Origin of the sequence: Brevundimonas sp. Leaf363, from assembly GCF_001424025.1 — a bacterium.
Lineage (GTDB): Bacteria > Pseudomonadota > Alphaproteobacteria > Caulobacterales > Caulobacteraceae > Brevundimonas.
This window is the reverse complement of the sequence record NZ_LMPZ01000003.1, coordinates 278,696-379,194: the sequence shown is the minus strand read 5'-3', so window position 1 is coordinate 379,194 and position 100,499 is coordinate 278,696. Positions and strand designations below refer to the sequence as shown.

The window sequence follows — 100,499 nt, the reverse complement described above, 5'->3', positions numbered from 1 at the left end:
ATGTCTACGGCGGGAGTTGAGGCGCTAGTCGGCGGCGGCGGCGCCGGGCGTGACGGGCGTTAGTTCCTCGGCCTGGGTTTTGGGTGGCGCGGCGTCCGCAACCTGACTGGCGTCGAGCTCTTCCTCGACGGAGACGATCGCGTCGCCTTCAACGAGCAGTGGAGCGGCTGCGTCCCCGGCCTGCACCTTGGTGGGCGACGGCACGCGGATCGTCCGGTCGCCGCCAGGGCCGCGCACGACCACGCGGAAAAGCTTCATCGTCATTGGCCGCCCAGCTCCTTGCGCACGTCTTCGGCGCGGTCGCCCACGCGCTCCACGGCCCGGCGAAGCGCATCTTCCGTTACGCCGAACTTCGCGGCCCAGTCGCGAACCTCATAATCTTCGCTGAGGCTGATACGATCGCGGTCCTGGCCGCCGGTTTTGCTCTTGTCGTCGGACATGATGGTCTCCTTCCGTCGTCAGAACGGTCAGGGCAAATCCATGTTCCTGTGTTGGACGCTGGGCAGCCCTTAGCGGACGCCGGGGGACGTCAGCTCAGGGTGGGAAGCGGCCCTTCAAGCTCTAGTATGAGCGAGGTGGACTCGGCGGAGCATGAGCCGGGTATTGGCTAGGGCGAACCAGCTTCCGGCTACAAAACTTAGTTTAAGCAGAAATGCCCACGGGTTTCCAAACGAGGCATCGCAGCCTTCTCCAAAGCTTATGCGGTAGCCGTCATGCCAGATATACAGGCCGCTTAAGAAAAGAAGACCGGCGGCACCGAGATATAGCTGACGCAGAAGCTCATATCGGGGAGGAATGACCCGCCATCCGCTATTGAGCTTTGCTCGGAAAACGACTGCGGAAATCGAAGTTGCGAGCGCGATAGCCGAACCCACGCAGGACGCGATGAATAGCCCGCTTTGGCGGCTCGGCAGAAAGTCACAATCGGTGAAGGCCGCAGCGATAGGTTGGACGAACCAAGGCCCTAACCAGCCCATGCACAGCGCGCCCAAGACAATCAAAACGACGATCAGCGTTGAGCGCAAATCTGGCTTAGGAGGCAGGCCAAGTAGTGGGTCTTGCATGCAGTGGGGTCCGAAGTCGCCACCACCCTCACAGCAGTAGGTAAAGGAAGACTGATTGCTCGCATGCGAGCGGAGGCAAACGTCCGCTATGGGTCGGAAGCGGCCCTTACCTTCCGGACCTCGGCAAGCGGTAACTATCCCAGTCCTGCCCGCCCGCCAATTCCTATCACCACCCGATTGCCCCCCCCCCGGCGGGCAGTCACTTATCGACCGACCTACGACTCGCGGTTAGCTAGGTTTCCGGTGCTTCGGCGGTCATTGTACGCCAATACTCGCGGAAAAAGTCAGCACAGGTAAGCTCCGCGAGCGTCACCCGCTGCATGTTTGCCGGCTCCCATTCAAGACCAAAAGCTTCTCGCAACTCGGTTTCGATCACGCCCTGGTCCGCCTTGGAGACATTTAAAGCCGTTCCGTAAATCTCGACGTTCTCTTGGACACTTGCAGCGATTAGTTGAACGTTCTGTCGGTGAAAACCAAAGCCAAGGAAGACGATTCGGTCTGCGATTTCGACTGACGCTCGCATCGCCGTCAGCGCATGTTCATCGTCAATCTGCTCAGTGAATGTGCGAATTTGTTCAACCGCCGCTGCCAGGTCCGCCGCGTGCCCCTCGCCGAAAGGGATACTCGGTCGGTCACCATCCTGCCAAGGAAGGCGCCCTGCGACACCATAAGGCCGGTGAACAACAAGGCGATTTATAGCGGCCTGGACTCTTTCAACGGGCACGTGAAAGTAAGAGGACAAAGAAAACTGCAAGTAGTGCTCAAGGCACCTATCGTAATTAAAGACTATAAATTCGACGTTTTCGAAGACATTATCAAAGTCACTAACGCGCCTGTTCTCCGTCAGTAGTTTTGTCAGGCTACTGTACCAAGTAGAATTAAAATTCTTGAGATTTATTTTGTTCGCATACCGCTCCGGCATACGAAACTTAGAGCTCGAGCCCTCGGCTTTCAATATCGCCCGCACGATGCCAAGTTTTCCGACAAGCTCGATCTGCTTATCCTCGAGTGCGTCAATCACGTTGTCGATCGATAGCCCTTGTTGCGCTGACTGTCCGAGGCGACGAGCGGCTGCGAGGTGCTCATTGATTTGAACGACTTCTCGTCCCTCGTTGAGGATGGTTTTAAGCGCATCGACGATAAGCGGGTCGCCATGGCTCTGGCGGTAATGCTCAAATCGCACGTCAGTGAGCGCTACGATCTGCTCAAGCAGTTTGTCGCCTACAGGCAGGTCAGCCTCGAAGCTAGCTCCTGCACCTAGGACGAAAAGTGTTTTGGCTCTGAACATGACGCCTAAGCTCCGGCGGAAATGAGTGGGCAGAGATAGGTCTCACCGCAGCGTTAGGCCAATATGCCTAGGGAGCGAATGTCCGCTATGGGTCGGAAACGGACGTGCGTTCGAGGGTGGAAACCGGAGCGAAGTTCGCTCACACCTAACGGATGCGCGACTACCTCGTTTGTTACGATTACGGGACGGGTGGCCTCTGGTGGTGGGTGGAAGCCCCGAACGCAGATGCGATAAATGCTGCGTTCAGAGACCTGATCGTTTTCGAGCAGCCTCCCGCATGGTGGAACGACGATGCGAATGGAACGGCCCGTCGTGTCGCATTGTCGGACATGGATGATGACGTGTTGAACCAGTTTCGACGCTGATGTCCGCAATGGGTCGGGAGCGGACATCCGCCACTCGGCTCAGAGCGGACACAGGCGGATCGAATCGCCAAGCTTGGTGTTCGACTCGCCGCCATGGCCCGCAGAAAGCAGGACATCGAGCGCACGCTGAAGATGCCGCAAGGCTTTCAGCCGCTCTCTCATCCGACCCTCGAGGCGAAGCCGCCGGCGGGGCGCGGGTGGATTCATGAGATCAAATACGACGGCTTCCGCTTCCAGCTGCGGGTCGAGAAGGGCGTGGCGACCTGGTTCACGCGCAACGGCCATGACTGGACCGACAAGCTGGCGGCGCACTCGGCCGACGCGGCTGCGTTCGAGGACTGCATCCTGGACGGCGAGCTGTGCGCCGTGGACGCCGAGGGCATGCCTGCGTTCAGCCAACTGCGCAGCGACCTGAACCGGCGGACGTCGGGGCGGCTGGTCTATTTCGTGTTCGACATCCTTTGGCGTGGCGACTCGGACCTGCGCCCCTATGCGCTGGCGACCCGCAAGAAAAGCTTGGAGAAGCTGCTGGCTGATGCGGGACCGGCCGTGGCCAAGCGCTTTCGCTTCGTCGACCACTTCCCGGATGCGGAGCCGAGCGCGCTCCTGAAGGCAGCCTGCGCCATGCGGCTGGAAGGTATCGTTTCGAAGCGGCTGGACGAGAACTATCGCGCCGGCCGCACGGCCGTCTGGATCAAGTCGAAGTGCCGGCCGGGCCAAGAGGTTGTCGTGGGCGGCTGGAAGGCCGGGCCCGACGGACGGTTCAAGGGCGTGCTGACCGGCGTGTATGAGCGGGGCGAGTTGCGCTACGCCGGCTCAATCAAGAACGGGTTTCGTGATGAGCACCTGAAGGAGCTGCGGCCTCGGCTGAGGGCGCTGGCGCGGACGCGCACGCCGTTCGCGGGTGAACAGCCGAGGGCGACCGGCGGCGACAGCCTGCACTTCATCGAGCCGGAGGTGGTGGTTCAGGCGGACATCGCCGAATGGACGGCCAGCGGGCGATTGCGGCAGGCGAACTTTAAGGGCTTGCGCGACGACAAGGAGCCCACTGAAGTACGGCGCGAGGGCTGAGACCTGAGGTATGGGAAGCCGGCGATGAACAAGAACCGTCTGGTGATGATCGGCGCGATCGTCGTCCTGATCGCCTGTGCGATCTACGCGTTCTCGATGGGCGCGCGTGTGCCTTGACGAGGCTGGCCTCGGCCCGCACGGCGCTCACCGGGCTGGTCCTTTCGCTTATCGTTACAGTCGCGTCCTCGGCCGTTCCTAGCTCTCACGTGCTCAACTGCGTCGAGACCGAGGATCCCGGGCCCTGTGTTCAGACCGCTGGCGGCTTCCCATTCGCGTATGTGGTCGATAGCCCCTACCTGTCTCCTCGCGGCAGCGCGGATGTCGTTAGCGCACTCCTAGGGTTGGATATCTTCCTTTGGCACGGCTTCTTCGCCGACGTCCTCGTGTGGTGGCTGGTGGCCTTAGCCTCGCTGGCGCTCTTCGTCCGATCACGCGCAAACCTTCGCGGCGGACCTGCAGATTAAGGCCGCGACAGCTGCATCTCGAAGTCCGCCGGCAGCACGCCCCAAGCCTCGCGCCACTCCGCTGCCGTCCAGGCGCGCGACAAGCCAGGCATCACGCCAACCATCACGCCCTGATCGGTCAGGCCGCCCTTGCCCCAGCCGGGCTCATTGTTCGGGGTGCGCTTCCGATGCGCCTCCAGAGCCCACCAGTCCTTTCCCGTGCAGTGCCGCATCTTCACTCGGGACATGAGGGAGCGTCCCGCTCAGCTGCCTGCTCGGCAGCCTGGTGCATCTGGCGAGCGGTGGCGAACCACCGAGCGTATCCAGCAAGGCCAGCTGCCACTTCGCCGATTGGGGGACGAAAGGATTTCGGCTGCTCGACGCGCGCTTGATCATTTCCCATGTGACTGAACTCGTTCGCGCCCGGCGACCCGAGCCGCACATGGATGCACCGGGGGGAGGGCGGCAAGCACAAATGTTCTTATAATGTTCTCATCTTGTGGATGGCGCTGCCGACCCCGGCACCGTCATGCCGCCGCCCAGTGTCGCCGGCTTACGTCGTTCAAAGCTTGTCCGCTGGCGTCGACCAGACCTTCGATTACGTCATGGAATCGGTCTGCCGCGTCATCGCCTGCCAAAAGCCGCAGGCTCTTGATGATCCGGGTGATGCGCAGGTGATTGTGGTCATGCGAGCGCAACCAGTGGTCTGACGACCCATAGAAGCCCGCCATCATCGTCGCTGCGGAGGAGAGGTTCGTCTGCGCCGTTTCGGACTGCCGGATCAGGTCCACGTCGGCTGGCGTAAGCACCGGCGAACCGGGAACGGCCTGACTCACCTCAAGCAGGGGAAACACCCACTGAACAAAGTTGTGCTGCCGCTCGATCGTCGCGGAGTCGAAGCCGAGCACGTGCTCGATCGATCTGCCCGATGAGTCCGGTCCTCGTCCTTCCAAGAAGTCCACTACTGGGCTCACGAGGGCTTAACTGCTGAACCGCGCCTGGGCTCCCGCGAGCCGTCTTCGTGGCCATCGCGCTTGCGGTCTAGAGGGGTTGAAACGTCGTCAAGGGCGTAATCGATGGACGCCGACGCGACGGTGCCGATGTGACATCGCTCAATCTTCGCGCGGCGATATGCTGAGTTAACGGCGATGGCAAAAAGCGTCAGCGACGAAGTCATGGTTCTGACCACCCCTTCACCGTCACGACGAGCGGCTGAGGATTGCGTTCGAACCGTAGGTATCCGCGCACGCTGCCCTGGCCCGGCACATAATCAATCGTAGCAGTCGCCGTGCCGGACCCGGAAACTCCCTCGATGTCGACGTTGGCGGCTGTCTCAAGGCCTTCGTTGCTGACCTCGACTTCGGCGATGTAGCCGCCACCTCGAGCCATGATGTGAGCAACATCGGCCCGAAGCGACGTAGGCCGTTCCGGGAGCAGGGCTTCCCACACAACGATGCTGACGACCGCTGAAGTTACGAGCCCCCCAAGAATCGCGACGCTCCACTGAAGCAACGGGCGGCCGATAGCGGCTGATTTGGGTTTGGTGGTCGGTTTAGAAGCCACGGCGCTAGACCAGAAGTCGTGCGGCGGCCGCACCGATTGAAGCGGGGAAGCCGAGCACGATCATCGTCTGCACGAAACCCTGCACCGCATGGCCGTCCGTACGCCCGAACACGAACAGGGCAAAAAGACTGACTGACAGCGCGATCGCATAACCGGGCACGGTAAAATGGAAGAAGGCTGTGACGGGCCTGTCTGCTTCCTCCTGGCCCGCGAAGCCGGCACGAAACACGATGAGGTGGAGCAGCGTGATCGATACGATCAGCAGGGCGAGGATGTGCAATGGCGACGCCTTATAGGCGATAAGGATCATCTCCTCTGTCGGCGCAACGTTCAGTGCGAAGAACAGGGCGCCAGCAGCCATCAGGAACAATTCGCCCATGTAGGAGGCGGTGTCCTCGTCGCCTTCATCCGCGCCGGTGCCCGCCAGTTGCCGCCGCGCGAGCAGCGCGCCCATCGCCCCCGGGATGGCCTGCAGCGTAACCATGCCGATCGCCTCACGCGGCGGCGCATTCCATTCCACGACGCCGAACAGCAGCAGCAGCGCCGAGCTGGTCGTGAAACCGACCGCCAGGGCGACGGCGGTGTCGAGTACGTCGTTGACGAAACCCCGCCGCTTGGAGAAGCCCGCGTAGTAGGAGATGCCGTAGAGCAGCGGCAGGCCAGCCAGCATGAACAGCAGCAGACGCCAGCGATCCATCGTCACGCCCTGCTCCCACATTTCCATGGTCATCAGCAGGGGGATGTTGAATAGGAGCGCGCCCGCAAAGGCCCGACTCAAATCGCGCAAGTATCCGCGCTCCATCGCCATGTCGGAATAAGGGACGCTCACCATGCGTGGGCAACGCTTGCCCTGGATGTTGGCTCCGCGGCCAGGATGCCTTCGCGTCTAAAGTCATTCCCATGGCGGGCTTGCAGATGATCTCGAACAGCGATGTCAGCTTAACTTTGTCCGGTCGAGAAGGGCCCTGCCCAGCTTTAATCAGGCGGTCGCCGCCACCCACGCCGCCGCAGTGTCGCCGCGAAAGCGGCGAAGGGTGGGTCGGCTGATCAGATGTCTCTGGGTGTAGAAGGTGTTGTAGATTGCTGCGTGAGTTGTGAGGAGTCCGAGGGGTTCACTCTAGCCGCCGTAACCCCGACTGCCGCCCCCGAACCCACCCCGCGAGACCGTGGCGGTTCGACTCTGGACCCGAGTTGGAGCTGTACTGGCAATGGCCGAGTCTCGGCCACGCACCACAGTACGACCGCTGCGATAGTCGCGCCCAACGTAGCCACCATAGCCGTTCGAGTACTGGTCGTAGCGATCGCGGTAGAGAGGGCCAGCGCCAGAGAACGATCGACCACCGTTCAGCATCTGGCCCAGGAAGAAGCCGGTCACGAGCGGGCCGAAGATTGATCCGCCAGAGCCGTTGGACAGTTCACGGCACTGACTCGGTCCCCACTGGCCTTCGCAATCCTGACGCGTCACGTATCGTGGGCCGGTCGCGCGAGCGTTCTGATCCGCGGTAGCGAATCCGGCGTCGCATTCCGTGTCCGCGACGTCGTTGGCGGCCTTGCAGTCAGCGAGCGACGTATAGGCCAGCTGCGGCGTGGCCTCCGGCGGCTGCACCGCGCCCTGCGGTTCGCAAGCGGCCATGGAGAATCCAACCGTCGCCATGAGCCCGGTCATGTGCAGCGCCCTGGAGCGCTTCATCCGGCGCATGGTGTCGCCGGCCGGCAGAGCATCGTCCCGCTTGCGGGCGTCTTGTGCGTCCGACATCGGGGTCAAGCCGTCATGCAGGCGGCGTTGATGGCGCCGATCGCAATGGAGATCGAGGCCAGATAGACCCCGGCGGCGACATCGCCGCTTTCGATCCGCGCAGCCAGCGGCCGATAAACCAGTCGGCTGATGACCACGAAGGAAACGATCTGAATGACCCCGGCGAGCAGCGCCCAGATCGCGAACTCCGGAAGACTGACGGTGTGCGAGAGCGCCGAAGCCAGAGGCAGGACGTAGCCGATGAGCGCGCCGCCGAGAGCGATGGAAGCCGCGACGTTGCCCTGCCGGATCAGCGTGCGCTCGTGATAGGGCGTGACAAGCTGATATAGAAATTTGAAGGCGGCGAAGAACGCCACCGCCGCGACGAACGCCATCAGAAAGGCGGACGCGCCCGTCTGGAAAGCCGGCCAATCAAGCATTCAAGTCACCTCGTTCATGCAGCTCTAGGCGCGAAACTCGCCGACCTCCAGAGGGATGCCGACCATCAGTTCGTGGGTGACCTCTCCGCCATCCGGCTCCATCTCCAGGGCCAGCAGCATCTCACGGCCACCAGACAGGTCACGCGCGTAGAGCATGCAGGTCTGGTAGATCTTGGCGTAGGGCTTCGTGGCGAAACGGTCGTCGAAAATCGATTCCCACAGCGTCACCGGCGGCTGTCTGATGTCGCTCTCTGGAAACCAGAATCGCGGATAGATGGGAAGGTCCTCAGCCGCACCATCGAAGCTCGGCTCAGACAGACGATCACGCCATATACGGCGATAGCGGTCGCTCGGCGGATAGGCTGATGACCAGGGTATGAAGAGGCTAAAGTCATAGCCGTCGGAGCCGTCGGCCTCGTCGCTCATCGCCTGCAGCATAATGTGGTCGTCGGTGTAGAAGCGATGGACGTACTTCCCGTCATCCAGCGCGATCACACCTTGGCCTGTGATTTCCAGCGCGTCTCGATCGAGCGTGAAGCGCGTTTCCTCGCCAAGCCTTTGCCAGGCAAGCGGATCCAGGGACACAGTCCGGCCGACCGTGACATTCCGCACCATGGCCAGGTTGGTGGCTGGCTCCACACCAGCTCGCCCTCCAAACAGTTTTCCGAACATTCCCGCCATTTGAGCCGAAGTTTCCAGAGTCGCTGGCGCCGCCACGCCATTGGCGCTATGCGTTACATGTAACCGGCGCCCATGTCACCGATGTCCATGTCCTCGGCTAACCAGCGCATTCAGGCGTGGCGTCAGGCTCGGCGCGAAGCCGGCATGGTTAAGTTGGAATTCTGGGTGCCGGTGGCTTCGAGAGACAATGTCCGATCAGCCGTTCGCGCCATCGTAACCGAGTCCGCCCGCGACCTTCATCTGAGCTCCATTCCCACCCCCCTATCGGCAGAGACGCATCCCATGGACCCCGTGATAGACACCGCCTGGACCGTGCCAGCTATTCAGGCGGCGCTGCAAAGCTCGGACCTCGTTCGTGCGGACGAACTGACAGCGCGCGTTTTAGAAAGCGCCGACCCGGTACTGCTCGTGACGATGCACGAGTATGGCGACCTGCCGATCTATGTTTCGGTGGGCGGATCGCAGATCGTCTGTTCGGTCCTGCTGTGGCCCGTCTCGGAACAGTCCGATGCGGCCCGCTTCAACGAGTTCCTGCTGAAGGCGCAACGCGTGGTGCCACTGTCCAACTTCGCCATCACGACGATCGACGGCCAGGACATCTATGAACTGATGGGCGAACTGTCCTGCAAGACTCCGTTGCAGACCGTCCTGATTGAACTTCGCACCCTGGCTGAAAACGCCATTGACGCGACCAACCTGCGCGACACCTTCGGCGCCGCGGCCTGATAGCTGAGAGAAACCTATGTCGATGCTGACCAAGCTTTTCACGCTGTTCCGAGGCTCCGCGCACGAGGCCGGACAGGGCGTCGTTGACGCAAACGCCATCAAGATCCTCGATCAGGAACTGCGCGATGCGGATACGGCCCAGGGCAAGGCGAGGGACGACCTCTCCGGACTCGTCGCGCGGCGCCGGCTGGCCGAGAGCGAACTGAAAAGTTTCGCGGATCAGATCGGCAAGTATGAGAGCTCGGCACGCGCAGCGCTCGCTCAGGGCAAGCAGGACTTGGCGCGCGAAGTGGCCCAGCGCATCGCCGAACTCGAGCAACAGATCAGCGAACGCACGCCCGTCATCGACGGCATGAAAGAGGCCGAGACCCGCCTGCGCGCGGCCATTGCACAGACCGACCAGAAGATCGAAACGCTCAAGCGCGAGGTCGACATCGTCAAGGTCAATGAGTCCGTCCAGAAGGCTCAGACTTCCGTGGCCCTGCAATCCGCCGGCGCCCACTCGCGCATTGGCTCGGCGGCCGATAGCCTGGCGCGCATCAAGCAGAAGCAGGCCGTCAACGAAGAAAAACTGCGCGCCGGACAGGAGCTGGAGGACAAGCGCACCGGAGCCGATCTGGACGCCAAGCTTAAGGAGGCCGGCATCCTGCCCGGCCACACCTCGGCCGACGATGTGCTAGCCCGCCTAACGGCCCGCCCGGTCGAGGTCGTCACGCCGCGCATCGGCCAGGTCATGCCGGCGCCGGACAAGGATCCGGTCGAGCGCTCGTGAAACGGGTCGCCTTCGACCCACGGCCAGACTGGCAAGGCCGGGCCGATGCGCTGGGCTTTACCTGGCACCACGAAAGCGGCGAGCGTTACTGGGACGAGAGCGCCGCCTATAGCTTCACCATGACCGAGATCGAGGACGGGCTGGAGGCGCCGACGGCCGAGCTACACGCCATGTGCCTGGACCTGGTCAACGAGGCGGTGACGTCCGAGCGGCTGATGGGCCTGCTCGATATCCCCGAGGCCTCCCGTGACTATGTGGCCGACAGCTGGAGACGCGGCGCGCCGTCGCTATATGGCCGCTTCGACTTCGCCTACGACGGGACGGGGCCGGCCAAGCTGTACGAATACAACGCCGACACCCCCACCAGCATCTTCGAGACGGCGGTGTTCCAGTGGCTGTGGCTCGAAGATCGGATCAAGGACGGCGCCCTGCCGCCGGGCGCCGACCAGTTCAACAGCCTGCACGAGAAGCTGGTCGAGCGGTTCCGCCAGATCTTCCCACAGGGGGGCTTCGTCCATTTCAGTTCGGACGCCGACTTCGTGGAAGACCGACAGACCGTTCTGTTCCTGGAGGACCTGGCGCGTCAGGCCGGGCTGGACCCGAAGTTCGTCGCCATCGATCAGATCGGTTTGAACGAGGATGGCCGCTTCGTCGACGAAGACAACTGGCTAATCCAGGCCATGTTCAAGCTCTACCCTTGGGAGCAGATGTTGCGGGACAACTACGCTGAGCCGCTGCCCAGCGCCGAGGTGCTGGTGCTGGAGCCGGCGTGGAAGTCGATCCTCTCCAACAAGGGGATCCTGCCGCTGCTGTGGGAACGCCATGCCGGCCACCCCAATTTGCTCGAAGCCTATTTCGAGGAAGACGCCGCCGCAGGCCGGCTTGGGGAAGCTTACGTCCGCAAGCCACTATTCTCGCGCGAAGGCGCAAACGTCTCGATTGTCGAAGGCCAATCCCGCGAGGACGGCGACGACCAGGGCTACGACGGGCGCGCCATTCGTCAGGCCATCCATGCGCCGCCGCGCTTTGATGGCCAGCATGTCATCGTCGGCTCCTGGGTGGTCGGCGATGAGCCTGCCGGCATCACGCTGCGAGAAGACGCGGGGCGCATTACGCGCAACACCTCGCGGTTCATACCGCACTACATTAAGACGCCCATCTAGCTTGGTTTCAGGCGAGTGTCGCAGCTAAGGGTCAGCCAGGCGCCCGCGCCTAAGCGGCCTTCTGGGACACGTCACCGCAAGTTCGAATGCCGCTCACCCCCTCGATCCAGGCTAAGGACGCGTCCGCATCGCGTCCGAGACGATCATGATGACCAACGCCACAATGACGCTCGGCATCGATTTCGGCACCACAAACACGGTCGTCGCTATGGCCGCCATCGATGGGTCGGTCGAGGTTCTGCGCTTCGCTGCGCCGGACGGCGACCTGACAGCATTTCGGTCCGCGCTCAGTTTTGAGATCCATGAGGAGGATGGGGGACCGGCACAGCGCGTCGTTGAGGCAGGCCCCTGGGCCATCGATGCCTATCTAGAGGATCCACTCGACACGCGGTTCATCCAGTCGTTCAAGACCTTCGCCGCCAGCCCGGCCTTCGTTGAAACCGTGATCGACAATCGTCGATACGGCTTCGAGGATCTCCTGGCGGCCTTCCTCTTCCGGCTAAGACATCATGGCGGGCCTGCGATGGCCCAGCTTCCAGCCCGAGTGATCGTGGGGCGGCCCGTAACCTTCGCCGGCGGCTCGGATGAACAGCTGGCGCTCCGGCGCTACGAAACCGCTTTTGCGCGCCTCGGCTTCACGGACATCCGATACGCCTATGAGCCGGTTGGCGCGGCCTTTTACTTCGCGCGTCAACTGACGACAGCCGCAACGGTTTTGGTCGCAGACTTCGGCGGCGGCACCAGCGACTTCACGATCGTCCGCTTCGAGCCGGAGCCCTGGGGCCTCCGATCGACTGGCCTTGCGCAGACGGGCGTGGGCGTCGCCGGCGACGCCTTTGATTATCGCATTATCGATCAGCTGGTTTCGCCCCAGCTCGGCAAGGGCGGCGAGTACCGGAGCTTCGACAAGGTCCTGCCTATTCCGCAGCGGTACTACGCCGCGTTCGCGAAGTGGGACCAGCTGGCTCTGCTTAGAGCGTCACGGGACATGAAGGACATCCGCGCCATTGCCCGCGACGCGCTCGAGCCGTCCAAGCTTGAACGGATGATCGAGGTCCTCGACGACAATCACGGCTACGCACTGTATCGGGCCGTCTCTCGCCTGAAGATGGACCTCTCGCTGCAAAGCAATGCGATGTTCTCCTTCACCGCAGGCTCCGTCCGCATCGAGCAGGCAGTCGCCCGCTCCGAGTTCGAAGCCTGGATCAGCCCGGAGCTCGCGGCGATTGAGCGCGCGGTTGACCAGGCGATCGATCAGTCCGGTCTCCAGCCGGGCCAGATTGACCGCGTCTTCCTGACAGGCGGCACATCGTTCGTGCCGGCCGTGCGCGACATCTTCCACCGCCGGTTCGATCCGGCGCGGATAGAGACCGGTGGCGAGTTCGAATCGATCGCTTCGGGGCTGGCCCTTATTGGTCGGGAAGCCGACATCGACGTATGGGCCGAGAGTTTCGAGGGCTAGCGCTGTCAAGTTAACTGCGGCAGCGCTGTCAAGTTAACTACGTTGGCTGCCGCAAGTAGATCTTCACCGCAGTCACGAAACAGCCCTCGCCCAAGCCGCATGAGCGGCTGCGCGGAAGGTCCGCAATGTCGCTCGGCTGACGAGATGCCGCTGGTTGTAGAAGGTGTTGTAGACGGCGGCATGCGTGGTCAGGAACCGCTGCGCCGAGGCCTGCGACTTGAACTGCTGCATGTGCCGTTCGCGCTTTCTGATCTGCAAATGGGAGTTCTCAGCGCGGTTGTTCTCCCGCAGCCGGCCTGGTCGATGTAGGTCCTTCAGGCCGAGCCGCTGCAGCGCAGCTGCATATGACCCTAAGCCGTCCGTGGTGATGACCTGTGGCTCAACCAGTTGATCACGCAGCAGCTTTTTCAGGAAAGACACTGCGGTCGAGGTGTCTCTCCGCTGGTGCACCAGGCTGCCGAGCACCTCGCCTTCGTCGTCGACCGCCCGCCAGACGTACATCCGCTTGCCGGCGATCGAGCTGACCATCTCGTCCAGATGCCAGCGAGGGGAGGGGGCCGGCCTCTGGCGTTTCAGGTTCCTGGCGATCTGCGCGCCGAACTTGCGAGTCCAGCATCGGACCGCTTCGTAGGAGACGTCTATGCCGCGCTCCGCGAGGATCTCCTCGACGTCTCGAAGGCCTAGGCTGAAGCGGTAATATAGCCAGACGGCCTGCCGGATGACGTCGGAATTGAACCGATGCCGCTTGAACGATAGCCTCGCCATAACCCACTGCTCCACATGGGCTTTTCCGCCCCAAGTAGAGACAAGTTAGCGTTAGACTGACAGCACCGCCACCGCCAAGCGTGTGGCTTCGGCTCTATCGTCCGTGCGCGCTGACCTTATCAAAAGCCAGGCAGGACGCCTCTGTCGCCGTTTCCATGCGTCCAGAGCACCCGACGGCGCAGTTGACCGCGCGCAGCTTCCGGTGGCTCGCGCGAGCGATTAATCCCGGTCCAGGTCGGGTTCGACCGGGCCGCCGAGAGGGACCTCGGGCGCAGGGATGTCCGCGCGGATCAGGCGATGCGCAGCGGCGGCAAGCTTGTGTCGCATCTGGGCCGGCCGGCGCCAGGGTCGCAGGCTGTCGGCGGCCGAGATAGGGTCGCCCAGGTGGTGTGTGGCGACGAACCGCGAGAAGGCGCCGTGACTGCGTGACCGCAGCGGGCGCAGCCGATCCAGCCCGCTGTCCCGCAGATGCTCGATGCCGGCCCCGATCGCGCCACGCGCCATGACCGCCTCATCGACCTGGTGCTCGTCGCACCCCAGCCAGTGCGCGATCAGCCGGTTGCGGAACACGCCCACACACGACCGGCCCGCTCCGCTGACGGACCCGCCATCCAGCGTCAGGTCGCATTCGCTGTCGAAACCCTGAGACCGGTTGTTGACGTTGCTGGACCCGATGCGCACGAACCGGTCGTCGACGACGGCGAGTTTCGCGTGGACGATGATGATGCGCCCGTTACGAGTGACGGGGCTGTACGCCTTGAACCGGCCGTGCCGGTCCGCGTCTTCCAGCCGTTTGAGAAACGCCGAGCGCGTCTTGTCCATGGTCATCTGGTCGAACCAGCTGGGCGAATGCCCGGTCGACACCAGGATCACCTCCGGGCCGTCGGCTTCGTCCAGCCGCTGGGCGATGGCCTCCGCGACGATGGGCGACGTGAAATACTGGTTCTCGATGTACAGGATGGTCCTGGCTGAAGCGATCGCGGCCAGGGTCGCAGCCTCGCCCTCTCTTACCTCCGGATAATCCTTCCAGGGGGCCTGGGTTCGGGACAGGCCGATCTCGACGTCTTCCAGATCCGGCTTGAGACCGGCCGGCCAGACATCCGGCGCCGTTCCGGCGGCGGGAGGCAGGACATCGCCGGTCGCTCTCGCCCACCGCTCGCGGAACAGGTCGCCCAGACTGGCCGCCGGCGGGCCGTCGACCATGGCCATTACCTCGTGGCGGCAATCGTAGCAGGGGGATCCCCTGGCGGTCTTGCCGCGACGCGGGTCAGGGTGGAGATGTTCGGGACTGTCCCACCGGTCGGGTCCGATGTCGCAACTGCCGCAAAAGGCCAGGGCGTCATCGACGACGATGACCTTCTGATGGTGCGACGCGCCCGGTGGCAACGTCCCGTCCAGGCGGAAATCGATGCGCGTGTCAGCGAAGAAGCGACGGCTGCGCCACGGAAAGAACCGCTGGCTGGCCGCCACGGCCACGGGCGACTTCCAGCACAGGATACGTATCTCGAGGTCGGGTCGGCTCTCTGACAGCTCTTTCAGGAAGCGTCCGATGGTCTGCGGCCCTGAACCGTCCGCTGGTTCGTGGTCCAGGATGGTGTCGGGATCGAAGGCCCAGTTCAGGAAGTGGATGGATCGGCTCGCCTGGCTCATCGCCGCTTTTGCAGCGGCCAGGTAGGGCTCCATGTCCACCAACAGCGCGGCGCGGGGCGCGGTCTCGGCGCGCCAGCACGTGGTCCCGACTTCCAGCATATCCGACATCTCCCGATAAGCCGCTCGGTGAGCCGGCCGCCCTGCACGCTTTGTCTTCAAGACGAAACGGCGCGCCCGATATCACATCGAGCGCGCCGAGGCGTTGTCTTACTGAGTCCGGGCTGCGGCGTCGGCCGCTGCATCGGTCTTGCGGGCTGCCGTATCGGCAGCGGCGTCCACGTTGGCAGCCGCGTTGCCCGCAGCATTCGCGGTCGCGTCGGCGGCGGCGTCTGCATTCGCGGCCGTGTCGCTGGCTGCCGAGGCGACCGTATCGCCGGCGTTGTCGGCCGTCGCGGCGGCGTTTCTCTCGGTCTTCTCGGAGCAGGCCGCCAGGGCCAGGGCGGCCGCAGCGGCGATGTACAGAATGCGCATATGTGTTTCCTCATGCTGACCCGGCGGCTGATCCGCCTTTGAACGCAGCGTCGTCAGGCTAAGGTGAAGGCCGGTCGATGGCGACAGGCTTTTTAGGTCGTCCTGCGGGTGGAACAGCCGCGGGCCGAGACAGCCGGCGCTCAGATCTGCGGGACAGCGAGCAGTAACGAGCGGGCGGTGCTGTCGATCGTGAAGCCCGTGCGCGAGTCTGTCCGCATCGACAGGCCTTCAGCGCTTCTCGAAGCCCATTCCTGTTGCGTCGGGATGTGGCCATCGCCCGTTGCCCAGCGGATGTCGGCTGGTCGTTGCGGGTCGGACAGCTCCGGGAGGGCGGCCCGGCGGTCCGCCAGGTCGAAGACGAACGCCTCCAGATTCATGTCGCGGGCGGTCCAGTCCAGCCAGCTGACCTCGTTGTCCTGCGCGTAGGCATTGTTGTTGCCCCGCTGGGATCGACCGAACTCGTCACCCGCGGTCAGCTGGATCGTGCCGCGCGATGCGAACAGCGTGGCGAGCATCGCTCTGATGTCCAGCCCGCGTCGTCGCAGGATCTCCGGGTCGTCGGTGGGCCCTTCGACGCCGTGATTCCACGACAGGTTTTCGCCGTGGCCGTCCCGATTGTCCTCGCCGTTCGCTTCATTGTGCCTGTGCTCGTAAGCGACCAGATCGGCCAGGGTGAAGCCGTCATGGGTGGCGAGGAAGTTGACGGTCCGGGTTCGCACTTCGTCGAAGACGTCGAACGATCCGCACATGCGCGTCGCCAGCGCGGATACCGAGCCGTCGCCGCGCCAGAAGCGGCGGACGTCGTCGCGATAGCGATCGTTCCACTCCAGCCAGCCCTCGGGAAAGGCGCCGAGCTGGTAGCCGCCCGGGCCGATGTCCCATGGCTCGGCGATCAGCACCCTGTCGGCCAGGATGGGGTCGGCCGCGATCTCGGCGAAGATCGGTGCGTGCGGATCGAACCCTGGCCCACGCGCCATCACGGTCGCCAGGTCGAAGCGGAAGCCGTCGACGCCGCACCGGGCGAAGTGGCGCAGGCTGTCCAGGATCATCGCCCTGACCGAAGGTTGGCTGGCGTCCAGCACATTGCCGGTTCCGGCGTCGTTGATCAGCGATCCATCGGGTGCGCGCGCATAGGCGGCGTCGTCCAGCCCGCGCAGGCTGAGCGTCGGCCCCTGTTCGTCGGATTCGCCCGTGTGGTTGAACACCAAATCCAGGATCACGCCGATGCCCGCCGTGCGCAGGGCCGCGACGGTGGCGCGCAGCTCTTCGACGCCGCCTGGGACGAGACGGGGATCAAGCGCCATCGGCGTGACGGGATTATAGCCCCACGCGTTCGACAGACCGCGCGGCGGCAGATGCCGTTCGTCGATCCATGCGGTGATGGGCATCAGCTCCACAGCGGAGACGCGAAGCTTCTTCAGGTGCTCGATGATCACAGGCTGCGCGAGGGCCGCCAGCGTACCGCGCAGGGCCTCTGGCACTTCCGGATGGCGCACGGTGAAGCCACGGACATTCAGTTCGTAGATCAGCCCGCCGGGCCGAAACAGGGGTGGGGAGGGTGCGCTGTCGAAAGGCGCAGTCACCCGTGCGCGGGGGACCAGGTCTGCGGTCTCCTCGCCGTGGATGGCAAGCCTGGGATCCTGACGATATGGCCGGTCCAGTTCGAGCGCATAGGGATCGACCAGAAGCTTGGCCGGGTCGAACCCTGGGCCCGCACCGGCCGCACGATAGCCGTAAGCCTGACCCACGCCGACCGCCGCGTCGACGATCCAGTCGTCGCCGATCTTCGCCATCGCGACCCGCTGTTCGTCGTCACCATCGAACAGGCACAACCAGACCTGATCCGCGTCTGGGGATCGGACGGCGAAGCGCGTTCCGTTTTCGACCCGATGGGCGCCTAGCTGAGGCGTCACGTCACAACGTCGGGCTTCTCACGCCCGGTATGGGCACGGATGCCGGCCAGGCTGTCGGCAGCGGCGATCAGGTCGACCAGCATGTCGGGCGTCTCCGCCAACAGGTCGCCACCAACCGCCTCGTACCGCTCCAGATAGACGCGCAAGGTCGCGCCCGAAGTGCCGGTGCCCGACAGGCGGAACACGATACGGGACCCGCCCTCGAACAGGATGCGCACGCCCTGTCTGGCGCTGGTGGAGCCATCGACGGGGTCGATGTAGGTGAAGTCGTCGGCGGCCTGCACTGTCAGCGGCCCGACCGCGCGACCGGGAAGGCCCGGCAAGGACGCGCGCAGCTGGGCCATCAAGCCGTCCGCCGCCTCTGTCGCCACGCCTTCGTAGTCGTGGCGGGCGTAATAGTTTCGGCCGAACCGCGCCCAATGCTCGCGCGCCAGCTCCATCACCGGCTGGCGCTTGACCGCCAGGATGTTCAGCCACAGCAGCACAGCCCACAGGCCGTCCTTTTCCCTCACGTGGTCGGATCCGGTGCCGGCGCTCTCCTCGCCACAAATCGTGACCCGACCGGCGTCCAGCAGGTTGCCGAAGAATTTCCACCCCGTCGGCGTCTCGAACATCGGGATGCCCAGCGCCTCGGCCACGCGATCTGCGGCGGCGCTGGTCGGCATCGAGCGGGCGATGCCTTTCAGGCCGTCGCGGTAGGCCGGGGCCAGGGCGGCGTTGGCCGCCAGCATGGCCAGACTGTCGGACGGCGTCACATAGACGCCCCGGCCGATAATCAGGTTGCGGTCGCCGTCGCCGTCGGACGCAGCGCCGAAGTCGGGCGCGTCCGGGCTCATCATCAGCTCATACAGCTCGTGAGCGTGCACCAGGTTCGGGTCGGGGTGGTGGCCGCCGAAATCCTCCAGGGGCTCGCCGTTGCGCACCGTCCCGGCGGCGAAGCCCAGCCGGTTCTCCAGGATCTCGCGGGCATAGGGGCCGGTGACGGCGCCCATGGAATCGAAGGCCATGGTGAAGCCGCCTGCGATCGCTGCGCGGATGGCGTCAAAGTCGAACAGCGTCTCCATCAGGGCGGCGTAGTCGGCGACGGGATCGATCACACGCACCGTCATGTCGCCGACGCGCCGCTCACCGATGACGTTCAGATCGATGTCTTCGGCCTCGACCGTCAGCCAGCGGTCGATGTCGAGGGTTCGGGCCTGGATGGCGTCCGTCACCGTCTCCGGCGCCGGGCCGCCGTTGGCGATGTTGTACTTGATGCCGAAGTCCTCGGTCGGACCGCCGGGGTTGTGGCTGGCCGAAAGGATCAAGCCGCCGATCGCGCCATATTGCCGGATGATGTTGGACGCGGCGGGGGTCGACAGGATGCCGCCCTGGCCGACGATGACCGTGCCGAAACCGTTTGCGGCGGCCATGCGAACGGCGACCTGGATGACCTCGCGATTGTGATAGCGGCCGTCCCCGCCGATGACCAAAGTCGCGCCGGCCTTGTCATCGACCACGTCGAAGACGGACTGGATGAAGTTCTCGGCGTAGTTTGGTTGCTGGAAGACCGTGACCTTCTTTCTCAGGCCAGAGGTGCCCGGCTTCTGGTCGGTGAAGGGCGTGGTGGGAACAGTTCGGATCATGCGGTCCTGCGGCGAGAACGGGTGGGCGCTGCCGCGGCCGGCGTCACGGCATCCGCCGTGCTGCTGACCAGGCTTGCGTAGAGATCGGCGTATCGGCGGCCGCTGACAGTCCAGGAATAGTCGCCTTTCATCCCCTGACGCTGGATCGCCGTCCAGCGATCGGGCGTGGCGAAGACTTCGAAGACGCGGGACAGCGCCGCGCGCAGGGCGTCCGGGGTGACCGCGTCGTGCTGGAACCCGGTCGCGACCTCGGCCGCCAGAGCCGCCGCGTTGGCGTCGATGACCGTGTCCGCCAGTCCGCCGGTCCGCGCGACCACGGGCACACAGCCGTAGCGAAGACCATAGAGCTGCGTCAGCCCGCAGGGCTCGAAGCGCGAGGGAATCAGGATGGCGTTCGATCCGCCCTGCAGCCGGTGCGACAGGCCCTCGTCATAGCCGATGCGGACGCCGACGCGACCGGGATGGCGGCTGGACGCCTGATGGAACGCCGCCTCCAGCGCCGCGTCGCCCGACCCCAGGACAGCCAGCCGGCCGCCCATGGCGACCAGGTCGTCGATGACGGCGGCCAGTGCGTCCATGCCCTTTTGCCAGGTCAGGCGGGTGACGACGCAGAACAGCGGGCCATCGTCACGATCCAGGCCGAACTCGGTCTCCAGCGCCCGCTTGTTGCGAGCACGACGCGACAGCTGACGGGGGCCATAGCTTGCGGCGAGAGCAGGGTCGGTCTCTGGGTTCCAGACGTCCGTGTCGATGCCGTTTACGACCCCGCTGACCACCGCGCCGCGCGCCGCGATCAGCCCTTCCAGACCCATGCCGAAGGCGGGGTCGCGGATTTCGCGGGCGTAGGTCGGGCTGACGGTTGTGATCGCCGAAGCGGCCTGCAGGCCGGCCTTCAGGAACCCGACCCCGCCGTAGTATTCGACGCCATCCACCGACAGGGCCTCTGCCGGCAGGTCCAGCGCGGAGAAGACATCGGCGCCGAAACGTCCCTGGAACGCGATGTTGTGGACCGTCACCACACTGGGCGTGGCGGCTCCTGCGAAGCGTATGTAGGCCGGGGCAAGGGCGGCCTGCCAGTCGTGGACATGCAGCAGGTCGAACGCCAGTCCCTTGACCGCGCCGGTCGCCAGCTCCGCCGCCGCCTTCGACAGGGCCGCAAAGCGTCGCCAGTTGTCCGGCCAATCCTGCCCGGTCGCATCGCCGTACAGTCCGCCCGGTCGGTCGAACAGGTCGGGCGCATCCAGGATCAGCAGGGGATGCCCCGCAATCTCGCCTTTCAGGAGTTGGGCGTCGGCGCCCAGCAGATTTCGCCAGCGATGCACGGGCTTGCCGGTCGCGACCGCCCGCACCGCAGGATAGCCCGGCAGCAGCGTCGTCATCCTGACGCCATGCGGCGCCACCGCGGCCGGCAGGGCGCCGACGACGTCGGCCAAGCCACCCGTCTTGACGAGCGGATAGGCCTCGGATGCGACCGATAGGACTTCCATCAGGCCAGCTTGTCGATCATCGCCTGGGTGATAAGGCACACGCCCTTGTCGGTCCGGCGGAAGCGCTGGGCGTCCAGCACCGGATCCTCGCCGACCACCAGTCCCTCGGGGATGCGCACGCCGCGGTCCAGGATGACCTTCTTCAGTTGCGCCTTCTGGCCGATGTCACAGCCGGGCAGGACCACGGCCTCGTCGATCCGGCTCCAGGAGTGGACCCGCGTGCCGGTCGAGATCAGGCTGCGCGTCACGCTGCCGCCCGAGATGATGCAGTCGCCGGCCACCAGCGACTGAACGGCCTGACCGCGCCGACCTTCGACATCATGCACGAACTTGGCCGGTGGATTGATCTCGGCATAGGTCCACAGCGGCCATGAGCGGTCGTAGAGATCCAGCTGCGGAACGACGTCGGTCAGGTCGATATTGGCTTCCCAGTAGGCGTCGACCGTGCCCACGTCCCGCCAGTAGGCTTGGGCCTCTTCGGCGCCGCGGACGCAGGACGCGCTGAATTCGTGCGCGATCGCCTTACCGTTCTCGACCAGCCAGGGGATGATGTCCTTGCCGAAGTCGCGGCTGGATCCCGGCGTCGCGGCGTCCCTGCGCAGGTGGTCGAACAGCGCCTTGGTGTGGAAGACGTAGATCCCCAGCGAGGCCAGCGACTTGTCCGGCTTGCCGGGCATGGCCGGCGGATCGGCGGGCTTCTCGACGAAATCGGTGATCCAACCGTTGGCGTCCACCGCCATCACGCCGAAGCCCGAAGCCTCGTCGCGCGTGACCTCCATGCAGCCGACGGTCACGTCCGCGCCGCTGTCCACGTGCTGACGCAGCATCAGCTCGTAGTCCATCTTGTAGATGTGGTCCCCGGCCAGGATGACCATGTACTCGGGGCTGTAGCTCTCGATGATGTCGATGTTTTGGTACACGGCGTCGGCCGTGCCGTCGTACCATTGGGTCTCGGAGATGCGCTGGGACGCCGGCAGGATGTCGAAGCTCTCGTTTCGCTCGGTTCGCAGGAAGTTCCAGCCGCGCTGGAGGTGCCGGATCAGCGAGTGAGCCTTGTATTGGGTCGCCACGCCGATGCGCCGGATGCCCGAGTTCAGAGCGTTCGACAGGGCGAAATCGATGATCCGCGCCTTGCCGCCGAAATAGACCGCCGGCTTGGCCCGCACGTCGGTCAGCTCCATCAGCCGACTGCCGCGCCCGCCTGCCAGCACATAGGCCATCGCATCACGCGCCAGCGGTTGATTGCGCCGTTCCATAGAATGTCCTCCCAGACACGACCGAGGGTTCAGCCCTCGTGTCGAAGCATTATCGTCGACAGCGGCGGCAGGGTCAGCGTGGCCCTCCCCTCCGCCGCCAGGACCGAACCCAGATTGCCCAGGCCGTCGCCCCCGTAATCCAAAGCGTCGCTATTGAAGATTTCTGTCCATCGTCCGTTCCCCGGCAACGGCACACGATAGTTTGAGCGCTCGACCGGCGTCATGTTCGAGATGACCGCGATCGGGGCGGCGCCGGGCGCCTTGCGCAGCCAGGCGAAGACCGAGTTGGCCCGGTCGTCGGCGATCAGCCATTCGAACCCCTCGCCCTCGCAATCGCGGGCGTGCAGCGCGGGCTCGGTCCGGTGCAGTCTGTTCAGTTCGCGAACGGCGTTGCGCACGCCCTCGTGCGCCGGCGCACCGCGCAGCCCCCAGTCCAGCGCGCGGTCCTCGCTCCACTCGCGCCGCTGGGCGAACTCCTGCCCCATGAACAGCAGCTTCTTGCCGGGATAGCCCCACATCAGGCCGTAGTAGGCGCGCAGGGACGCGAACTTCTGCGCGTCGTCGCCGGCCATCTTGGTCAGCAGCGAGCCTTTGCCATGCACCACTTCGTCATGGCTCAGCGGCAGGACGAAGTTTTCGCTGAAGGCGTAGACCAGACCGAAGGTGATCTCGTCGTGATGGTGCGGCCGGTGGATCGGATCGCGCTGCATGTACTGCAGCGTGTCGTGCATGAAGCCCATGTTCCACTTGAAGCCGAAGCCCAGGCCGTCCTCGTGCGCCGGCTTGGACACGCCCGGCCATGAGGTGGATTCCTCCGCCACGGTGAAGGCGCCGGGCCGCGCGCCATAGACCGCCCGGTTCATGTCACGGAGGAAGGCGACGGCCTCCCAGTTCTCGCGGCCGCCCTGCTCGTTGGGAATCCACTCGCCGGCCTTTCGCGAATAGTCGCGGTAAAGCATCGAGGCCACAGCATCGACCCTCAGGCCGTCGACGTGATAGCGCTCGGTCCAGAACAGGGCGTTGTTGACCAGGTACGACGCCACCTCGCGCCGCCCGAAGTTGTAGATCGCGGTGTTCCAGTCGGGGTGGAAGCCCAGCTTCGGGTCCGCATGCTCGTAAAGGGCCGTGCCGTCGAACAGAGACAGGCCGTGGTCGTCGGTCGGGAAGTGCGCGGGCACCCAATCCAGCAGGACGCCAATCCCGGCCTGGTGTGCGCCGTCCACGAAGCGCGCGAAGCCCTCCACGTCGCCGAACCGCGATGACGGGGCATAGAGGCCCGTGGTCTGGTAGCCCCAGCTGGGGTCGTAGGGATACTCGCTGACCGGCAGGAACTCGATATGCGTGAACCCCAGGTCGACCACATAGGGGATCAACCGGTCGGCCAAGGCGTCCCAGCTCAGGTACCAGCCGTTGTCGTCCCGATCCCATGATCCGGCGTGGACCTCGTAGATGCTCATCGGCTGCCGACGCGGATCGACGCTGGCCCAATGGTCACGGTGCCCCTGATCCTGCCAGGAGTGGGTCAGGGGACCGCGCGTCACTGATCCGGTCGCAGGCCTCAGCTCGGCGGCGAAGGCGAAGGGATCCGCCTTCAGCGGCCGCGCCTGGCCATCCGGCCCGACGATGGCGAACTTGTAGGTCCGTCCGGCGCCGATGTCGGGGACGAAGATCTCCCACACCCCGACGTCATTGCGGCGACGCATCACATGCCGGCGCGCGTCCCAGTCGTTGAAGTCTCCGACCACCGAAACCCGCTGGGCGTTCGGCGCCCAGACGGCGAAATGGACCCCGGCCGCGCCTTCATGCTCGATGAGGTGCGCGCCCAGCTTGTCGTAGAGCCGGTGGTGCGAACCTTCGTTCATCAGATAGTCGTCGGTCGGCCCCAGCACCGGGCCAAAGGTGTAGGGGTCGGCATAGGACCAATCAGCGCCGCCGCCGGATGCGGCATAGCGAATGGGCTGGGGCGCATCCTCGACGGCGCCCTCGAACAGGCCCCTGTCGTCGATCCGAACCAGCACCCCGAGGGACACGCCGTCCAGCGATCGCGCCTCCAGCGTTTCGGCGCCGGGAACCCAGGCGCGGGCGAAGACGCCGTCCGGCCCAGCGAACACGCCCAGCAGCGAGAACGGATCGTCGTGACGCCCTTCCAGAAGAGCTGCGATCGCCTCGCCGGGGGGCTTCACCGGACGGACCAGATGTCGTGGGCATACTCGCCGATGGTGCGGTCGGAAGAGAACCAGCCCATCCCCGCGACGTTGCGGATCGTCGCCGCCCGCCACCCCGCCGGATCGGTCCAGCGTCGGTCGATCTCTCGCTGACCCTCGGCATAGGAGGGAAAGTCCGCCGCCAGCATGAACCAGTCGTGTTCGCGCAGGCCCGCCATCAGGTCGCGATATCGATCCGGTTCGCCGGGCGAGAATACGCCGGTCTCGATCGCCGAAATGGCCTGGTTCAGATCGGGATGGGCCTCGATCACTTCGCTGGGCCGATACCCGTCCGCGCGCTTCGCGGCGACCTCGTCGGCGGTCAAGCCGAAGATGACGATGTCCTTGGCCCCCACGTGGTCGCGAATTTCGATGTTGGCGCCGTCCAGCGTTCCGATGGTGAGGGCGCCGTTCAGCGCCAGCTTCATGTTGCCGGTCCCCGACGCCTCCATCCCGGCCGTCGAAATCTGCTCGGACAGGTCGGCTGCGGGCATGATCTTCTCCGCCAGGCTGACGTTGTAATTCGGCGCGAAGGCGACGCTCAACAGGCCATGGACGGCCGGATCGGCGTTGATCTTTCGTGCGACGTCGTTTGTCAGTTTTATGATCAGCTTGGCGTTGTGATAGCTCGACGCCGCCTTGCCCGCGAACAGCTTCACGCGCGGGACCCAGTCCCGTTCCGGGTGATTGCGGATCTGGTCGTACAGGGCGACCGTCTCGATGATGTTGAGCAGCTGGCGCTTGTACTCGTGGATGCGCTTCACCTGCACGTCGAACAGGGCGTCGGGGTCCAGCCTGACCCCCATCACCTCGCGCAGATGCTGCGACAGCGCCGCCTTGTTGGCGCGCTTGATGGCGGCGAACCGCTCCTGGAACGCGGCGTCCTCCGTGAACGGACGCAGGTCGGCAAGCCTGGACGCGTCGTCCAGGAAGCCGTCGCCGATTGCCTCGCGGATTAGGTCTGTCAGGCCGGGGTTGCACTGCTGCAGCCAGCGGCGGGGCGTGATGCCGTTGGTCTTGTTGTTGATGCGGTCGGGATAGAGGCGGTGCAGATCGGCGAACACCGTCTGCTTCATCAGCTCGGTATGCAGAGCCGCCACGCCGTTGACGCTGTGCGAGCCCGCGAAGGCCAGGTTGGCCATGCGTATCCGCCGCTCGCCGCCCTCGTCGATGAGGCTGATCGCCGAGATGGCGCGGTCGTCCATGCCGGGCGCGCGTCGCGCCTCCTTCAGCAGGCGGGCGTTGATCGCATAGACGATCTGCATGTGCCGGGGCAGCAGCCGCTCGAACAGGGGCAGGGGCCAGCTTTCCAGCGCCTCGGGCAACAGGGTGTGGTTCGTGTAGCCGAACGTCTTGCGGGTGATGTCCCACGCCTCGTCGAAGCCGAGGCCGTGGTGATCCACCAGCAGCCGCATCAGCTCCGCCACCGACACCGCCGGGTGGGTGTCGTTCAGCTGGATCGCCGCCTTCTCGTGCAGGGTACGGATGTCGTTGCCGTACTGGACATGGCGGCGGACGATGTCCTGGATCGAAGCCGAGGAGAAGAAATACTCCTGGCGCAGACGCAGCTCATGGCCGGCCGGGCTGGAGTCGGCGGGATAGAGGACGCGCACCAGCGTCTCTGCCCGGACCTGGTTGGCCAGGGCCCCGGCGTGGTCGCCGGCGTTGAAGGCGTCCAGACGGATCGGATCGAACGCCCGGGCCGTCCAGAGCCGCAGGGTGTTGACCCTCTCGCCTCGCCAGCCGACCACCGGCGTATCGACCGCGACGGCCTCGATCTTCTCGTCCGGCGTCCATTCGACGGCGCCGGTCTCGGTGCCGACGACCTCGCCGCCGAAGCCGATGATGTAGGCGCTCTCGCGGCGCTCGAATTCCCACGGGTTGCCGTGCGCCAGCCAGGTTTCCGGCAGCTCGACCTGCCAACCGTCGTCGATCCGCTGGCGGAACATGCCGTTCACATAGCGGATGCCGTAGCCGTAGGCGGGCAGGTTCAGCGACGCCAGGCTCTCCATGAAGCAGGCCGCCAGACGACCCAGGCCGCCGTTGCCCAGCGCCGCATCCGGCTCGATCTCTTCGATCATCGCCAGATCGACGCCCAGCAGCTTCAGCGCCGCGTCGAACTCTTCTGCGCGACCCAGATTGGCGATCGCATCGCGCAACAGCCGCCCGATCAGGAACTCAAGGCTGAGGTAGTAGACGCGCTTGGCGCCTGACGCCTGGGTGGCGCGTGTGGACGTCATCCAGCGCTCGATCACGTCATCACGGACGGTCAGCACCGCCGCCGTCAGCCAGTCATGCGGCTTGGCGGCGCGCTGATCCTTGCCGATTCGATGAACGAGGCAGTCGATGATGCGGTCGGCGAGCGCCTGAGGATCGCGCGTTGTGTCCGCCGCATCCAAAGATCGCGTGTTTGCGAGGATCGCCTCAGCCGTCATTCCGCAATCTTCTTCCGTTCTTGCAGCTACGCCATACCAACCGGGCTTGAGGGCTGTCAGCTTAAATCGTGGGATTATCTTTCGCTTACGGAGGCGGCGAGCGGTTCATGTGAAGGCCTGCGACCCTCGTCGTGACGGAACGCTCGGCGCCGAGGAAGCGGGGCAGCCAGCTTCGCCGCCTTGCCGCAGCGGCGCCTCGACATCCTGGCATGACGGCCGCGCCGGATGTGGTCATGTGTCAAAGACGCCCCGTATGAGTTTGGCCCGCGGGATCACGAAACATCCACCAGGGCCGATGAGTGCGAGGGGCGTCAGCCCCTTCGCGCTCTCGAGCGGACCGAGGACAGACGGAAGCCGGCTTGATTTGACGAGCATAACACCGACAGTGGGGCCATTGAGACTCTGCGAAATTCGGCATGGCGCCTGACGAAATCATCCCCAAGCCCGGCGCCGGATCGGCGGACGTCCGCCTCGATCCGTTCCCCTACGGCTGGATCGATGGATATCTGCCTCGCGACCTTTACGACCGTCTGGATCGGCATTTCGTCATGCCGGGCGCACGGCCCGCCATGGACACGCTGAAGCGCGGCAAGAAGCGCGTCGCCTTCATCCTTCCAGATATGCCGGAGCACCTTCGTGACCTCGATTCCGGCTGGCTCGACTACCTGAGGGCTCTGGGGCGCCAGGATTTTCTCCAGCACTGCCTGGACTGGGCCAAGGCCCTCGTCCCGCTCGACAGCCTGGCGGCGGGTCCATATCGCGAGCTGTTTCGGCTGCGCCAGGCGCTGCGAGCGGAAGATGTCGAGCTGTACTGCGAGTTTTCGAGCATCGACGATGCCGCGTTCCTGCCGCCTCACTCCGACGCCTCGGACAAGATCCTCAGCTTCGTCCACTACTTCGCCCAGGCGGACTGGGATCAAGCGTGGGGCGGGGGCACCGAGATTTACCGGCCTCGCCGCGTTGAACAGGGCAGGAACTTCAGCAACTTCTTTCTGTCCAGAGACGAAGTCGATCTTGCGGCGTCGTGCGCCTTCATTCCCAATCGCCTGTTCTTCTTCGCCAAGACCGACCGGTCTTGGCACGGCGTATCCCCCCTTGCCGCCGAGACACGCCTGCCGCGGCGATCGTTCAACTTCAGTCTTCGCATTCGACCCGACGCGGACATCGATCCAGCCTTCGCCACGATCGCTGCACAGATACAGGCGGACGAGCGAGGCGCGTTCACGGCATGAACGAACCTCTGAGCTGGGCGACGCTGGATTACTGGCGCCGGCGCAAGCCGGCTGACGCCGCGATCCTGACGACCGCAGCGCGGCCGCCCCTGCTGTGGGCTGATCTGCCGGGTTTGATCGCGCGCATCGCAGAGCACCTGCGCATGCATGGGGTGGCGCAGAGCGCGCGGATCGCGATCGCCATGCCGCCAGGAGCCGAGACAGCGCTCGTGACGCTCGCCGCCATGCAGTGCGGCGTGGCGGCGCCGTTGAATCCCGAACTGACAGCCTCGGAGCTGGCCTCGTCCCTGCGCCGTCTGCGGCCGCACGTCCTGATCGTGCGCGAAGGTCTGCCGGGTCGCCCCGAGGCCGTTGCGCAATCGTTGGGAATACCCACGCTCGCGGCCGCATGGTCCATCGACGAGGGACCGGGCGGCGTCCGGCTGACGTCGGCACAGGCGCGCGCCGTGGTCGGAGATGACGCTCTTGCCGCGCCGGACGGCACGCGTTTGATCCTGCAGACCTCCGGCACAACGGCCGAGCCCAAGCTCGTCCCCCTGACCGAGGCCAACCTGTTCGCGTCGGCCGCCGCTCTGATGCGATCGCTGTCGCTGACCGAAAACGACCGTGCGCTGAACTTGCTGTCGCAGTTTCACATCGGCGGTCTGTGGGACCTGATCGCCGCTCCCCTGTTCTCGGGCGGCAGCGTTATCTGCGGCGGCGTCTTCTCGGTCGCGACCTATCGGGCGGGCTGTGGGCTTGCGCCGACGTGGGTGCAGCTGGCGCCCAGCATGATCCACGCCGTCGTCGCGGCCAAGGCGCCCGCGCCGCCGACGCTGCGGTTCATTCGCTCCGTGTCGGCGCCCTTGTCGATGGCGCTGAAGGCGGAGGCCCAGACGCACCTGGGTCGGCCCATCATCGAAATCTACGGCATGACGGAGACTGCCGGGGTCATCACCAGCAATCCTTTCAATCCGGCGCATCAGAAGCCGGGATCGGTGGGCGTTCCGGTCGGCCCGACGATCGCCGTACTTGACCCCTCGGGACGCCCAGTCCCGGTCGGATCCTCCGGTGAAGTGGTGCTGCGCGGCCCGCAGGTGTCGCCGGGTTATCTGGCCGCAGCCGCCGGTGACGCCGTCGTTTTTGCGGCCGACGGTTTCCACACCGGCGACCTCGGTCGGATGGACGAAGACGGTCATCTCTGGCTGGTCGGGCGATCCAAGGATCTTATCAATCGCGGCGGCGAAATGATCGGACCCGCAGAGATAGACGCCGCCGCCCTTTCGCTGGCGTGGGTCGCGGACGCGGCGGCCTTCGCGGCGCCACACCCGACTCTGGGCGAAGAGATCGAGATGGCCATTGTGCTGAAGGCGGGAGCACAGCCGCAGACGGACCTGGAGGAGACCCTGGCGGCGACCCGCGACGCCCTGCGCTCCCTGTTAGGCTATGGACGGATGCCCGCGCGCATTCACATCGTTCAGGCGGTCCCGCGCACGCCCGGCGGCAAGCTGCAGCGTCATCTGCTGGTCGAGCAGTTCTCCGGTCTGCCGCGCGTCCATGCGGCGCCCGCGGCGGATCGCGCTGCACTCGCATGGCCCGAGCGTCCGGTGGCGCGCTGGGTCGCCGGCGTCTGGGCCTCGGTGCTCGACCTCGCGGTCATGGGGGCTGACGAGGACTTCTTCCAGTCCGGCGGCTCGTCCCTGCAGGCGGCCCAGGCGGCGGCGCTCGTGCAGAGCCGCTTTCCCGATCAGATGCTGTACGTCTCGTCGGTCTACGAAGCCCCCACTCCGGACCAGCAGGCCGACTTCCTGAGCGAGCACTATCCGGAAATTACGGCGCGGATTCTTGGGGAGACATTGCGGCCTGATGGCGGCCTGACGACGCTGGGCGAGGCCGACCAGATGCGGTTCGCTCGCCGGGTCAGAGACCCGCTGGATGCACACATTGCAGGCAAGCGCCTGAACCCTCCGGCTGTGTTCATTCTCAGCCCGCCCCGCTCAGGATCGACCCTGCTGCGCGCCATGATGGCGGGGCATGACGCGCTGTTCGCGCCGCCGGAACTCTACCTGCTCAGCCATGCGGACCTGACCGCCCGGCGCGCCTGGTATGGACGGGCCCATGCGTCGCAGCTCGAAGGCCTGCCTCGTGCGTTCATGGGAGCGACGGGCTGCTCCGCCGATGAGGCGCAAGCGATCGTCTCCGAAATGGAGCGGGACAACCTGCCGACCGCAGACGTGTATCTGCGGCTGCAGACCGCGATCGGCGGACGTCTGCTGGTGGACAAGACGCCCTATTATGGCGTCCATTCCTCCGTGCTGACCTCGGCCGAAGCGACATTCGAACGGCCGATCTACATTCACCTCAGCCGCCACCCCTATGGCATGATCCGCTCGTTCGATCAGGCGCGTTTGGGACAGCTCTGGTGGCCGCGCCTCGCAGGGCCCGATGGTGATCCAGTCTCTCCTTTCGCCTCGCGCCAGCTGGCGGAGCTGATCTGGACTCATATCCACGCCAACACGGTGGCGTTCCTTGAGGGCGTGCCGGCAGAACGGCAGATCCATCTTCGCTACGAAGATCTCGTCCGCGATCCGGAGGCGGCCGCGCGGCGTCTCTGCGCGACCTTGGGCCTTCCCTTCGACCCGGCCATGCTCGACCCGCTCGCGGACCCGTCTGGTCGCATGACCGATGGACTGCGGGCCGAATCGAGAATGATCGGGGACCCCAAGTTCCATTCGCACAGCGCCATCGACCCAAGCGCGGCCGACCAGTGGAAACAGACTTACGATCGAGACTTTCTGTCGTCGCGAGCCGGCGCCTTGGCGAACGCACTGGGCCATACAGAGCGCGTCGACGACGCAGACGAACGGGTTGAGTTCGACGTCTGACGTTGACCTTGCGACGGGGCGATGCAAACGACCGAGCGGGCCGTGGCGGGGCCGGCGCGGGGGATTTCGCACTTGAACAGCGTCGACCGCCAGACCGTAGGCGAGCCATCCGCCGATTTGACGCGTCGCCTGGAAGACCTCGCGCGGCGCGGAGTGCGGCTGTGGGTCGATGACGGACGGCTTCGCTGCAGCGCCCCACCTCAGTCGCTCGACGACGATCTGCGCGACTGGCTGAAGTCGGAGCGCGAGACCCTACTGACACTCCTAACGCCGAACGCGTCTGTCACCGTAGATCCGACCCTCCCTGCCGACGAGGCGTCGCCCCGCGCGACCTTGGCCCAAGAGGCGTTGCTGCCGCTTGCGCGTGCGCACCGAGCAGACGGGCGATACAATGTGCCGGTCGTCCTCGACCTGGAGCGGGCGCTCGATCCTCTGGTGCTCCACGCGGCGCTCAGCGCTCTTGGACAGCGCCACGATGCCCTTCGATTCTGCTTTCCGCCGTCGCAGGCGGACCCCGTCTTTCGCCCCCGTCTTGCCGGACTGTCTGTGGAGGAGGCGCTGGTGATGGGCCGCGCCGACGACGCCGAGATCGACGCAGCGATCCAGACCATGGTGTCCCGACCATTCGACATCGGTCACGGCCCGCTGTGGCGGTGCTGCACGATCAAGGCGGGTCGATCCCGAGACGTCCTCGTTCTCGTTTTCCACCACCTCATCTTCGACGGCTTCTCGCGGGATCTGTTCGTGAAGGAGCTATGTGTCGCGTACGCGGACCTGGCGGCCGGCCACGCCCCCAGGTTCGCCAGTGAGGCGATGCAGTCCCACGATTTCGCGGCGTGGGAGCGCGGCGTGGCCGACGGCCCGCGCGGCGAAGAGGCGCGGCGCTGGTGGGTGGAAGCGTTCCAGCAGCGACACCCGTCGACCGCATTGCCCGCCGCCGCCGGCTCGCAGGCTGACGGGTTTCTGCGGTTCTCCTTGCCGAACGAAACGCTGGCGGCGCTCCGCGCACGTGCGGTCAACTCCAGGCAACCATGCGGCGCCTACGCAATCGCCGCCGCCGCCGTGGCCCTGCACCGCGTGACAGGGCAGCGCAGGATCCTGGCCTGTACGCCGCTGACCAACAGGGACCAGGCGCAGGCCGCTGGGGTCATCGGCTATCTCAACAGGATGGCGCCGATCTCCGTGGCGGTGGAGCCCGGCGCCATCCTGTCCGAAATCGTCTCTGAAACCGGCCGCAGCCTGTTCTCGGCCGATGCCCACCGCTTCGTCGCCACGGGCGACATCGCGGCCGCGCCCGGTCTGCGCCGGACCCAGCTCAACCGCTTCATGACCGGCTGGCAGGAGCGACGCAGCGATGCGCAGCCTGTGCTGGGCGACGTCACGGCGCGGCGCATCACCGCGACGCGCGACAGCGTCGACTTCGATCTGGCGGTCCAGTTCGAAGCCGCCGCTGACGATCTGTCGTGCCAAATCAGCTATCGCGCCGGTGTGATGGACGAGGCAGGTGCATCTCGGTTCGCTGAAATCCTGAACAGTACGCTGGCCGCTATGGTCGGTCTTGGCGGCGAAAGCTTCGTCCCACCGGCGCTCACGCCAGCCGGGCGCGTCGCGGCCGCTCTGATCGACCACCCCGGCGTCGACGAGGCCGTCGTGGTGGCGAACCCGGAGATCGGCGAATACGGCGCCGTCCTGGTCCTGAACGAGCACGAGCGGGTCGACCTCGAGACGCTGAAGGCCTGGCTGGGCGAACACCTTGGCCCCCTGGCGCCGCCCGTCCAGTTTCGAACACTCGCAGCGCTGCCACGGATGTCGGACGGCGAAGTCGATCGCGTCGCCCTGTCCCGACTGTTTGAGGCCGAGCCGCGACAGCCGATCCCGCCTCAGACGGACCTCGAACGCCAGATCGCAGAGCTGTGGCGCGAAGTCCTGTGGCTGGACCGGCCTGTCGGACGCGACGAAGGCTTTCGTCTGCTCGGCGGCCACTCGCTGCTTGCCGTGCGCATGCTCGGCGATCTCGAACAGCGGTTGGGGCGATCTCTGCCCGCAGCCGCGCTGACCTGCCTGGGATCGGTCGCGGAACTCGCCGGCGCGATCCAGAGCGACGCCGCGGAGCCGACACAGCCGACGCCGGTGAGCGGGGTCGACGCCGATGCTCTTAAAAAGTTGCACGCCTACACATCCGTATGGGCGGGCGAACGACCTTTCCCAGGGGCGCTGCTCGTGGGGCGCAACCTGGACGGCGAGAGGACGCCGTTGTTCTGGTGCCTGCAAAATCAGAACGAGCTGAAGCAGCTGGCCCGCTATCTCGGCGATGACCAGCCGGTCTACGGTATGCGCTCGGCTCACCAGGTCATGGCCAAGACGCCGGAGAACATCGACGGTCTCGCCGCCTTTTATGCGTCGGAGATCGCCCGCACGGCGCCGACCGGCGCGCTTTTTCTCGGGGGCAACTGCCAGGCTGCGGTCATCGCCTTTCACATCGCCCGTCACCTGAGGGCAGGGGGACGAGAGGTCGCGCTGCTGATCCTGCACGAGAAGATCGTGCCTCACCCCTACGACGGTCGGATCGCCCTGACCTTCGGGCGCGACAGCGATCGCAACCCCTGGCTGACCTCCGACGATCCGCGCGCCGAGCTGGCGGCCTACTATGACGACTTCACCATCGACCTGGTGTCCGGCAGCCACGGCCAGTTCTTCGTGGAGCCAAATATTCTCGACCTGACCGCCACGATCCGGCAGAAGCGGGACGCGATGGCCGCACTCTTGTCAGGGGCGCGCGGCGCATGACTCTCATGGGGGATCACGCTGTCTAAGGTCTGGTACCAACGCCTGCAGCAGGCGGTGCGCAGCGGCGGCGGCATGCTGAACGCCCACCTGCATCTTGATCGCGTCGAGACCTTCGACGACCGCTACATGCCGGGCGTCGGCCACCGGATGGCCGAGGACTTCCACGTTTCGCTGAAGCGCAAGCACTCCATGATCGCCGACCTGCACGCCGGCCCCGCGTTCGAGCGCGAGGACTTCTTTCAGCGTGTCGAGACCGCTCTGGATGACATGGTGCGGGTCGATACTCGCCGTGCCGACACCATGGTGGACGTGACGCCTGATCGGGTGGGCCTGACCGGTCTGGACTGGATGCAGCAGATCAAGGCGAAGTGGGCGGACCGGATCGATCTGCGCCTGGGCGCCTATACGCCATTCGGCTTCGACGACGCAGAGCCCGAGCGCTGGGCGATCTTCGAGGAGGGCGCGAGGCGGGCGGACTTCATCGGCTGCCTGCCAGAGGCGGACGATATCGACGACTATCCGACCCACATCGGTTTTTCGGAGCATTGCCGGCGGGTGCTCGAGCTGGCTCAAGAGTTGGGCCAGATGGTCCACGTCCATACGGACCAGCGCTTCGAGCCGTCGGAAACCGGCACTGAGCGGCTGGTCCAGGCCGTGCGCCAATACGGCGCCCCGCGCTCCAGCGACGGCGAACCGATGGTCTGGGCCGTGCACATGGTATCGCCGTCCACCTATGACGACGACCGCTTCGCTCGATTGGCGGACGATATGGCCGAGCTGAACATCGGGCTGATCGCCTGTCCGTCGGCGGCGCTCGGCATGCGCATGCTTCGTCCGCTTCAGACGCCGACGGGCAACTCCATGCCGCGAATCCTGGAACTGTTGAGCCATGGCGTGTCGGTGCGCCTGGGATCCGACAATATCGCCGACATCTGCTCCCCCAGCACGACGGCCAATCTGATCGACGAGGCGTTCGTTCTTTCGGCGGCGCTGCGGTTCTATCAGCCCGAGGTGATCGCCCGTCTGCTATGCGGGCAGTCGCTTGAGCCAACCGAGCGCGACTTCGTCACCGAGCACCTGGCGAAGAACGAGGCTGAAATCCGCAAGACGATCGGGCGGCTGAACCGGACGGCCGCCGGCGCATGACGGCCGAGGCGGCCACGCATCCGATCCACATCAGCTGCTTCATGTGGGGCGACCTCTATACAGCCGACGACGTGAACAGGCTTCGCGCCATGTTCCTTCGCCACCTGACGGCGCCGCATGTCTTTCATTGCCTGACCGATCAGCCGGACGGACTGCGAGACGACATCGTCGTCCACCCATTGCCGAACTACGACTTCAGCGACTGGGATATCGGGAACGCGCGCAAGCTGGCCGTCTTCAGCGATGACTTCCTCGGGTTGAACGGGGCGCTGCTGATCCAGATCGATATCGACATGGTCCTGATCGACAACGTCGATTTCCTGACCGAAAGGCCAGAGGAGGATTTCCTGATCGTCCGAGGCCGGAACCAGAGCGGCAATACGCGGGGCCACAGCGCGCTGTTGCGGCACCGGGTTGGGACCATGACCCATGTCTGGGACGACTTCGTCGCCGACCCCGCCGCGGCGGTCGCGACCTGCCAGCACCATCGCGGCGCGCCAGGCCACGTTTCCGACCAGCGCTGGCTCGATCGCTCGATCCCCGAGATGGCCTTCTTCGAAGAGGGGCGGGTCGTCTACTTCCGCCAGGACTGCAACGCCTACGCCAAGCATGACAATCCCGAGGGCGTCGCCGCGCCGCCCGAAGGGGCGTGCGTGGTGTCCTTCGCCGGCAAGACCAAGCCGCAGCATGTCATCGACGGCAGCCACCTGAACTGTCGGCACGCTCCTTTCATCGCCGAGCACTGGCGCGAATAGGCGTGCCCAGCGCGCAGGCAGCGACGGCCGATCCGTTTCGCGACGACGCGGCGTTCGAGGTCGACGTCGCCGGCCGACCGTACCGCGTGGCCTTCGCGATCCTGATCGGAGGTCGTCTGGATGTCTCCGGCGGCGTGCTCAGCGAGGCGGAAACGGCGCTCCTGCCGGCGCTCCGATACGACCGGCGACGCAGAACGCTGATCGCGGGGCGCACGACCGCCAAGGCGGCCTTGGCGCGCCTCGCACCCGGAACCGACCCCCTGCACGTGTCGGTCATTCCGGGCGTGTTCGGGCAGCCAGTGGTTATCGGGCCGGGTCTGGAAGGTCTGCAGGTCTCGATCAGCCACGCCGGCGACACCACCATCGCGATGGCCTTTCCAGAGGCCTGCCCCTTCGGCGTCGACGTGGAACGCGTCGAAGCCGGTCATCGCGACGCCATGCTGCGCCACACCAGCGAGCGTGAACTCGAGAGGATCGGCGCCTTCCTCGACGAGGATGTCGGACTGACCGCAGCCTGGACCCTTCGTGAGGCGCTCTCGAAGGCGCTCAGGTGCGGATTGACGACGCCGCCCCTGCTGCTGGAGACGACGCGGCTGACGCTCGACCAGACCGGGTATCACTGCGCCTACGGCGCCTTCAGTCAGTATGACGGCGCAGGGGTGTTCACGGGGAGCGTTTGCGCGTCCGTGACCGCGCCGCGCAGCGTGACGTGGTCTGCAGGAGAGGCTTACCGGGAAACATTGGGCGCCTGGCTCCGTCGGAGCGGACCGGCCGCCCACGTGTCAGCGACCTAGCAAGATCATCGCATCTCGCGCCGGGGTGTCAGCGTACCCATATCCCCGCCAGACACCATCAACGGAGCCCCCGATGCTGTTCCGCAAATCCGCCGAAATGCCGACCGCCCAGACCGCCCTGCCGGGCCGGTCCACCCCGCTGCCGACCGACGAGGTCCACTACGTCAATGGCCGCCCGCTGAAGGGACCACATCCGGAGGGGTTCGAGACGGCCGTCTTCGGCATGGGCTGTTTCTGGGGCGTGGAACGGACGTTCTGGAAACTGCCGGGCGTGTGGGTGACCGCCGTCGGCTATTCGGGCGGGATCACGCCCAACCCGACCTATGAGGAGACCTGCACCGGCCTGACCGGCCAGACCGAGGTCGTGCAGGTTGTCTTCAATCCCGAAGAGATCAGCTACGCCGAGCTGTTGAAGACGTTCTGGGAGAACCACGACCCGACCCAGGGCATGCGCCAGGGCAACGACGTCGGCACCACCTACCGCTCGGCCATCTATTATCTGAACGACGAACAGAAGGCTGAGGCCGAGGCTTCGCGGGCCGCCTATCAGAACGCCCTGACCAAGGCCGGGCGCGGCCAGATCACCACCGAGATCGCGCCGCTGGGGCCCTTCTACTACGCCGAGGGCTATCACCAGGGCTATCTGGCCAAGAACCCGGCCGGATACTGCGGCATCGGCGGGACGGGCGTCGTCTGCCCGATCGGCGTCGGCGTCGAGGCCTGATCGTGGACGGGCAGGGCGTGGGCAAGGTCTGCCTGGCTCTGCGGGGCGTCACGGTCGAGCATCCGTTCGACCAAACCCACGACGCCTACAAGGTCGGGGGCAAGATGTTCGCCGAGGTCGGCGGCATGGGAGGCCTGTCTTTTAAGGTCTCGGACATCGCCTATGAGGTTCTGACCGAGACCGGCCGCGCCCGCCCGGCTCCCTATCTGGCACACCACAAATGGGTTCATCTGGCCGATCCGGCCGAGTGGCCCGACGAGGAGCTGACCGACCACCTGCGCATCGCGCACCTCATCGTCGCCGCCACGCTGTCCAAGAGACGCCGGGCGGAGCTAGGCCTGAGGTAGCGCTTGTCATGGGCGGTATGACACTGTTCTCTCACCAGATCCCGGAGAGAACATCATGACCGCCAGATCCATTATCGTCCTGAGCATGGCCGCGGCCGCCCTGACCGCGTGCCAGCGACCCGCTGCGCCAGTGTCCGCCGAAACGCCGCATGTGCTGGCCGCGACGGACGTCGCCGCGGGGCGATATCTGGTCATGACCGGCGGCTGCAACGACTGTCACACCCCCAACTACGCGCGCACCGGCGGCAAGGTCCCGGAGACGGAGTGGCTGAAGGGCCAGGCCGTCGGCTACCACGGGGCGTGGGGGACCAGCTATCCGAACAACCTGCGCCGCACCGTGGCCGGCATGACCGAGGACGCCTTTGTCGAGATGCTCTCGACGCGCGAGGGCCTGCCGCCCATGCCCTGGCCCAGCGTCCGCGCCATGGCCGAGGCCGACAAGCGGGCGCTGTATCGCTACATCAAGTCGCTGCCGCTCGAGGGCGACCCGGCGCCCATGGCCCTGCCGCCCGGCCAGACACCGGCCACGCCCTATGAAGACATGACCATGCGCGTGCCGGGCGCTCCGGCCCAGGGCTGAGGATCACTCCGCCGGCTTGGCGACCTGCTCCGCGATCCAGGCGTCCATCCGCTGGTCCAGCAGGTCCAGCGGCAGCGGGCCGTCCACCAGGATGGCGTCGTGGAAGGTGCGGACATTGAAGCGGTCGCCCAGCGCCGCCTCAGCCCGCGCGCGGATGGCGCGCAGGCGGATCTCGCCGATCTTGTAGCCCGTCGCCTGGCCCGGCCAGCCGATGTAGCGTTGCAGCTCCGTCTCGATGTTGTGCGGAGCCAGGGCCGAGTTGTCGCGGAAGCAGGCGCGCGCCTGCTCGGTCGACCAGCCGAGCCAGTGCAGGCCGGTGTCCGCCACCAGCCGGCAGGCGCGCCACATCTCATAGCTGAGGCGCCCGAAACGCTCGTACGGCGTGCGGTAAAAGCCCATTTCCTCGCCCAGATATTCGGCGTAGAGGCCCCAGCCCTCGGTATAGGCGGTGACGTTGGCGTTGCGCCGGAAATAGGGCTGATCCGCCGCCTCCTGCTGCAGGGCGATCTGGATGTGGTGGCCTGGCACGGCCTCGTGCAGCGTCAGCGCCGGCAGCTCGTACAGCGGCCGCTGGTCTAGGTGAGAGGTGTTGACCATATAGCCACCCGCGATGCCGTTCTGCATCGAGCCGCCGTTGTAGCGGCCGGTGGTGTAGGTCTCCTCGATGTCGCGCGGCACGGGCCGGACGCCATAGGGCAGGCGGGGCAGGGTGGCGAACAGGGCCGGCAAGCCGTCGTCGGCCCGCTTGGCCATCTCCGACGCCTTCTCCAGGAGGTCCTCGCGGGTCTGGCTGTAGAACTGCGGATCGGTGCGCAGGAAGTTCAGGAAACCGGCGAAGTCGCCGGTCCAGCCCGCGGCGTGCATCTCGCCGTCCATACGGGCGCGAATGCGTGCGACTTCCTCGACGCCGATCTGGTGCACCTGGTCCGGCGTCAGGTCGGTCGTGGTGTAGCCGGCCATCAGATAGGCGTACATTTCTCGCCCGCCCGGGCGGTGGGCCAGACCCGGCGCTTCGGGCGCCTTGGGCAGGTACTCGTCCTGCAGGAAGCTCAGCCATTGCCGGCGCATCGGCGTGATGCGCCGGGCCACCAGATCGGCCGCGCGGGTCCGCAGCACGGCCTGCTGATCCGCCGACATGGAGGCGGGCAAGGTCTTGAAGGGCGCCAGCATGGCGTCGTTCTCGGGCGTCACGGCCACGTCGTTGCGGGCCAGGACAAGCGCGCTTTCGACCACCGACTTGGGCTGCACCATGCCGGTCGCCAGACCGCGCCGGGCGTTGGCCATGGTCTGTTCGTAGATGGTGGCGAAGCCGGCGATGCGGCTCATCCAGGCTTCGGCGTCGGCCATCGAGGTGATGCGCGTGCCGGTGCCCAGATACTGCACCCAAGTGCCGGGCCCGCCCTCGGAATCGAAGGCCAGCCGCCCGGTGTCGAGGTCCAGGCCCTGGATAGAGCGGCGTAGGGTCCACAGCAGGAAGCTGTGGTTGATCTTGCCCTCGGCGCTCAGCTTGGCGGCGTCGATGGCCTCCAGACGGTCGATGAAGGCCTGCGTCGGCGCGCGCTGTGCCAGCTCGAACTCACGCGACGCGTCGGGCAGGCGGCTCAGCGCGGCCTTGTCGCCCTCGAAACCGGCCGAGATGGGGTCCAGTGCGCGCTGATAGGTCTCGACGTCGCGGATCACGGCGTCCAGGGCGGCGTCCTCTTCGCTCGGCGCCGTCGCCGTTGCGGGCGTGGTTTGCGCCCCTGCCAGACTTGGGATCGCGGCCGCAGCCATCAGGACGGCGCTCGCCGTCGCCAGGATCATTCGCCGCATCGGCCCCTCCACTGAACGCCGGGACAGGACACCGGGCGCGCCCCGTGCGTCAAGCGATCAGGAGGCGGCGCCTTCGCAAACGTCGAAGAACCGCTTCACCCCCGCCAGCGAACCCGCATGTCCGGCCAGCATCTCGCGTTGCTCACCGCGCCACAGCGCCACCCACCCCAGCCGGCGAAAGCGCAGGAAGACCGGATCGGTCGAGGCCGCCTCGGCTGTCAGCCACGCGCCGTCTGTAAAACCGGCATCCTCGGCATGGGCCGCGTAGCGCTCCGTGTCACCGCCGGACTCGAGATGAAACTCGGGCCGAACGCCGGTCGCGGCGGGCCCGCTCAATGTCAGACGCCGCGCGCCCGGCGCGCAGTCCAGCGCCAGCGCCAGGTCGTCGCTTTCCTCGCCACCATAGGCCAGTCGGGTGTCGCCTTGCGGATCCTCGATCAGGCGCCAGTCGCGGCCGGGCGTGGGCGCGGGCGATGCGATGGCTGCGGTCGGACTGGGCGCCGGCCGGGTCGCGCAGGCCGCGGCCAAGGCGCTGAGGGCGATGATGCAAAGCAAGCGGCGCATGGTTGTCAGCCTCCACAACGTCCGGCGAAGCGCCGAAGCATCGGCAGTCCCTGGCCGTTCAAATCCACGGTCCGCGTCTGTTCGCCGATCCGGACGTCCAGTTGTCCCTCGGCCGCGAGGGCCTGGAACACAGGATGATCGGTTCGCAGCGCCATCTCCAGCCGATCGCCCTGCGCCCGTTCGGCCTGGGTCGCCGCCGTCGCGCCGCCAGCCGTCAGCGTCGCCATGCCCGTTGCACCAGGCCCGTAGAGCGCCAGCGTCGCCAAACCCGTGCCCGGTGCGCACTCCAGTGTCGCCCTCAGTCGGGGGGTGTCCGGGATTTCGTTGGCCAGAACCACCAGCCCGTCCGCCTCATACAGCGACCAGGTCCAGGCCGGCTGCGCGCCCTGCAGGTTCGCGATCAAAAGCAGCGCCATCATGGTTCAACCCCTCCGCGACCGCGAAGGCGTGATCTGATCAAGTGCGGCTGGAAGAGCAATAGTCGATGAAGGCGCGCGCGGCGCGTTGCTCATCTCGGTCGGCGGTCAGGACGAAGCGACCGGCCTCGCCCTCCACCTGCATCCGGCCGGTGCGGCTCAGGCCGGCCAGGCTGGGATCGGTCAGGGGAAGGCGGGTTTCTTCCGCTTCTCCACCCGACAGCGGATCGACGGCGGCGCTGTAGGCGGCGCGGGTCAGACGCGGCGACACCGGCTGAACGTCACCATAGACGACAGCGGCGCGGTCGCCCGGCGCACAGGTGATCATCAGAGCCAACTGGTCGGAGTTCTCGACCCCATACGCCAGCTTGGCCATCGGGCCCTCATAGCTGACGTGCCACGCCATGCCGGGCTGGGCGTCGCTGCTGCTGGTCGCGTCAGTGGCCTGGGTGGTCGCGGCGAAGGCGATCAGGCCCAAGGCGGCGGCGGCGGGGATCAGGACTTTCAGCATAGGGGGCACTCGCGTTCGCCAGGGAAAACGCGAGTGGCCGTTTACGGTTCATCCATCTTGGTTAACCGAACCCCAATCCGGCGAAGTGTGGCGCCGGCGCCGCGCCTGTCAGAAGGGGCTGAAGCGTTCCGCCAGCGCCTGGGCGGCGGGCGCGGCCTGCACGCGCGTGATGTCGCCCCGGCCGCCATAGCTGATGCGCGCCTCGGCGATCTGGGTATGCGCGATGGTGTTGGCGCTGGAGATGTCCTCGGGCCGAACGATGCCGGCGATGGTCAGCTCGCGCACCTCGCGGTTGGTGCGCACTTCTTGCCGACCCTGGATCACCAGATTTCCGTTGGCCATGATGTCCGTGACGACAGCCGCGATGGTCAGGCTGACTTTCTCGGAGCGGTTGACCGAGCCGGAGCCGGACGAGTTGGCCCCGCCTTCCATGCCGACCATGTTCGACGGGTCGAAACCACCCGGGAAGGCGCGGCCCAGGCTGTTCTCGAGGCCGAAGAAGTTCGAGACCCCGGCGGAGATGTCGTTGGAGCGCGTCCGCTGGGTCGAGTTCTGGGTCTGGGCGCGGTCGTCGATGTCGATGTTGACGGTCAGGATGTCGCCGATGCGCCGCGCGCGCTGGTCGCCGAAGAAGGTGCGCGAGCCGGTCCGCCACAGGCTGTTGGCGCTGGCCGGGCTGGCCTCGGGGCGTTGGGTGGCGGGCGATGCGAGATACTGCTGCGACACCGGCACCAATGCGGCCGGATAGCCGATGGGGGCGAGCTCGGGGCCACGCACCGTCTCGGCGACGGTCGAGCAGCCGGCCAGCACGGCGGAGGCGGTGAAGGCGGCGAGGGCGATCAACTTGCGCATGGGACGGCTTCCTTAGCGGGACGCGAACTGGGAATTGGAACGGGCTTGCAGGGCGGCGGGACCGGCGATGGCGCGGCCCGGACCCGTGGCGACCGCATCGATCGTGCGGCCGGACGTGGTGTTCAGGACCGGCACGGCCTCGCCTCGCGCGGCGTCGCGCGTGGCCCGTCCCGTGACAGTCAGGGTGACGCCGCCGGCGACGAAGGCGACCTGCACCATGTCGTTGCGGGCGATAACTTGCGGCGCTGTCAGGTCGCGGGTGGCGACCACGGCGCCGGCGCGAAGGGCCCGGCGGGCGCTGAGGCCGATCACGACCTCCGCGTCCTGCGGACCGCCGGCGGGGGCCATGTGCGATTGCACCTGGGTCCAGGCCACGTCTTCGGGCTGGACCACGTCGCCCGCCGCCAGGCTGCGGACATAGGTCAGAACCTCGACGGTCGCGCCGGGCCGGCCCGCCGTGGCGACGGCGTTCTGGGCGGAGGCGGAGGCCTCCGATGCGCCCTGGCGGACGACGATCCGGCGCAGGCCCTGGGGGTTGCTCCAGCTCAATCCGGCGCGGGCGGCGGCGGCCTGGACCTGACCGGCCTCGAACACGGCGGAGGGGCCGGAGCGCACGCCCACCACCACGCTCGCCGCGCCGCCGGCGCCGTCGAACAGGTCGCCCAGGGTGACGCGGCCGTCGTCGTCGGCCGGCTCGGCCTTCAGCGTGACGGGTCCGGCCAGGGCCGAGGTGGCGCTCAGCGCCAGGACCGCGAGGGACAGGATCAGTCGCATCGCTCAGCTCTTGCTCTGGTTGGCGACCGACAGCATCTGGTCGGCGGTGGTGATGACCTTGGAGTTCATCTCGTAGGCGCGCTGGGCGATGATCAGGGCGCTGATTTCGCTGACCGCATCGACGTTGGAGCTTTCGGTGTAGCCCTGCAGCAGCTGGCCGTAGCCGGTCTCGCCAGGGGTGCCGATGGTCGCCGCGCCGGAAGCGGCCGTCTCCATCAGCAGGTTGTCGCCGACCGCCTCCAGACCCGCCTCGTTGAAGAAGGTCGCCAGTTCCAGCTGACCCACCACCTGCGGCGTGGTCTGGCCTTGCGTCGTCACCTGCACCTCGCCCGACTTGGACACCGTCACGTCGATCGCGTCCTGAGGGATGGTGATGGCCGGCTCGACCGCATAGCCGTCGTCCGTGACCAGCTGGCCCTCGCCGTTGACGGCGAAGTTGCCGGCGCGGGTATAGGCCGTTTCGCCGGACGGCATGGTGATCTGGAAATAGCCGCGCCCGTCGATGGCCAGGTCGTAACGGTTGCCGGTCTGGCTGGGCGTGCCCTGTTCGGTGATGCGGTAGACGCTGCCCGCCTTGACGCCGACGCCGATCTGGATGCCGGTCGGAACGACGGTTCCCTGGCTGGACGACTGCGCGCCCATCCGTTCGATGTTCTGGTACAGCAGGTCTTGGAACTCGGCCCGTTGGCGTTTGTAGCCCACGGTGTTCATGTTCGCGATGTTGTTGGAGATGACCTCCACGTTCAGCTGTTGGGCGGCCATGCCCGAGGCGGCGGTTCTCAACGCGCGCATGTCTTAGCTCCTACGACACCCGCCCGAGGCGCTCGACGGCGCGACGGGACAGGTCGGTGGTGTTGTCGATCATCCGGCTGACGCTTTCGTAGGCGCGCTGGATCTCGATCAGGTTTGTGATCTCGACGATCGGGTTGACGTTCGAGCCTTCCAGCATCCCCTGGCGGACGCGCGCGTCGGTCGCTTCTAGCGGCCGCGCGTTCGAGGCGTTGCGATAGAGGCCGTCTCCGCCCTTGCTGAGCGCCGCCAGGGTGTCGAAGCGCACGACGGTCAGGCGACCGACAGGCTGGCCGTTCTGAGAAATGGTCCCGTCGGCGCCGACGGATGGCGAGCCCAGCGCCGGGTCCAGGACGATGTCGCCGCCGTCGCCCTGGACGGCCGCGCCGCCTTCGGTGACCAGCTTGCCTTCGGGGTCCAGCAGGAAGGCGCCGTCGCGGGTGTAGGCGTCGCCCTGACCGTCCTTCAGGGCGAAGAAAGCGCCCTCGCCCTCGATGCCGAAGTCCAGCGGCCGTTCGGTCTGGCGCAGCGCGCCCTGGCCAAAATCGCGGCCGACGCCGTGGTCCATCACGAAGCTGGCGCCCGGCCGGATGTTGTCGTTGCGAGCCCGCGCGCCGACCTCTTCGCCGACCATCAGCTGCTCGACCTTGAAGCCGGTGGTGTCCGCATTGGCGATGTTGTTCGCCACGACGTCGAGTTCACGACGCAGTGTCATCTGGCGGGACAGTCCGATGTAGGCGGCGTTTTCCACGGCGGCAGGCTCCTTCGCCCAGCCCCCTCGCAACGACCGTGCCAACAGGGTTAATCCAGCCGGAACGGGCCTTTCAGCGGCCAAGCCCACCTGGGCGCCCGGCAGGATTTGCCGTTCCTCAACGTCCCGTTAACCAAAACCGGCGCTACTGGACCCTGCATCACTGGGGCCTCGGTTCATGTTGAAGATCGGCAAGAAGAAGGGCGCGGCCAAGGACGCCGACGCCAATCTGCCGGCGACGACCGAGGGCGGCGAAGGCGGGGAGGGCGATGGCCCGCCCGCCAAGAAGAAGCTGCCCCTGCTGTTCATCATCGCCCCGGTCGCGGCGCTGCTGGTGCTGGGCGGCGGCGGCGCGGCCGCCTTCGTGCTGATGAAGCCCAAGCCCGCCGCCGATGCGCATGGCGAGGAAGCCGCCGGCGGTCATGGCGAAGAGAAGAAGGGCGGCCACGGCAAGGAAGAGAAGAAGGGCGGCGGCGGTCACGGCGGCGGCGGCGAAGGCGGCGAGGCCGACCCGTCGCTGGGCAAGATCACCGAGGGCCCCGACGGCGTCACCTTCTACACCCTGCCGGACATGGTGGTGAACATTCAGTCGCCCGACAGCCGCCCGACCTTTCTCAAGTTGAAGCTGACGCTGGAGATGCACGACGCCGACCTGGCCTCGACCCTCCAGGGCGAGGCGCCCCGGATGCAGGACATGTTCCAGGGCTTCCTGCGCGAACTGCGTCCCGAGGATCTGGCCGGCTCGGCCGGCAGCTATCAGCTGCGCGCCGAGATACTGCGCCGCGTCAACCTGATCGCCGCCCCCGGCAAGGTCGACGCCGTGCTGATCGAAGAAATGCTGGTGCAATAGCCGTGAGCGACACCGCGACGGCCGAAATGGATCCCCTGGCCGTCGGCCCCGACGGCGGCGACCGCCCGCCGGTCCTGTCGGAACGCGTGCTCAATCAGGACGAGATCGACAGCCTGCTGGGCTTTGATCTGGGCGATGACGATGCGTCCGAGCGGACCGGCATCCGCGCCATCATCAACTCGGCGCTGGTCTCCTACGAACGCCTGCCGATGCTCGAAATCGTCTTCGACCGCCTGGTGCGGTTGATGACGACGAGCCTGCGCAATTTCACGTCAGACAACGTCGAAGTCAGCCTCGACAACATCTCGTCGATCCGCTTCGGCGACTATCTGAATTCCATCCCGCTGCCGGCCATTCTGGCCGTCTTCCGAGCGGAGGAGCTGGACAACTACGGCCTGCTGACGGTCGACAGCAATCTGATCTATTCGATCGTCGACGTGCTGCTGGGCGGACGCCGGGGCACGGCCGCGCTGCGCATCGAGGGCCGGCCCTACACCACGATCGAGCGCGTGCTGGTCCAGCGGATGGTCGAGGTCATCCTGGCCGACGCCCAGGCCGCGTTCGAGCCCCTGACGCCTGTTCATTTCACGCTCGACCGGCTGGAGACCAATCCGCGCTTCGCCGCCATCGCGCGCCCGGCCAACGCGGCGATCCTGGTCAAGCTGCGCATCGACATGGAAGATCGCGGCGGCCGGGTGGAGCTGCTGCTGCCCTATTCGACGCTGGAACCGATCCGCAAACTGCTGCTGCAGCAGTTCATGGGTGAGAAGTTCGGCCGCGACAACATCTGGGAAGGCCACCTGGCCACCGAACTCTGGACCACCGAGACCGAGGTCCGCGCCGTCCTCGACGAGCAGCAGGCTCCGTTGTCCAAAGTGCTGGATCTCAAGGTCGGCGACACCTTCATGCTGAACGCCACCCCGGACAGCGAGATCTCGATCCGCGCCGGCTCCATCCCGCTGACCACCGGACGCATGGGCCGCAAAGGCCAGCATATCGCCATACGCGTCGAAGGCCCGATCACTGTCGACGCCGCCAACGCCATCAAGAGTGGACGCAAATGACCGGCGTGATCCTCGACTGCGTCCTGATGCTGCTGCTGGTGGCCGCCCTCGGCTACGGCGTGCGGTTGGAGCGCAAGCTGACCGCCCTGCGCGAAGGCCAGGTCGCCTTCGCCGGCGCCGTTTCGGAACTGAACACCGCCGCCGCCCGCGCCGAGGCCGCGCTGGGTTCGCTGCGAGCGTCCGGTCAGGAGACGGACCTGCTGCACGACCGCATCGTCAAGGCGCGCGCGGTGAAGGCCGAGCTGGAGGCATTGATGCATCGGGCTGAGACGGCCCGCGGGCCTCTCCCTCCACTTCATGGGGAGGGCAGGTCGCGCAGCGACCGGGGGGGTGAAGTTCTGATCACCCCCGCTACCCATTCCGCTCTGGATGCCCTCTCGAGCCCCACCCGGGCTTCGGCTGCGCCTTCGCCGTCGCTCCCCACGCGGGGGAGGGAGAACAGCCTCCTCAATCCCGAGCAGGTCGAACGCTTCACGCCCGTCCTGCAAGCCCTGGCCGCTAACCAAGCTGCGAAGGAAAGCCTGAACCGGGCCCGTCGTAGTCTGGACGACGACCTCTTCGCCGCCTGAAGTTTGAGTAGAGCCCGATGGCCAAATATCCCCGCCTTCTGCCCCTGATCGCCGTCGCCATCGGCGGCGTCGTCGCCGTGCGCGCCATCGGCGTCGCGCCGGGCCTGTTCGACGGGGCCAAGGCCTGGGCCGAGGAAGCGGTCGCCGCCGCGCCCGCCGGTGATCCGGGCGCCGCAAAGCCCGCGCCCGCCGTATGCGCCCTGACGCCCGAGCAACTGGCGCAGCAGGCCGGCCTGTCGCCCGCCGAACTGCGCGTCCTGCAGTCGCTGAAGGACCGCCGGGCCCAGCTGGACATGCGCGACAACGACTTCGCCACCCAGCTGCCGCTGATGGCCGCCGCCGAGGAGAAGCTGGACGCCAAGACCCAGGCGCTGAACAGCCTCAAGGCCGAACTCCAGGCCCTGCTGGGTCAGGTCGGCGAGCGCGAGCAGGCCGAGGTCAATCGGCTGGTTCAGGTCTATTCGGCCATGCGCCCGCGTGAGGCGGCCGCCGTCTTCGCCACCCTGGACGACAAGGTCCGCCTGCCGGTCGCCGCCGCCATGCGCCCGCGCACCTTGGCCGCCATCATGGCCCAGATGCCCGCCCCGGCCGCCAAGGAACTGACCGAGAAGATGGCGCGCCGGTTCGAAGCCCAGCAGCAGGCCGCGCGTCTCGCTACGGCCGCCACGCCCGACCCGGCGCCGGCCGCCACGGACGCCGCCGCGCCCGCCGCTTCGACGCCGCCGGCCGCCCAGCCGGCTGCGGCGGCGGCTCGACCCGCCGCGCGTCAGGCGCCGCGCCGCCCGGCGCCGCGTCCGGCCGCCAATCGGCCCGCCGCGAACCGGCCCGCCGCATCTGCTCCATCACCGGCCGCCGCAGCGCCGGCCGCGCCGCAGTCCTACCAGGCTGACACCCCGGCGCAGCCCCGTCAGTCGGTGAACTAGCCAAGGACGGCGCGGAGGTTGTCCCGAGCGCCGGCCGCCGCTATCACCCGCGCCTTCCTTGCCTGAAGAGCCGAGCCAAAGGCCCGACCATGTCCGACACGCCTCCCGATCGCCTCTCGGTCGATCCCGACAGCCCCTTCCACGACGCCGATGCCCTGGCCCGCAATGTGGGCATCCGGTTCAAGGGCGAGGAAAAGACCAACGTCGAGGAATATTGCGTCTCGGAAGGCTGGGTCCGTCTGGCCGTCGGCAACCGCGTCGACCGTCGCGGCAAGGCTTTGACGGTCAAGCTGCAAGGGCCGGTCGAGCCCTACTTCAAGCACGAAGGCTGAGGCCGGAGGCTAACGCTTCCGTTCGTGTCTTTCGTCGTCGGCGCGGCGACGTTAGGGTCCGCGCCTCCCAGTTCTCAGGCGTCCCCATGATCTCCTACCGCGCATTGGCCGGCCTCGCCGGCGTCCTGACCGTCCTTTCGGCCGCTCCCGCCATGGCTCAGGACACCGCGGGGATCGCGCGCGCGGCCCAGATCCGCGACCGGGCGATGGCCGACAACATCGCGCTCGACTACGTCACCCAGCTGACCACCCGCTTCGGTCCACGCCCGGCCGGATCGCCGGCGGAACAGGCTGCGGCCGCTTGGGCCGCCGACTACATGCGCCGCCACGGGTTTCAGAACGTCCGTATCGAGACCTTCCCGCTGGTCGGCTGGGAGCGCGGTCAGGAGAGCGGCGCCATCGTCGGCGACCACGCCCAGCCGCTGGCCGTCGCCTCGCTGGGTCACGCCCCCGGCACGCCCGAGGGCGGCGTCGAGGCCGAGGTGGTTCGCTTCACCAGCCTGGCGGCGCTTGAGGCCTCCGGGCCTCTGAACGGCAAGATCGCCTTCGTCGATCTGGGTCAGATGCACCCGATGCAGGACGGCTCCGGCTATGGGCCCCAGACCCGCGTGCGCGGCCTCGGCCCCGGCGTGGCCCGGGCAAAGGGCGCGGCCGCCTTCCTGATCCGCTCGGTCGGGTCGGACGAGAACCGCCTGCCGCATACCGGCACCACGCGCTACGAGAACGGCCTTCAGACCATCCCGGCCTTCGCCGTCTCGGCGCCCGACGCCGACCAGATCAGCCGCCTGATTGAATGGGGCGAGACCGTCCATGTCCACCTCTCCTCGACCGCCCGCACCTACCAGACCACCTCCCAGAACGTGGTCGGCGAGATCACCGGGAAGACCCATCCGGAACAGGTCATCGTGCTGGGCTCGCACATGGACAGCTGGGATCTGGGCACCGGCGCCATCGATGACGGGGCCGGAGGCGCCATCACCTTGGCCGCCGCGCGCGCCATCGCCGACAACGGCCGCCCGGCCCGCACCGTCCGCGTCGTCCTCTACGGCTCCGAAGAGGTGAACCAGCCCACCGACACCGGCAACGGCGGCGGTGCCTATCTGCGGGGCATCGGCACGGCGGTCGAGCAGCACATCATCGCCGGCGAAAGCGACTTCGGCGCCGACCGCGTCTATGCTCTCGGCCTCCCGCCCGGCGCGCAAGGTAGCGACTTCGCCAAGGCCGCCAACCAGGTGCTCTATCCGATCGGCGTCCTGGCCTCGGCCCAGCCCGAGTTGCACGGCGGCGCGGACATAGGCCCGTTGGCCACGGCCGGCGTGCCGGTCTTTGGCCTGCGCCAGGATGGTCTGCGCTACTTCGACCTGCACCACACGGCCAACGACACCCTCGACAAGATCGACCCGGCGCAACTGACCCAGAACGTAGCCGCCTGGGCCGCCCTGGTCTCGCTGATCGCCGATTCCGACGTCGATTTCCGAGCCATGCGTCCGGCGGAGGCTGCGGCTCACTAGTCGTCAGGTCTCACGCCGTCGCCTTGGCGATCCAACCTTAACGTGGCTATACAGCGGCTCGGCTCGCGGGCGTGGCGAAATGGTAGACGCAACGGACTTAAGCTGAGGATTGAGTGCGCCGGGGGAAATCCCGGACGTAGAACCGCTCAAAGTCGGGGAACCCTGTCAAATGGCGATCCCGAGCCAAGCCCGTCCCCGGACGGGAAGGTGTAGAGACTAGACGGGCGGCGTCTAAGGCCATCAGGCTATGACGAAGGGATAGTCCAGACCACGAACGCGCCTCGGCGTGGCGGCGAAAGCCGAAGTGGTACGAAAATCCGTCGGGCTATGCCCATGCCGGTTCGACCCCGGCCGCCCGCACCACTCGCTGACCAGCCCGCCTGTCACAGCGCCGAACAACGGTTCTCGGAACCCTAGTGCGCGGCCCATTCCGCCGAGATGCGCGGCGACGCGACAAAACTGGGCGGTGAGTCAATCGAGGGCGGCGGGTCGAGGATGCCCTCTTCCAGAAAACGCATGGCCGACATCAGGCCTGCACGCGAGAACGGCTTGGGAATGACGCCATGCGCACCCAGGAAGTCATCCGGCAGCATGGCGGGGTTCGCTGTGACGAACACCACCGCCGTATTGGGCCATCGGTCCAGGATCAGGGCGCAGACATCCAGTCCGCTGCTGCCTCTGGCCAGTTGCATGTCCACGAACGCCAGGTCGGGCGCGGGGTCGAGCGCCATCTTCTCGACGTCCTGAAGCGACGCAGCCTCTGCGACGACCACATGGCCGAGATCCTCGACCATGGCCTCGATGTCCATCACGAGGATGGCTTCATCCTCGACGATGACGACGCGCAGGGCTTTGTGCGTCATGTCAGTCGTCCACCGGGAAACTGATGACGACCTTCGTTCCAGGTTCGGCGGACAGCCAGACCGTTTCTCCTTCGATCTGCCGCGATAGGCGGGTGATCAGGGTGCGGCCCAGGCCGGACCGGGCCTGGGTGGTCATGCCGGGCCCATCGTCGGCGACGACGATGCGGGCCGTCCCGTTCTCCGACGAGACCGCCACCTTGAGCGTGCCACTGCGGTTGTTTGCGAACCCATGCTTGATCGCGTTCGTGATCGCTTCGTTGACGATCAGGCCGATCGCCGAAGCATGGCGTGACGGCACGAGGACGGACGCCACGTCGATCTCGGCACGGATATCCTCGCGACCGGCCGAGCCCAGGATGTCGCGGGTCATGGTTTCGACCAGCGGCCCGATATCGAAGCGGGAAATGTCGTCGGACTGATAGAGGCGGCGATGAACCGTCGCCAGCGCGTCCACGCGCTCGAGCATCGAGTTCAGCGTGGCCGCGAGAACGGGGTCGCCCAGCGACTTGGACTGCAGCCGAAGCAGCGAGCCGATCATGGTCAGGTTGTTCTTGACCCGGTGATCGACCTCGTGGAGCAGCAACGTCTTGGCTTCCAGCGCGGCTTGCAGAGCGGCCGTCCGCAGCGACACTTCCCGCTCGACCAGCGCCTTCTGCTTCTCGACCGAAGCCTGTGCTTCGACGCGGTCCGTGACGTCGAGCTGCGATGCGAAGAAATACTCGATCTCGCCCGCAGCGTTACGCACCGGGCTCATGAACAGCGCGTTCCAGAATATCGAACCGTCCTTGCGATAGTTCAGGACATCGACCTGAACGTCCTCGCCGGCGGCAATGGCCTGGCGGATCTGTAGGACTGAATCAGGATCGGTTTCGGGCCCCTGCAGGAAGCGGCAGTTCCGACCGACGATTTCGTCCCGCTCATAACCCGTGAGATTCTGGAAGGCCTTGTTGGCGAAGACGATCGGATTGTCGGCCAGGCGGGGGTTGGTGATGACCATCGGCATGCGCGTGCCGCGGATCGCCGCCGCGAAAGGATCGCCGCGCCCCAGCTCGTGCTCGACCACCTCCGTGAGGTGCCAGTTGTCCTGTTGCTTCATCGTCTCTCAGGGGTGGCGGACCGGACACTGCACGCGCCTTGGCACATCTTGACCGATGTCGGGTATTTCGCCTGCTGCCAAGATACGCGTGCTTGCTGAAATGGTTTCAGCCAGCGCACCGCGAGGACAGCCCCTTGGCGCGCCCGGGACACCCTATCCCGTCGTGCCGGCGCTATCCAGACGCACCTTCGCTCAACCTCTCACGTCTTCACGGAGACGACGACCTTGCCCTTCGCCCGGCCGGTGTCGACATAGGCCAGCGCATCATTGACGGCTTCGAACGGGAAGACCCGGTCGGTGACCGTGCGGATGTCGCCGGCCTCGATCAATCCGGCGATGCGGGCAAGCTGCGCCCCGTCCGGCTTCATGAACAGGAAGCTGTAGTCGACGCCGCGCGCGGTGGCCTTCGCACGGATCTTGCGGCTGGTCAGGGCCAGCACCTGGCGCAGAACCCAATTCAGACCTTGCGCCTTGGCGAAGGCGGGATCCGGCGGGCCGGAGATCGAGATCAACTTGTCGCCGGGCTTCAGCACGTCCAGCGAACGCTCGAGCGTCGCGCCGTCCAGACTGTTCAGAACCAAGTCGTAGCCGCTCAGCACCTTCGTGAAGTCGTCGCTGCGATAGTCGACGACGACATCGGCGCCGAGGGCGCGGACGAGATCGGCGCTGGACGCGCTGACGGTCGTGGCGACCGTCGCGCCGAGGTGTTTGGCCAACTGGATGGCGAAAATTCCCACGCCGCCCGTACCGCCGTGGATCAGCACCTTCTGACCCGGCTTCACGTCGGCACGGTCGACCAGAATCTGCCAGGCTGTCAGGGCGGTCAGGGGAACACCGGCGGCGTCCTCCATCGACAGGTTGGCGGGCTTGAGCGCCACGTCGTCCTGATGCACCGCGATGAACTCGGCGAACGTCCCGATCCGGCCGTCGCGCGGACGGCTGAAGACCGCGTCCCCTGCCTTGAACCGCTGGACGGCCTTGCCGACGCGGGCGATCGACCCGGACACGTCGTGCCCCAGCACCAGCGGGGTCTTGTAGGGCAGGATGGGCTTGAAGGCGCCGTCGCGGATCTTGGCGTCCAGCGGGTTCAGGCCGGCGGCGTGAACCTCGATGAGCACGTCGTGATCGCCCACCACCGGCAGCGGCAGGTCGCGAAGCCGCAGGGTCTCGGTCTTGCCGTAGCGGTCCAGGACGAAGCCGCGCATCACGACGCCGCCTTGTAGCGCGGCGCAGCCGTGGTCTCGCCAAAGCCGGGGAGCATGGCCTGGCGCGCCGCCTGGAAGGCGTCCCACTGAGCGCCGTCGTGCAGAGGCGGGATGGTCACCGCTTCACGTCGATCAAAGCCGACAAGGGCCGCATCGACCATCTCGCCGACCGCCATCATCGGGGGCAGTTGGGAAGGGTCCGCGCCGGCCCGGTTCCAGATGTCCGTCGCGGTCGCGGCCGGCAGCACGGCCTGGACGTAGACGCCCTTGGGGCCCAGCTCGACCGCCATGCCCTGAGACAGAAACAGCACGAACGCCTTCGTCGCGCCGTACACCGTCTGGCCGAACTCGGGCGCCAGTCCGACGACCGAGCCGATGTTCACGATCGCGCCACGACCTTCCCGCACGAACCGCCCAGCCGCCGCGTGGGACAGGCGCAAGACGGCCGCGGCGTTCACATCGAATATCGTTTGCACATTCTCGGACGACTGCCGGTCAAATCGGCCCGAGGCGGACACCCCGGCATTGTTGACCAGGACGCCGATCCGGGCGTCATCGCGCAGTCGCGCCTCGACCGCCTCCACGTCGGCGCTCTGGCTGAGATCCGCCCTGACGACGTCGATGGAGACGCCCGTCTCGGAGGTCAGCTGCGCCGCCAGGGCGTCCATCCGGGCGGCGTCGCGCGCCACCATCACCAGGTCATGGCCACGGCGTGCGAAGCGGTCGGCGTAAACGGCTCCGATGCCGCTCGACGCGCCGGTGATCAAAACAGTGGGGGTATCAGACATATCGGGCTCCGTCGCGTATTCATGATGACTATCATCTGACTGGCAAATATGATGACCATCATCTATACGTCAATGGGTGAGGCGGAGGCGGGGATGAAAGTCAGTCGAGACCAGATGCAGGCCAATCGCCTGCGCATCCTGGAAGAGGCCAGCCGACTGTTCCGGGCCAGGGGTTTCGACGCCGTCGGCGTGGCGGAGGTCATGCAGGCCGCCGGCCTCACTCACGGCGGTTTTTATGGGCACTTCAAGTCCAAGGAGGACTTGTTCGCCAAGAGTGTGGCCTACGTCTTCTCGCCGGTGACCGCGGGCCCGGTGGAGCCGCTGGATATCCGCGCCTTTCTGACCGGTTATCTCTCGCCTGCGCATAGAACGGACGCTGCGGGGGGGTGCCCCACCGCCGCCCTGGGCGCGGATATTCAACGCCAGTCGACGCCGGCGCGCGCGGCGATGACCGAAGGCGTTCGCGCCCAGCTGAAGCGGGTCGCGTCCACCCTTTCGGATGACGCCTCGGCGCAGTCGCGACGTGATGCGACCGGCGTCTGGGCGACCATGGTCGGGGCGCTGCTGCTCTCGCGGGCGGTCGAAGACGAGGCGTTCGGGAACCAGATCCTGTCCGACGCTCATGCGTGGCTCGAAGCGCGGGTCGACACGCTGCCTCGATAGCGCTCGCTCCGAACGATCGCGGCTGCAGTCGTCCGGAGCGGACGGTCTTTGCGGAGTTAGAAGAGCCCGATCCGGAAGCCGATCAGCCCCGTCGACTGCAGACGCTCGATCCCTTCCATGACAGGGATTGCGACCAGGAAGGTCAGGCCGTCACGCAGCGTCCTGAGGAAGAAGGCGGGTCGGACCAGCAACTCCTCCGTGTCGCGCCACAGGGCCCAGTCCGGCCAGAAGCGGGGCGTTCGTGAGCGGTAGTCGGTGTAGGCCGATCCGAAATGCTCGGCCAGCCAGGCCTCCTCGCGGCCGACCGTCCTGAGAAACACAAGGAAGGTGGCCATCGCGAACACCGCCCCGACGACGACGCTGCCGGTCTGCGCACCGATCCCGAACGCTCCGAGGAAGCTGAAGACGTAGAGCGGATTGCGCGTGACGGAGTAGGGGCCGCGATCCACGATCTCGGCCTTCTTGCGCCCGCCGATGTAGAGCGAGCACCAGGCCCGGCCGACGATGGCCAGGACGATCAGCGCCAGGCCGAGCGCCTCGACACCCTCGTGCCAGCCGCCGCCGAGCATCACGACCGACCGGACGCTGGCGGCGAAGGCGAGGAGCAGCAGCAGCACCAGGCCGGCGAACCATTTGCGGCGGCGCTGCACGATATCCAGGGGCAGGGCGCCCGGTGTTTGCGCGTTCATGGGTGCGGCCTCAGTGATGCTGCTGGACGCGGACAAGCAGCGCCCGGGCTTCCGCCTTGCGGCCGCGATCCGCCACGGTGCGGCCGTTACGGGCCGGCGCGTCGATGGCGCGTTGCAGGTAGCGGGCGGCGCCGTCCCAATCATGCTCGCGGGACAGAAGATCGCCCATGAAGAAGTTGGCGTCGACGTCGTTGGGCGCCGTGGCCAGACCGCGTTGCAGATACTCGCGCGCCCGCTGACGGTTGCCAAAGCCGATCGGCGCGCCCGGCACTTGGGCGTACAGGGAACCGAGCGACACATAGACGGCGCCGTTCAGGGCGCGGGGATTGATCCGCTCCGCGTGTTCCAGTTCGGAGCGGGCGTCGCGAACCAGACCCAGGGCCCCGATGCCGCCGCGCAGACCGGCCTCGGAGGCGGTGATGATCGCGTCCCAGACCAGCGGCTCCGCACGATTGCCGCACTGGGCCACGACGGCGTCCGCCTGGGTGTTCAGGCGCGCCATCTCGGCGGTGCGGACGCCTCGGGCGACCTCGAAGTTCACGTGGTCCCAGGACTGCTGAAGACCGCGAACACGATCATCGCAGGCGTCTGCGTGTGCGACGGACGCCGCCGTCATGGGCGCGGCCATCAGGGCCAAGGCGAACAGGGGGCGTTTCATGGGAATTTTTCCTCTCTCGATTTCAGCCGGCGAACAGGGCGCGGGCCTTTAGGTCGTTGGATTTCAGGGCGCCGTCGATGACGCTCGGCGCCAGGCCGTTCAGCCGGACGAATAGGCTCTCGGGGAAGCCGATGTAGACGTCGCGGCGGTCCTTGCGGATCGCGCTGACGATACGGCGGGCGATGCGATCCGGGTCGTCGACGGCCATACCGGTGAGCCGGGCGAACTCGTTCACCCGGTCCGAGTTGAACGAGGTCGCGACCGCGCGCGGCGCGACATAGGTGACGCCTACGCCCGTGCCGGTCAGTTCTCGCCGCAACGACTGGCTCAGCGCCCGCATCCCCGCCTTGGCGCTGGAGTATGTGGCGAAGTGGGCGAAGTTGATGGAGCCGAAGATCGACCCGACGTTGGCGATCTGGCCTCGCCCGCGCGCCTTCATGCCGGGCAGGACGGCCTGTGTCAGGCGGGCCGGCGCGACCAGATTGACCATGTAGCTGGCCAGCAGGTGCTCCGCCGTCTGGTGCTCCAGCGGCCCGAAGTGCTGGATGCCGGCTATGTTGATCAGCACGTCCCATGGCCGGGCGGCGACCGTTGCCGCGACGGCCTCCAGACCCTGGGGCGTGGAAAGATCGCCTATCAGTGTTTCCTGACCGTCCATGAGCGCGCGGGCGATGACGACGACACGGCCGCCGTCGCGCCTGATCTGTTGCACCACCCGTCGGCCCAGGGCGCCCGACCCGCCCGTGATCAGGACGTCGCGATCCTTAAATCGCATCGGCGGTCTCCCGCGCGGCGACGTGAGGAATGGAGGCGAACACGCCGCCGAACAGGCCGAACATCACCTTGGCCATGTGGACGATGGCGGCGCGATCGTCGGCGTCCGACACGCCGTCCAGTAGCTGTTTCAGAAACAGGATGTGGTCCTGATCCAGGGCGCCGTGGGAGATCAGATAGGTGAAGGCCGCGGGCGGCAGCCCCAAGCTCTGTTGAACGGCTTCGGCGCCGACGCTGGCCAGCTGAATGCTGGTCCCCTCCAGCACATAGACCATGCCGAAGAAGGCCATCGGATTGATGCGCTGGATGGTGTCGTAGGCGTAGGACACCATGATCTCGGTCGCCACGTTCGGACCCTCGCGAACGGTCCGGTCCGGATCGCCGCCAGCCGCGCGGATGTCATTCAGGATCCACTGCTCGTGGCCGGTCTCCTCGGCGATGTAGTCGTCCAGGGCGGACTTGAAGACGGCGTGATCGTCGTCGAGCCGTGCGCGCGTCGCTTGCATCAGCGGCACTGTGTGGCGGACGTGGTGATAGGCCTGGGCCAGATAGGCCACGTAGGTCTCGCGGCTGATCCGCCCCGCAAGCCCATCGCGGATTTGCGGGACGGCGGCGAAGGCGGCCCGCTCTGCTGCGGTCGCGGCGACCAGATCGTCGAAGAAGGACATGCGGACTCTCAGGCGTTTTGGGAGGGAGGTATGGCGTGGGCGCGCCGCAGGGCGTCGCGGCGTGGGCGGCCGTTGGCGGTGACCTGGCCGGCTGCGGGATCGAAGGGCGGAACGGGTCGCCAGGCCTCGACGCGCGCGTAATCCGGCAGACGCCCGTTGGCCCGAGCGACCGCGGCGTCCACCTGCGCCGGATCGACGCCCGGCATGGGAACGATCAGGGCCGACAAGGCCGCCTCGGCCTCGCCCAGGACCATGGCCTGCAGAATATGCGGCTCGGCCAGAAGCTCGCTCTCGACCCACTCCGGCGCCACGTTGCGTCCGAAAGCGGTGATCAGGATGTTGCCCTTGCGGCCCTCGATCCTCAGCCGCCCTTCGCCATCGAACGCGCCGATGTCGCCCGTGCCGAGCGTATGGGATGCAGCCTCGCCGCCGACGTAGCCGAGGAAGGGATGCGGAGAGACCAGGATCTCCCCATCCGGGGCCAAAGCGACCTGCAGGTGAGGCAGCGGCCGCCCGACCGTTCCGGGGCGGGCGTCATCCGGCGTGTTCAGCGCCACGACCGAGGCGCATTCGCTGAGGCCGTATCCTTCGACCACAGGCAAGCCGGCGGCCGAAGCGGCGTTCAGAAGCGCGGGAGACACGCGGGCGCCCCCCACGGCGATCATCTCCAGCCCGTGATCCAGCCTTAGCGTCGCCTGAGCCGCGATCAGCCCCCGCAGAAGCTCAGGCACGAGAATGAGCGTGGTCGCGCCCGCCTGGGCCACAGTGGTCAGCAGTTTGGCGAAGTCGGGACGAAACGCGTCGCCCATGCCCGCCTCGCTCAGGCTGACAGCGTGGTATCGCCCCCCGGCCAGAAACGTGACGTAAAGCCCGGCGACGTTCTCCAGCAGCACGGCCAGCGGCAGGACCGGCATGTGCAGACCGGCGCGGTCCTGGCCCAGAACCGTCACCAGCGACGCAGCGACGGCTTCCATCTGCGCTTGAGACAGGCAGACGCCCTTGGGCGCTCCGGTCGAGCCGGAGGTGTAGGTGATCTTGGCCGTGCCGGGATGCAGAAGTCGCCCGGCCGCTCCGGTTTTCGCGAACCGCAGGCGCCCGCCGGGCAGGACGACGTCGTCGTCGGCGTCGCCGGCGGTGATCAGGAGCCTGGCTCCGGCGTCGGCGAGCGCATGGTCGCGCTGTGACGGAGTGAAGAAAGGCGGAATTGGAACGCTGGGGCGGCCAGACAAAATCAGCGCCAGATCGGCGATCACCCACGCCGGTCCGTTATCGAGGGCGACGCCGACGGGCGACAGGTCTCCAAACAGCCTGGCCGCCAGACAGCTGACCTCCGTCATCAGCTCAGCCGCCGTCAGGGCGCCGTCGTTCCAGGTCAGGACGACATCGCCGGGCGTGACGCGGGCGCGAAGCGTCAGGGCGTCGAGAACGGCGCTCATCCGCGATCCTCGAAGTGAAGGCGCGTGCGCACGGCGCGGCCGACAGGCGCCGCTTCTGAAAAGTGGTCCAGCGGCGCCGTCGCGGTCGAGATGCAGCCCGCCAGCACCACCGGGTCGGTCTGGTAGTATGCACCCCAGGCGCCCCCGCCATCGACGAGGCGCGCCGGATCCGCCTTGGCGACTTCCAGGGCGCCGAGGCCGGCGCGACTGAAGATGCGGCGCAGCTCTCCGGTCGCGGTCGCCACGGCGAACCTCAGACCTTCGCGCTTGAGATGGCGCGCCATGGCGGCGAACAGGAAGACCGTCGCGCCCTGTCCGCTAGACGCCAGCCCGCCAATTTCCGCGATGTGCGAGCGCTCGACCGGCACGCCGACGGCCTGTCCCAGAACCGCTTGGACGGGCGCGTCGAGATACTGTTCGAGGAACAGCGCATCCTCGGCCGCATGGCGGAAGCCGACGACGGCGTAGATCACGCCGGCCTCGTCCTGCACGCTCATCAGGGTCGGATAGTGCGCCCTGATCCGGCTTCCGTACGCCTCGGCGTATGCGTCCTCGATGAAACGCTCCACGCGGCGGCGCTCGCCGGTCCGGGGATCATCGAATCGAATGACGCTCGACGAAAGCGTCCGACGCGTCCGCGTGGGGGGCGTCTCGGCGTCAGAACTGGGAAGCCGAACTGCAAACATACGGGCCTCTGACCGGGGGTCTGTGGGCCTGAGACGACGCCGAAAGCCGCCTCCCTCAAAAAATCTTGCGAACCGAAAAGCTGGGTTGCCGCTGATGGCTGAGAGACCCACGATGGCGCGGTGAGTTCGCCCGAAGAGCCGTTACAGGACCGCGCTTCCGCCAATGCCCGACAGGCCTTGGCGGACGCCTGGCTGGACGCGCGTCCCGCCCTCGTTCGGTTCCTGACCGCGCGAACCGGATCGTCCGCCACAGCCGAGGATATGGCGCAGGATGTCTGGCTTCGCCTGCAGACACTGACGGACGAGGCGGCGGCAGAGGTGCGTCAGCCGCTGGCCTTCCTCTACCGCATAGCCGCCAACCTGGCGCTGGATGGCTCAAAGGCGCAGCGGCGCTCGGGCGCGCGGGATCTGGAATGGCGGCGCGCGCAGGTCAGCGATCCTGCAGGCGAGGCCGAAGACGCGCCGTCCGCCGAGGACGCTGTCTGGGCGCGATTGAAGCTTGAGAAGGTCACTGCCGCGATCGCCCAGATGCCCCCGAAAGCGGCCGAGGCCTTCCGCCTGCACAAGCTGGAGGGGATGAGCCAGAGCGAGGTGGCGGATCGCATGGGCGTCTCGCGCAGCGCGGTCGAAAAATACATCTCGGCCTCCCTGAAGACGCTCCTGCTCAAGGTGGGATGGCCGTGATGACGTGCTTTCGCCATTTTTCATTGAGGGTCCGCAGCGGTCGCGTCGTCTCCTCTTCAAGGCCCGCTCGGGCCCGGATCGGATCATGACCCACGACGACGTCATCAGGGACGAGGAGATCGCTGCTCAGGCCGCCGCCTGGGTCGTGCGTCTGCGCGCCGATGATGTCGGACTGGAGGACTGGGACACGGCGACGGCCTGGCTGAATGCGGACCCCGCGCACCAGCGAGCGTTCGACGAGGCCGAAGGCCTCTGGAGCGCGGCAGACGAGCTAGCGAGCGCGAGGCCGGCTACTGTGATCGACCTGGCGTCGCAGCGCGAGCGGCGTGCAAGTCCAGGTCGCCGCTGGCTGATCGCGGCGCCCGCCATGGCGGCGGCGGTCGCTGCGGCTGTGTTCCTCCTTCCCCTTTTCCGCCCCATTCCCACGGCGGTCTACGAAACAGCGCCGGGCGAAACCCGGACGGTGGCGCTGGAGGATGGATCGCGGCTCCAGATCAACGGCGGCTCTCGCGTCTCTGTGAAGATGGAGCGCGGACGACGCCTCGTTCACATGGATCAGGCCGAGGCCGTGTTCGATGTCGCCCACGACGCCGACCGGCCCTTCCTGGTCGATGTGGGTGAAAGCCAGGTGCGCGTCGTCGGCACGGCCTTCAACATCCGACGCTCTGCACAGGACACCGAAGTCTCGGTCATGCGTGGCGTGGTCGAGGTCTCTGACCTCGATCAGCCGTCACGCAAGGTCCGCCTCACGGTGGGTCAGGCGGTGCGCCGGGCCGACGTTGATGACCGCATGGCGGTCGCGCCGGCGGACGTGCGCACCGCGGCCGCCTGGACGGAGGGGCGGCGCGCCTACGTCGATCGGCCGCTGAGCGAGATCGCCGCCGACCTGAGCCGGGGCTTCGTAACGCCGGTGACGACGGCGCCGGACGCGGCGAACGTCCGCTTCACGGGCGTGCTGGTTCTGGACGACGAGGGGGCCGTCATCGATCGGCTCGAGCGTCTTCTGCCAATCACCGCCACTCGCGGGCCGCAGGGGGTTCGGCTAGAACGGCGCTGAACCTGCTTCGGACGCCGCTTTGGTACGAGCCTTCCTCAGCGCCCTGGCCGCCGCGCTTGCCGCCGCTGCGCCCATGTCAGCCTGGGCCCAGGGCGGGGCGCTGGTCGATGTCTCGGTAGCGCCGCAGCCTCTACGCAGCGCCCTCATCGATTTCGGGCTGCAGGCGGGCATCACGATCAACGCCGGCGGAAGCGACCGGTGCGGTTCCAGCCGCGGCGTCCGGGGACGGCTGGCGGCGGACAGGGCTCTGTCCCGGTTGACGGTGGGAACGCATTGCGCGGTCATTCGCGTGGGTCCCGGCGCCTGGCGGGTCGTACGCCTCGCTGCGCCTGCGCCTGCGGCGGCACGAACGGTCGCGGAAGTCGGAGCGGCGACGCCGAGACTGCTGGACGACGTGGTGGTGACGGCTGCGCGATCAGATCACCTGCTGCTCTCGCGTGCACCCTATGGCCTGTCCTCGCTGGACGGGCTTGCGCTCGAGCGGGCGGGCGTGACGGATCTGAACGGCGTGGCCGCGCGCGTCGCGGGCCTGACCGTGACAAATCTGGGGCCGGGCCGGGACAAGGTGTTCATCCGCGGCATGGCGGACGGTCCTGTCGCGGGGCAGACGCAAGCTCTGGTCGGCCTCTACCTGGACGATGTCCGACTGACATACGACGCGCCTGATCCGGCGCTGCGTCTGGCTGACGTGGAGCGCATCGAGGTGCTGCGGGGTCCCCAGGGCGCGCTCTATGGCGCCGGCTCCATGGGCGGCGTCGTGCAGGTCGTGTCCCGAGCGCCCGATCCTACGGGCTTCTACGGGCGGATTACGGGCGAGGCGGCGGCCACGGCGGGTGGCGCGCCGGGCGGGGCGGCCGAGATGGTCGTCAACCTGCCCCTGCTGAGCGACAGGCTTGCGGTGCGGCTGGTCGGGTATGACGAAATCGCCGGCGGATACATCGACGATGCGGCGCTGGATCTGCAGGACAGCGGCCGAATGCGGCGTCAGGGCATTCGGCTTTCCACCCTGTGGCGCATCAATCCGGCCTGGACCATGAAGGCTGGCTTTCTCGCCCAGACCATCGACCTGGACGACAGCCAGTACGCCACATCGGGTCCGGACGCGCCTTACACGCGACGCCGGGGGCTGAGGGAGCCTAGCCGGAATGATTTCGACGGCTTCTGGCTGTCGGTCGACGGCGATCTCGGCTGGGTTCAGTTGCGCGCGTCATCGAGCATTCAGTCCCACGGCCTCGACGCCCGATACGACGCCAGCCCCTCGGCGCTCGGGTTCGGCCTCGTGGATCTGGCCGCGCTCGATCAGTCCGACGATCTGTCCGCCGCGGTCCACGAAATCCGTCTGAGCGGAGACCTTGGCGCCCGGACCAGCTGGAGCGCCGGCCTGTTCTTCTCCGAGTACACGCATAACAGGACGCTCTCTGTCTCCGACGGCCGCGGCGGGGCTGTCGCCCTGCAGCAGCATCGTCGCGATCACGTGGACGAGGCCGCGCTGTTCGTCGATGCGGGCTACGCGGTGACGGACGATCTGAAGGTCACCGCAGGCGCACGGCTGTTTCGCACCGGCCTCGAACATCGCAGCGAGACCACTGGCGTCGAGCCTTTCGCGGGGGATGACGAGCTGGTCGGCGTCGCGCCCCGGTTGGTGGTCGAGTACGATCGTGGCCCCATCGTCTTTTACGCGCTGGCGACCGAGGGATACCGCGGACCGGGCTTCAACGCCGGATCGGTCGGTCCCGGCGGGCAGCAGCCCCTCCGCGCCGTTCGGTCCGACGAGATCGTCGCCAGCGAGCTCGGCGCGCGATTCAGCCTTCTGGATGATCGTCTGAGGGGCCGCGCCGCGGTGTTCGTCGCCGACTGGCGCGACATCCAGTCCGACCGGTTCGACGAGCAGGGCTTGCCCTTCACCGCCAATCTCGGCGACGGCCGGAATCGCGGACTGGAAGGCGAAGTGGAGTGGCGCGCAGGGTCCTGGACCCTGGATGGGCACGCGGTGATCAACGACCCTGAGCTTACGCGGCCGGACCCGGGCTTCGCCTTGGGATCCGACAGCCGTCTGCCTGCCGTCTCTGACTTCAGCGTTCAGGGGGGCCTGGCCTACGAAGCCCGGCTGGCGCAGGCGACTGTGCGCTCAGAGCTGCGCCTCGGCTACGTCGGACCGAGCGACATCGCACTGTCGCCGACGTCCATGAGCCGGTCGGCAGGCTATCTGACTAGCCAGATCGGCATCAGCGCCGAGATCGGGCGTTGGGGCGTGCGGGCGTCAGTCGACAACCTGCTGAACCGCGACGACGACACCTTCAGCTTCGGCAATCCATACTATCCCCCAGGCGACATCAGCACGCCGCAACGACCGATCACCGGCCGCGTGGCAGTGACCGCACGCTTCTGAATCAGGCGGCGACGCCGAACAGGCGGCCCACGCCGGCGGTGATCGCCATGGCCAGGGCGCCCCAGAAGACCACGCGCACCACCGAACGCCCGATCGGCGCGCCACCTGCCCGGGCGCCCAGCGCGCCCAGCACGGCCAGGCCGATCAGGGCGGAGCCGGCGACCCAGACCGCCAACCCTTGCAGGGGCGCGACCGCCGCCACGACCAAGGGCAGCGCCGCGCCGGCCGAGAAGGTCACGGCCGACGTCACGGCTGCCTGGATGGGGCGCGCCGTCGTGATCTCAGAAATGCCGAGCTCATCGCGCGCATGGGCGCCCAGTGCGTCGTGGGTCATCATCTGCCGCGCCACTTCGGTCGCCAGGTCCGGGGCCACGCCGCGGCCCACGTAGATCCCCGCCAGTTCGCGCACCTCTGCATCGTGATCTCCCGCCAGCTCCAGCGCTTCGCGAGCCAGGTCGGCCTTCTCGGTGTCGGACTGCGAACTGACCGAGACATACTCTCCGGCCGCCATCGACATGGCGCCGGCGGCGAGCCCGGCGACGCCGGCGACCAGGATGCTTCCGTGGCTCGCCGCCGCCGCGGCCACCCCGACCACCAGACTGGCCGTCGAGACCAGGCCGTCGTTGGCGCCGAGCACCGCCGCGCGTAGCCAGCCGATGCGGTCGACCCGGTGCGCTTCCCCATGTCCAGTCATTTGCTCTCCCCCGCGCATGGCCGATCGAGCAAGCCTCTCGCGCGACAGCGGCGAAACACTCTGCTCCCGCATCGAGTGTCGCAAGCCGAGTTGCATTATTCGAGCCTGAAAGCAGGCGCGAGTGCCGATCCGGGTCGCGGACGCCGGCGCAAATCGTCATGAAAGCGCGGTGGTTCGACGTTCAGGGACGGTCTATGGCCCGGCCATACTCGAGGATGCAACATGAGTTCAGAGTTCAGCCTGCACCGCCGCGAAGCCCTGTCACTGGGCGCAGCCGCCATGGCCTTCGCCGGCGCGGCGCGCGCACAGACGGCGCCTGCGGCGGGAGAGTCCTACGTCAATCAGGCGCCGGGTTACGGCCCGCTGGTGAGCGACCCCAACGGCCTGTTCGACCTGCCGGAGGGCTTTTCGTACCATGTGGTCTCCCAAGGCGGTCAGACGATGGACGACGGCCTGCTGGTTCCCGGTCAGTTCGACGGCATGGGCTGCTTCGCGCTGCAGGGCTCGCAAGTCGCCCTGATCCGCAACCACGAACTGAAAGCCTCCTCATCCACGCACGGTCAGTGGGGGCCCGGCGGTTTCAATCGCGAGCGACTGCACCTGCTGGATCCGGCCAAGGTCTATGACACCGACAAGCAGAGCCGGCCCCTGCCGGCGGGCACCACCACCGTCATCTACGACCTGCGGACCCGCGAGGTGGTGCGCCAGTTCATGAGCCTGGCCGGCACCTCGACCAACTGCGCCGGCGGTCAGACGCCCTGGGGCAGCTGGCTGACCTGCGAGGAGTGTCAGGACACGCCCGCCACGGTCAATGTGAAGCGCGAGCACGGATACGTCTTCGAAGTGCCGGCAGCCGCCACGGGTCTGGTCGATCCGGTGCCGCTGAAGGCTATGGGCCGTTTTGATCATGAGGCGGTCTGCATCGATCCCCGGTCCGGCGAGGTCTATCTGACGGAGGATCAGGAAGACGGCCTGTTCTACCGCTTCATCCCCACCACGCCCGGGCGGCTGGTCGATGGCGGCCGTCTGCAGGCCCTGGTGCTCAAGGATTCACCGGGCGCCGACACTTCAAACAACACCACGCGCCTATGGGCCCTCGGCGATTGGCGCGAGACCGAATGGGTGGATCTGGAAGACGTGGAGGCGCCGAACGGCGACCTGCGCCAGCGCGGCCGCGCGGCGGGCGCCGCCATCTTTCAGGGCGGCGAGGGGGTCTATTGGGGCGACGGCGAACTCTACTTCACCGCCAAGAAGGGCGGCCCGATCCAGCGGGGCCAAGTCCTGCGATACGTCCCGGCGGCGGACGGCCGGTCCGGCCGGATCCAGCTGTTCCTCGAGTCGGCCGACGAGAAGGTGTGGAACATGGGCGACAATCTGACGGTCGCGCCCTGGGGCGATCTGATCGTTTGCGAGGACAACTACTCCAAGGAAATCCGCAACCATCTCAAGGGCGTCACGCCGGACGGCCGCGTCTATACGATCGGCCGCAACGTGTTTCAGGGGAACTCCGAACTGGCGGGATGCTGCTTCTCGCCAGATGCCTCCGTGCTGTTCGTGAACGTGCAGTATCCCGGGATCACCCTGGCCATCACAGGCCCTTGGGACCGTGTTCGCACCGCGTAACTTCGTGTTTCCCGGGGCAAGACCGGCCTTACTCCGCGCGCGTTTCATTGGCACAAGGCCGCTCGCGGGTGATCAGCCCGCCTTCGACCCTGCTCGCCACAAAAACACGCCCGTGAGAAGCGAATGAACAGAGCCCGCCGCGCCCGCATCGTCGCCACCCTGGGGCCCGCCAGCCGCGCCCCCGGAATGGTCAAGGCCCTGGCCCAGGCGGGGGTGGACGTCTTCCGCCTGAACTTTAGCCACGGCTCGCACGAAGACCACGCCGCGAATCTCAAGGCCGTGCGCGGCGCCGAGATCGCGCTGAAGCGCCCGCTGGGCGTGCTGGCCGACCTGCAGGGGCCCAAGCTGCGCCTGGGCCGCTTCGCCAACGTCGAGATTGACGTGAAGCTAGGTCACAAGATGCGCTTCGACCTCGACCCCACGCCGGGCGACGAGACGCGCGTCCAGATGCCCCACCCCGAAATCTTCAAGGCGCTGCGCACCGGCATGCTGCTGCTGCTGGACGACGGTCGGGTGCGGCTGAAGGTCGGCGAGCGCACGGACGAATGGGCCGATGTGACCGTCCTAAGCGGTTCCAAGCTGTCGGATCGCAAGGGCGTGGCCGTGCCGGAAGCTGTCATCCCGGTCTCGGCCCTGACGCCGAAGGACCGCGAGGACCTGGCCTTCGCCCTGCGTCTGGGCGTCGACTGGGTGGCCCTCAGCTTCGTGCAGAAGGCCGAGGACATGGCCGAGCTGAAGCGACTGGTGAACGGCCAGGCCGCCTGTCTGGCCAAGATCGAGAAGCCCCAGGCCCTGACCGATCTGGAGAGCATCCTGGACTACTGCGACGGCGTGATGGTCGCGCGAGGGGACCTGGGCGTCGAGCTGGACCCCGAAGAAGTGCCGGTGGCCCAGAAGCAGATCCTGCGCGCCGCCCGCCGCCGGGGCATTCCCGCCATCGTGGCGACGCAGATGCTGGAGTCGATGACCGCATCTCCCGCGCCGACCCGCGCCGAGGCGTCCGACGTGGCGAATGCCGTTTACGAGGGCGCGGACGCCCTGATGCTGTCGGCGGAAACGGCTTCGGGCGACTATCCGATGGAAGCGGTCGGCATCATGAGCCGGATCATCGAGCGGGTGGAGCGTGATCCCCTGTGGCCGGGCCTGATGGACGCCGAACACGCCGGCATGGACGAGCATGACGTCGACGCCCTGGTCGCCGCCGCCCGCAAGGCGGCAGAGGCCCAGTCGACGGCCTGTATGGTGGTCTTCACCACCACCGGCGGCACCGCCCGTCGCATGGCCCGCGAACGGCCGCTGCAACCCATTCTCACCCTGACGCCCAAGCCCGAAACGGCGCGTCGCCTGGCGCTGGTCTGGGGCCTTGAGCCACGGCTGGGCCCGGAGCCCAAGTCTCTGGAAGAGGTCACCGACCTGGCCGTCAGCAGCGCCATGGACTACGGCCTGGCCGAACCCGGCCAGCGGATCCTGATCCTCGCGGGCACCCCCTTCGGCGCACCTGGGGCCGCCAACCTGCTCCGCCTTGCGCACGCTCCGGCCAAGGCCAAGGGCAAGAAGTAAAGGTCGTCCACTCTCCCCTGAACGGGAGGGGGGCTTCGCTAGAAGAGCTCCGGTCGCCTGGCGTGCAACAGCAGTGTCAGGGCCAGGGTCTTCATGTCTCGCAGGCGGCCGGCCAAGGCGTCAGCCAGAAGACTGTCCAGAGGCCGTTCCACCACCTCGATTCCCTCGTGCTCTTCGGCCAGTCCCCCGCCTGCCGCGACGCGGTCTTCGTCGCCGAAAGGAGCGAGGTACAGGTGGATGCTTTCTGTGGTGCAGCCGGGGCTCGAATAGGCTTCGCCCGCAGGGTCCAGCGTCCTCAGGCGCACACCAATCTCCTCAAGCACCTCACGGCGGGCCGCCGCCTCCGGCGCTTCGCCGGTGTGGTCCAGAAGACCCGCGGGAGCTTCCAGCAGGGCCGGCTCGGCGTCGCTTAAGAAAAGGGGCCCCGTGCGGGTCTGACGGACAAGCAAGGCAACGCGGCGGTCGGGGTCGAACGGCAGGACGGCGACGCCGGAGCCGTGATCTTCGATCTCGCGCGAAAAGGTCTCTCCACCCTGCCGAATCGTAAGCTTCAGGTACCGACCCCAACCGTTATGGAGGGTCTCGACGGCCTCGATGACCGGCGCTTCGCCCATGTGACCGCTCCCAATGTTGCGCCGCAGCACCCTTAGCCGATTAGGGTGATCGACTGCTCACGATTTGTTACAATCGGCATGGCCAAGCCCCTCGGCGCGCGCTAATCCACCGCCACTCAGGCAGCCTTCAGGGGACGATTGCATGACCAAGTGGGTGTACGGGTTCGGCGGCGGTTCGGCCGACGGCGATGCGTCGATGAAGAATCTGCTGGGGGGCAAGGGCGCCAATCTGGCGGAGATGTCGGCCTTGGGCCTGCCGGTCCCGCCCGGCTTCACCATCACCACCGAGGCCTGCGTCCACTATTATTCCAACGGCCAGACTTATCCCGATGCGCTGGCGGGTCAGGTCGAGACGGGGCTGAAGGCGGTCGAGGGCGTGGTCGGAAAGACCTTCGGCGACGCGCACAATCCGTTGCTGGTCTCGGTGCGGTCGGGCGCCCGCGCGTCGATGCCGGGCATGATGGACACCGTCCTGAACCTGGGCCTGAACGATGTGACGGTCGAGGGTCTGGCCCAGCTGTCGGGCGACCGCCGCTTCGCCTTCGACAGCTATCGTCGCTTCATCACCATGTATTCCAACGTGGTGCTGGGCCTGTCGCATGACGACTTTGAAGAGGTGCTGGACGACCACAAGGATCGTCTTGGGGTCACGATCGACACCGACCTCTCCGCCGAGAACTGGGAAGCCGTCGTCGCCGACTACAAGGCCGTGGTCGAGCGCGAGCTGGGCCACGCCTTCCCGCAGGATCCGGCCGACCAGCTGTGGGGCGCCATCAGCGCCGTCTTCGCCAGCTGGATGAACGACCGGGCGAAGTTCTATCGCCGCATGCACGACATTCCCGAAAGCTGGGGCACGGCGGTCAACGTCCAGTCGATGGTGTTCGGCAATATGGGCGACACCTCGGCCACCGGCGTGGCCTTCACCCGCAATCCGTCGACGGGCGAGGCGCGGCTGTACGGCGAGTTTCTGATCAACGCCCAGGGCGAGGATGTCGTCGCCGGCATCCGCACGCCGCAATCGCTGACCCTCGCCGGTCGCGAGGAGATGGGTGAGACGGCCCCTTCGATGGAAGAGGCGATGCCAGAGGTGTTCGGACAGTTCGTGGACGTCGTGAACCGGCTGGAGAGCCACTACCGCGACATGCAGGACATCGAGTTCACGGTCGAACAGGGCCGGCTGTGGATGCTGCAGACCCGCAACGGCAAGCGCACGGCCAAGTCGGCGCTGAAGATCGCGGTCGATCTGGCCGCCGAAGGCGTGATCAGTGAGGAGGAGGCGGTCAGCCGCGTCGAACCGGCGGCGCTGGACCAGCTGCTACACCCCACGCTGGATCCGAACGCCGCGCGCAGCGTCGTGGCCGCGGGCCTGCCGGCCTCGCCGGGCGCGGCCACCGGCAAGATCGTGTTCGACGCCGACGAGGCCGAGCGCCTGAGCGAACTGGGCGAGGCGGTCATCCTGGTGCGCGAGGAGACATCGCCCGAGGACATCCACGGCATGCACGCGGCGCGCGGCATCGTCACGGCCCGCGGCGGCATGACCAGCCACGCGGCGGTGGTGGCCCGCGGCATGGGGCGCCCCTGCGTTTCCGGCGCGGGCGAGATCCACATCGACGAGCGGGCCCGCGCCTTCACCGCGCGGGGCCGCACTTTCAAGGCCGGCGAGGTCATCACCATCGACGGGTCGAAGGGCGAGGTGCTGGATGGCGCTGTCGCCATGGTCGAGCCGGAGCTGACCGGCGACTTCCAGACGCTGATGGCCTGGGCCGACAAGGTGCGCCGGCTTGGCGTGCGCGCGAACGCCGAGACCCCGCTGGACGCCCGCACCGCACGCGGCTTCGGCGCCGAGGGCGTCGGCCTGTGCCGGACCGAGCACATGTTCTTCGACGAAGCCCGCATCGCCGCCGTGCGCGAGATGATCCTGGCCGACGACGAGGCCGGTCGCCGCGCCGCCCTGGCCAAGATCGCGCCATTCCAGAAGGCGGACTTCGTCGAGCTGTTCACCATCATGGCCGGCCTGCCGGTGACGATCCGCCTGCTGGACCCGCCGCTGCACGAGTTCATCCCGCACACGGACGCCGAGATCGACGCCCTGGCCGCCGGATCGGGCCTCGACGCCGCCAAGCTGAAACGGCGGGCCAAGGAGCTGCACGAGACCAACCCCATGCTGGGCCACCGGGGTTGCCGCCTGGGCGTCGCCTATCCCGAGATCTACGAAATGCAGGTCCGGGCCATTCTGGAAGCGGCGCTGGAGGTCAAGCAGACGGCCGCCGAGGCGCCCATCCCGGAGATCATGCACCCGCTGGTCGCCCTCGGCCTGGAGATGAAATATCTTCGCGAGCTGACCGACCGCACGGCCGAGGCGGTGTTCGCGGACGCCGGCGACCGGGTGGAATACCTGGTCGGCACCATGATCGAGCTGCCCCGCGCGGCGCTGCGGGCGGGAGATCTGGCCGAACATGCCCAGTTCTTCAGCTTCGGGACCAACGACCTGACGCAGACCACCTTCGGCATCTCACGCGACGACTCCGGCCGCTTCCTGCAGGCCTATCTGGACAAGGGAATCTTCGAGACCGACCCCTTCGTGCGTCTGGATCAGGCGGGCGTGGGCGATCTGATCCGGATCGCGGCCGAGCGCGGAAAGGCGGTGCGGCCTGATGTGAAGATGGGCATCTGCGGCGAGCACGGCGGCGACCCGTCATCCATCGCCTTCTGCGAAAGCGCGGGCCTGGATTACGTCAGCTGTTCGCCCTACCGCGTCCCGATCGCCCGGCTGGCGGCGGCGCAGGCCGCGCTTTCGGCCCGCAGCGGGACAGAGCGCGAGAAGGACCGCTAGGGCCGCTCGGCCGACTTCCCGGAAAAAGACCGTCTACGCCGAACGCGACAGCGCGCGCGACAGGGCGGTGCGGATGCTGCGCGCCTCGTCGGTCGTCACATCGCCGAGGACGCCGCGGCGTTCCGGCGCCAGATGTTCGGCGGCCGGCCCGTTGTCGAGGAAGACATAGTGGTCGAACAGCGTGCGCCATGCCGCGCGATGCGTCGGCGGCAGGTCTCGCAGCGCCAGGATCGCGTGCAGGAAGGCGTCGCGCGGTGCACTGCGAACGCCCTCTTCCCACCAGTAGTTCACCAGCATGTTGATCGCTTCAATCGATCGGACGTGGTGCCACCATTGATAGGGGATGTAGAGCGCGTCGCCCGGCTCCAGGTCCGCCACCACGGCCGCCTCCAACGCCTGGGCGAAGCGCGGGTAGCGCTCCAGATCCGGGTTGTCGAAATCGACCATGCTGATGGTCGCGCCCGCCGGCGTCAGCTCGAACGGACCGACATAGAGGTTCGGCAACTGTTCGGGCGGGAACAGCGTGAAGCGCCGGCGCCCGGCGATGCAGCAGGCGATGTTGTCGGAGGGGTCGTGGTGGGCCGCGACGATGACCCGGTTTCCGATCCAGATCCGCGCCTCGACGGCCGGGTCCAGCAGCGGCATCCGATTGTCTTCCTGAAATCCGGGCAGGTGGCCGCGCACCGGAACGGACTGCACCGCCAGAGCGGAAGCTTCGGGATCGTCCCGGTGAGAGGCCAGGTAGTCCAGGGCGGCGACGATCTTCGACGTGCCCGAGCGGAAGTTAAAGCCGCTGACGTCGTCGTTGTAAAAGAAGCGGCCCTTGGCGCTGGGCGGCGCGAACATGGTGCTGACCGATGCGCCGCGATCGAAGCGGCGCAGGTAGTCGAACAAATGGTCTGACGATTGAAGCGCCGCCTGCGTGACGGGCCAGTCGCGCACCAATCCCCGGAACACGACAGGCGTGCCTGCGGGCAGGATCTCGTTCCGAAATATGTCGGCCGTGACGCCAGTGAACTCGGGGATAGAGGCGGGAGTGGGCATGCCCGGGGTATAACGTGACCACAATCAGGCGCCAGTGCGGCGATGTGTTCGCCGTGCAACGGGCACGACGTTTTTATGGCAATGGCCAAAACGCTTTCGAATAGGGACTGGCGCGACTCCGAACCGTGGTCCAAGAAGGCGGTAACCCACGTATAAAAGATGGGGAGGAATATCCGGGGGCCTGTGTCCGACTTCGTGCAGAGCGAGGCGGGCGCTCTTCCAGTCGATATCGCCTGATGTTCGGATCGCAGACGCGGCGCCGCCGCTTTCCTGCATCCGCTGCATGCGTGTCGACATCCTAGATTTTCCGTCCGCCTCGGCGTGGCGGGCGAACAAAACAACGACGGGCGGTCTTGCCGCTCGCCATCATCGATAACGGGGCGGTCTTCGCCGCTCCGAAATGACCTCGAGGGGAGGCGTTATATGAAGAAGTCCATGACCGGTTACGGCTCGCGGGCGACGGCCCTGAAGGCCGGCGCTTCGATCGCCGTGCTGGGTGCCCTGATGCTGTCGGCGATGCCGGCTTACGCGCAGGACGCGGCGGGTGATGACGAAGCGGAAGTGTCCGACGTCATCGTCACCGGCACGCGCGCCGCGCTCCGCAGCGCCCAGAACATCAAGCGCGACGCCGATACGGTCGTCGATTCCATCACCGCCACCGACATCGGCGCCTTCCCGGACAAGTCGGTCGCCGAAGCCCTGCAACGCGTCGCCGGCATCACGGTGAACCGTTTCGCGGCCTCGAGTGATACCGCTCACTTCTCGGCCGAACCGTCGGGCGTCATCGTCCGCGGCCTGCAGCAGGTCCGCACCGAGTTCAACGGCCGCGACAGCTTCAGCGCCAACTCGGGCCGCGGCCTGAGCTTCGCCGACGTCTCGCCGGAACTGATGGCCGGCGTCGACACCTACAAGAACCAGACCGCCGACCTGATCGAAGGCGGCATCGCCGGCACGATCAACCTGCGCACCCGCGTGCCGTTCGACTCGACCGGCCAGCTGCTGGCCATCTCGGCGAACGTCAACTACGGCGACATCTCCGAGAAATACACGCCGGAAATCTCGGGCATCTGGTCGAACCGCTGGGAGACCTCGTTCGGCGAGTTCGGCGCGATGGTGAACATCGCCCACTCGGAAGTTCAGACCCGTTCGCAAGCCGTTCAGTTCGGCCGCATGGGCATCTACGAGAACGTCTACTCGCAGACGCCGGCGGGCGCCGAGCCCACCCCGGGCGCCGGCCTGAACTACCTGCCGTCGTTCGTCGGCTATTCGGACACCACCTATGACCGGACCCGCGACGGCGTCGCCCTGGCCGGCCAATGGCAGGACCTGGATCACCGCTTCCTGCTGACGGCGCAGTACCAGAACTCCAAGTACGTCAACGAGTGGCACGAGAACGGCGTCCAGACCTATCCGGGCGACCTGTTCTACGGCCAGAACTCGGCCTTCCACTACACCGCCGCCGGCACGGCTCCGCGTCCTGCGCCGGGCACGGAATTCACCTTCGACAACAACGGCTACTTCCAGTCCGGCGTCGTCGTTCAGGACATCGGCTGGTGGGGCGCCAGCGACGCTGAATCGGGCCTGGTCGCCCAGAACAGCTCGGGCCAGCAACTGGTCAATGCCTGCTACAGCTGGAACGGCTGTACCAACGCGCCGTCGCGCGGTTCGAACTTCTCGACCGTCTCGCGCTTCAACCACAACGAAAACGTCACCGAAGACCTGTCGCTGAACCTGAAGTGGGAAATCAGCGACCGTATGCGGGCGAACTTCGACGTGCAGACCGTGCACTCGGAAATCACCAACTACGACATGAACGCCACGCTGAACTCGTTCGCCAACTCCGGCATCGACATGACGCAAGGCGTGCCGCGGGTGACGTTGTCGGAACCGACCAACGTCAACCTCGACGAAGGCGGCACGGCGACGGCCAGCAACTACTGGATCAACTCCTTGATGGACCACATCGAGGACTCGGAAGGTGACGAGCTCGCCCTGCGCGCCGACCTGGCCTACGACTTCGGCACCGACTGGCTGGACTCGATCCGCTTCGGCGTCCGCTATGCGGACCGTGACCAGACCGTTCGCTGGTCGGCCTACAACTGGCAGAACGTCGCCAACCTGTGGACCCAGAACGCGGCCTACTTCAACGTCACGCGTGGCGCTGAAACTGCGGCTGACTGCGCCCAGCGCAAGACGGTCAACGCCAACTACGTCTGCACCGGCTTCAAGGGCTATCCGACCGGGATCACCGAAACCAAGGCCTTCGGCGACCAGATCTTCGACGGCGGCCTGCTGAGCCCGACCCAGTTCGTGTTCTTCAACATGGACCTGGTCGAAGACCGTGCGCGCATGGCTGAAACCATGAACGCCACCGCCCTGGGCCTGCCCAACGGCGCCGGCTGGGATCCGATCTGCTCGAACACGGGCGACCGTGCTCAGGAAATCCCCGGCACCTGCTACCGTCAGGTGGAACTGGCCGAGATTTCGGAAGAGACCGAAGCGGCTTACGTGATGCTGAAGTTCGGCGGCGACAACGCCCTGATCGGCGGCATTCCGGTCTCCGGCAACATCGGCGTCCGTTACGTCAAGACGAACATCGAATCGGCGGGCGCCATCCAGTACCCGAACCCGTTCGACGCCCTGACGCTGGCCTGTACGCCGACCCCGGCCCCGCAACCGGGCCAACCGGCTCCGGAAGTCGAAGGTTCGATCGGCTGCTACCTGTCGCCGGACGAAATCGCCTTCAACTCGGGCGGCGGCGTCCTGTCGACGGCCGAGGCCGAGCAAGAGCACTGGCTGCCCAGCTTCAACGTCAAGTTCGACCTGACCGATCAGTGGGTGCTTCGTTTCGCCGCCTCGCGCGCCATGGCTCGCCCGGAAATCGGCTATCTGAAGAACTTCGTGCAGATCGGCGCGGGCCTGCCCTCGACGCAGAACGCGGATGACGATCGCTGGATCAAGAACAGCGCCGGTGACGTCATCGGCGTCGCCCCGAACTACACCGCCAGCGCCTACAACCCGTACCTGGAGCCGACCACGGCCAACCAGTACGACCTGGCCCTGGAGTGGTACTTCGACGACGTCGGCTCGTTCACGATCACGGCCTTCAAGAAGGACTTCCAGAACTACATCCAGTACGGCCAGTTCAATCTCGACGTCACCAACAACGGTGTGACGCGCGAGGTCGAGGTTCGCGGTCCGATCAACGGCGACGGCGCCGGGCTGCAAGGCTTCGAAGTGGCCTATCAGCAGTACTTCGACTTCCTGCCCGCGCCGTTCGACGGCCTGGGCGTGCAGGCGAACTACACCTACGTCGAGAACCAGGGCATCACGAACTCCAACTCGCCGATCGTCTCGAGCGATGGTGGGTCGGGCACGACCAACGCCGGCAACAGCACCCTGCTGAACACCGGTTCGCTGGAAGGCCTGTCGGAGCACTCGTACAACGTCGTAGCGATGTACGAGAAAGGCCCCTGGGCCCTGCGCGCCGCCTACAACTGGCGCTCGGAGTACCTGGTCACCGCCTTCGACTGCTGCGTCTATCTGCCGGTTTGGCAGGACGCCGTGGGCTATCTCGACGCGTCGGTCCGTTACCGGATCAACGACCGCTTCGAGCTGAGCCTGCAAGGCTCCAACCTGCTCGACACCGAGGCTACGCTGAAGCAGCAGGTCACGGACGTGTCGGAAGGCCGCCAGCTGCTGCCGAACGCCTGGCTCCGCCAGGACCGTCGTCTGACGCTGGGCCTGCGCTTCCGCTACTAAGCGCAAGCACGACGCCTGAAACCTGGGAACGCGCCGCCGGAAACGGCGGCGCGTTTTCCATGTTCGGCGCCCTTAAGCATTTTGACTTCGAGTGTCCGTCAGCCGACTATGATCGGCGCGGAGCCCGCTCCCTAACCTGAGCAGTTTCAATGGCCCAACCCCTGGAAGTCGTCATCGTGGGCGGCGGCACCGCCGGCTGGATGACCGCGGCGGCGCTAACCAGCGTGGTGCGGCCCGAGTTCCGTAGCGTGCGTCTGATCGAATCCGACCAGATCGGGACGGTCGGCGTCGGCGAGGCGACCCTGCCGCAGATGAAGGATTTCAACGACTGGATCGGCGTGATCGAGTCAGAGATGATGCGGGAGACCAACGCCACCTTCAAACTGGCCATCGAGTTCCGCGACTGGGGCTTCAAGGGCTCCAGCTACCTGCATCCCTTCGGCGCCCACGGGCAGCCGATCAGCGGCGTGGCCTTCCACCAGCACTGGCTGCGCGCAGCCCAGGCCGGGCCGACGCCGGACATCGAGGACTATTCCTACGCCATCGTCGCGGCGCGCCGGAACAGGTTCGAGTTCCCCGTCGAGGACAAGGCGGCGATCAACTCGACCTACGCCTACGCCTATCATTTCGACGCCGGCCTCTACGCCGCCTATCTGCGCCGGTTCGCCGAGGCGCGCGGGCTGGAGCGGACCGAGGGCAAGATCGTCTCGGTCCAGCGCAAACCCGAGAACGGCCACATCGCCTCTGTGACGCTGGAGAGCGGCGAGGTCGTCACAGGCGACCTGTTCATCGACTGCTCCGGCTTCAAGGGCCTGCTCATCGGCGAGACGATGGAGAGCCCGTTCGAGGACTGGACCAAGTGGCTGCCGTGCGACCGCGCAATGGCCGTGCCCTGCGCCCGCTCGAACGACTTCACACCCTACACCCGCTCGACCGCGCGCGAGGCGGGCTGGCAGTGGCGCATCCCGCTGCAGCAGCGCACCGGCAACGGCTATGTCTATTCCAGCGCCTTCATCTCGGACGATGAGGCGGCCCGGACCCTGATGGACAATCTGGACGGCGAGGCCCTCGCCGAGCCCCGTCCCATCCGCTTCAAGGCCGGCCGCCGCACGGCGTCATGGACCGGCAACTGCGTCGCCATCGGCCTGGCGTCCGGCTTCCTGGAGCCCCTGGAATCGACCAGCATCTATCTGGTTCAGATCGCCATCAACAACCTGGTCCAGCTATGGCCGCGAAAGGCGATGGACCCGGTCCTGATCAAGGAATTCAACCGTCTGGTCGACAACGAGTATGACCGCGTGCGCGATTTCCTGATCCTTCACTACCACGCCAACACCCGCGAGGACGCCGAGCTGTGGCGCTACACCCGCGAGATGTCGGTGCCCGACAGCCTGCAGGACAAGATCGACCGCTTCCGCCACCGAGGCGACATTCCCTTCTATCGCTCCGGCCTGTTCGCCCCGCCCAGCTGGGTGTCGGTGATGTTCGGCCAGGGGCTGAAGCCCGAGGGCCACGACCGCCTGACCGAGCGGCTGAAGCTGGAGGACGTCCAGCAACGGCTGGAGACGTTGCGCCGCAAGATCTCGGACCGCGTCGATGCCATGCCCACCCACGAGCAGTTCGTCCGCGACTACTGCGGCGTCAAGGAAGCGGCATGAGCCGGCCCATCCAGCGTGTCCTGATCGTCGGCCGCGACGCCGCCGTGTGGCTGACGGCCCTGTGCCTGCGCCGAGCCCTCGGCGGGCTCGGCATCACGGTCGAGGTGGTCGAACTGCCCAGCGTCCTGCGCCCGGCCGACGCCTACGCTTCCACGCCCAGTCTGGTCTCGTTGCACCATATGCTGGGGCTGGACGAGGGCAGGGTGCTGGGCGCCACATCGGGATCGGAGGCCTATGCCCAGCGCTTCGCCGGCTGGTCCAAGGGCGATCACGCCTTCATGCACGCTTACGACACCGTCGGCGCCGGCATCGAGCAGATCGAGTTCGTCAACTACTGGACCAAGGCCCGCAGCGAGGGCCTGCGCGCCGCCTATGACGAGTTTTCGCTGGGCGCGGCGGCGGCCAAGGTCGGGCGGCACGTCATCTACAACGACGCGGTCGAAAGCTTCTCCCAGGCGTCGCCGGGCTACAATCTGGACGCCAGACGCTACGTCGCCCTGCTCAAGGAGGCGGCGATCAAGGCAGGCGCCAAGCTGGTCCCCGAACCGTTCCGCACGGTCGAACTGGGCGATCAGGGCATCGCGGCCGTCGTCCTGGGCAGCGGCCGCAAGCTCGAGGCCGATCTCTATATCGACGCGACCGGCCTGCAGGGCGGCTTGATCACGCGCATGCCGGGTGACGCCTTCGAGAGCTGGAGTCACTGGTTCCCGTGCGACCGGCTGGTGGCGGCGTCCGGCCCGCGCCTGCGCCCCCTGCCGGCCTTCAACCAGATCACCGCCTTCGAGGCCGGCTGGGTCGGCCAGTATCCGATGCAGGACCGGACCGCGGTGATCGGCGCCTACAACTCGGAACTGGTGGCCGAGAGCGAACTGATGACCATGCTGTCCCGCATCACCGGGATGCGGTTGGAGGCCGGCGTCGCCAGCCCCTATCAGCCGGGCGCCCGCAGCCGGCCGTGGATCGGGAACTGCGTCGCCATCGGCGAGGCGGCCGCCAGCCTGGAGCCGCTGGACGCCACCATCCTGCAGTTCATCCATGTCGGCCTGTCGCACCTGATCAGCCAGTTTCCGGTCGACGCCGACAACCAGATCGAACGCGACGCCTTCAACGCGGCCTTCGCCCAGCACACCGACAACATCCGCGACTTCGCCCTGATGCACTACACGCTGAACCGGCGCTTCGATCAGCCGATGTGGGACTGGGCGCGCGAGGTTCCGGCCTCGCCCGTGCTGGCTCAAAAGATCGAGTTGTTCGGTGCGCGCGGCGGCATCTCACTGCGCGACGGCGAAACCTTCGAGGAGGGCAGCTGGGCCAGCTGCTTCGTGGGACACGGCCTGATCCCGAAGAGCTGGAACCCGCTGGTCGACCAGCTGCCACGCGCCGAGCAGATCGAGCATTTCCAGAAGATTTTGAGCTTCATCGCCACGCATGCGCAAGACATGCCGTCGCTGGAGGCGCATCTGGAGTTCAACGCCGCGCCTCCGGGCCGCGGTCTATTCTGAAGACGGGGGAGGTCTTCACATGCCAGCGAACAAGATCCGGGACATCGTCGTCGTAGGCGGGGGGACCGCCGGATGGATGTGCGCCGCCGCCCTCAGCAAGGTGATGGGCACCGAGCAGTACAATCTGACGGTCGTGGAATCCGAACAGATCGGCACCGTCGGGGTGGGTGAGGCCACCATCCCGATGATCCTGCTGTTCAACCAGGTGCTGGGCATCGACGAGGACGAGTTCGTCCGCGAGACCAACGGCACCTTCAAGCTGGGCATCGAGTTCGTCGACTGGCGCCGGCTGGGCCACTCCTATTTCCATCCATTCGGCCTCTTCGGTCAGGACATGGACGGCGTGCCCTTCCACAACTTCTGGCTCCGCTGGGCCAAGTCGGGCGGCGCCAACGCCGACAGCGGCCGGTTCAACGCCGAGACCGAGGCCGCGCGCCTGAACCGCTTCATGCGCACGCCCGACACGCAGAACGGCGCCCTGCCGCGCATCAACTACGCCTATCAATTCGACGCCGCCCGCTATGCCGCCTACCTGCGCAGGTTCTCCGAGAAGCGCGGCGCCAACCGGATCGAAGGCAAGATCACCCAGGTCCACCAGAACCCGACCGACGGCTTCATCACCTCGGTGGAGCTGGAGGATGGCCAGCAGATCCGCGGCGACCTGTTCATCGACTGTACCGGCTTCCGCGGCCTGCTGATCGAGCAGACGCTGAAGGCCGGCTATGACGACTGGAGCCACTGGCTGCCGGCCAACCGCGCCGTCGCCGTGCCGTGCGCCAAGTCCGGCGACATGACCCCCTACACCCGCGCCACCGCCCGCGAGGCGGGCTGGCAGTGGCGCATCCCGCTTCAGCACCGCACCGGCAACGGCTATGTCTTCTCCAGCGAATACATCAGCGAGGACGAGGCGACCGCCAAGTTGATGAGCCGGCTGGATGGCGAGCCGCTGGCCGAGCCGCGTGTGCTGCGCTTCGTAACCGGCCGCCGCAAGAAGAGCTGGGACAAGAACGTCATCGCCATGGGTCTGGCGGGCGGTTTCCTGGAGCCGTTGGAATCGACCAGCATCCACCTGATCCAGGTCGCGATCTCGCGCATCCTGGCCTATTTCCCGCGCGACTTCATCGACCCCAAGCTGGCCGATCAGTTCAATCGCGACATGGCCTTCGACTACGACAACGTCAAAGACTTCCTGATCGCCCACTACAAGGTGACCGAGCGGGAGGACACGCCGTTCTGGGCCTACTGCAAGCACATGGACATCCCCGAGGCCCTGAAGACCCGGCTGCAGATTTTCCAGGAGCGGGGCGATGCCATGGTCCGCCAGTACGAACTGTTCAAGGAAGGCAGCTGGTGGGCGGTCCTGTCGGGGCAGGGCATGATCCCGGACAGCTATCACCCGGTGGCCGACGTCATCTCCGAGGAAGACCTGCGCCAGCGCCTGTCGCGGATCCGCACGGCGATCCAAGACCGGGTCAACGCCATGCCGGTGCAGGAGGCCTATCTACGCGACGCCAAGCTGTCCGCGACGGCGTGACGCGACCGCCGCCGGCTCGCGGGCGGTTGACCGCCGGGGTCGGCGCGCAGTATCGTCATGTTAGCGCTATCATCGCTGGATCAACCGGCGAGGCTCACATGGGAGGAGACTGACATGGCGGACGACGCCTGGAATTCGCTTGGGCGCCGCAGCGTCCTGACCGGCCTTCTCTCGATCAGCGCCGGCGCCGTGATCCGTTCGCCCGCGATGGCGCAGGCGGCCCCAGGCGCCGCCCTGGCCAAGCCGCCGGCCAACGCCCCCTATCGCAACGCCGCCCTTCCCGTTGCCGAACGGGTCGAGGATCTGCTCTCGCGCATGACGCTGGAAGAGAAGGTCGGCCAGATGGTCGGCATCTGGGAGAAGAAGGGCGCGATCCAGAACGCGCGTGGCGACTTCGTCGCGACCAAGGCGACCGACGTATTCCCGCACGGCCTGGGCCAGATCTCCCGCCCGTCCGACAAGCGCGGCGTCGATCCCGCCGCCAACGGCGCGGCCGGCGCGGCCAACGACAACCCCAACCGCACGGCGCGCGAAACGGCGGAATACGTCAACGCCGCCCAGCGATGGGCTGTCGAGAACACCCGCCTGGGCATTCCCATCATCATGCACGAGGAGGCGCTGCACGGTTACGTGGCGCGCGGGGCGACCAGCTTCCCGCAGGCCATCGGCCTGGCGTCGACCTTCGACCCTGCGCTGGTGACGCGCATCTTCTCCATGGCGGCGCGCGAGATGCGCGGCCGGGGCGCCAATCTGGCGCTCGCGCCCGTCGTGGACGTGGCCCGCGACCCGCGCTGGGGCCGCATCGAGGAGACCTTCGGCGAGGACCCGCACGTCTGCGCCGAGATGGGCCTGGCCGCCATTCGCGGCTTCCAGGGCGAGACCCTGCCGCTGGCGCCCGACAAGGTGTTCGTGACGCTGAAGCACATGACTGGCCACGGTCAGCCCGAGAACGGCACCAACGTCGCCCCGGCCAACATCTCCGAGCGGACGCTGCGCGAGAACTTCTTCCCGCCGTTCGAGCGCGCGGTGAAGGAGCTTCCGGTCCTGGCGGTGATGGCTTCGTACAACGAGATCGACGGCATCCCGTCGCATGCCAGCCGGTGGCTGCTGCACGACATCCTGCGCACCGAATGGGGCTACAAGGGCGCGGTCGTCTCCGACTACTTCGCGATCCGAGAGCTGAACGTGCGCCACCGCATGTACCGCACGCTGGACGAGGCGGGCGTGCGCGCCCTGCACGCGGGCGTCGACATCGAGCTGCCCGACGGCGAGGGCTATGTGAACCTGCCCGCCCTGGTGCGCGCCGGAACCGTGCCTCAGGCCGAGGTCGACGAGGCGGTGCGCCGCCTGCTGACCATGAAGTTCCTGTCCGGCGCCTTCGAGAGCCCTTATGTCGATGTGCGCCGCGCCGGCCGGTTCGAGAACGCCCCCGACGCCGTCGCCCTGGCCCGCGAGGCCGCGCGCAAGTCGATGGTTCTGCTCAAGAACGAAGGCGGCCTGCTGCCGCTGGACGCCTCGCGCATCCGCAAGCTGGCGGTCCTGGGCACCCACGCCCGCGACACACCGATCGGCGGCTACAGCGACGTGCCGGCCAAGGTCGTCAGCGTGCTGGAGGGCCTCCAGGAAGAGGGCCGCGGCAAGTTCGAGGTCGTCTACTCCGAGGCCGTCAAACTGACCCGCAGCCGCTCCTGGAGCGCGGACGCCGTCGATCTGGTCGATCCGGCCGAGAACGTCGCCTTGATTCAGCAGGCAGTCGCCGACAGCCGCGACGCCGACGTCATCGTCATGGTGCTGGGCGACAACGAGCAGCTGAGCCGCGAGGCCTGGGCTGACGGTCACCTGGGCGACCGCGACTCGCTTGAGCTGATCGGTCAGCAGAACGACCTGGCCAAGGCCATCCTCGCGCTGGGCAAGCCGACCGTCGTGGTCATGCTGAACGGCCGCCCGCTGGCCATCAACTTCCTGAACGAGAACGTCCCGGCCATCATCGAGGGCTGGTACCTGGGCCAGGAGACAGGTCACGCCGTCGCCGACGTCCTGTTCGGCCGCGCCAATCCGGGCGGCAAGCTGCCGGTGTCGGTGGCGCGTTCGGTCGGTCAGCTGCCGATCTTCTACAACCACAAGCCGACGTCGCGCCGGGGCTATCTGTTCGACACGACGGCGCCGCTGTATCCCTTCGGCTACGGCCTCAGCTACACCACCTTCGACATCTCGGCGCCGCGCCTGGCTCGGAGCTCGATCCGCAAGGGCGACACCGTCCGCGTCTCCATCGACGTGGCCAACACCGGTTCGCGCGCCGGTGACGAAGTGGTGCAGCTCTATGTTTCGGACCTGACCGCCACGGTGACGCGGCCGGTCAAGGAGCTGAAGCACTTCAAGCGCGTGACGCTGGAGCCCGGCGCTCGCACGACGGTCGAGTTTGACATCACCTCCGCCGATCTGTGGATGTGGAACGAGGCCATGGAGCGGGTCGTCGAGCCGGGTGATTTCACCCTTGCCGCCGGACCGAACTCGGTCGATCTGAAGCCTGTGACCCTGACCGTCACGGAGTGATCCTGATGCGCATCGCCGCCGCCCTGTCCGCCCTCGTCCTGATCGCGGAAGGGGCGCCGGCGATCGCGCAGACTGCGCCGCCCGCCTTGAGCCTGGGCCAGCCCTTCGGCGACCACGGGGTGCTGCAGCGGGACAAGCCCATCTCGGTCTGGGGTCAGGCGGCGCCGGGCGAGCGGGTCACCGTCAGCCTGGGCGAACGGTCGGTTCAGGCGCGTGCGGATCGTCAGGGCCAGTGGCGCGCCAGCCTGCCCGCGCTCCCGGCCGGCGGTCCCTATGTCCTGACCGCTTCCGCCGCCTCGGGCGGCTCGGCCAGCGCGGCCGACGTGATGGTCGGCGATGTCTTCCTGTGCTCGGGCCAGTCGAACATGGAGCAGCCGCTGCGCTATGCGGTCCATGCCTGGAACCCGGTCGTGACGCCCGACGACGCAGGCATTCGTCTGATGACGGTGACCAAGGACAGCGACGCGGTCAGCCAGCCGCTGTGGCGCCACCCAACCGCCTGGTCGGTCGCGACGGTCGAGAGCGCGGCGGAGTTTTCGGCCACCTGCTTCTACTTCGCCCAGGACCTGCGGCGCACCGAGCGGGTGCCAATGGGGCTGGTGCACGACAGCTGGGGCGGGTCGGCGATCCAGGCCTGGATCAGCGAGCCGACCCTGCGCCGCATCGGCGGCTTCGACGACAAGCTGGACGTCCTGGCCCGCTATCCCACCGATCCGATCGGCGCCCAGGCGCAGTGGGGCGAGGTGTGGCAGCGCTGGTGGGCGGCGCGGTCCAGCGAGCAGCCGTGGCTGACCGAGACCGGCCCGTGGACGCTCGTCCCGAAGATGACACCGTGGGAGCAATGGGGCGTTCCGGCGCTGGCGGCGTTCGACGGCATGGTCTGGTATCGCACGGACGTCACGCTGACGGCGGAACAGGCGGCGCAGGGGGCCTCGCTGTCGCTCGGGACTGTTGACCAGGTCGATCAGACCTGGGTCAACGGCCGGGCGGTCGGCGCGATGGGTGACGGCCAGCGGCTGTACGCGCTGCCCGCCGGCCTGCTGAAGGCGGGCGCCAACAGCATCGTCGTCAACGTCATGGACAGCTGGGGCGAGGGCGGGATCTATGGGGCGCCCGAGAGCCGCGCCGTCATTCTGGCCGACGGATCGCGCGTGCCGCTGGATGCGGGGGGCTGGCGCTATCAGAAGGTCGAGGGGGCCGGCCAAACCGACGGGCCGCGCGCCCCTTGGGAATCGCTGGCGGGCACGACGTCCATCGGCAACGCCATGATCACGCCGCTGCACGACTACGGCTTCCGGGCCGCCCTCTGGTATCAGGGCGAGAGCAATACGGGCGATCAGCCGCCGCGATACGAGGCGCTGATGGCCGGGCTGATGGCCGACTGGCGCCAGCGCCTGAACCAGCCTGACCTGCCGTTCCTGATCGTTCAGCTCGCCAATTTCGGCCCGCCGTCGTCCGAGGCGCGAGGCTCCGGCTGGGCCGAGGTGCGCGAGGGTCAGCGGCTGGCCGTGCAGAACGACCCGCACGCCGGGCTCGCCGTCGCCATCGACATCGGCGACCGCTACGACATCCACCCCGGTCAGAAGGGCGAGCTGGGCAAGCGGCTGGCCAGGGCGGGTCGGCATGTCATCTATGGCCAGGACATCGCCCCGTCGGGCGCCTGGGCCGACAGCGCGTCGCGGGACGGCGTCGAGGTGGTGGTCCGCTTCAGTGACGTCACGGGCGACTTAATCACGCTGAGCAGCGATCGCGTGACGGGGCTGGAGCTGTGCGACGCGGGGCAGACCACCTGCCGCTTCGTCTCTGGCGAGGTCTCCGGCCAGTCCATTCGCATCCCGGTCGGCGACGGCCCGGCCGCGTTGGTCCGTTTCTGCTGGGCCGACAACCCCATCTGCAATCTGACGGACGGGTCCCAGCTGCCCGCCGGACCCTTCCGTCTGACGGTGCACTAGGGCCTATCGGCCGCGGATCGCGAACGGCCCCATCGTCACGCCGACGAAGCCGCCGGCCGTCTTCGTGCTGAGCATCTTGCCGTCCAGGTCGCCGCCGATCGGCTGGAAGGCGCCGTCGCCTTCGGCCAGGGCGAAGCCGTAGGTCGGGCCCTTGGCCGTGACCTGCAGGCGGTAGGGGCCGGTGTCCGCGACCTTGCGTTCGGCCACGATGGCGCCCGCCGCCGCTTCGTCCGGACCGGCGCGGCGCCGCACCTCGGCCCAGACGCCGTCGGTGCGGCGGGTGATCGACAGCGTCAGCCAGTAGTCGTCATTCTGCAGCGCCGCGAGCCCGTAGCGGTCACCGACGACCTGCGGCGCGGCCTCCAGCTCGGTGACGGCCTGAGCGTCCATGTGCTGCTGGCGGCGGCCGAGGAAGCTGGGGTTGGCGTTGTCGCCCAGCTCCACCGGCCGGGCGTCGAGCAGCAGCGTGCCGGGCCGTGACGACAGGTCGTACCAGGCGCCGTCCGGATTGCGCATCATCATCCAGCGGGCGGGCAGGGCGGCCGTGTCGAAGTCGTCGCGGACGGTGAAGGCGCCGCTCATCGGGACCTCGGGCGCGGGCTGGGCCGGCAGGTTCGGGAGGGCGTGGACGTAGGGGATTGTCGCCCCGGTCTCCAGGATGCGCGGCCAGCCCTCGGTCCAGGTGACGGGCAGCAGGAAGGTCTCGCGGCCGGTGTTGTAGAAGTCGCCGTCGTAAGGGCGCACGGCCAGGAAGGTCGCCCACCAGTCGCCGTCCGGCGTCTGCACCAGCTGGGCGTGGCCCGCAGAGGTGATCGGCAGGGCGCGGTCGTGCGGCAGGCCGCGCTGGGTCAGGATGGGGTTGCCCTCATAGGCGACATAGGGACCGTCGGCCTTGCGCGAGCGCAGCACGACCTGGGAGTGACCCTCGGCGGTCCCGCCCTCGGCGCAGGTCAGATAGTACCAGTCGCCGACCTTCTGGATGTGTGGCCCCTCGATCCAGATGGGGTTGGTCGAAGGATCGACGCCGCCGTCCACCAGCAGCGTGCGCGGGCCTAAGGTCTTTTTCGCCGCGATGTCGTAGCGCTGCGTCCAGATGGCCCGGTGGCCGTCGTAGCGGGGCGTCCCGACCGGCGGGCCGTTGTTGGTGATCCAGGTCGTGCCGTCCGCGTCGAAGAAGATCGACGGATCGATCCCGCCCTCCAGATCCGGCAACCAGACCGGATCGCTCCACGGACCGGCCGGATCGGTGGCGGTGATCAGGAAGTTGCCGCCGCAGTCGACGCAGGTGTTTAGGATATAGAAGACGCCGTCGTGGTGATTGATGGTCGGGGCGAAGACGCCGCGCGACAGACCCAGACGGCCGAAGTCCAGCTGGTCCGGCCGGTCGATGGCGTTGCCGATCTGGGTCCAGCTGACCAGGTCGCGGCTGCGGAAGACCGGGATGCCCGGGAAGTAGCTGAAGGTCGATGTGACCAGATAATAGTCCTCGCCCACCCGGGTCACCGAGGGGTCGGGATAGAAGCCCTGCAGGATCGGATTGGCGTACTGGCCCGGCGTGGGGGCAGGGGCGTTGGCGGCGTCGGCGCCGCTGTATTGGAACCAGGCGAAGGCGGCCTGTTCGGCCATGGCCGCGCCGGGCAGGGCGAAGGCCAGAAGGGCGGCGGCGGCCGCCGAGGAGCCGAGTTTCCTGATCCGCACTGTCGCACCCTTCTTTTGCACTTGTCTGACTATTCGCAGGCGCGCCATCATGGCGCAACTCTGGAGACGCCCATGACCCTGTCCCGCCGCGCCCTGATGCAGGGCGGCGCCGCTCTCGGCCTCGCCGCCGCCGGTTCCGCCTGCGCCACCCTCCCGATGGCGGGGGAGCCGACGCTGAAGGCGCTGGCCGATGCCAAGGGCCTCTATTTCGGCAATGCGGTCGGCGCCGGCCGTCCCTTCGCCGATCCGGCGTACCGCGCCCTGACGGCGCGCGAATGCGACGTGCTGGTCTGCGAGAACGAGATGAAGTGGTACGTCCTGCGGGCGCAGTCCGAGGACTTCCTGTGGGAGCCGGCGGATCGGCTGGTCGCCTTCGCGGCCGAGAACGACATGCGGGTGCGCGGGCACACCCTCTTGTGGCATCACCCGCGCTGGTTCCCGCGCTGGACCGAGAGCCACGACTACGGCGCCCAGCCGGCGCGTGAGGTCGAGCGGCTGATCACCACCCACATCACCGAGACCTGCCGCCGTTATCCGCAGGTGTTCGAATGGGACGTGATCAACGAGGCGGTGGACGACCAGACCGGCGTGCTGCGCGACACGGTCTTCTCGCGCCACTTCGGCGGGCCGGAAGCGACCATGGACCTGGCCTTCCATGCGGCCAAGGCGGCCGCGCCGAACGCGCAGCTGATGTACAACGACTACATGAGTTGGGAGGCCGGGCACGAGAACCACCGGGCCGGCGTCCTGCGCCTGCTGGAAGGCTTCAAGCGGCGCGGCGTGCCCATCGACGGGCTGGGCGTGCAGAGCCACATCGGCTCGGGAAATACCGACAACTCGGTCGGCTTCGACACGGCGCAGGAGCGCGAGTGGCGCCGGTTCATCGACGAGGTGGTCGGCATGGGGCTGAAGATCTCGATCACGGAGTTCGACGTCCACGACAAGAACCTGCCGCTGGACATCCCGAGCCGGGACGCGGCCGTCGCCGAGCTGGGCGGACGGTACCTGGACATGATGCTGAGCTATCCGCAGCTGGACGGCATCGTCACCTGGGGCCTGTCGGACAAGTACTCCTGGCTTCAGGAGAACTGGGTCCGCGCCGACGGCCAGCCCAAGCGCCCGTGCCCCTACGACGAGGCCATGCAGGCCAAGCCCCTGCGCGCGGCGATCGCGGCGTCGCTGAAGGCGGCGCCCGCGCGCTAGCCCTTCAGCGTCACCATCACGACGCCGTGCGATGGGACCTGGGCGCTGAACGATCCGCGCGAGGCGGGCAGGTCGCGGTGGGCCCACAGATCACGGACGGCCATGCGCGTGGCCGCAGGCAGCCCCAGTGTCTCCCAGTCGACCGAGATCGTCTGGGCGGTCTCTCCGCGGTTCAGCAGGATCACCGCCCGACCGCCCCCGACCAGGGGCCGCGACCAGACCTCCTTGTCGCCGTCCTTCCAGGTGCGGCCGCCCGCATGGCCCAGGGCGTCCTGATCGACGGCGATGACTTCGCGGTTGGTCAGGATCTCGTGGATCTCCGGCGTCATGTTGGCCAGATCGTTTCCGGCCATCAGCGGCGCGGCCATCATGGCCCACAGGCTGAAGTGGGTGCGGTATTCCTCGGTGATCATGCCGCCGTTGCCGATCTGTAGCATGTCCGGATCGTTCCAGTGACCGGGGCCGGCGAAGGGGGCCAGCTCGGCGTTCAGATCGACGATGTCCATCAGGCCGATGCGATAGTCGAACTTGCCCGCCCAGGCGTCGTGAATGTCGCCGGTGGTGCGCCACAGATTGCCGATGTGTGTCGCCCACAACCACGGCTGGGAACTGCCCCATTCGCACAGGCTGAAGACGATGTCGCGGCCGGTCGCCTTCAGCGCCAGAGCCATGGTCAGATAGGAGGCGCGCTGGTCCTGGGTGCCGGTGCTGCACCAGTCGTATTTGAGATAGTCGACGCCCCAGCGGGCGTACTGGATGGCGTCTTGATACTCATGGCCCCGGCTGCCCGGACGGCCGGCGCAGGTCTTGGTTCCGGCGTCGGAATAGATGCCGAACTTCAGGCCCTTGGAATGGATGTAGTCGCCCAGCGCCTTCATGCCTGAGGGGAAGCGGACGGGGTCCGGCTGGATGAAGCCGTCGGCGTCGCGCTCGCCGTGCCAGCAGTCGTCGATGACGATGTATTCGTAGCCGGCGTCCTTCATGCCGGTGGCGACCATGGCGTCGGCCGCGCCCCGGATCAGCTGTTCGTTCACGTCGCAGGCGAACTTGTTCCAGGTGTTCCAGCCCATCGGCGGCGTCTGAGCCAGGCCGTTGCCTTCGGTCGGCCATTCAGCCGGGCGGTCGGTTCCGGTCGGAACGATGTCGGCGCGCGCCGTCAGCGGCGTCAGCAACAACAGGGCGCAGAGAAGGGCGGATAGCCGCATCGTCGTCTCCAGAATGGAAAGGGCGGCGCCGGTCCCGGCGCCGCCCTGGTCTCATCGGCCTAGTGGGCCGGGCAGATCGCGTCGCCTTCGTTGGAGGCCAGCTGGATGTCCTCGACCGTGATGGCGAAGGCGCCGGTGGTGGCCAGCCAGAAGGGCTGATCGACCGCCGCCAGATTGGCCCCGGCGTCACGCAGGCACGACAGGCGGACCTTGATCGTGCGCCATTGGCCCACGCCCTGGCCGAAGATGGAAGAGACGTCCACCAGCCCGCCGCCCACTCCGAACATCACCGGCGCCGAGGCGGCCTGCTCGACGCGGTAGCGCATCGACAGGACCATCTCGCCGTTGGCCTGACGGTTCAGGTCCACGGGGCCGGCGGTGATGAGCGCCTGACCGCCGCCCGGCCCGAAGGTCAGGGTGCGGGCCGATTCCTGGGCGCGGCCGTCGGCCGCGCGGCTGGTCACGCCGCCCCTGGGCGAGGCGCCCGCCTTCTCTTCGCCCATGCGGAACTCGCCGCCGGCGTCGCGCAGCATCAGCGACCACGGACCGACGAAGCGGCCATCGACGAAGTAGCGGTCGACGATCGAGCCGGTGACGTTGACGCCGCTGACTTCCGGCAGGGTCGGGGTGACGCGCGGCGTCGCGTAGGTCAGGCCGAAGCCGTAGGCGAACAGAGGATCATAGCCCGGCTGGCCGACGTTCAACGGCTCGCCCTTGGCGTCCTTGGGCCACGAGAACGACAGCTTGCCGGCGAAGTCGTTGCGCGCGCGGCCCTGGGCGTCGCCGATCAGGACGTCGGCCACGCCGCCGCCCTCCGACCCCGGCAGCCAGGCGGCGACGAAGGCGTCGGACGCGTTCATTTCGGGGTTGGTCCACAGGGGACGGCCCGACAGGAAGACCGAGACGGTCGGGATGCCGGCGGCCTTGAGGCGGCGCAGGATGGCCAAAGGCTCTTCCGGCGCGAAGTCCAGGTTGTCGACGTCGCCCTGGAACTCCGCGTAGGGCGTCTCGCCGAAGACGACGATGGCCACGTCCGGCTTGGTGGAGAAGGAGCCGTCGGCGCTCAGCGTCGCGGTGCCGCCGCCCTGACGCACCGCGTCTTGGATGCCGCCCCAGATCGATTGGCCGTTGGGGAAGTCGGCGTTGGAGTTGCCGGTGCCCTGCCACGTCAGGGTCCAGCCGCCCGAGGCCTGGCCGATGTCGTCGGCCGAACCGGCGACCAGCACGCGGGCGCCAGCGCGGATCGGCAGCACCGAGCCGTTGTTCTTCAGCAGGACGAGTGACTCCCGCACCGCCTCGCGGGCGATGGCGCGGTGGTCGGCCGAACCCAGTTCGTTGAAGCGACCTTCGACCGACGGGCGGGTGTGGTCGAACAGGCCGGACTTGACCTTGGCGCGCAGAATGCGGCGCACGGCCTCGTCCAGGCGGGCCATCGGGATCTCGCCCGACTGAACCTGCGCCAGCATGGAGTGGTACAGCGGCTTCCAGCTGTCCGGCGCCATCAGCATGTCGATACCGGCGTTGAAGGCCAGGGCGCAGCTTTCGTTCGAGCAGCCCGGCAGCTGGCCGTGGGCGTTCCAATCGGAGACAACGAAGCCGTCGAAGCCCAGTGGGCCGCGCAGCACTTCGGTCAAGATGGTCTCGTTGCCCGAGTGCTTGAGGCCGTTCCAGCTGGAGAAGCTGGCCATGACCGACAGCACGCCGGCGTCGATGGCCGCGCGATAGCCGCCCAGGTGGGTGTCGATCAGGCCCTGTTCGTCGCCGCGATAGTCGCCCTGGTCGGCGCCCTCATAGGTGCCGCCGTCGGCCAGGAAGTGCTTGGCCGAACCGGGGATGTGGCCGGGCGCGAGAGTGCCGTCGGCGGTCAGCTCGCCCTGCAGGCCCAGGGTCATCGGGCCGGCGAAGCTGGCCTGGACCTCGGGGTTCTCCGAATAGCCTTCGTAGGCGCGCCCCCAGCGGTCGTCCTGCGGCACGGCCAGGGTCGGACCGAAGGTCCAGTCCGCGCCGGTGACGGCCACTTCCATGGCGGTGGCCTGGCCGATGCGGCGGATCAGGTCGGGGTCGCGCGTCGCGCCCAGGCCGACGTTGTGCGGGAAGATGGTGGCGCCGACGACGTTGTTGTGACCGTGCACGGCGTCGATGCCGTAGATCAGCGGGATCTTGGCGCCGGGACGGGCGGCCGCGGCAGCGCGGAAGGCGCGGGCCTGGGCCAGCCAAGCCGACGGCGCGGCGCGCTCGTTGCCGCCCGGCGAGGAGTTGCCGCCGGCCAGGATCGAGCCCAGCGGATAGGTGGCCAGGTCGGCCGGCACGATGGAGGCGATGTCGGCCTGGATGGTCTGGCCGACCTTCTCCTCCAGCGTCATGCGGCTCATCAGCTCGGTGACGAAGGCCTCGGTCGCCGCGTCGCTCATCGCGTCGGGGCTGGAGGCGGTGGGCCAGCGGTTGGGATGGGCGCGATTGGCGTCGGTGACCAGCGAAGCGGCCGGGGTGACATAGACCGGCACGCCGCCGGCGTCCGGCGTCGCCACGCCGATCTGGGCGCACGCGCCCGCCGCAATGGCCAAAGCCAGGATGGAAACCGTTCTCAGCATTCGCCGCCCTTACGTTTCTGATTGGTCCGAAGGCGGCGCCCCCGGCTTGGATGGTGAGCCTGTCGCGACAGCGCCTCAGGCCTGCGCGGCGGACCTAAGCACGGCCGTTAACCGGACAAAAGGCCGGCGCGCCCGCTGGTAACCCGATTTGCAGCCGTTCTGACGCTTTGTCGCAGCCCGATCCTGACAGCGTAAGACAATTTCTGTCACATTATCGTCGATCAGAGGTCGGCGTGCCGAATTTCGCCAGCTTTTCTTAACCCTAGCGGGTGTTTCATGATCCAGAACTAGGGGAGGGGACGAATGGCGGACAACGCCGTCGTCGGGGAAATCGGCCCCCACATCTGCCGATTTGCACGCCTCGACAGGTTCGAAGGGCGTGATCCGCGCTTCTCGGCGTACGCCGAGATGCTGGTGGCTGACCATGTGTCGGCCGTGGACGCGCTCGCCGGCTATCTCAAGACCCTGCCGGAGCCCTGGCCGACGACACTCAGCCTGGCCGTGGCCGCGCCGGTCAATGGCGACCAGGTGACGATCACCCAGTCGGGCTGGAGCTTCTCGGGCGAGGAGCTGCGCCAGGCGTTCGGGTTCGAACGGCTGGCTTTGATCAACGACTCTGCCGCGGCCGGCGCGGCCCTGGACGGCCTGGGCGGCCGGGACGTCGCCGCGATCAACACGTTGGATCGTCCGCCGGCGCGCCTTGCCACCGGCCGCTACGCCATCGTCAGCGCCGATTTCGGCCTGGGGGTGTCGGCGCTGGAGATCGCCGACGGGGAGGCCCGCATCATCGACACCGAGGCGGGCCACCTTGCTTTCGCCCCTTCGAACGATCGCGAGGCGCAGGTTCTGTCGCTGCTGCGAAAGCGCTGGGATCGGGTGTCATACGAACGGCTGATTTCCTGGATCGGCCTGTCGCAACTTCACGAGGTTCTGGCCGAGCTGGACGGCGTGAAGACCGATGCGCTTACGCCGCTGGAGGTGCTGCTGTACGGCCGCACCGGGGCGGATCCGATCTGCAAGGCGGCCCTGGATCTGTACCTCGGCGTGCTGGGCGACTTCGCGGGGCAGGTGGCCCTGTCCCTGGGCGCGACCCACGGCGTTTATATGGTCGGCCGGTTCGTGCTGGAGGCCCACGACCTGTTGGAGGGCTCGACCTTCCGTACGCGGTTCGAGGACAAGGGCCGGCTCAGCACCGTGGTCCGCGCCCTGCCGACCTGGGCCGTCGTCAATCCGGCTGCGGTGCTGATCGGCGCCGCGCGTCATCTGCACGAACATGACGAGACGCCGCTTGCTGCGACCGTCCCCGAAACCTCTGCACCGGACGTCCGCATCGGGGCCATCGAGGGCGCCGACATCGGCCTGCTGGTGCTGGACCAGGACGGCCGCATCACGCAGGCCAACAGCCATTTCTGGTCGGGCCTGACCCTGACGCTGTCGCAGGACGCGCGCCTGCCGGGCGCCGCCTTCTCCGATATCTGCGAGACCATGGCGCGCGACGGCGCCTGGAGCGGAACGGACTGCCGCGCCTTCACGGGCGCGCTAGAGGCCGGGCTTCCGTCGGAGGGCGTCTGGCGCTGCGTCGGCGGCCGGGTGCTCCGTATGGTGGCGGAGCCGACGGGGTCGGGCTGGGTGGTCACCGCCCACGATGAGACGACCGCGGTGCGCCGGGCCGAGGAGCTGGAGCACACGGCCGCCAGCCTGCGCATCGCCAAGAAGGACGCCGACGCCGCCAATGAGGCCAAGTCCGCCTTCCTTGCGACAATGAGCCACGAGATCCGCACGCCGCTGAACGGCGTGCTGGGCATGGCGCAGGCGATGGAGGCCGATCCGCTGACGGCGGTTCAGCGCGAGCGCCTGGGCGTCATCCGCGCCTCGGGCGAAACGCTGCTGGCCATCCTGAACGACGTGCTGGACCTGTCGAAGATCGAGGCGGGCAAGCTGATCCTGGAAGAACAGCCGTTCGACCTGGACGAACTGCTGCGCGGCGCCCACGCCGCATTCACGGCCCTGGCCAACAAGCGCGGCCTGTCCTTCGCTTTGACGACGGCTCCGGCGGCGAGGGGCCAGTGGGTCGGCGACGCCACCCGCGTCCGCCAGATCCTCTACAATCTGATTTCCAACGCGCTGAAATTCACTGAGGCCGGCGAAGTGCGCGTGCACTCCGATCTGGACGGCGAGGGCCGTCTACGCCTGCAGGTGACCGACACCGGCATCGGCGTCGAGGCCGACAAGCTGGGCCTGTTGTTCGCCAAGTTCACCCAGGCCGACGCCTCCACCACGCGCCGCTTCGGCGGCACGGGCCTGGGCCTGTCGATCTGCAGCGATCTGGCGGCGTTGATGGGCGGCGCGATTTCGGTCGAGAGCACCGCGGGCGTGGGCTCCAGCTTCACCGTCGTCTTGCCCATGCAGCGCGGTGAGGCGAATGCGCCGATTCCGATGCCGGATCCCATCGCGGCGGCCGAGCCGGACGTCGAGGGTGAAGGCCGCGCCATGAAGGTGTTGGCCGCCGAGGACAACTCGGTCAATCAACTGGTCCTCAAAACCTTGCTGCATCAGCTGGGCGTCGATCTGACGGTGGTCGACGATGGTGAACAGGCGGTCGAGGCGTGGTCGCGCGAGCCCTGGGACCTGATCCTGATGGATGTCCAGATGCCGCGCATGGACGGGCCGAGCGCCACGCGCGCCATCCGCGCCCAGGAACGCGCCGTCGGCCGCGCCCGCACGCCGATCATCGCCCTGACCGCCAATGTCATGAGCCACCAGATCAGCGAGTATCTGGCGGCCGGCATGGACAGCTGCGTCGCCAAGCCCCTGCAGATAGCCGCCTTGTTCCAGGCCATGCAGACAGCGACCATGGCCCAGGCCGCCTGACCCTGCACGGCTGATTGGCGCCGCCGCTTGCGAGCGCCTGCCCGACGCGCGATGACGGCGCATGATCTCGAACAAGTTCCGCTATGCGCTGAGGGCGCTGATCTTCCTGGCGGAACGCTGGCCTACGCCGGCGGCGATACCCGATATCGCCGTCGGGGCGCGGGCGCCGCGCAAGTTTCTCGAGACCATCCTGCTCGAGATGAAGCTGGACGGGCTGCTGGTCAGCCGGCGGGGGCGCACGGGCGGCTACAGCCTTGCGATGCCCGCCGAGCAGATTTCGATGGCCGCCGTCCTGCGGTGCATCGACGGGCCGCTGGCTCTGGCGCCGTGCGCTTCCCGCACCGCATTTCGAGCGTGCGATGACTGCGAGGACGTCGTCACCTGCCGCATCCGCCATGTGCTGCTGGAGGGGCGCGACGCCTTGGCCGCGGTGCTGGAGCAGCGCACGCTGGCGGACCTGATCGCCCGGCCGGCCGAGAGCGCCGAGGCGAAGATCGACGGCCTGATCTGACGTGCGACGGTTGCAGTGGTTTCGCAGCCTTGCCGTTCCTGGCTAAAGACGGCTTCGCAACTTCTACAGGCTGAACGATGACGCGATCCCGCAAGACGGCCGGGACCCAAGACGGCGCGCTGGCGACCCGGCGGATGGTGCTGGGCGCCGGGGCGGGACTGGGCTGGCTGGTGACCACGACCCAGGCGGCGGCGCAGCAGGCGCAGCGCCACAACGCCCGCATCGAAAATCTGATCGCCCGCATGACGCTGGAGGAGAAGGCCGGCCAGCTGGGCGTCTTCGGCGACCGCTTCCGCAATCTGCCGGGCGATGTGAACCCGACCGCCTTCAACCCCGATCAGACCTATATGGCCGACATGATCCGGTCCGGCCGGATGGGCGGCCTGTTCAACGGCTACGGCGCCGAGCAGGCCCGCTATGCCCAGCGGCTGGCGGTCGAGGAGAGCCGGCTGGGCATCCCTCTGATGTACGCGGCCGACATCATCCACGGCTTCAAGACCGTCTTCCCGATCCCGCTGGGCGAGACCGCCAGCTTCGAGCCGGATCTGGCGGAGCGAACCGCTCGCGTGGCCGCTATCGAGGGCGCCGCCTCGGGCATTCACCAGACCTACGCCCCCATGGTCGACGTCGGCCGCGACCAGCGCTGGGGCCGGGTGGCCGAGGGCGCCGGCGAGGACGTGCTGCTGAACGAGCGCTTTGCGCGCTCCCGCGTGAAGGGCTTTCAGGGCGCCTCGCTGGCCGCCCACGATTCCTTGCTGGCCACACCCAAGCATTTCGTCGCCTACGGCGCGGCGGAGGGGGGCATGGAATACAACACCACCGACATGTCCGAAGAGACGCTGCGGGGCGTCTATCTGCCGCCGTTCAAGGCGGCGCTGGATGCCGGCGCCCTGTCGGTCATGAGCGCCTTCAACGCCATCAACGGCGTCCCGGCCTCCGGCAGCCACGAACTGCTGACGGGGGTGCTGCACGACGAGTGGAGCTTCGCCGGCTTCGTTCTGTCGGACTACACGTCCGAGCGTGAACTGATTCCGCACGGTTTCGCGGTCGACGACCGTGACGCGACGCGCATCGCCTTTCTGGCGGGCGTCGATGTGTCGATGCAGAGCGGACTCTACAACGATCACCTGCCGGGGCTGGTGCGCGACGGCCTGGTGCCGTTGGCGCGGCTCGATCAGGCGGTGCGGCGCGTGCTTCGCGTCAAGGCGGCGCTGGGGCTGTTCGACGATCCCTACAAGGGCATGGACCCGGCGGTTGAGGCGGCGGTGGTCGGCTCGGCGGCGCACCACGCGGTGGCCCACGAGGCGGCCCGGCGTTCCATCGTCATGCTGAAGAACGACGGCGGCCTGCTGCCGCTGTCAAAGGGGCGGACCCTGGCCCTGATCGGCCCGTTCGGGGACGAGGTCGACGACGTCTTCGGCCCCTGGACGATCTGGGGCGACCACGCAAAAGCGGTGTCCGTGGCCGAGGGCCTGCGTCGGTCCATGGGTCGCGCCGGACGACTGCTGATCGAGCGTGGCAGCGGCGTCGAGACGGCCATCCCCGGCGGCATAGAACAAGCCGTCGCCGCCGCCCGCCAGGCCGACGTCGTCATCCTGTCCATCGGCGAGAGCGCCAAGATGTCGGGCGAGGCGCAGTCTCGAACGGAGATCGTGGTCCCGGCGCCGCAGCAGGCCCTGGCCGAAGCCATAGCCGCGACAGGCAAGCCGGTGGTGGTGCTGCTGCGTCACGGCCGGGCGCTGGCGTTGGAGGGCGCCGTGTGCGACGCGCCAGCCATCCTGGCGACCTGGTTCCTGGGCTCCCAGACCGGCACGGCCGTCGCGAACGTGCTGTTCGGCGACTACAGCCCGTCGGGCCGTCTGCCGGTCAGCTTCCCGCACCGGCCGGGCCAGCAGCCCTTCTATTACAACCACCTTGCCACCGGCCGCCCCGAACTGCCCGGCGAGAGTGAGTTCAAGGCGCGGTATCGCGAGACGTCCAACACGCCCCTGTTTTCGTTCGGCCACGGCCTGACCTATGGCGAGGCGCGCTATTCTGACCTGCGCCTGTCCAGCGACACCCTGGTCTGGTCCGGACAGATCGAGATCTCGGCCACCGTCACCAACGCCGGATCGCGGGCGATGGAGGAGGTAGTGCAGCTGTATATCCGCGACCGAGTCGCCAGCCGCGTTCGACCCGTGCGCGAGCTTAAGGATTTCCAGAAGATCGCACTGCAGCCCGGCCAGAGCCGCCAGGTGCGATTCGTCCTCCGTCGCGAACAGCTGGAATTTATCGGCGGCGACGATCGTCCGACGGTCGAGGCGGGCCAATTCGACGTTTGGGTCGCGCCGTCCTCGACCGAGGGACTGGCCGGAGCGTTCACTCTCCAGGGTTGATAGCGGTAACGGCGTTCACGGATTGCAACGCAGACACGAGCGTGTCGGTTTTGTATTGTGAACGCTCTCAAACAATGCTTATTCAGGGTGGCTAGGGGGCGCAAAGACCTCCAGCAAGGAAACCAGGGGAGGGCCTTTCCAGGGCGCGCTGACGCGCGTCAGGATCCCGCCAATCGATCGCTCATACGCCCACGACGGCGTGTGCCCGGCTGTCTGCGACAGTGGCGGATCGATGCGGCGCGGCTGTCCGCCTCCCCCTTGGAATGGAAGTTTTTGATGTCGTTCGTTCGCGTGTCGTCGGTTTCGATCGAGCTTCGGGCCTTGGTGCTATGCGGCGCGGCGGCGCTGGCGCTGACCAGTGTGTCGCCTGCTCTGGCGCAGGCCGCCGCACTCACCCCTGCTGCATCGGTCGCTGACGCGCGCGCGCGCGCCGATCGGCTGCTGGCGCAGATGACCCAGGACGAGAAGCTGGCCATGGTGCACGGCTACTTCCCGCCGCTGGCCGAACGCACGCCCGGCGCGCCGCTCGACCAGATGATTCCCTCGGCCGGCTATGTGCCCGGCGTGCCGCGCCTGGGCATTCCGGCGCTGCGCGAATCCGACGCCAGCCTGGGCGTCGCCAATCAGGTCGAGCAGCGCAAGGGCGATGTCGCCACCGCCCTGCCGTCCAGCTTGGCCACCGCCGCCACCTTCGACCCGTCGATCGCCTATGCCGGCGGCGCCATGATCGGCGCGGAGGCGCACGCCAAGACGTTCAACGTCCTGCTGGCCGGCGGCGTGAACCTGACGCGCGACCCGTGGAACGGGCGCAACTTCGAATATCTGGGCGAGGATCCGCTGCTGGCCGGCGTGCTGGCCGGCGAGCATATCCGCGGTGTCCAGTCGAACCGCATCGTCTCGACGGTGAAGCACTACGCCCTGAACAGCCAGGAGACCGGCCGGGGCATCCTGAACGCCGTCATCGACGAGGCGGGGTTGCGAGAAAGCGACCTGCTGGCCTTCCAGATCGCCATCGAACTGGGCCGCCCCGGCTCGGTCATGTGCGCCTACAACAAGGTCAACGGCGACTGGTCGTGCGAAAATGACTTCCTGCTGAATCACGTCCTGAAGGCCGACTGGAGCTATCCGGGCTTCGTCATGTCCGACTGGGGCGGCGTCCACTCGACCGCCTATGCCGCCAACAACGGCCTGGACCAGCAGTCGGGCCAGGAACTGGACAGCCAGATCTGGTTCGGCGCGCCCCTGGTCGCCGCCCTGGCCACGGGTGAAGTTCCGCAGGCGCGTCTGGACGACATGGTCCGCCGCATCCTGGTCGGGATGATCGAGAGCGGCGCCATCGACAATCCAGTCCCGGCCACGGCCCAGACCATCGACTACGCCACGAATGCTCAAGTCTCGCAGCACGCCATCGAACAGGGCGCGGTCCTGCTGAAGAACGAGGGCGACATCCTGCCCGCCGCCAGGACCGCGCGGCGCATCGTGCTGGTCGGCGGGCACGCCGATGTCGGCGTACTGTCGGGCGGCGGCTCGTCCCAGGTCCGGTCGGTCGGCGGCGCGCCGGTCGAGATCCCGCTGACCTCGGGCGCGGCGGCGTCGTTCGCCCGCACCACCTGGCACGCGTCCTCGCCGCTGCGCGCCATCCAGGCGATCGCGCCGGACGCCGAGGTCACCTACGTCTCGGGCGATGACGCCGCCGCGGCCGCCGAAGCCGTGCGCTCGGCCGATCTGGCCGTCGTCTTCGCCGTCCAATGGACCACCGAGGCGCAGGACGTCGAAAACATCTCGCTGCCGGATGGACAGGACGCCCTGATCTCGGCCGTCGCCGCCGCCAACGCCAAGACGGTGGTGGTGCTGGAGACCGGCGGCCCGGTGCTGATGCCCTGGCTCGACCGCGTGCCGGCCGTTCTGCAGGCCTGGTATCCGGGTCAGCGCGGCGGGGAGGCCATCGCCCGCATCCTGTTCGGCGAGGTGAACCCGTCCGGTCGTCTGCCCATCACCTTCCCGCGCAGCGGCGACCAGGCTCCGCGTGAGCATCCGGTCGGTATGGACGCCCTGCGGGCCAGCGAAGCGGCCGCCGCCTCCAACCCTGGCGCCGGATCGTCGGCCGCCTTCGCCTCGTTTGACGTGCAGTATCCGGAAGGCTCGGACGTCGGTTACCGCTGGTACGATCTGAAGGATGCGACGCCGCTGTTCCCGTTCGGTTACGGCCTCAGCTACACCGACTTCAACTACGGCGGCCTCACTGTCGAGGGCGGCCAGACCGTCACCGTCACCCTCGACGTCACCAATGCGGGCGACCGCGCCGGCATCGAGACGCCGCAGCTTTACGTCACCGCCGAGAACGGCGTGCGCCGTCTGGCCGGCTGGGCCCGCGTGGCCCTGCAGCCGGGCGAGACACGCCGCGTCACCATCACCGCCGAGCCCCGCATCCTGGCCGAATACGACACGGCCTTGCCGGGCTGGCGCATCGCGGCCGGGCCCCATGCGGTGGCCGTCGCGCGCAACGCCATCGACGCCGGGCTCACGGGCTCGGCCGACCTAACGCCGCGGACGATCAAGCCGTGACGACAGGCCGCTCAAAGAAGCGGCGCCACTCGGGAAGGATATAAGGATGATGAGATACAGGAAGACCACGCTGGCGGCTCTGCTCGCCAGTACGGCGTTGGCGACACCCGCCTTCGCCCAGACCGCTCCAGAGCCCGCGGACGATCTCGACGAGATCATCGTCACCGGCATCCGCGCCTCGCAACAGAACGCCATCAACATCAAGCGTAACGAGACGGCGATCGTCGACGCCATCTCGGCCGAAGACATCGGCAAGCTGCCTGACGTCACCGTAGCCGACGCCCTGCAGCGTATCGCGGGCATCCAGATCCAGCGGAACGCCGGTGAAGGCGCGACGGTGAACATCCGTTCGCTGCCGCAGGTCGTCACCCTGCTGAACGGCGAACAGTACCTCGCACCGGGCAACCTGGGCACCGCCCAGCCGAACCTGAACGACGTGCCGGCGCAGCTGATGAGCTCGCTGGTCGTCTTCAAGACGATGGACGTGCGCAACGCCCTGTCCGGCATTTCGGGCACCATCGACCTGCGGACCCGTCGCCCGTTCGACTTCGACTACGGCATGACCACCTCGGTTACGGCCGAGTATGCGACCGGCGAAGAGACCAGCCAGGACGACTATCTGTTCAACGCCCTGTTCAACTGGCGCGGTGATCGCCTGGGCGTCATGGTGTCGGGCGTGTCGAGCGTGTCCAATCTGGGCAACAACTACTCGGGCGTTTCGGGCGGCGTGTTCGGCAACAATGACTGGGGCGGCGCCGGCGACAACTGGATCGCGCCGCACGGCTACGACACCTTCCACCGCGAAGTCGAACGGGATCGGACCGGCCTGAACGCCGCGTTCCAGTTCGACATCGAGGACGGCGTCCGACTGACCGGTGAAGTCTTCTACACCAAGCAGACCGAGTACAACCGCGCCACCGGCCTGAATATCTCCAACCGCTGGAGCTCGCTTGGCTGGACCACGCCGAC

At 67.3% G+C, this 100,499-nt stretch carries 81 protein-coding genes and 1 pseudogene (1 of these 82 cut by a window edge); 39 read left to right on the top strand and 43 right to left on the bottom strand.

Annotated features, from left to right (window positions below):
* Positions 1-24: 24 nt before the first annotated feature.
* The 3 genes from ASG17_RS12620 to ASG17_RS15510 all read right to left on the bottom strand — a co-directional run bounded on the left by ASG17_RS12620 (position 25) and on the right by ASG17_RS15510 (position 2,352).
* The gene (locus ASG17_RS12620; RefSeq protein ID WP_235560450.1) at positions 25-264 is read right to left on the bottom strand and encodes a hypothetical protein; all 240 of its coding nucleotides are present in this window, start codon (positions 262-264) and stop codon (positions 25-27) included.
* Positions 261-440, bottom strand: coding sequence for a DUF3606 domain-containing protein (locus ASG17_RS12615; protein ID WP_056104320.1), 180 nt, complete (start codon positions 438-440; stop codon positions 261-263). The genes ASG17_RS12620 and ASG17_RS12615 overlap by 4 nt, the downstream gene beginning before the upstream one ends.
* Before the next feature lie 856 nt (positions 441-1,296).
* Positions 1,297-2,352, bottom strand: coding sequence for a hypothetical protein (locus ASG17_RS15510; protein ID WP_156367856.1), 1,056 nt, complete (start codon positions 2,350-2,352; stop codon positions 1,297-1,299).
* Positions 2,353-2,810: 458 nt separating this feature from the next.
* Between ASG17_RS15510 and ligD the strand changes: the two genes are divergently transcribed.
* Entirely contained in the window at positions 2,811-3,788 is a 978-nt protein-coding gene (ligD, locus tag ASG17_RS12605; protein WP_056104315.1) for a non-homologous end-joining DNA ligase, read from the top strand.
* Positions 3,789-4,248: 460 nt separating this feature from the next.
* Here ligD and ASG17_RS12595 read toward each other — a convergent pair whose 3' ends face one another.
* The 7 genes and pseudogenes from ASG17_RS12595 to ASG17_RS12570 all read right to left on the bottom strand — a co-directional run bounded on the left by ASG17_RS12595 (position 4,249) and on the right by ASG17_RS12570 (position 8,641).
* Positions 4,249-4,479 carry a hypothetical protein gene (locus tag ASG17_RS12595; RefSeq protein WP_056104308.1) on the bottom strand — a complete coding sequence of 77 codons (231 nt, stop codon included), beginning with the start codon at positions 4,477-4,479 and terminating at the stop codon, positions 4,249-4,251.
* A gap of 279 nt (positions 4,480-4,758) precedes the next feature.
* Positions 4,759-5,139 (bottom strand): opioid growth factor receptor-related protein, encoded by a 381-nt coding sequence (locus ASG17_RS12590; RefSeq protein ID WP_056104306.1) that lies wholly within the window; start codon positions 5,137-5,139, stop codon positions 4,759-4,761.
* A gap of 659 nt (positions 5,140-5,798) precedes the next feature.
* Complete coding sequence (locus tag ASG17_RS12585) at positions 5,799-6,626, bottom strand: TIGR02587 family membrane protein (RefSeq protein ID WP_082496265.1); 828 nt, start codon at positions 6,624-6,626, stop codon at positions 5,799-5,801.
* Between the two features lie 147 nt (positions 6,627-6,773).
* A pseudogene (locus ASG17_RS15835) lies at positions 6,774-6,893 on the bottom strand (IS6 family transposase); the annotation flags it as partial.
* A gap of 18 nt (positions 6,894-6,911) precedes the next feature.
* Positions 6,912-7,550: a DUF1190 domain-containing protein gene (locus tag ASG17_RS12580; protein ID WP_082496264.1), complete on the bottom strand. Its 639-nt coding sequence runs from the start codon at positions 7,548-7,550 to the stop codon at positions 6,912-6,914.
* 5 nt (positions 7,551-7,555) lie between these two features.
* Positions 7,556-7,969 (bottom strand): DUF350 domain-containing protein, encoded by a 414-nt coding sequence (locus tag ASG17_RS12575; RefSeq protein ID WP_056104300.1) that lies wholly within the window; start codon positions 7,967-7,969, stop codon positions 7,556-7,558.
* A 24-nt stretch (positions 7,970-7,993) separates the two neighbouring features.
* The gene (locus ASG17_RS12570; protein ID WP_056104296.1) at positions 7,994-8,641 is read right to left on the bottom strand and encodes a DUF2491 family protein; all 648 of its coding nucleotides are present in this window, start codon (positions 8,639-8,641) and stop codon (positions 7,994-7,996) included.
* 90 nt (positions 8,642-8,731) lie between these two features.
* On the opposite strand from ASG17_RS12570, the gene ASG17_RS12565 reads away from it, so the two are divergent.
* The 4 genes from ASG17_RS12565 to ASG17_RS12550 all read left to right on the top strand — a co-directional run bounded on the left by ASG17_RS12565 (position 8,732) and on the right by ASG17_RS12550 (position 12,773).
* Positions 8,732-9,376 carry a YjfI family protein gene (locus tag ASG17_RS12565; protein ID WP_235560448.1) on the top strand — a complete coding sequence of 215 codons (645 nt, stop codon included), beginning with the start codon at positions 8,732-8,734 and terminating at the stop codon, positions 9,374-9,376.
* Between the two features lie 16 nt (positions 9,377-9,392).
* Positions 9,393-10,148 (top strand): PspA/IM30 family protein, encoded by a 756-nt coding sequence (locus tag ASG17_RS12560; protein WP_056104290.1) that lies wholly within the window; start codon positions 9,393-9,395, stop codon positions 10,146-10,148.
* On the top strand, positions 10,145-11,311 hold the full coding sequence (locus tag ASG17_RS12555) for a glutathionylspermidine synthase family protein (protein WP_056104285.1): 1,167 nt from the start codon (positions 10,145-10,147) through the stop codon (positions 11,309-11,311). Before ASG17_RS12560 ends, ASG17_RS12555 begins: the two co-directional genes overlap by 4 nt.
* A gap of 148 nt (positions 11,312-11,459) precedes the next feature.
* Positions 11,460-12,773: an Hsp70 family protein gene (locus ASG17_RS12550; RefSeq protein WP_056104430.1), complete on the top strand. Its 1,314-nt coding sequence runs from the start codon at positions 11,460-11,462 to the stop codon at positions 12,771-12,773.
* A 72-nt stretch (positions 12,774-12,845) separates the two neighbouring features.
* Here the strand turns inward: ASG17_RS12550 and ASG17_RS12545 are convergent, their stop codons facing one another.
* The 9 genes from ASG17_RS12545 to ASG17_RS12505 form a co-directional block, all read right to left on the bottom strand.
* Positions 12,846-13,538 carry an IS6 family transposase gene (locus ASG17_RS12545; protein WP_056104427.1) on the bottom strand — a complete coding sequence of 231 codons (693 nt, stop codon included), beginning with the start codon at positions 13,536-13,538 and terminating at the stop codon, positions 12,846-12,848.
* 219 nt (positions 13,539-13,757) lie between these two features.
* The gene (locus ASG17_RS12540; RefSeq protein ID WP_056104280.1) at positions 13,758-15,287 is read right to left on the bottom strand and encodes a phospholipase D-like domain-containing protein; all 1,530 of its coding nucleotides are present in this window, start codon (positions 15,285-15,287) and stop codon (positions 13,758-13,760) included.
* A gap of 108 nt (positions 15,288-15,395) precedes the next feature.
* Positions 15,396-15,659, bottom strand: a complete 264-nt coding sequence (locus tag ASG17_RS12535; RefSeq protein WP_056104277.1) for a hypothetical protein — start codon at positions 15,657-15,659, stop codon at positions 15,396-15,398.
* 140 nt (positions 15,660-15,799) lie between these two features.
* Positions 15,800-17,572, bottom strand: coding sequence for a glycogen debranching protein GlgX (glgX, locus tag ASG17_RS12530; protein ID WP_056104274.1), 1,773 nt, complete (start codon positions 17,570-17,572; stop codon positions 15,800-15,802).
* Positions 17,569-19,197, bottom strand: coding sequence for an alpha-D-glucose phosphate-specific phosphoglucomutase (locus ASG17_RS12525; RefSeq protein WP_056104271.1), 1,629 nt, complete (start codon positions 19,195-19,197; stop codon positions 17,569-17,571). Before ASG17_RS12525 ends, glgX begins: the two co-directional genes overlap by 4 nt.
* Entirely contained in the window at positions 19,194-20,684 is a 1,491-nt protein-coding gene (gene glgA, locus ASG17_RS12520) for a glycogen synthase GlgA (RefSeq protein ID WP_056104268.1), read from the bottom strand. Before glgA ends, ASG17_RS12525 begins: the two co-directional genes overlap by 4 nt.
* Positions 20,684-21,940, bottom strand: a complete 1,257-nt coding sequence (glgC, locus tag ASG17_RS12515) for a glucose-1-phosphate adenylyltransferase (protein ID WP_082496261.1) — start codon at positions 21,938-21,940, stop codon at positions 20,684-20,686. Before glgC ends, glgA begins: the two co-directional genes overlap by 1 nt.
* A gap of 29 nt (positions 21,941-21,969) precedes the next feature.
* Positions 21,970-24,123, bottom strand: a complete 2,154-nt coding sequence (gene glgB / locus ASG17_RS12510) for a 1,4-alpha-glucan branching protein GlgB (protein ID WP_056104266.1) — start codon at positions 24,121-24,123, stop codon at positions 21,970-21,972.
* Positions 24,120-26,579: a glycogen/starch/alpha-glucan phosphorylase gene (locus tag ASG17_RS12505; RefSeq protein ID WP_082496260.1), complete on the bottom strand. Its 2,460-nt coding sequence runs from the start codon at positions 26,577-26,579 to the stop codon at positions 24,120-24,122. The genes glgB and ASG17_RS12505 overlap by 4 nt, the downstream gene beginning before the upstream one ends.
* Before the next feature lie 569 nt (positions 26,580-27,148).
* Between ASG17_RS12505 and ASG17_RS12500 the strand changes: the two genes are divergently transcribed.
* The 9 genes from ASG17_RS12500 (at position 27,149) to ASG17_RS12455 (ending at position 37,808) form a co-directional block, all read left to right on the top strand.
* Positions 27,149-27,811, top strand: a complete 663-nt coding sequence (locus ASG17_RS12500) for a 2OG-Fe(II) oxygenase (RefSeq protein ID WP_162238796.1) — start codon at positions 27,149-27,151, stop codon at positions 27,809-27,811.
* Positions 27,808-30,675, top strand: coding sequence for an AMP-binding protein (locus tag ASG17_RS12495; protein ID WP_056104259.1), 2,868 nt, complete (start codon positions 27,808-27,810; stop codon positions 30,673-30,675). Before ASG17_RS12500 ends, ASG17_RS12495 begins: the two co-directional genes overlap by 4 nt.
* A gap of 72 nt (positions 30,676-30,747) precedes the next feature.
* Positions 30,748-33,462, top strand: coding sequence for a condensation domain-containing protein (locus ASG17_RS12485; protein ID WP_162238795.1), 2,715 nt, complete (start codon positions 30,748-30,750; stop codon positions 33,460-33,462).
* Between the two features lie 72 nt (positions 33,463-33,534).
* A complete protein-coding gene (locus ASG17_RS12480; protein ID WP_156367854.1) occupies positions 33,535-34,608 on the top strand; it encodes a hypothetical protein in 1,074 nt (357 codons plus the stop codon).
* Complete coding sequence (locus ASG17_RS12475; RefSeq protein WP_056104248.1) at positions 34,605-35,363, top strand: hypothetical protein; 759 nt, start codon at positions 34,605-34,607, stop codon at positions 35,361-35,363. Before ASG17_RS12480 ends, ASG17_RS12475 begins: the two co-directional genes overlap by 4 nt.
* Positions 35,364-35,365: 2 nt before the next feature.
* The gene (locus tag ASG17_RS12470) at positions 35,366-36,157 is read left to right on the top strand and encodes a 4'-phosphopantetheinyl transferase superfamily protein (protein WP_056104245.1); all 792 of its coding nucleotides are present in this window, start codon (positions 35,366-35,368) and stop codon (positions 36,155-36,157) included.
* 73 nt (positions 36,158-36,230) lie between these two features.
* On the top strand, positions 36,231-36,881 hold the full coding sequence (gene msrA / locus ASG17_RS12465) for a peptide-methionine (S)-S-oxide reductase MsrA (protein WP_056104242.1): 651 nt from the start codon (positions 36,231-36,233) through the stop codon (positions 36,879-36,881).
* A gap of 2 nt (positions 36,882-36,883) precedes the next feature.
* A complete protein-coding gene (locus tag ASG17_RS12460) occupies positions 36,884-37,228 on the top strand; it encodes an MmcQ/YjbR family DNA-binding protein (protein WP_056104238.1) in 345 nt (114 codons plus the stop codon).
* A gap of 55 nt (positions 37,229-37,283) precedes the next feature.
* The gene (locus ASG17_RS12455; RefSeq protein WP_200935082.1) at positions 37,284-37,808 is read left to right on the top strand and encodes a cytochrome C; all 525 of its coding nucleotides are present in this window, start codon (positions 37,284-37,286) and stop codon (positions 37,806-37,808) included.
* 3 nt (positions 37,809-37,811) lie between these two features.
* Here ASG17_RS12455 and ASG17_RS12450 read toward each other — a convergent pair whose 3' ends face one another.
* The 8 genes from ASG17_RS12450 to flgF form a co-directional block, all read right to left on the bottom strand.
* Positions 37,812-39,620, bottom strand: coding sequence for a DUF885 family protein (locus ASG17_RS12450; RefSeq protein WP_056104235.1), 1,809 nt, complete (start codon positions 39,618-39,620; stop codon positions 37,812-37,814).
* 57 nt (positions 39,621-39,677) lie between these two features.
* Positions 39,678-40,184: a hypothetical protein gene (locus tag ASG17_RS12445; protein WP_056104233.1), complete on the bottom strand. Its 507-nt coding sequence runs from the start codon at positions 40,182-40,184 to the stop codon at positions 39,678-39,680.
* A 5-nt stretch (positions 40,185-40,189) separates the two neighbouring features.
* Positions 40,190-40,603, bottom strand: coding sequence for a hypothetical protein (locus ASG17_RS12440; protein WP_235560447.1), 414 nt, complete (start codon positions 40,601-40,603; stop codon positions 40,190-40,192).
* Positions 40,604-40,640: 37 nt separating this feature from the next.
* Positions 40,641-41,111, bottom strand: a complete 471-nt coding sequence (locus ASG17_RS12435) for a hypothetical protein (RefSeq protein ID WP_056104228.1) — start codon at positions 41,109-41,111, stop codon at positions 40,641-40,643.
* A 108-nt stretch (positions 41,112-41,219) separates the two neighbouring features.
* The gene (flgH, locus tag ASG17_RS12430; protein WP_056104225.1) at positions 41,220-41,963 is read right to left on the bottom strand and encodes a flagellar basal body L-ring protein FlgH; all 744 of its coding nucleotides are present in this window, start codon (positions 41,961-41,963) and stop codon (positions 41,220-41,222) included.
* Positions 41,964-41,975: 12 nt separating this feature from the next.
* Positions 41,976-42,737 (bottom strand): flagellar basal body P-ring formation chaperone FlgA, encoded by a 762-nt coding sequence (flgA, locus tag ASG17_RS12425; RefSeq protein WP_056104223.1) that lies wholly within the window; start codon positions 42,735-42,737, stop codon positions 41,976-41,978.
* 3 nt (positions 42,738-42,740) lie between these two features.
* Positions 42,741-43,529, bottom strand: a complete 789-nt coding sequence (gene flgG / locus ASG17_RS12420; protein WP_056104221.1) for a flagellar basal-body rod protein FlgG — start codon at positions 43,527-43,529, stop codon at positions 42,741-42,743.
* Positions 43,530-43,539: 10 nt separating this feature from the next.
* Entirely contained in the window at positions 43,540-44,277 is a 738-nt protein-coding gene (flgF, locus tag ASG17_RS12415; RefSeq protein ID WP_056104219.1) for a flagellar basal-body rod protein FlgF, read from the bottom strand.
* Between the two features lie 178 nt (positions 44,278-44,455).
* Between flgF and ASG17_RS12410 the strand changes: the two genes are divergently transcribed.
* From ASG17_RS12410 to ASG17_RS12385, 6 genes are all read left to right on the top strand, one after another.
* Positions 44,456-45,127, top strand: coding sequence for a flagellar basal body-associated FliL family protein (locus ASG17_RS12410; protein WP_056104217.1), 672 nt, complete (start codon positions 44,456-44,458; stop codon positions 45,125-45,127).
* Between the two features lie 26 nt (positions 45,128-45,153).
* Entirely contained in the window at positions 45,154-46,191 is a 1,038-nt protein-coding gene (gene fliM / locus ASG17_RS12405) for a flagellar motor switch protein FliM (RefSeq protein WP_056104411.1), read from the top strand.
* Positions 46,188-46,760 carry a DUF6468 domain-containing protein gene (locus ASG17_RS12400; RefSeq protein WP_056104214.1) on the top strand — a complete coding sequence of 191 codons (573 nt, stop codon included), beginning with the start codon at positions 46,188-46,190 and terminating at the stop codon, positions 46,758-46,760. Before fliM ends, ASG17_RS12400 begins: the two co-directional genes overlap by 4 nt.
* Positions 46,761-46,777: 17 nt before the next feature.
* On the top strand, positions 46,778-47,683 hold the full coding sequence (locus tag ASG17_RS12395) for a MotE family protein (protein WP_056104211.1): 906 nt from the start codon (positions 46,778-46,780) through the stop codon (positions 47,681-47,683).
* A gap of 89 nt (positions 47,684-47,772) precedes the next feature.
* Positions 47,773-48,015, top strand: coding sequence for a DUF3297 family protein (locus tag ASG17_RS12390; protein ID WP_056104210.1), 243 nt, complete (start codon positions 47,773-47,775; stop codon positions 48,013-48,015).
* 86 nt (positions 48,016-48,101) lie between these two features.
* On the top strand, positions 48,102-49,526 hold the full coding sequence (locus ASG17_RS12385) for a M20/M25/M40 family metallo-hydrolase (RefSeq protein ID WP_056104207.1): 1,425 nt from the start codon (positions 48,102-48,104) through the stop codon (positions 49,524-49,526).
* Between the two features lie 413 nt (positions 49,527-49,939).
* On the opposite strand, the gene ASG17_RS12380 is transcribed toward ASG17_RS12385, so the two are convergent.
* The 4 genes from ASG17_RS12380 to ASG17_RS12365 form a co-directional block, all read right to left on the bottom strand.
* Positions 49,940-50,389 (bottom strand): response regulator, encoded by a 450-nt coding sequence (locus ASG17_RS12380; RefSeq protein WP_056104203.1) that lies wholly within the window; start codon positions 50,387-50,389, stop codon positions 49,940-49,942.
* Position 50,390: 1 nt separating this feature from the next.
* Complete coding sequence (locus ASG17_RS12375) at positions 50,391-51,485, bottom strand: PAS domain-containing protein (RefSeq protein ID WP_056104200.1); 1,095 nt, start codon at positions 51,483-51,485, stop codon at positions 50,391-50,393.
* A gap of 200 nt (positions 51,486-51,685) precedes the next feature.
* A complete protein-coding gene (locus ASG17_RS12370) occupies positions 51,686-52,690 on the bottom strand; it encodes an NADP-dependent oxidoreductase (protein ID WP_056104198.1) in 1,005 nt (334 codons plus the stop codon).
* Positions 52,690-53,478: an SDR family oxidoreductase gene (locus ASG17_RS12365; protein ID WP_056104194.1), complete on the bottom strand. Its 789-nt coding sequence runs from the start codon at positions 53,476-53,478 to the stop codon at positions 52,690-52,692. The genes ASG17_RS12370 and ASG17_RS12365 overlap by 1 nt, the downstream gene beginning before the upstream one ends.
* 48 nt (positions 53,479-53,526) lie before the next feature.
* Between ASG17_RS12365 and ASG17_RS12360 the strand changes: the two genes are divergently transcribed.
* Positions 53,527-54,141, top strand: a complete 615-nt coding sequence (locus tag ASG17_RS12360; RefSeq protein ID WP_235560446.1) for a TetR/AcrR family transcriptional regulator — start codon at positions 53,527-53,529, stop codon at positions 54,139-54,141.
* Between the two features lie 56 nt (positions 54,142-54,197).
* Here the strand turns inward: ASG17_RS12360 and ASG17_RS12355 are convergent, their stop codons facing one another.
* From ASG17_RS12355 to ASG17_RS12330, 6 genes are read right to left on the bottom strand one after another with little or no spacing between them, the layout of a single operon-like run.
* Positions 54,198-54,830 (bottom strand): isoprenylcysteine carboxylmethyltransferase family protein, encoded by a 633-nt coding sequence (locus ASG17_RS12355; protein ID WP_056104191.1) that lies wholly within the window; start codon positions 54,828-54,830, stop codon positions 54,198-54,200.
* A 10-nt stretch (positions 54,831-54,840) separates the two neighbouring features.
* Entirely contained in the window at positions 54,841-55,488 is a 648-nt protein-coding gene (locus tag ASG17_RS12350; protein WP_056104188.1) for a lipopolysaccharide assembly protein LapB, read from the bottom strand.
* 22 nt (positions 55,489-55,510) lie between these two features.
* Positions 55,511-56,263: an SDR family NAD(P)-dependent oxidoreductase gene (locus ASG17_RS12345; protein WP_056104186.1), complete on the bottom strand. Its 753-nt coding sequence runs from the start codon at positions 56,261-56,263 to the stop codon at positions 55,511-55,513.
* Positions 56,253-56,930: a TenA family transcriptional regulator gene (locus ASG17_RS12340; RefSeq protein ID WP_056104183.1), complete on the bottom strand. Its 678-nt coding sequence runs from the start codon at positions 56,928-56,930 to the stop codon at positions 56,253-56,255. The genes ASG17_RS12345 and ASG17_RS12340 overlap by 11 nt, the downstream gene beginning before the upstream one ends.
* Before the next feature lie 8 nt (positions 56,931-56,938).
* Positions 56,939-58,366, bottom strand: a complete 1,428-nt coding sequence (locus ASG17_RS12335) for an AMP-binding protein (protein ID WP_056104180.1) — start codon at positions 58,364-58,366, stop codon at positions 56,939-56,941.
* The gene (locus tag ASG17_RS12330) at positions 58,363-59,052 is read right to left on the bottom strand and encodes a thermostable hemolysin (protein ID WP_082496258.1); all 690 of its coding nucleotides are present in this window, start codon (positions 59,050-59,052) and stop codon (positions 58,363-58,365) included. Before ASG17_RS12330 ends, ASG17_RS12335 begins: the two co-directional genes overlap by 4 nt.
* Positions 59,053-59,229: 177 nt before the next feature.
* Between ASG17_RS12330 and ASG17_RS12325 the strand changes: the two genes are divergently transcribed.
* From ASG17_RS12325 to ASG17_RS12315, 3 genes are all read left to right on the top strand, one after another.
* The gene (locus ASG17_RS12325; protein ID WP_200935081.1) at positions 59,230-59,736 is read left to right on the top strand and encodes a sigma-70 family RNA polymerase sigma factor; all 507 of its coding nucleotides are present in this window, start codon (positions 59,230-59,232) and stop codon (positions 59,734-59,736) included.
* An 85-nt stretch (positions 59,737-59,821) separates the two neighbouring features.
* Positions 59,822-60,793, top strand: a complete 972-nt coding sequence (locus ASG17_RS12320) for a FecR domain-containing protein (RefSeq protein ID WP_156367853.1) — start codon at positions 59,822-59,824, stop codon at positions 60,791-60,793.
* 19 nt (positions 60,794-60,812) lie between these two features.
* Positions 60,813-63,182 carry a TonB-dependent receptor gene (locus ASG17_RS12315; protein WP_156367852.1) on the top strand — a complete coding sequence of 790 codons (2,370 nt, stop codon included), beginning with the start codon at positions 60,813-60,815 and terminating at the stop codon, positions 63,180-63,182.
* Between the two features lies 1 nt (position 63,183).
* Here ASG17_RS12315 and ASG17_RS12310 read toward each other — a convergent pair whose 3' ends face one another.
* Positions 63,184-63,876 (bottom strand): VIT1/CCC1 transporter family protein, encoded by a 693-nt coding sequence (locus tag ASG17_RS12310; protein WP_056104166.1) that lies wholly within the window; start codon positions 63,874-63,876, stop codon positions 63,184-63,186.
* Between the two features lie 222 nt (positions 63,877-64,098).
* Here ASG17_RS12310 and ASG17_RS12305 point away from each other — a divergent pair, with 222 nt between their 5' ends.
* Together ASG17_RS12305 and pyk are read left to right on the top strand one after the other, a co-directional pair.
* Positions 64,099-65,499: an alkaline phosphatase PhoX gene (locus ASG17_RS12305; RefSeq protein WP_056104162.1), complete on the top strand. Its 1,401-nt coding sequence runs from the start codon at positions 64,099-64,101 to the stop codon at positions 65,497-65,499.
* Positions 65,500-65,622: 123 nt separating this feature from the next.
* Positions 65,623-67,059, top strand: a complete 1,437-nt coding sequence (pyk, locus tag ASG17_RS12300) for a pyruvate kinase (RefSeq protein ID WP_056104160.1) — start codon at positions 65,623-65,625, stop codon at positions 67,057-67,059.
* Between the two features lie 38 nt (positions 67,060-67,097).
* On the opposite strand, the gene ASG17_RS12295 is transcribed toward pyk, so the two are convergent.
* Positions 67,098-67,673, bottom strand: coding sequence for an NUDIX hydrolase (locus ASG17_RS12295; protein WP_056104157.1), 576 nt, complete (start codon positions 67,671-67,673; stop codon positions 67,098-67,100).
* Positions 67,674-67,815: 142 nt separating this feature from the next.
* Between ASG17_RS12295 and ppdK the strand changes: the two genes are divergently transcribed.
* Positions 67,816-70,506 carry a pyruvate, phosphate dikinase gene (ppdK, locus tag ASG17_RS12290; protein WP_056104153.1) on the top strand — a complete coding sequence of 897 codons (2,691 nt, stop codon included), beginning with the start codon at positions 67,816-67,818 and terminating at the stop codon, positions 70,504-70,506.
* Between the two features lie 33 nt (positions 70,507-70,539).
* Here ppdK and ASG17_RS12285 read toward each other — a convergent pair whose 3' ends face one another.
* Positions 70,540-71,550, bottom strand: coding sequence for a cupin-like domain-containing protein (locus ASG17_RS12285; RefSeq protein ID WP_056104150.1), 1,011 nt, complete (start codon positions 71,548-71,550; stop codon positions 70,540-70,542).
* Positions 71,551-71,973: 423 nt separating this feature from the next.
* Here ASG17_RS12285 and ASG17_RS12280 point away from each other — a divergent pair, with 423 nt between their 5' ends.
* From ASG17_RS12280 to ASG17_RS12255, 6 genes are all read left to right on the top strand, one after another.
* Positions 71,974-75,312: a TonB-dependent receptor gene (locus tag ASG17_RS12280; RefSeq protein ID WP_056104148.1), complete on the top strand. Its 3,339-nt coding sequence runs from the start codon at positions 71,974-71,976 to the stop codon at positions 75,310-75,312.
* A gap of 149 nt (positions 75,313-75,461) precedes the next feature.
* Complete coding sequence (locus ASG17_RS12275; protein WP_056104143.1) at positions 75,462-76,970, top strand: tryptophan halogenase family protein; 1,509 nt, start codon at positions 75,462-75,464, stop codon at positions 76,968-76,970.
* Positions 76,967-78,472, top strand: a complete 1,506-nt coding sequence (locus tag ASG17_RS12270; protein WP_056104140.1) for a tryptophan 7-halogenase — start codon at positions 76,967-76,969, stop codon at positions 78,470-78,472. Before ASG17_RS12275 ends, ASG17_RS12270 begins: the two co-directional genes overlap by 4 nt.
* 19 nt (positions 78,473-78,491) lie before the next feature.
* Entirely contained in the window at positions 78,492-80,006 is a 1,515-nt protein-coding gene (locus ASG17_RS12265) for a tryptophan halogenase family protein (RefSeq protein ID WP_056104138.1), read from the top strand.
* Between the two features lie 114 nt (positions 80,007-80,120).
* Positions 80,121-82,559, top strand: a complete 2,439-nt coding sequence (locus ASG17_RS12260; protein WP_056104135.1) for a glycoside hydrolase family 3 N-terminal domain-containing protein — start codon at positions 80,121-80,123, stop codon at positions 82,557-82,559.
* 5 nt (positions 82,560-82,564) lie between these two features.
* Positions 82,565-84,511: a sialate O-acetylesterase gene (locus ASG17_RS12255; protein WP_056104403.1), complete on the top strand. Its 1,947-nt coding sequence runs from the start codon at positions 82,565-82,567 to the stop codon at positions 84,509-84,511.
* 3 nt (positions 84,512-84,514) lie between these two features.
* On the opposite strand, the gene ASG17_RS12250 is transcribed toward ASG17_RS12255, so the two are convergent.
* On the bottom strand, positions 84,515-86,230 hold the full coding sequence (locus ASG17_RS12250) for a glycoside hydrolase family 43 protein (protein WP_235560445.1): 1,716 nt from the start codon (positions 86,228-86,230) through the stop codon (positions 84,515-84,517).
* 51 nt (positions 86,231-86,281) lie between these two features.
* Between ASG17_RS12250 and ASG17_RS12245 the strand changes: the two genes are divergently transcribed.
* Positions 86,282-87,412: an endo-1,4-beta-xylanase gene (locus ASG17_RS12245; protein WP_056104129.1), complete on the top strand. Its 1,131-nt coding sequence runs from the start codon at positions 86,282-86,284 to the stop codon at positions 87,410-87,412.
* Here ASG17_RS12245 and ASG17_RS12240 read toward each other — a convergent pair.
* Both ASG17_RS12240 and ASG17_RS12235 read right to left on the bottom strand, forming a co-directional pair.
* Positions 87,409-88,617: a glycoside hydrolase family 27 protein gene (locus ASG17_RS12240; protein ID WP_082496256.1), complete on the bottom strand. Its 1,209-nt coding sequence runs from the start codon at positions 88,615-88,617 to the stop codon at positions 87,409-87,411. The two genes, ASG17_RS12245 and ASG17_RS12240, sit on opposite strands and share 4 nt — an antisense overlap.
* A gap of 59 nt (positions 88,618-88,676) precedes the next feature.
* Positions 88,677-91,208, bottom strand: coding sequence for an exo 1,3/1,4-beta-D-glucan glucohydrolase (locus ASG17_RS12235; RefSeq protein ID WP_056104127.1), 2,532 nt, complete (start codon positions 91,206-91,208; stop codon positions 88,677-88,679).
* Positions 91,209-91,511: 303 nt separating this feature from the next.
* Here ASG17_RS12235 and ASG17_RS12230 point away from each other — a divergent pair, with 303 nt between their 5' ends.
* The 5 genes from ASG17_RS12230 to ASG17_RS12210 form a co-directional block, all read left to right on the top strand.
* Complete coding sequence (locus ASG17_RS12230; RefSeq protein WP_056104125.1) at positions 91,512-94,079, top strand: glucokinase; 2,568 nt, start codon at positions 91,512-91,514, stop codon at positions 94,077-94,079.
* A gap of 61 nt (positions 94,080-94,140) precedes the next feature.
* Positions 94,141-94,590, top strand: a complete 450-nt coding sequence (locus ASG17_RS12225) for an Rrf2 family transcriptional regulator (RefSeq protein WP_056104122.1) — start codon at positions 94,141-94,143, stop codon at positions 94,588-94,590.
* 77 nt (positions 94,591-94,667) lie between these two features.
* On the top strand, positions 94,668-96,965 hold the full coding sequence (locus ASG17_RS12220) for a glycoside hydrolase family 3 N-terminal domain-containing protein (protein ID WP_235560444.1): 2,298 nt from the start codon (positions 94,668-94,670) through the stop codon (positions 96,963-96,965).
* A gap of 276 nt (positions 96,966-97,241) precedes the next feature.
* On the top strand, positions 97,242-99,530 hold the full coding sequence (locus tag ASG17_RS12215; protein ID WP_056104394.1) for a beta-glucosidase: 2,289 nt from the start codon (positions 97,242-97,244) through the stop codon (positions 99,528-99,530).
* A gap of 49 nt (positions 99,531-99,579) precedes the next feature.
* Positions 99,580-100,499: the start of a TonB-dependent receptor gene (locus tag ASG17_RS12210; RefSeq protein WP_056104391.1), read on the top strand. Its footprint extends 2,173 nt past the window's final position; only the first 920 of its 3,093 coding nucleotides appear in the window; its start codon is at positions 99,580-99,582; its stop codon lies off the right edge, out of view.

Coding starts and splice junctions, on each gene's coding strand:
- ASG17_RS12620 (WP_235560450.1), bottom strand. CDS start 264: ATGACGATGAAGCTTTTCCGCGTGGTCGTGCGCGGCCCTGGCGGCGAC.
- ASG17_RS12480 (WP_156367854.1), top strand. CDS start 33,535: ATGCTGAACGCCCACCTGCATCTTGATCGCGTCGAGACCTTCGACGAC.
- ppdK (WP_056104153.1), top strand. CDS start 67,816: ATGACCAAGTGGGTGTACGGGTTCGGCGGCGGTTCGGCCGACGGCGAT.
- ASG17_RS12270 (WP_056104140.1), top strand. CDS start 76,967: ATGAGCCGGCCCATCCAGCGTGTCCTGATCGTCGGCCGCGACGCCGCC.
- ASG17_RS12580 (WP_082496264.1), bottom strand. CDS start 7,550: ATGTCGGACGCACAAGACGCCCGCAAGCGGGACGATGCTCTGCCGGCC.
- ASG17_RS12225 (WP_056104122.1), top strand. CDS start 94,141: ATGATCTCGAACAAGTTCCGCTATGCGCTGAGGGCGCTGATCTTCCTG.
- ASG17_RS12370 (WP_056104198.1), bottom strand. CDS start 52,690: ATGCGCGGCTTCGTCCTGGACCGCTACGGCAAGACCGAGACCCTGCGG.
- ASG17_RS12455 (WP_200935082.1), top strand. CDS start 37,284: ATGACCGCCAGATCCATTATCGTCCTGAGCATGGCCGCGGCCGCCCTG.
- ASG17_RS12495 (WP_056104259.1), top strand. CDS start 27,808: ATGAACGAACCTCTGAGCTGGGCGACGCTGGATTACTGGCGCCGGCGC.
- msrA (WP_056104242.1), top strand. CDS start 36,231: ATGCTGTTCCGCAAATCCGCCGAAATGCCGACCGCCCAGACCGCCCTG.
- ASG17_RS12385 (WP_056104207.1), top strand. CDS start 48,102: ATGATCTCCTACCGCGCATTGGCCGGCCTCGCCGGCGTCCTGACCGTC.
- pyk (WP_056104160.1), top strand. CDS start 65,623: ATGAACAGAGCCCGCCGCGCCCGCATCGTCGCCACCCTGGGGCCCGCC.
- ASG17_RS15510 (WP_156367856.1), bottom strand. CDS start 2,352: ATGTTCAGAGCCAAAACACTTTTCGTCCTAGGTGCAGGAGCTAGCTTC.
- ASG17_RS12350 (WP_056104188.1), bottom strand. CDS start 55,488: ATGAAACGCCCCCTGTTCGCCTTGGCCCTGATGGCCGCGCCCATGACG.
- ASG17_RS12365 (WP_056104194.1), bottom strand. CDS start 53,478: ATGTCTGATACCCCCACTGTTTTGATCACCGGCGCGTCGAGCGGCATC.
- ASG17_RS12355 (WP_056104191.1), bottom strand. CDS start 54,830: ATGAACGCGCAAACACCGGGCGCCCTGCCCCTGGATATCGTGCAGCGC.
- ASG17_RS12435 (WP_056104228.1), bottom strand. CDS start 41,111: ATGCTGAAAGTCCTGATCCCCGCCGCCGCCGCCTTGGGCCTGATCGCC.
- ASG17_RS12360 (WP_235560446.1), top strand. CDS start 53,527: ATGATGACCATCATCTATACGTCAATGGGTGAGGCGGAGGCGGGGATG.
- flgG (WP_056104221.1), bottom strand. CDS start 43,529: ATGCGCGCGTTGAGAACCGCCGCCTCGGGCATGGCCGCCCAACAGCTG.
- ASG17_RS12320 (WP_156367853.1), top strand. CDS start 59,822: ATGACCCACGACGACGTCATCAGGGACGAGGAGATCGCTGCTCAGGCC.
- ASG17_RS12335 (WP_056104180.1), bottom strand. CDS start 58,366: ATGAGCGCCGTTCTCGACGCCCTGACGCTTCGCGCCCGCGTCACGCCC.
- ASG17_RS12615 (WP_056104320.1), bottom strand. CDS start 440: ATGTCCGACGACAAGAGCAAAACCGGCGGCCAGGACCGCGATCGTATC.
- ASG17_RS12500 (WP_162238796.1), top strand. CDS start 27,149: ATGGACACGCTGAAGCGCGGCAAGAAGCGCGTCGCCTTCATCCTTCCA.
- ASG17_RS12340 (WP_056104183.1), bottom strand. CDS start 56,930: ATGTCCTTCTTCGACGATCTGGTCGCCGCGACCGCAGCAGAGCGGGCC.
- ASG17_RS12220 (WP_235560444.1), top strand. CDS start 94,668: ATGACGCGATCCCGCAAGACGGCCGGGACCCAAGACGGCGCGCTGGCG.
- ASG17_RS12245 (WP_056104129.1), top strand. CDS start 86,282: ATGACCCTGTCCCGCCGCGCCCTGATGCAGGGCGGCGCCGCTCTCGGC.
- ASG17_RS12380 (WP_056104203.1), bottom strand. CDS start 50,389: ATGACGCACAAAGCCCTGCGCGTCGTCATCGTCGAGGATGAAGCCATC.
- ASG17_RS12565 (WP_235560448.1), top strand. CDS start 8,732: ATGTCCATGTCCTCGGCTAACCAGCGCATTCAGGCGTGGCGTCAGGCT.
- ASG17_RS12345 (WP_056104186.1), bottom strand. CDS start 56,263: ATGCGATTTAAGGATCGCGACGTCCTGATCACGGGCGGGTCGGGCGCC.
- ASG17_RS12305 (WP_056104162.1), top strand. CDS start 64,099: ATGAGTTCAGAGTTCAGCCTGCACCGCCGCGAAGCCCTGTCACTGGGC.
- ASG17_RS12550 (WP_056104430.1), top strand. CDS start 11,460: ATGACCAACGCCACAATGACGCTCGGCATCGATTTCGGCACCACAAAC.
- ASG17_RS12560 (WP_056104290.1), top strand. CDS start 9,393: ATGTCGATGCTGACCAAGCTTTTCACGCTGTTCCGAGGCTCCGCGCAC.
- ASG17_RS12570 (WP_056104296.1), bottom strand. CDS start 8,641: ATGTTCGGAAAACTGTTTGGAGGGCGAGCTGGTGTGGAGCCAGCCACC.
- glgC (WP_082496261.1), bottom strand. CDS start 21,940: ATGGAACGGCGCAATCAACCGCTGGCGCGTGATGCGATGGCCTATGTG.
- fliM (WP_056104411.1), top strand. CDS start 45,154: ATGGATCCCCTGGCCGTCGGCCCCGACGGCGGCGACCGCCCGCCGGTC.
- ASG17_RS12450 (WP_056104235.1), bottom strand. CDS start 39,620: ATGCGGCGAATGATCCTGGCGACGGCGAGCGCCGTCCTGATGGCTGCG.
- ASG17_RS12445 (WP_056104233.1), bottom strand. CDS start 40,184: ATGCGCCGCTTGCTTTGCATCATCGCCCTCAGCGCCTTGGCCGCGGCC.
- glgA (WP_056104268.1), bottom strand. CDS start 20,684: ATGGAAGTCCTATCGGTCGCATCCGAGGCCTATCCGCTCGTCAAGACG.
- ASG17_RS12275 (WP_056104143.1), top strand. CDS start 75,462: ATGGCCCAACCCCTGGAAGTCGTCATCGTGGGCGGCGGCACCGCCGGC.
- ASG17_RS12505 (WP_082496260.1), bottom strand. CDS start 26,579: ATGACGGCTGAGGCGATCCTCGCAAACACGCGATCTTTGGATGCGGCG.
- ASG17_RS12230 (WP_056104125.1), top strand. CDS start 91,512: ATGGCGGACAACGCCGTCGTCGGGGAAATCGGCCCCCACATCTGCCGA.
- ASG17_RS12545 (WP_056104427.1), bottom strand. CDS start 13,538: ATGGCGAGGCTATCGTTCAAGCGGCATCGGTTCAATTCCGACGTCATC.
- flgH (WP_056104225.1), bottom strand. CDS start 41,963: ATGCGCAAGTTGATCGCCCTCGCCGCCTTCACCGCCTCCGCCGTGCTG.
- ligD (WP_056104315.1), top strand. CDS start 2,811: ATGGCCCGCAGAAAGCAGGACATCGAGCGCACGCTGAAGATGCCGCAA.
- ASG17_RS12215 (WP_056104394.1), top strand. CDS start 97,242: ATGTCGTTCGTTCGCGTGTCGTCGGTTTCGATCGAGCTTCGGGCCTTG.
- ASG17_RS12295 (WP_056104157.1), bottom strand. CDS start 67,673: ATGGGCGAAGCGCCGGTCATCGAGGCCGTCGAGACCCTCCATAACGGT.
- ASG17_RS12575 (WP_056104300.1), bottom strand. CDS start 7,969: ATGCTTGATTGGCCGGCTTTCCAGACGGGCGCGTCCGCCTTTCTGATG.
- ASG17_RS12535 (WP_056104277.1), bottom strand. CDS start 15,659: ATGCGCATTCTGTACATCGCCGCTGCGGCCGCCCTGGCCCTGGCGGCC.
- ASG17_RS12375 (WP_056104200.1), bottom strand. CDS start 51,485: ATGAAGCAACAGGACAACTGGCACCTCACGGAGGTGGTCGAGCACGAG.
- ASG17_RS12400 (WP_056104214.1), top strand. CDS start 46,188: ATGACCGGCGTGATCCTCGACTGCGTCCTGATGCTGCTGCTGGTGGCC.
- ASG17_RS12595 (WP_056104308.1), bottom strand. CDS start 4,479: ATGTCCCGAGTGAAGATGCGGCACTGCACGGGAAAGGACTGGTGGGCT.
- ASG17_RS12265 (WP_056104138.1), top strand. CDS start 78,492: ATGCCAGCGAACAAGATCCGGGACATCGTCGTCGTAGGCGGGGGGACC.
- ASG17_RS12240 (WP_082496256.1), bottom strand. CDS start 88,617: ATGCGGCTATCCGCCCTTCTCTGCGCCCTGTTGTTGCTGACGCCGCTG.
- ASG17_RS12440 (WP_235560447.1), bottom strand. CDS start 40,603: ATGATGGCGCTGCTTTTGATCGCGAACCTGCAGGGCGCGCAGCCGGCC.
- ASG17_RS12525 (WP_056104271.1), bottom strand. CDS start 19,197: ATGATCCGAACTGTTCCCACCACGCCCTTCACCGACCAGAAGCCGGGC.
- ASG17_RS12310 (WP_056104166.1), bottom strand. CDS start 63,876: ATGACTGGACATGGGGAAGCGCACCGGGTCGACCGCATCGGCTGGCTA.
- ASG17_RS12330 (WP_082496258.1), bottom strand. CDS start 59,052: ATGTTTGCAGTTCGGCTTCCCAGTTCTGACGCCGAGACGCCCCCCACG.
- ASG17_RS12285 (WP_056104150.1), bottom strand. CDS start 71,550: ATGCCCACTCCCGCCTCTATCCCCGAGTTCACTGGCGTCACGGCCGAC.
- ASG17_RS12475 (WP_056104248.1), top strand. CDS start 34,605: ATGACGGCCGAGGCGGCCACGCATCCGATCCACATCAGCTGCTTCATG.
- ASG17_RS12540 (WP_056104280.1), bottom strand. CDS start 15,287: ATGCTGGAAGTCGGGACCACGTGCTGGCGCGCCGAGACCGCGCCCCGC.
- ASG17_RS12255 (WP_056104403.1), top strand. CDS start 82,565: ATGCGCATCGCCGCCGCCCTGTCCGCCCTCGTCCTGATCGCGGAAGGG.
- ASG17_RS12280 (WP_056104148.1), top strand. CDS start 71,974: ATGAAGAAGTCCATGACCGGTTACGGCTCGCGGGCGACGGCCCTGAAG.
- ASG17_RS12235 (WP_056104127.1), bottom strand. CDS start 91,208: ATGCTGAGAACGGTTTCCATCCTGGCTTTGGCCATTGCGGCGGGCGCG.
- ASG17_RS12585 (WP_082496265.1), bottom strand. CDS start 6,626: ATGGTGAGCGTCCCTTATTCCGACATGGCGATGGAGCGCGGATACTTG.
- ASG17_RS12410 (WP_056104217.1), top strand. CDS start 44,456: ATGTTGAAGATCGGCAAGAAGAAGGGCGCGGCCAAGGACGCCGACGCC.
- ASG17_RS12260 (WP_056104135.1), top strand. CDS start 80,121: ATGGCGGACGACGCCTGGAATTCGCTTGGGCGCCGCAGCGTCCTGACC.
- ASG17_RS12395 (WP_056104211.1), top strand. CDS start 46,778: ATGGCCAAATATCCCCGCCTTCTGCCCCTGATCGCCGTCGCCATCGGC.
- flgA (WP_056104223.1), bottom strand. CDS start 42,737: ATGCGACTGATCCTGTCCCTCGCGGTCCTGGCGCTGAGCGCCACCTCG.
- ASG17_RS12390 (WP_056104210.1), top strand. CDS start 47,773: ATGTCCGACACGCCTCCCGATCGCCTCTCGGTCGATCCCGACAGCCCC.